Source organism: Lysobacter sp. Hz25, from assembly GCF_046097045.1.
GTDB classification, from domain to species: Bacteria; Pseudomonadota; Gammaproteobacteria; order Xanthomonadales; family Xanthomonadaceae; genus Lysobacter; species Lysobacter antibioticus_B.
On the sequence record NZ_CP175666.1, the window covers coordinates 4,099,206 to 4,212,716 of the forward strand.

The 113,511-nt window shown below is 67.8% G+C and carries 97 protein-coding genes, 1 pseudogene and 1 riboswitch (1 of these 99 cut by a window edge); of the genes and pseudogenes, 55 read left to right on the forward strand and 43 right to left on the reverse strand.

Annotation, left to right across the window (positions count from 1 at the left end):
- Window positions 1-1,085 carry the 3' portion of a transglycosylase SLT domain-containing protein gene (locus ACKN61_RS16785; protein WP_408953849.1) on the forward strand. Its footprint begins 157 nt before the window's first position, so 1,085 of the gene's 1,242 nt are visible here — the last part of the coding sequence; the start codon falls outside the window, past its left edge; the stop codon is at window positions 1,083-1,085.
- 182 nt (window positions 1,086-1,267) lie between these two features.
- Here the strand turns inward: ACKN61_RS16785 and ACKN61_RS16790 are convergent, their stop codons facing one another.
- From ACKN61_RS16790 to grxC, 5 genes are all read right to left on the reverse strand, one after another.
- On the reverse strand, window positions 1,268-2,617 hold the full coding sequence (locus ACKN61_RS16790) for a Na+/H+ antiporter NhaC family protein (RefSeq protein ID WP_408950483.1): 1,350 nt from the start codon (window positions 2,615-2,617) through the stop codon (window positions 1,268-1,270).
- Between the two features lie 305 nt (window positions 2,618-2,922).
- The gene (locus ACKN61_RS16795; RefSeq protein ID WP_408950484.1) at window positions 2,923-3,159 is read right to left on the reverse strand and encodes a hypothetical protein; all 237 of its coding nucleotides are present in this window, start codon (window positions 3,157-3,159) and stop codon (window positions 2,923-2,925) included.
- A 233-nt stretch (window positions 3,160-3,392) separates the two neighbouring features.
- Window positions 3,393-4,406 (reverse strand): isocitrate dehydrogenase, encoded by a 1,014-nt coding sequence (locus tag ACKN61_RS16800; protein WP_408950485.1) that lies wholly within the window; start codon window positions 4,404-4,406, stop codon window positions 3,393-3,395.
- Window positions 4,407-4,709: 303 nt separating this feature from the next.
- Window positions 4,710-5,045, reverse strand: coding sequence for a carboxymuconolactone decarboxylase family protein (locus tag ACKN61_RS16805; RefSeq protein WP_223621702.1), 336 nt, complete (start codon window positions 5,043-5,045; stop codon window positions 4,710-4,712).
- A gap of 238 nt (window positions 5,046-5,283) precedes the next feature.
- Window positions 5,284-5,574: a glutaredoxin 3 gene (gene grxC, locus ACKN61_RS16810; protein ID WP_031373559.1), complete on the reverse strand. Its 291-nt coding sequence runs from the start codon at window positions 5,572-5,574 to the stop codon at window positions 5,284-5,286.
- A 251-nt stretch (window positions 5,575-5,825) separates the two neighbouring features.
- Here grxC and ACKN61_RS16815 point away from each other — a divergent pair, with 251 nt between their 5' ends.
- From ACKN61_RS16815 to ppx, 6 genes are all read left to right on the forward strand, one after another.
- Window positions 5,826-7,532 (forward strand): M48 family metalloprotease, encoded by a 1,707-nt coding sequence (locus ACKN61_RS16815; protein ID WP_408950486.1) that lies wholly within the window; start codon window positions 5,826-5,828, stop codon window positions 7,530-7,532.
- 144 nt (window positions 7,533-7,676) lie between these two features.
- Window positions 7,677-7,913, forward strand: coding sequence for a hypothetical protein (locus tag ACKN61_RS16820; protein WP_408950487.1), 237 nt, complete (start codon window positions 7,677-7,679; stop codon window positions 7,911-7,913).
- Between the two features lie 160 nt (window positions 7,914-8,073).
- Entirely contained in the window at window positions 8,074-8,781 is a 708-nt protein-coding gene (gene phoB, locus ACKN61_RS16825) for a phosphate regulon transcriptional regulator PhoB (RefSeq protein WP_031373561.1), read from the forward strand.
- A gap of 9 nt (window positions 8,782-8,790) precedes the next feature.
- Entirely contained in the window at window positions 8,791-10,149 is a 1,359-nt protein-coding gene (gene phoR, locus ACKN61_RS16830; RefSeq protein WP_408950488.1) for a phosphate regulon sensor histidine kinase PhoR, read from the forward strand.
- Window positions 10,150-10,167: 18 nt separating this feature from the next.
- Complete coding sequence (gene ppk1, locus ACKN61_RS16835; protein WP_408950489.1) at window positions 10,168-12,252, forward strand: polyphosphate kinase 1; 2,085 nt, start codon at window positions 10,168-10,170, stop codon at window positions 12,250-12,252.
- A 15-nt stretch (window positions 12,253-12,267) separates the two neighbouring features.
- Entirely contained in the window at window positions 12,268-13,797 is a 1,530-nt protein-coding gene (gene ppx, locus ACKN61_RS16840; protein WP_408950490.1) for an exopolyphosphatase, read from the forward strand.
- A 1,307-nt stretch (window positions 13,798-15,104) separates the two neighbouring features.
- On the opposite strand, the gene mdoH is transcribed toward ppx, so the two are convergent.
- The gene (gene mdoH, locus ACKN61_RS16845) at window positions 15,105-17,024 is read right to left on the reverse strand and encodes a glucans biosynthesis glucosyltransferase MdoH (RefSeq protein ID WP_408950491.1); all 1,920 of its coding nucleotides are present in this window, start codon (window positions 17,022-17,024) and stop codon (window positions 15,105-15,107) included.
- A complete protein-coding gene (locus ACKN61_RS16850; RefSeq protein WP_408950492.1) occupies window positions 17,021-18,559 on the reverse strand; it encodes a glucan biosynthesis protein in 1,539 nt (512 codons plus the stop codon). The genes mdoH and ACKN61_RS16850 overlap by 4 nt, the downstream gene beginning before the upstream one ends.
- Window positions 18,560-18,793: 234 nt before the next feature.
- Here ACKN61_RS16850 and ACKN61_RS16855 point away from each other — a divergent pair, with 234 nt between their 5' ends.
- Window positions 18,794-19,978, forward strand: a complete 1,185-nt coding sequence (locus tag ACKN61_RS16855) for a glycosyltransferase family 4 protein (protein ID WP_408950493.1) — start codon at window positions 18,794-18,796, stop codon at window positions 19,976-19,978.
- On the forward strand, window positions 19,975-20,526 hold the full coding sequence (locus ACKN61_RS16860) for a phosphatase PAP2 family protein (protein WP_408950494.1): 552 nt from the start codon (window positions 19,975-19,977) through the stop codon (window positions 20,524-20,526). Before ACKN61_RS16855 ends, ACKN61_RS16860 begins: the two co-directional genes overlap by 4 nt.
- 726 nt (window positions 20,527-21,252) lie before the next feature.
- On the opposite strand, the gene ACKN61_RS16865 is transcribed toward ACKN61_RS16860, so the two are convergent.
- The 5 genes and pseudogenes from ACKN61_RS16865 to creB all read right to left on the reverse strand — a co-directional run bounded on the left by ACKN61_RS16865 (window position 21,253) and on the right by creB (window position 26,963).
- Window positions 21,253-22,140 (reverse strand): carbon-nitrogen hydrolase family protein, encoded by an 888-nt coding sequence (locus ACKN61_RS16865; RefSeq protein WP_408950495.1) that lies wholly within the window; start codon window positions 22,138-22,140, stop codon window positions 21,253-21,255.
- Window positions 22,137-22,745: a GNAT family N-acetyltransferase gene (locus tag ACKN61_RS16870; protein ID WP_408950496.1), complete on the reverse strand. Its 609-nt coding sequence runs from the start codon at window positions 22,743-22,745 to the stop codon at window positions 22,137-22,139. Before ACKN61_RS16870 ends, ACKN61_RS16865 begins: the two co-directional genes overlap by 4 nt.
- 602 nt (window positions 22,746-23,347) lie before the next feature.
- A pseudogene (gene creD / locus ACKN61_RS16875) lies at window positions 23,348-24,712 on the reverse strand (cell envelope integrity protein CreD); the annotation flags it as partial.
- Window positions 24,713-24,833: 121 nt separating this feature from the next.
- Complete coding sequence (gene creC / locus ACKN61_RS16880; protein ID WP_408950497.1) at window positions 24,834-26,276, reverse strand: two-component system sensor histidine kinase CreC; 1,443 nt, start codon at window positions 26,274-26,276, stop codon at window positions 24,834-24,836.
- 12 nt (window positions 26,277-26,288) lie between these two features.
- Entirely contained in the window at window positions 26,289-26,963 is a 675-nt protein-coding gene (gene creB, locus ACKN61_RS16885) for a two-component system response regulator CreB (protein WP_031373320.1), read from the reverse strand.
- Between the two features lie 210 nt (window positions 26,964-27,173).
- Here creB and ACKN61_RS16890 point away from each other — a divergent pair, with 210 nt between their 5' ends.
- Together ACKN61_RS16890 and ACKN61_RS16895 are read left to right on the forward strand one after the other, a co-directional pair.
- On the forward strand, window positions 27,174-28,034 hold the full coding sequence (locus tag ACKN61_RS16890; RefSeq protein ID WP_408950498.1) for a 23S rRNA (adenine(2030)-N(6))-methyltransferase RlmJ: 861 nt from the start codon (window positions 27,174-27,176) through the stop codon (window positions 28,032-28,034).
- 296 nt (window positions 28,035-28,330) lie between these two features.
- A complete protein-coding gene (locus tag ACKN61_RS16895; protein ID WP_408950499.1) occupies window positions 28,331-28,537 on the forward strand; it encodes a hypothetical protein in 207 nt (68 codons plus the stop codon).
- 100 nt (window positions 28,538-28,637) lie between these two features.
- Here the strand turns inward: ACKN61_RS16895 and ACKN61_RS16900 are convergent, their stop codons facing one another.
- The 4 genes from ACKN61_RS16900 to ACKN61_RS16915 all read right to left on the reverse strand — a co-directional run bounded on the left by ACKN61_RS16900 (window position 28,638) and on the right by ACKN61_RS16915 (window position 33,575).
- The gene (locus ACKN61_RS16900) at window positions 28,638-29,129 is read right to left on the reverse strand and encodes a GNAT family N-acetyltransferase (protein ID WP_408950500.1); all 492 of its coding nucleotides are present in this window, start codon (window positions 29,127-29,129) and stop codon (window positions 28,638-28,640) included.
- Window positions 29,126-30,133, reverse strand: a complete 1,008-nt coding sequence (locus ACKN61_RS16905; RefSeq protein ID WP_408950501.1) for a YwqG family protein — start codon at window positions 30,131-30,133, stop codon at window positions 29,126-29,128. The genes ACKN61_RS16900 and ACKN61_RS16905 overlap by 4 nt, the downstream gene beginning before the upstream one ends.
- Window positions 30,134-30,285: 152 nt before the next feature.
- Window positions 30,286-31,200, reverse strand: a complete 915-nt coding sequence (locus tag ACKN61_RS16910) for a cation diffusion facilitator family transporter (protein WP_031373315.1) — start codon at window positions 31,198-31,200, stop codon at window positions 30,286-30,288.
- Window positions 31,201-31,454: 254 nt separating this feature from the next.
- Window positions 31,455-33,575: a TonB-dependent siderophore receptor gene (locus ACKN61_RS16915; protein ID WP_408950502.1), complete on the reverse strand. Its 2,121-nt coding sequence runs from the start codon at window positions 33,573-33,575 to the stop codon at window positions 31,455-31,457.
- Between the two features lie 382 nt (window positions 33,576-33,957).
- Between ACKN61_RS16915 and ACKN61_RS16920 the strand changes: the two genes are divergently transcribed.
- The 8 genes from ACKN61_RS16920 (at window position 33,958) to aqpZ (ending at window position 42,800) form a co-directional block, all read left to right on the forward strand.
- Window positions 33,958-34,578: an N-acetyltransferase family protein gene (locus ACKN61_RS16920; protein WP_408950503.1), complete on the forward strand. Its 621-nt coding sequence runs from the start codon at window positions 33,958-33,960 to the stop codon at window positions 34,576-34,578.
- Window positions 34,579-34,923: 345 nt separating this feature from the next.
- Window positions 34,924-38,406 carry a transcription-repair coupling factor gene (mfd, locus tag ACKN61_RS16925; protein ID WP_408950504.1) on the forward strand — a complete coding sequence of 1,161 codons (3,483 nt, stop codon included), beginning with the start codon at window positions 34,924-34,926 and terminating at the stop codon, window positions 38,404-38,406.
- Between the two features lie 393 nt (window positions 38,407-38,799).
- The gene (locus ACKN61_RS16930; RefSeq protein WP_408950505.1) at window positions 38,800-39,288 is read left to right on the forward strand and encodes a GlcG/HbpS family heme-binding protein; all 489 of its coding nucleotides are present in this window, start codon (window positions 38,800-38,802) and stop codon (window positions 39,286-39,288) included.
- A 19-nt stretch (window positions 39,289-39,307) separates the two neighbouring features.
- Window positions 39,308-39,826, forward strand: coding sequence for a histidine phosphatase family protein (locus ACKN61_RS16935; RefSeq protein WP_408950506.1), 519 nt, complete (start codon window positions 39,308-39,310; stop codon window positions 39,824-39,826).
- 89 nt (window positions 39,827-39,915) lie between these two features.
- Entirely contained in the window at window positions 39,916-40,323 is a 408-nt protein-coding gene (locus ACKN61_RS16940; RefSeq protein WP_408950507.1) for a hypothetical protein, read from the forward strand.
- A 127-nt stretch (window positions 40,324-40,450) separates the two neighbouring features.
- Window positions 40,451-41,311, forward strand: coding sequence for a pirin family protein (locus ACKN61_RS16945; protein ID WP_408950508.1), 861 nt, complete (start codon window positions 40,451-40,453; stop codon window positions 41,309-41,311).
- Window positions 41,312-41,406: 95 nt separating this feature from the next.
- Window positions 41,407-41,874: a hypothetical protein gene (locus tag ACKN61_RS16950; protein ID WP_152566337.1), complete on the forward strand. Its 468-nt coding sequence runs from the start codon at window positions 41,407-41,409 to the stop codon at window positions 41,872-41,874.
- Window positions 41,875-42,089: 215 nt separating this feature from the next.
- Window positions 42,090-42,800, forward strand: coding sequence for an aquaporin Z (gene aqpZ / locus ACKN61_RS16955; RefSeq protein ID WP_031373306.1), 711 nt, complete (start codon window positions 42,090-42,092; stop codon window positions 42,798-42,800).
- 149 nt (window positions 42,801-42,949) lie between these two features.
- Here aqpZ and ACKN61_RS16960 read toward each other — a convergent pair whose 3' ends face one another.
- The 5 genes from ACKN61_RS16960 to ACKN61_RS16980 all read right to left on the reverse strand — a co-directional run bounded on the left by ACKN61_RS16960 (window position 42,950) and on the right by ACKN61_RS16980 (window position 49,015).
- Complete coding sequence (locus ACKN61_RS16960) at window positions 42,950-43,810, reverse strand: pirin family protein (RefSeq protein WP_408950509.1); 861 nt, start codon at window positions 43,808-43,810, stop codon at window positions 42,950-42,952.
- 1,136 nt (window positions 43,811-44,946) lie between these two features.
- Window positions 44,947-45,540, reverse strand: coding sequence for a class I SAM-dependent methyltransferase (locus tag ACKN61_RS16965; RefSeq protein WP_408950510.1), 594 nt, complete (start codon window positions 45,538-45,540; stop codon window positions 44,947-44,949).
- 58 nt (window positions 45,541-45,598) lie between these two features.
- Complete coding sequence (gene rlmKL, locus ACKN61_RS16970; protein ID WP_408950511.1) at window positions 45,599-47,911, reverse strand: bifunctional 23S rRNA (guanine(2069)-N(7))-methyltransferase RlmK/23S rRNA (guanine(2445)-N(2))-methyltransferase RlmL; 2,313 nt, start codon at window positions 47,909-47,911, stop codon at window positions 45,599-45,601.
- Between the two features lie 12 nt (window positions 47,912-47,923).
- Entirely contained in the window at window positions 47,924-48,454 is a 531-nt protein-coding gene (locus ACKN61_RS16975) for an alpha/beta hydrolase (protein ID WP_031373509.1), read from the reverse strand.
- Window positions 48,455-48,475: 21 nt separating this feature from the next.
- Complete coding sequence (locus ACKN61_RS16980) at window positions 48,476-49,015, reverse strand: MOSC domain-containing protein (protein WP_408950512.1); 540 nt, start codon at window positions 49,013-49,015, stop codon at window positions 48,476-48,478.
- A gap of 39 nt (window positions 49,016-49,054) precedes the next feature.
- Here ACKN61_RS16980 and ACKN61_RS16985 point away from each other — a divergent pair, with 39 nt between their 5' ends.
- The 5 genes from ACKN61_RS16985 to ACKN61_RS17005 all read left to right on the forward strand — a co-directional run bounded on the left by ACKN61_RS16985 (window position 49,055) and on the right by ACKN61_RS17005 (window position 54,631).
- Window positions 49,055-49,615: an N-acetylmuramoyl-L-alanine amidase gene (locus ACKN61_RS16985; protein ID WP_408950513.1), complete on the forward strand. Its 561-nt coding sequence runs from the start codon at window positions 49,055-49,057 to the stop codon at window positions 49,613-49,615.
- A gap of 191 nt (window positions 49,616-49,806) precedes the next feature.
- Window positions 49,807-51,162 (forward strand): TolB family protein, encoded by a 1,356-nt coding sequence (locus tag ACKN61_RS16990; protein ID WP_408950514.1) that lies wholly within the window; start codon window positions 49,807-49,809, stop codon window positions 51,160-51,162.
- A 101-nt stretch (window positions 51,163-51,263) separates the two neighbouring features.
- Window positions 51,264-52,220, forward strand: coding sequence for an acyl-CoA thioesterase II (gene tesB, locus ACKN61_RS16995; protein ID WP_408950515.1), 957 nt, complete (start codon window positions 51,264-51,266; stop codon window positions 52,218-52,220).
- A 1-nt stretch (window position 52,221) separates the two neighbouring features.
- Window positions 52,222-53,073 carry a hypothetical protein gene (locus ACKN61_RS17000; protein ID WP_408950516.1) on the forward strand — a complete coding sequence of 284 codons (852 nt, stop codon included), beginning with the start codon at window positions 52,222-52,224 and terminating at the stop codon, window positions 53,071-53,073.
- A 262-nt stretch (window positions 53,074-53,335) separates the two neighbouring features.
- Window positions 53,336-54,631 (forward strand): RNA polymerase sigma factor, encoded by a 1,296-nt coding sequence (locus ACKN61_RS17005; protein WP_408950517.1) that lies wholly within the window; start codon window positions 53,336-53,338, stop codon window positions 54,629-54,631.
- An 85-nt stretch (window positions 54,632-54,716) separates the two neighbouring features.
- Here ACKN61_RS17005 and ACKN61_RS17010 read toward each other — a convergent pair whose 3' ends face one another.
- Window positions 54,717-55,346: an EF-hand domain-containing protein gene (locus ACKN61_RS17010; RefSeq protein WP_408950518.1), complete on the reverse strand. Its 630-nt coding sequence runs from the start codon at window positions 55,344-55,346 to the stop codon at window positions 54,717-54,719.
- Between the two features lie 131 nt (window positions 55,347-55,477).
- On the opposite strand from ACKN61_RS17010, the gene ACKN61_RS17015 reads away from it, so the two are divergent.
- From ACKN61_RS17015 to ACKN61_RS17030, 4 genes are all read left to right on the forward strand, one after another.
- Window positions 55,478-56,242 carry an arginyltransferase gene (locus ACKN61_RS17015; RefSeq protein WP_408950519.1) on the forward strand — a complete coding sequence of 255 codons (765 nt, stop codon included), beginning with the start codon at window positions 55,478-55,480 and terminating at the stop codon, window positions 56,240-56,242.
- A 125-nt stretch (window positions 56,243-56,367) separates the two neighbouring features.
- A complete protein-coding gene (locus ACKN61_RS17020) occupies window positions 56,368-56,793 on the forward strand; it encodes a hypothetical protein (RefSeq protein WP_031373518.1) in 426 nt (141 codons plus the stop codon).
- Between the two features lie 178 nt (window positions 56,794-56,971).
- On the forward strand, window positions 56,972-58,225 hold the full coding sequence (locus ACKN61_RS17025) for an endonuclease/exonuclease/phosphatase family protein (RefSeq protein ID WP_408950520.1): 1,254 nt from the start codon (window positions 56,972-56,974) through the stop codon (window positions 58,223-58,225).
- An 8-nt stretch (window positions 58,226-58,233) separates the two neighbouring features.
- Window positions 58,234-58,698, forward strand: coding sequence for a hypothetical protein (locus tag ACKN61_RS17030; protein WP_408950521.1), 465 nt, complete (start codon window positions 58,234-58,236; stop codon window positions 58,696-58,698).
- Window positions 58,699-59,015: 317 nt separating this feature from the next.
- Here ACKN61_RS17030 and ACKN61_RS17035 read toward each other — a convergent pair whose 3' ends face one another.
- The 3 genes from ACKN61_RS17035 to purT form a co-directional block, all read right to left on the reverse strand.
- Window positions 59,016-59,375 carry an ADP-ribosylation/crystallin J1 gene (locus ACKN61_RS17035; protein ID WP_408950522.1) on the reverse strand — a complete coding sequence of 120 codons (360 nt, stop codon included), beginning with the start codon at window positions 59,373-59,375 and terminating at the stop codon, window positions 59,016-59,018.
- Between the two features lie 90 nt (window positions 59,376-59,465).
- On the reverse strand, window positions 59,466-59,873 hold the full coding sequence (locus tag ACKN61_RS17040; protein WP_408950523.1) for a hypothetical protein: 408 nt from the start codon (window positions 59,871-59,873) through the stop codon (window positions 59,466-59,468).
- Window positions 59,874-59,976: 103 nt separating this feature from the next.
- Window positions 59,977-61,176 carry a formate-dependent phosphoribosylglycinamide formyltransferase gene (purT, locus tag ACKN61_RS17045; protein WP_408950524.1) on the reverse strand — a complete coding sequence of 400 codons (1,200 nt, stop codon included), beginning with the start codon at window positions 61,174-61,176 and terminating at the stop codon, window positions 59,977-59,979.
- 108 nt (window positions 61,177-61,284) lie between these two features.
- Between purT and ACKN61_RS17050 the strand changes: the two genes are divergently transcribed.
- The 6 genes from ACKN61_RS17050 to ACKN61_RS17075 all read left to right on the forward strand — a co-directional run bounded on the left by ACKN61_RS17050 (window position 61,285) and on the right by ACKN61_RS17075 (window position 64,927).
- Window positions 61,285-62,265, forward strand: coding sequence for a hypothetical protein (locus ACKN61_RS17050; RefSeq protein ID WP_408950525.1), 981 nt, complete (start codon window positions 61,285-61,287; stop codon window positions 62,263-62,265).
- A gap of 195 nt (window positions 62,266-62,460) precedes the next feature.
- Entirely contained in the window at window positions 62,461-63,324 is an 864-nt protein-coding gene (locus ACKN61_RS17055) for an SPFH domain-containing protein (RefSeq protein WP_408950526.1), read from the forward strand.
- A 10-nt stretch (window positions 63,325-63,334) separates the two neighbouring features.
- A complete protein-coding gene (locus ACKN61_RS17060) occupies window positions 63,335-63,703 on the forward strand; it encodes a hypothetical protein (RefSeq protein WP_408950527.1) in 369 nt (122 codons plus the stop codon).
- Window positions 63,700-63,882, forward strand: a complete 183-nt coding sequence (locus ACKN61_RS17065) for an Arc family DNA-binding protein (protein WP_031373527.1) — start codon at window positions 63,700-63,702, stop codon at window positions 63,880-63,882. Before ACKN61_RS17060 ends, ACKN61_RS17065 begins: the two co-directional genes overlap by 4 nt.
- On the forward strand, window positions 63,879-64,058 hold the full coding sequence (locus tag ACKN61_RS17070) for a DUF4177 domain-containing protein (protein ID WP_223621623.1): 180 nt from the start codon (window positions 63,879-63,881) through the stop codon (window positions 64,056-64,058). The genes ACKN61_RS17065 and ACKN61_RS17070 overlap by 4 nt, the downstream gene beginning before the upstream one ends.
- 65 nt (window positions 64,059-64,123) lie before the next feature.
- Window positions 64,124-64,927: a D-alanyl-D-alanine carboxypeptidase family protein gene (locus tag ACKN61_RS17075; RefSeq protein WP_408950528.1), complete on the forward strand. Its 804-nt coding sequence runs from the start codon at window positions 64,124-64,126 to the stop codon at window positions 64,925-64,927.
- 80 nt (window positions 64,928-65,007) lie between these two features.
- Here ACKN61_RS17075 and ACKN61_RS17080 read toward each other — a convergent pair whose 3' ends face one another.
- The 5 genes from ACKN61_RS17080 to ACKN61_RS17100 all read right to left on the reverse strand — a co-directional run bounded on the left by ACKN61_RS17080 (window position 65,008) and on the right by ACKN61_RS17100 (window position 70,386).
- Window positions 65,008-65,697 (reverse strand): DNA-3-methyladenine glycosylase family protein, encoded by a 690-nt coding sequence (locus tag ACKN61_RS17080; protein WP_408950529.1) that lies wholly within the window; start codon window positions 65,695-65,697, stop codon window positions 65,008-65,010.
- 1 nt (window position 65,698) lies between these two features.
- The gene (locus tag ACKN61_RS17085) at window positions 65,699-66,229 is read right to left on the reverse strand and encodes a DUF423 domain-containing protein (RefSeq protein ID WP_408950530.1); all 531 of its coding nucleotides are present in this window, start codon (window positions 66,227-66,229) and stop codon (window positions 65,699-65,701) included.
- Between the two features lie 844 nt (window positions 66,230-67,073).
- On the reverse strand, window positions 67,074-68,165 hold the full coding sequence (locus ACKN61_RS17090) for an SRPBCC family protein (protein WP_408950531.1): 1,092 nt from the start codon (window positions 68,163-68,165) through the stop codon (window positions 67,074-67,076).
- A gap of 368 nt (window positions 68,166-68,533) precedes the next feature.
- Window positions 68,534-69,187: a response regulator transcription factor gene (locus ACKN61_RS17095; RefSeq protein ID WP_031374136.1), complete on the reverse strand. Its 654-nt coding sequence runs from the start codon at window positions 69,185-69,187 to the stop codon at window positions 68,534-68,536.
- Window positions 69,184-70,386 (reverse strand): sensor histidine kinase, encoded by a 1,203-nt coding sequence (locus tag ACKN61_RS17100; protein WP_031374137.1) that lies wholly within the window; start codon window positions 70,384-70,386, stop codon window positions 69,184-69,186. The genes ACKN61_RS17095 and ACKN61_RS17100 overlap by 4 nt, the downstream gene beginning before the upstream one ends.
- A 142-nt stretch (window positions 70,387-70,528) precedes the next feature.
- On the opposite strand from ACKN61_RS17100, the gene ACKN61_RS17105 reads away from it, so the two are divergent.
- From ACKN61_RS17105 to ACKN61_RS17125, 5 genes are all read left to right on the forward strand, one after another.
- The gene (locus ACKN61_RS17105) at window positions 70,529-71,149 is read left to right on the forward strand and encodes a GNAT family N-acetyltransferase (protein WP_408950532.1); all 621 of its coding nucleotides are present in this window, start codon (window positions 70,529-70,531) and stop codon (window positions 71,147-71,149) included.
- Window positions 71,146-71,940, forward strand: a complete 795-nt coding sequence (gene minC, locus ACKN61_RS17110) for a septum site-determining protein MinC (protein WP_408950533.1) — start codon at window positions 71,146-71,148, stop codon at window positions 71,938-71,940. Before ACKN61_RS17105 ends, minC begins: the two co-directional genes overlap by 4 nt.
- 25 nt (window positions 71,941-71,965) lie before the next feature.
- Window positions 71,966-72,775 (forward strand): septum site-determining protein MinD, encoded by an 810-nt coding sequence (gene minD, locus ACKN61_RS17115; RefSeq protein WP_408950534.1) that lies wholly within the window; start codon window positions 71,966-71,968, stop codon window positions 72,773-72,775.
- 4 nt (window positions 72,776-72,779) lie between these two features.
- Complete coding sequence (gene minE, locus ACKN61_RS17120) at window positions 72,780-73,046, forward strand: cell division topological specificity factor MinE (protein WP_408950535.1); 267 nt, start codon at window positions 72,780-72,782, stop codon at window positions 73,044-73,046.
- Between the two features lie 244 nt (window positions 73,047-73,290).
- Complete coding sequence (locus ACKN61_RS17125) at window positions 73,291-73,764, forward strand: hypothetical protein (protein ID WP_408950536.1); 474 nt, start codon at window positions 73,291-73,293, stop codon at window positions 73,762-73,764.
- Window positions 73,765-75,329: 1,565 nt separating this feature from the next.
- Here the strand turns inward: ACKN61_RS17125 and ACKN61_RS17130 are convergent.
- Complete coding sequence (locus ACKN61_RS17130) at window positions 75,330-75,719, reverse strand: hypothetical protein (RefSeq protein ID WP_408950537.1); 390 nt, start codon at window positions 75,717-75,719, stop codon at window positions 75,330-75,332.
- A 485-nt stretch (window positions 75,720-76,204) separates the two neighbouring features.
- Here ACKN61_RS17130 and ACKN61_RS17135 point away from each other — a divergent pair, with 485 nt between their 5' ends.
- Entirely contained in the window at window positions 76,205-78,241 is a 2,037-nt protein-coding gene (locus ACKN61_RS17135) for a M2 family metallopeptidase (RefSeq protein WP_408950538.1), read from the forward strand.
- 89 nt (window positions 78,242-78,330) lie between these two features.
- On the opposite strand, the gene ACKN61_RS17140 is transcribed toward ACKN61_RS17135, so the two are convergent.
- Both ACKN61_RS17140 and ACKN61_RS17145 read right to left on the reverse strand, forming a co-directional pair.
- Window positions 78,331-79,257 (reverse strand): hypothetical protein, encoded by a 927-nt coding sequence (locus tag ACKN61_RS17140; protein ID WP_408950539.1) that lies wholly within the window; start codon window positions 79,255-79,257, stop codon window positions 78,331-78,333.
- Window positions 79,254-81,446 (reverse strand): AAA family ATPase, encoded by a 2,193-nt coding sequence (locus ACKN61_RS17145; RefSeq protein ID WP_408950540.1) that lies wholly within the window; start codon window positions 81,444-81,446, stop codon window positions 79,254-79,256. The genes ACKN61_RS17140 and ACKN61_RS17145 overlap by 4 nt, the downstream gene beginning before the upstream one ends.
- Before the next feature lie 259 nt (window positions 81,447-81,705).
- Here ACKN61_RS17145 and ACKN61_RS17150 point away from each other — a divergent pair, with 259 nt between their 5' ends.
- Entirely contained in the window at window positions 81,706-83,145 is a 1,440-nt protein-coding gene (locus ACKN61_RS17150; RefSeq protein ID WP_408950541.1) for an amidohydrolase family protein, read from the forward strand.
- Between the two features lie 111 nt (window positions 83,146-83,256).
- On the opposite strand, the gene ACKN61_RS17155 is transcribed toward ACKN61_RS17150, so the two are convergent.
- Window positions 83,257-84,027, reverse strand: a complete 771-nt coding sequence (locus tag ACKN61_RS17155; protein WP_036149199.1) for a helix-turn-helix domain-containing protein — start codon at window positions 84,025-84,027, stop codon at window positions 83,257-83,259.
- Window positions 84,028-84,123: 96 nt separating this feature from the next.
- On the opposite strand from ACKN61_RS17155, the gene ACKN61_RS17160 reads away from it, so the two are divergent.
- The 6 genes from ACKN61_RS17160 (at window position 84,124) to ACKN61_RS17185 (ending at window position 92,452) form a co-directional block, all read left to right on the forward strand.
- Window positions 84,124-85,023: a DMT family transporter gene (locus ACKN61_RS17160; protein ID WP_408950542.1), complete on the forward strand. Its 900-nt coding sequence runs from the start codon at window positions 84,124-84,126 to the stop codon at window positions 85,021-85,023.
- A gap of 221 nt (window positions 85,024-85,244) precedes the next feature.
- Window positions 85,245-85,889, forward strand: a complete 645-nt coding sequence (locus ACKN61_RS17165; protein WP_408950543.1) for a peroxiredoxin family protein — start codon at window positions 85,245-85,247, stop codon at window positions 85,887-85,889.
- Window positions 85,890-86,052: 163 nt separating this feature from the next.
- A complete protein-coding gene (locus ACKN61_RS17170; protein ID WP_408950544.1) occupies window positions 86,053-86,274 on the forward strand; it encodes a hypothetical protein in 222 nt (73 codons plus the stop codon).
- A 449-nt stretch (window positions 86,275-86,723) separates the two neighbouring features.
- On the forward strand, window positions 86,724-90,065 hold the full coding sequence (locus ACKN61_RS17175; protein WP_408950545.1) for a winged helix-turn-helix domain-containing protein: 3,342 nt from the start codon (window positions 86,724-86,726) through the stop codon (window positions 90,063-90,065).
- Window positions 90,062-90,484, forward strand: a complete 423-nt coding sequence (locus tag ACKN61_RS17180; protein ID WP_223621613.1) for a hypothetical protein — start codon at window positions 90,062-90,064, stop codon at window positions 90,482-90,484. The genes ACKN61_RS17175 and ACKN61_RS17180 overlap by 4 nt, the downstream gene beginning before the upstream one ends.
- A gap of 561 nt (window positions 90,485-91,045) precedes the next feature.
- Window positions 91,046-92,452 carry a hypothetical protein gene (locus ACKN61_RS17185; protein WP_408950546.1) on the forward strand — a complete coding sequence of 469 codons (1,407 nt, stop codon included), beginning with the start codon at window positions 91,046-91,048 and terminating at the stop codon, window positions 92,450-92,452.
- Window positions 92,453-92,501: 49 nt separating this feature from the next.
- On the opposite strand, the gene ACKN61_RS17190 is transcribed toward ACKN61_RS17185, so the two are convergent.
- Genes ACKN61_RS17190 through ACKN61_RS17205 form a run of 4 tightly spaced genes read right to left on the reverse strand, consistent with a single transcriptional unit; the run spans window position 92,502 to window position 97,120 of the window.
- Complete coding sequence (locus ACKN61_RS17190; protein ID WP_408950547.1) at window positions 92,502-94,148, reverse strand: hypothetical protein; 1,647 nt, start codon at window positions 94,146-94,148, stop codon at window positions 92,502-92,504.
- Window positions 94,145-95,647, reverse strand: coding sequence for a hypothetical protein (locus ACKN61_RS17195; RefSeq protein WP_408950548.1), 1,503 nt, complete (start codon window positions 95,645-95,647; stop codon window positions 94,145-94,147). The genes ACKN61_RS17190 and ACKN61_RS17195 overlap by 4 nt, the downstream gene beginning before the upstream one ends.
- A 10-nt stretch (window positions 95,648-95,657) precedes the next feature.
- Window positions 95,658-96,419, reverse strand: a complete 762-nt coding sequence (locus ACKN61_RS17200; protein ID WP_031373079.1) for a PP2C family serine/threonine-protein phosphatase — start codon at window positions 96,417-96,419, stop codon at window positions 95,658-95,660.
- Window positions 96,420-96,436: 17 nt separating this feature from the next.
- Window positions 96,437-97,120, reverse strand: coding sequence for a vWA domain-containing protein (locus ACKN61_RS17205; protein ID WP_408950549.1), 684 nt, complete (start codon window positions 97,118-97,120; stop codon window positions 96,437-96,439).
- Window positions 97,121-97,326: 206 nt separating this feature from the next.
- Here ACKN61_RS17205 and ACKN61_RS17210 point away from each other — a divergent pair, with 206 nt between their 5' ends.
- The 3 genes from ACKN61_RS17210 (at window position 97,327) to ACKN61_RS17220 (ending at window position 101,947) form a co-directional block, all read left to right on the forward strand.
- Complete coding sequence (locus ACKN61_RS17210) at window positions 97,327-98,451, forward strand: aromatic ring-hydroxylating oxygenase subunit alpha (protein WP_408950550.1); 1,125 nt, start codon at window positions 97,327-97,329, stop codon at window positions 98,449-98,451.
- A 4-nt stretch (window positions 98,452-98,455) separates the two neighbouring features.
- A complete protein-coding gene (locus ACKN61_RS17215) occupies window positions 98,456-99,736 on the forward strand; it encodes an amino acid permease (RefSeq protein ID WP_408950551.1) in 1,281 nt (426 codons plus the stop codon).
- Between the two features lie 129 nt (window positions 99,737-99,865).
- Window positions 99,866-101,947, forward strand: a complete 2,082-nt coding sequence (locus ACKN61_RS17220) for a phosphocholine-specific phospholipase C (RefSeq protein ID WP_408950552.1) — start codon at window positions 99,866-99,868, stop codon at window positions 101,945-101,947.
- Window positions 101,948-102,225: 278 nt separating this feature from the next.
- On the opposite strand, the gene ACKN61_RS17225 is transcribed toward ACKN61_RS17220, so the two are convergent.
- Both ACKN61_RS17225 and ACKN61_RS17230 read right to left on the reverse strand, forming a co-directional pair.
- A complete protein-coding gene (locus ACKN61_RS17225) occupies window positions 102,226-103,419 on the reverse strand; it encodes a multidrug effflux MFS transporter (protein WP_408953850.1) in 1,194 nt (397 codons plus the stop codon).
- A 120-nt stretch (window positions 103,420-103,539) separates the two neighbouring features.
- Window positions 103,540-103,995, reverse strand: a complete 456-nt coding sequence (locus ACKN61_RS17230) for a VOC family protein (RefSeq protein ID WP_408950553.1) — start codon at window positions 103,993-103,995, stop codon at window positions 103,540-103,542.
- Window positions 103,996-104,238: 243 nt separating this feature from the next.
- Window positions 104,239-104,409, forward strand: a riboswitch (glycine riboswitch).
- 39 nt (window positions 104,410-104,448) lie between these two features.
- Between ACKN61_RS17230 and gcvP the strand changes: the two genes are divergently transcribed.
- Together gcvP and ACKN61_RS17240 are read left to right on the forward strand one after the other, a co-directional pair.
- Entirely contained in the window at window positions 104,449-107,322 is a 2,874-nt protein-coding gene (gene gcvP, locus ACKN61_RS17235; protein WP_408950554.1) for an aminomethyl-transferring glycine dehydrogenase, read from the forward strand.
- Window positions 107,323-107,465: 143 nt separating this feature from the next.
- Complete coding sequence (locus ACKN61_RS17240; protein ID WP_408950555.1) at window positions 107,466-108,464, forward strand: restriction endonuclease; 999 nt, start codon at window positions 107,466-107,468, stop codon at window positions 108,462-108,464.
- A gap of 98 nt (window positions 108,465-108,562) precedes the next feature.
- Here ACKN61_RS17240 and ACKN61_RS17245 read toward each other — a convergent pair whose 3' ends face one another.
- Together ACKN61_RS17245 and ACKN61_RS17250 are read right to left on the reverse strand one after the other, a co-directional pair.
- Window positions 108,563-109,171 carry a DUF2846 domain-containing protein gene (locus ACKN61_RS17245; protein WP_408950556.1) on the reverse strand — a complete coding sequence of 203 codons (609 nt, stop codon included), beginning with the start codon at window positions 109,169-109,171 and terminating at the stop codon, window positions 108,563-108,565.
- A 5-nt stretch (window positions 109,172-109,176) separates the two neighbouring features.
- The gene (locus ACKN61_RS17250) at window positions 109,177-109,905 is read right to left on the reverse strand and encodes a hypothetical protein (RefSeq protein ID WP_408950557.1); all 729 of its coding nucleotides are present in this window, start codon (window positions 109,903-109,905) and stop codon (window positions 109,177-109,179) included.
- A gap of 498 nt (window positions 109,906-110,403) precedes the next feature.
- On the opposite strand from ACKN61_RS17250, the gene ACKN61_RS17255 reads away from it, so the two are divergent.
- The 3 genes from ACKN61_RS17255 to ACKN61_RS17265 are packed head-to-tail and all read left to right on the forward strand — an operon-like array spanning window position 110,404 to window position 112,864.
- Window positions 110,404-111,663, forward strand: coding sequence for a histidine kinase (locus ACKN61_RS17255; protein ID WP_031374051.1), 1,260 nt, complete (start codon window positions 110,404-110,406; stop codon window positions 111,661-111,663).
- Window positions 111,656-112,438, forward strand: coding sequence for a LytR/AlgR family response regulator transcription factor (locus ACKN61_RS17260; protein WP_408950558.1), 783 nt, complete (start codon window positions 111,656-111,658; stop codon window positions 112,436-112,438). Before ACKN61_RS17255 ends, ACKN61_RS17260 begins: the two co-directional genes overlap by 8 nt.
- A 27-nt stretch (window positions 112,439-112,465) precedes the next feature.
- On the forward strand, window positions 112,466-112,864 hold the full coding sequence (locus ACKN61_RS17265) for a hypothetical protein (RefSeq protein ID WP_408950559.1): 399 nt from the start codon (window positions 112,466-112,468) through the stop codon (window positions 112,862-112,864).
- A gap of 30 nt (window positions 112,865-112,894) precedes the next feature.
- Here ACKN61_RS17265 and ACKN61_RS17270 read toward each other — a convergent pair whose 3' ends face one another.
- Complete coding sequence (locus tag ACKN61_RS17270) at window positions 112,895-113,326, reverse strand: GFA family protein (protein ID WP_408950560.1); 432 nt, start codon at window positions 113,324-113,326, stop codon at window positions 112,895-112,897.
- Between the last annotated feature and the right edge of the window lie 185 nt (window positions 113,327-113,511).

Below are 113,511 nucleotides of genomic sequence, written 5' to 3' on the forward strand. Positions count from 1 at the left end.
ACGGCCTGGCCGACCCGAACTGCGAGCCGGGCGCGAGCACGCGCTGGCGCCAACATTTCGCCACCGCGCCCAAGCGCCTGGCCCGCTCCGACGACGACCTGCTGCCGCTGTTCGGCTACGTGGTCGACGCCTTGCGCGAAGCGCACCTGCCGACCGAATACGCGCTGATCCCCTTCGTCGAGAGCGGTTACCGCCCCGGCGCGCGCAGCGCCGCCGGCCCGGCCGGGCTGTGGCAGATGATCGCCCTGACCGCACGCAACCATCGCGTACCGATGCGCGAGGGTTACGACGGCCGCTTGTCGCCGGTCGATTCGACCCAGGCCGCGGTGCGTTATCTCAAGACCCTGCACGGCATGTTCGGCGGCGACTGGCGCCTAGCGGTGATGGCCTACAACGCCGGCGAGTACCGCATCCTCAACGCGCTCAAGCGCAACGGCCAGACCGCGGCCAATGCCCGACCCGACCAGCTCGCCGGCCTGTCCGACATCACCCAGGCCTACGTGCGCAAACTGCATGCGCTGTCGTGCCTGATGGAGCAAGCCGACGACCGCGAGGAATGGCTGCAGGCCCTGGACCGCCCGGTGCCGCATCTGCAGGCGGTAACGCTGCCGCCCGAAGTCGGCGACATCGACGGCTGGGCCGCGCGCACCGGCCAGGACGCGGCGCAATTGCGCCGCTTGAACCCAGTGTTCGCCAACGGCTCGATCGGCCGCGCCAGCACCCGCCGCGCACCGCTGCTCGCCGTCGCCGCGGGCGCGGCGAACGCGCCCGCTCCGGTCGCAGCCGACCTGGCCATCGCCGCCATCGAATCGCCGCCCGGCACTCGTACCCAGACGGGCGAAACCGCCGCCGACACCGTCACCACCGGTTCGGCCGAAGTCGCCGTCGCCAAGCACGACGAACCCGCTGCGAACGCCAGCCTGCGTCGCCACACCGTCGGCCGCGGCGACAACGCCTGGACCATCGCCAAGCGCTACCGCATCCGCGTCGCCGACCTGCTCAAGCGCAACGGCTTGAACGCCAAGGCCGTGCTCAAACCCGGCCAGGCCTTGTTGATCGATGCGCCGAGCGGCGGCCGCGACTGAGCGGCTTCGCCATCGCGCGCGACAAGGGCGCTTCGTAAAGACATCGCCCTAGCCCTCCATCGCTCGTTCCGCACGACCACACTCGCTTCGACCATTCGATCTGCAGACGCCAAAACGCACAGAGCCCGGACAAGCCGGGCTCTGTCGAATCCGCGGTCGCGCAGCGGGATCGGTCAGACCGATCAAGTCGCCGCGGTGGCGTCGGCGTCGTTGCGCCGGCGCGACGGCCACAGCATGGACAGCAAGGTGATGCCACCGAGCAGCCAGCTGTAGTGGACGTTGCCGACCAAGGCCAGCGGCGAGACCTGGCTCAAGGATGCGGCGAGCAGGATCTGCGCGCCGTACGGCAACACGCCTTGGGTCACGCAGGCGAAGATGTCGAGCACGCTCGCCGCGCGCGCCGGCGGCACGCCGTGCTGCTGGGCGACGTCGCGTGCAAGACCGCCGCTGATCAGGATCGCGACCGTGTTGTTGGCGGTGAACACGTCGCTGGTCGCCGACAACGCGGCGATGCTGATCTCGCCGGCACGGCGGCTGCGATGACCGCGCGCGAATTTGCCGATCACCTGCGCCAGCCAGGCCAGGCCGCCAGCGGCTTTCATCAACGCGCCCAGGCCGCCGACCAGCAACGACAACAAGGTGATTTCGACCATGCTCTCGAAGCCGTCCCAGATGTGCGCGGTATAAGCGGCGAAGCCGAAATCCTCGGCCAGGAACACGCCGAACAAGCCGGCGATGACCAGGCCGATGCTGAGCACGATGATCACGTCGACCCCGGCGATGGCCAGGCCCAGCACGACTAGATACGGCAGGATCAACCACGGCGACACCGCGTCGGGCGTGGTCACCGGCGCGGTTTCGCCGAGGAAGCCGAGCAGCACCAGGGTGCCGATCGCCGCCGGCAGCGCCAGCTTGAGGTTCTCGCGGAATTTCTCCCGCATCGTGCAGCCCTGGGTGCGGCTGGCGACGATCGCGGTGTCGGAGATCACCGACAGGTTGTCGCCGAAGGTGGCGCCGCCGATCACCGCGCCGAGCACCAACGCGCGATCCAGCCCGGAAGCGTCGGACACGCCGAGCGCGATCGGCGCGACCGCGGCGATCGTGCCCATCGAGGTGCCGAGCGACAGCGAAATGAAACCGGCGACCACGAACAGCGCCGGCAGCAGCAAGGCCGGATGCACGTTGCCGACGCCGAGGGCGACGATCGCATCGACCGCGCCGATCGCCTTGGACACTTCGACGAAGCCGCCGGCGAGCAGGAAGATCAGGCACATCAACACGACGTTGTGATCGCCCATGCCCGTCAGCAGGGTGTCCAGCGGCTTGATCCCGCGCCGCCAGGCGATGAACGCCGCCAGCGCCAGCGCCGGCAGGATCGCGACCGGCGCGTGCAACTGGTAGAAGCCCATGGCGTCGCCGTGCGAGGTGAAATACAGCCCGGCCCCGAAGAACAGGGCCAGGAACACCAGCAGCGGCGTCAGCGCCCAGGCACTGGGAGACAGCGGAGCGCCGGGGCGGAGCGGTTGATTCATCGCTTCATCCGAATGGATTAGAAAACCTGGCGATTTTGCAGCGCAGCATCACGCTTGTCGAGTGCTGGCGGTGGAATGCTGCGTCGGGGCCATGCTAGCGGGAGTGCGGAGGTCTGGCTTGCCCTTACCCCGCCTCTCCCCTGCTACAAGCGGCCGCCAAGCCCGTTCCAGCGACGGGCGGGGAACGGCTCCCGGCCGCCGCCGGCGCATGCTCAAACGCAACGGGGCGCCCGAAGGCGCCCCGTCGAAAGTATCGCTATGGCCGTGGCTCACGATCCTGCATGGCCCAGCCATGCCGCCAGGCCTCAGATCACGATGATGCAACGTCCGCGGTTGTCGCAGATCGCATAGGTCTGCCAGACCCCTTCGTCGCACAGATAGATCCGCGAGCTGCCATCCCAAGACCGTTCCGTCACCCGTTGGCCTTGATTGGCGGCCGTGCACGTACCCGGCGCCGGGTACGCGGCGACGGTACCGACCGCCCCCATCGACACGAGCGCTGCGAACGCAATTGCCTTGCCCTTCATCGTCCTGATCTTCATGACCTTCCTCGATGCGAATCCAGCCGCCGGGATGGAGGGCCGCGCGGCCGAGCGCTGTTGCGCTCACGCACACGGAGGAACCCGCTTCGGACAGGCGACGGCGTCCTGCCGAAAGCCGCCCGAGCCTAGCGCAGGCTTACGCGGCGCGCGCCTCCCTCAGGCGAGAGGCGCTTCGCAAAAACGAAACAGGGCGCCCGAAGGCGCCCTGCAGAGGTCTCGCGATGGCTGGGCGCTTACGCCGCGATGCGGCTCGCGATGGCCTTGGCGAACGACATCGTGTTGCCTTCGCCGCCGAGGTCCGGGGTCAGCGAATCCTTGGCTTCGAGCGTGGCGATGATCGCCTCGCGCAGCGCGGTCGCCTTTTCCGGCTGGCCGAGGTGGTCGAGCATCTGCGCCGCGCCCAGCAGCAGGGCACAGGGATTGGCGATGCCCTTGCCGGCGATGTCCGGGGCCGAGCCGTGCACGGCTTCGAAGATCGCCGCGTCGGTGCCGATGTTGGCGCCCGGTGCGAGACCGAGACCGCCCACCAGGCCCGCGCACAGGTCGGAGATGATGTCGCCGAACAGGTTGGTGGTGACGATGATGTCGAACTGCTCCGGACGCATCACCAGCTGCATGCAGGTGTTGTCGACGATCATCTCGTTGCACTGGATGTCCGGATACTGCTGCGCCACTTCGCGTGCGGTCTTCAGGAACAGGCCCGAGGTCGACTTGAGGATGTTGGCCTTGTGCACCACGGTGACCTTCTTGCGGCCGGTGCGGCGCGCCAGGTCGAAGGCGTAGCGCACGATGCGCTCGGAGCCGCGACGGGTGATCTTCTGGGTCAGCATCGCGGTCTCGCCGTCTTCCGACAGCGACTGGCCTTCGCCGATGTAGGCGCCTTCGGTGTTCTCGCGCACCGTGATCAGGTCCACGCCCGAGGGGAAACGCGACTTGGTGTTCGGGAACGACTTGGCCGGACGCACGTTGGCGTACAGGTCGAAGCGCTTGCGCAGCTCGACGTTGATCGAGCTGAAGCCCTCGCCGACCGGCGTGGTCAGCGGGCTCTTGAGGGCGATGCGGTTCTTGCGGATCGAGTCCATCGTCGCCGCCGGCAGCAGCTCGCCGTGCTTTTCCAGCGCGACCAGGCCGGCATCGGCGAATTCGTAGGACAGGCCCAGGTTCATCGTGTCGAGCACGTGCAGGGTGGCGTCCATGATCTCGGGGCCGATGCCGTCGCCACGGATGACCGTAATGATTTGCGTCATGAGGATTTCCAGCTGTAGGGCGCGGCGCAAGCGGCGCGGCGCACGAGGTGTGAGCCCCGTAATTATGCCGGAAGCGGTCCCCCGCTGCATTCGGGGGAGTACTGGACCTTGGTCGGGGGCGGCGATCGGCCCGATTCGGCGCAGCCGGCGGTGCGATTCGGCGCAGCGGCCCCGCGTTCAGCTAAGTGGCCGGCCCGCTTCAGGGTAGGAACGGCATAAGCCGCAACCGCGACCTCTCACTGACGACGCAACCGGGAGCGCGCGGTCGCGGCTCACGCCGCTCCTACAAGGGCAACGACACGCTCAGCCGTGGTCGTGGCCGGCCGGCGCGGCGGCCTCGCCCTGTTCGAGCCGGTCGAGGAAATCGACCGCGCGGCGCAGGTGCGGGATCACGATCGAGCCGCCGACCACCAGGCCGACCGAGAACGCCTCGAACATCTCGTCGCGATTGACCCCGGCGTCCTTGCACTGGGCGACGTGGTAGCTGATGCAGTCGTCGCAACGCAGCACCATCGAGGCGACCAGGCCGAGCAGTTCCTTGGTCTTCAGGTCGAGCGCGCCGGGCTGGTAGGTTTGCGTGTCCAGGGCGAAGAAACGCCGCACGACCTGGTTCGGTTCGGCCAGGATGCGTTCGTTCATGCGCTTGCGGAACGCGGTGAACTCGGCCACTCGGTCGCTTTCGCTCGGGGCCACTCGGTCGCTTTCGGTCGTGGCGGTCTGGTTCGACGACGCGCTGTCGCCGTTACGATCATTGCTCACACAAGTTCCTTCGATGGTGGGTTACGTCCTTGCCGTCCCTGGCGCTGCCATTCGGCTGCGGATCGTCCGGCCCGGCCATCCATGGCCGGGCGTTCGCGGGCGCAAGCGGCAGTGCCGCTTAAGCGCGCCCGCTCACCCCCTCCAGCAGCGGCTCCAGGCCGCCGGCACGATGCAGGGCGATCATGTCGTCGTAACCGCCGACGTGGGTCTGGCCGATGAAGATCTGCGGCACGCTGGTGCGCTTGGTCAGCGCCATCATCTTCTCGCGCTCGGCCGGATCCAGGTCGATGCGGACCTCGGTCCACTCCTGGCCCTTGCTCTTGAGGAAATTCTTCGCGGCGACGCAATACGGGCAGATCGCGGTGGTATAGATCACGATCGACGGCGGTTGGGGGGCGGTGTCGCTCAAAACGGTTCTCCTGCTGCCTGAACTCTGGGAAGGTCTTGCGGTCGAATATGGCTACGGCAGCGGGGAGTTTAAAGTTCGTCGATGGAACGCAGTCCCGCGCTACTCAGTACGCCAGCGTCGGGTCGGGTGCCCCTCACCGCAACGTCCCGGGACGACCCCGAATGCGCCGATCGGACGTTGAACCCCTGAGTTAACGACGCATTCACGCCGTCCCACCGCCCGGGCGGCATCCTGCCATGCATCCGCCGCGAATGCCCCGCCGGCTTTCGCAAGCCCGCCATCCGCCCGCCATCATCCGTCTGCTCCCGAGGACTCACCGCTTGCGCCGCATCGCCCTGCTCACCGCCGCTGTCACCCTCGCCCTCGGCAGCGTCTGCGCGAGCGCGCAGGAATCCAAGCTGCCCGACATCGGCTCCTCGGCGGCGGAACTGCTGACGCCGGCCAAGCAGCGCCAGTACGGCGCGATGATGCTGGCGCAGCTGCGCCATTACGACTATCTGCTCGAAGACCCGCTGATCGACAGTTGGCTCGACACGCTCGGCACCCGCCTCGCCGCCAACAGCGACAAGCCGAGCCAGCCTTTCACCTTCTTCATGCTGCGCGAACGCCAGATCAACGCTTTCGCCACCCTCGGCGGCTATATCGGCGTCAACTCCGGCCTGGTGCTGACCGCCGAACGCGAGGACGAGGTCGCCGCGGTGATCTCGCACGAAGTCGCCCACGTCACCCAGCAGCACGTGCTGCGCGGGGTCGAACGCGCCCAGCGCGATCAGTTGCCGATCCTGCTGGCGATGCTCGGCGCGATCGTCGCCGCGCAGAGCGCAGGTTCCAATTCGACCGACGACGCGACCATGGCCGCGATCACCTCGGGCCTGGGCCTGATGCAGCAGCGTCAGATCAACTACACCCGCTCCAACGAATCCGAGGCCGACCGGATCGGCATCCAGACCCTGTCGCGCAGCCACTACGACCCGACCGCGATGGCCGACTTCTTCGCCCGCATGCAAGTCGTTTCGCGCAGCAACGCCGCCAACTGGTACGGCGAGACCCCCGACTACCTGATGACCCACCCGGTCACCACCACGCGCATCGGCGAAGCTAAGGAACGCGCCGAGCAGATCGCCGGCAAGAACAGCCTGACCGCGGTCACCGCCACGCCGAACGCTACCCGGGTCGAACGCATCCCGAAGGCGCCGTTCACCCTGCCCGACAACGCCAGCGGCACCGACAACCCCTTGCTGCCGAGCGGGCTGAAACTGCTCGACCAGTCGCTGACCTCGGGCAGCACCGGCGTGTTCGAGTTCGCTCGCGAACGCCTGCGCGTGCTCAGCGCGGTCTCGCCGCGCGAAGCGGTGCGCGAATACGAGCGCCTCGGCGGCGACAGCGACGCCCGCCGCTACGGCATGGCGCTGGCGCGGATGCGCTCCAACCAGTCCGGCGCGGCCGTGCCGGTATTGAACGAATTGCTGCAGAAGCACCCCGGCCAGGTCTGGCTGAGCCTGGCCTTGGCCGAAGCCGAGGCCCAGACCGGCAAGACCGCCGCGGCCGACGCCCGCTTCGAAGGGCTGCTGCGCCAGACCCCGAACAACCGCGCCATCGCCCTGGGCTATGCCAAGGTCCTGACCGACCGCAACACCCCTGCGGGGGGCCAGCGCGCCCAGGCCGTGCTGCGGCCGCTGTTCGGCCAGGGCGGCGACGACCCGCTGCTGCAGCAGTTGTTCGCCCGCGCCTGCGAGATCGCCGGCGACTCGATCCGGGCCGGCGAGGCCTATGCCGAGGCCGCTTACCTGCGCGGGCGCCCGGAACAGGCCCTGGTCCAGCTGAACACGCTTAAGCGCAATCCGGACCTGGACTATTACGCCCGCGCCCGCATCGAGGCCCGCATCGCCGCGATCACCCCGACCGTGCTGGAGCTCAAGCGGCAGGGCGTGCGCGACGAGGATCTCAAGCGGCGCTAGGCCTGCCTGGGTCCGCAGAAGGCAACGGCAACGGCAAATCCCCCGCGCCGCCGGTCCAGGCCAGGCTTCGGGCCGGCTCGGGGCGCCGCCCCCTTTATCAAAGGGGGCGAGTTTCAGTGCTGCGCCAAGGAATCGGCCCGTCATATGCCAGGGGTCGCCGGCTTTGCCGAAGACGGCGAGTTCGAGTCCGCGGCCAAGGGCCAGCATCGCGCAGCGGCACCGCCACGCCACCGCCATCGCAACGCCACGGCAGCGTCGCCGGGCCGCCATCTGCGGGCCATCGGGCCGGAGCTTGCCATCGCGATGTCATCTGAACGCCAAAACTCCAGCGTCGCGCATTACGGCGGCAACGGCGGCGAAAGCGCCGCCAATCCAGCGTAAGCCCCGTTTGGCCCGAATCTCGCGAAAACGCTCTGGGGAAGCGCGGCGCATCACAAAGCCGACAATGCAGCCGGGGCCTTGTCATGGAGTAGTCATAAAACGGTAGTGTACTGGCGCCGTTTCAAGGACGAGCCCTCCCCGCCTCCCCCTCGGTGACCGTGTGCAGAAGCGCATCTTGATAGTCGAAGACGAACCCGCCATCCGCGACATGGTGTCCTTTGCCCTGCGCAAGGGCGAATACGACCCGGTCCATGCCGGCGATGCCCGCGAGGCGCAGGCCGCCATCGCCGACCGCGTGCCCGACCTGATCCTGCTCGACTGGATGCTCCCGGGCACCAGCGGCCTGGAACTGGCCCGGCGCTGGCGCAAGGAATCGCTGACCCGCGAGATCCCGATCATCATGCTGACCGCGCGCGGCGAAGAGAACGACCGCGTCGGCGGCCTCGAAGCCGGGGTCGACGACTACGTGGTCAAGCCGTTCTCCGCGCGCGAACTGCTGGCCCGCATCCGCGCCGTGCTGCGGCGCTCGCGCGAAGACGACGAGGACGGCAGCGTCGGCGTCGGTCCGCTGCGCATCGACGGCGCCGCCCACCGCGTCTTCGCCCACGGCGAAGGCGGCGACCAGCCGGTGCAGATCGGCCCGACCGAGTACCGATTGCTGCATTTCTTCATGACCCACCCCGAACGCGTGTACTCGCGCACCCAGTTGCTCGATCACGTCTGGGGCGGCAGCGTCTATGTCGAGGAGCGCACGGTCGACGTGCACATCCGCCGCCTGCGCAAGACCTTGGAGCCGCATCACCTCGACGGGATGGTCCAGACCGTACGCGGTGCGGGGTATCGTTTTTCCGCCTCGCTCGCCGCGTAAGCTGGAGGTATGCCTCCCCGCGCACGCTCCGCCTGGTTCCGCACCCTCGGTCAGCTCGCCCTGATCCTGGTCGGTGCCGCCGTGCTCGGCGTGCTGATCGGCCATCCCTGGCCGGTCGTCACGTTCGCCGCGCTCGGCGTCGTCGCCTGGCATTACTGGCGGCTGCGCCGGGTGCTGATCCGCCTGACCGCGCGCCAGCGCCTCACCCCGCCGCTCGGCGAAGGCATCTGGAACGAACTCGACCGCCTGCTGCACCGCAGCCAGGCCGAGATGCGCGGCCGCAAACGCCGCCTGATCGAAATGTTGCGCGCCTATCGCGCCGCCGCCGCGGCCATGCCCGATGCCATCGTCGTGGTCGAACGCAACAGCCAGCGCATCCAGTGGTTCAACGAGGCCGCCACCGGTTTGTTCGGCCTGCGCTACCCGCGCGACATCGGCGCGCCGGTGGTGCAACGCCTGCAGCCGCTGCAGCTCGCGCATTGGCTGGCCTCGGGCCGCAACGCCGAGCCGCTGGAAGCGGCCTCGCCGTGGAACCCGGCGATCACCCTGAGCCTGCGCCTGATCCCGTACTCGGAGAACCTGTGGCTGCTGGTCGCGCGCGACGTCAGCCGGCTGCTGCAACTCGAACAGATGCGCCGCGACTTCGTCGCCAACGTGTCGCACGAACTGCGCACGCCGCTGACCGTGGTGCACGGTTATCTCGACCTGCTCGACCCGGAAGAACACCCGGACTGGGCGCCGATGCTGGCCGAGATGCAGCGCCAGTCCCAGCGCATGACCCAGTTGGTCGAAGACCTGTTGACCCTGTCGCGGCTGGAATCGCAGGACAGCCTGCCGGCCGAGGAAATCGTCGCGATGGCCTCGATGCTGTCCACGCTCAAGCGCGAAGCCAATGCGCTGAGCCAGGGCCGGCACGAGATCGCGATGGACGACCTGGCCGGGGTCGACCTGTTCGGCTCCAACAAGGAACTGCACAGCGCGTTCTCCAACCTGGTCAGCAATGCGATCCGCTACACCCCGGCCGGCGGCACGATCCGCATCCGCTTCCGCCCGGAAAGCAGCGGCATCGCCCGCGGCGCGGTGCTGGAAGTGGTCGACAGCGGCTACGGCATCCCGGCCGCGCACCTGCCGCGCATCACCGAGCGCTTTTACCGCGTCTCGACCAGCCGCTCGCGCGAGAGCGGCGGCACCGGCCTCGGCCTGTCGATCGTCAAGCACGTGCTGAATCTGCACCAGGCGCGGCTGGAGATCGCCAGCGAAGTCGGCCGCGGCAGCACCTTCGCCTGTCACTTCGGCATCGACCGGATCCGCCGTCGCGACGCCTACCACGATGCATTCGCCGATACTCTCCCCGACGTCCTGCCTTAGGAAATCTGCAGCAGCGCCATGAATGCGATGACGGACACCCCGCTCGACACCGATCCGCTGCGCGACAGCGCCCTGTACTTCAATCGCGAACTGTCCCAGCTGGATTTCAATTTCCGCGTCCTGGCGCAGGCCCAGGACGCGCAGGTGCCGTTGCTGGAGCGCCTGAAGTACCTGTGCATCTCCTGCACCAATCTCGACGAATTCTTCGAGATCCGCGCCGGCACCATGCGTCACGCTCAGGACCTGGGCCTGGCGCCGGGCCCCGACGGCCTGGCCCCGGCCACCGTGCTCTCGCGCATCCACGACCGCGCCGCCGAACTGGTCAAGTCGCAGTACGAGTGCTGGAACGACGTGCTGCGCCCAGCGCTCAGCGACGCCGGCGTGCGCGTGCTCGGCCGCAACTCCTGGAACGCGCGCCAGACCCGCTGGCTGCGCGCCTACTTCCGCGACGAGATCATGCCGGTGCTGTCGCCGCTCGGGCTGGATCCGGCGCACCCGTTTCCGAAGATCCTCAACAAGTCGCTCAACATCGTCGTCGTGCTGAAAGGCAAGGATGCGTTCGGCCGCGCCGGCAACCTGGCCATCGTGCGCGCGCCGCGCTCGCTGCCGCGCATCATCCAACTGCCCGAGAACGTCTCCGGCGGCAAACACGACTTCGTGTTCCTGTCCTCGGTGCTGTCGACCTTCGTCGACGAGCTGTTCCCCGGCATGGAGGTCAAGGGCGCATATCAGTTCCGCGTCACCCGCAATTCCGAGCTGCTGGTCGACGAGGAAGAGGTCGACAACATCGCCCTGGCCCTGCGCGACGAGCTGATCGGCCGCGGTTATCTGCGCGCGGTGCGGCTCGAAATCGCCGAGCAGTGCCCGAAGCCGATCGTGCGCACCCTGCTGGAGAATTTCGACCTGCCCGAGAATGCGGTCTACCGCATCAACGGCCCGGTCAACCTCAACCGGGTGATCCAGGTGTACGACCTGGTCCAGCGCCCGGAGCTGAAGTTCCCGGCCTACCAGCAGCGCGTGCTGCCGGGCGTGGACAGCATGTTCGACACCGTCGCCGACGGCGACGTGCTGCTGCACCACCCCTTCGATGCGTTCTCGCCGGTGCTGGAGCTGATCCGCCAGGCCGCCGAAGACCCGCACGTGCTCGCGATCAAGCAGACCCTGTACCGCGCCGGCAAGGATTCGCCGATCGTCGAGCAGCTGGTCCAGGCGGCGCGCAACGGCAAGGACGTGACCGTGGTGGTCGAGCTGCGCGCGCGCTTCGACGAAGAGGCCAACCTGGGCCTGGCCGACCGCCTGCAGGAAGCGGGCGTGCAGGTGGTGTACGGCGTGGTCGGCTACAAGACCCACGCCAAGATGCTGCTGATCGTGCGCCGCGAGGGCCGTAAGCTGCGCCGCTACGTGCATCTGGGCACCGGCAACTACCACAGCGGCACCGCGCGCGCCTACACCGACTTCGGCCTGATCACCGCCGATCCCGACATCGGCAACGACGTGCACCTGATCTTCCAGCAACTGTCCGGGCTGGCGCCGTCGCTCAAGCTCAAGTGCCTGCTGCAGTCGCCGTTCACCCTGCACGCCGGCGTGCTCAAGCGCATCGACCGCGAAACCAAGCACGCCCGCGCCGGCAAACCGGCGCGCATCGTCGCCAAGATGAACGCATTGAACGAGCCGCAGGTGATCCGCGCGCTGTACCAGGCCTCGCAGGCCGGCGTGCAGATCGAGCTGATCGTGCGCGGCGCCTGCACCCTGCGTCCGGGCGTCGAGGGCATCTCCGACAATATTCGCGTGCGCTCCATTGTCGGACGCTTCCTCGAGCACCACCGGGTCTATTGGTTCGCCAACGACGGCGCCCCGGACCTGTTCTGCTCCAGCGCCGACTGGCTCGAACGCAACCTGCTGCGCCGGGTCGAGACCGGTTTCCCGATCCTCGACCACGACCTGCGGGCCCGTGTCTACGACGAGGCGCTGTCGAATTACCTGGCCGACAACCTCAACGCCTGGGAGCTGCAAGCCAGCGGTCAATATTTGCGCGTCGTACCCGAGGAAGGCGCAATGCCCCACTCGGCACAGGCGACCCTGTTGGCCAAGTTGTGCGGATAAACGAAAATCCCGCACATGAACAATATTTTCCCGACCACCCGCCTGCCGCTCCAGGACGGCGACCTGCTCGCCGCCGTCGACCTGGGGTCGAACAGTTTCCACATGGTGGTCGCCCGCTACGTGCTCGGGCAGCTGCGCACCGTCGACCGGCTGCGCGAGACCGTGCGCCTGGCCGAAGGCCTGGACCGCAAGGGCGGCCTCGCCCCTGAGGTCCGCCAACGCGCCCTGGACTGCCTGTCGCGCTTCGGCCAGCGCATCCGCGACGTGCCGCCGCAGCGCGTGCGCGCCCTCGCCACCAACACCGTGCGCCGCCTGGCCGCGCCGCAGGCCTTCCTGATGCCGGCCGAATCCGCGCTCGGGCACGCCATCGAAGTCGTGTCCGGCCGCGAAGAGGCCCGCCTGATCTATCTCGGCGTCGCCCACGCGCAACCGTCCAAGCCCGGCGAACGCCGCCTGGTCATCGACATCGGCGGCGGCTCGACCGAATGCATCATCGGCAGCGGCTTCGAGGCGATCGAACGCGAAAGCCTGCAAGTCGGCTGCGTCGCCACCACTCGCCGTTTCTTCGAGAACGGCAAGTTGTCGAAGAAGAAATGGCGCGATGCGCTGACCGAGGTCTCGGCCGAATTCCAGCAATTCGCCGGCACCTACCGCTCGCTGGGCTGGCACGAGGCCCTGGGCTCGTCCGGCACCAACAAGGCCATCGGCGAGATCTGCGCGGCGATGAAACTGACCAAGGGCGCGGTGATCGCCGATGCCCTGCCGCAACTGCGCGACCGCCTGCTCCAGGCCGACCGCATCGACGAGATCGACCTGCCCGGCCTGTCGGCCGACCGCCGCCCGATCATCGCCGGCGGCATCCTGATCCTCGAAGCCGCCTTCAACGTGCTCGGCCTGCAACGCATGGCGATCAGCAAGGCGGCGATGCGCGAAGGCGTGCTCTACGACATGCTCGGCCGCGGCGGCGCCGACGACCCGCGCGATGCCGCGGTCAAGGCCATGGTCAACCGCTACGGCATCGACGAGCAGCAGTCCGCGCGCGTCGAAGCGACCCTGCTGCGCCTGTTCGACCAGGTCGCCGAAAGCTGGCGCCTGGACGCCGACGACCGCCTGATGCTCCAGCGCGCCGCGCGCCTGCACGAACTCGGCCTGGCCATCGCCCACAGCCAGTACCACGTGCACAGCTCGTACGTGATCGAGAACTCCGACATCTCCGGCTTCTCGCGCCAACAGCAGCAGTTCCTCGCCGCCCTGGTACGCACCCACCGGCGCGGCATCCCCAAGTCCGCCTTCGACGCCTTGCCCGACCGCCTGCTGTCGGCGGTACGCCGCAGCTCGGCCTTGCTGCGCCTGGCGGTGCTGCTGCACCGCGCCCACGAATCCGACCCGATCCCGCAGCTCGACGCCCACGGCGACGGCAACACCCTGACCCTGACCGTGTCCCGCCGCTGGCTCGAATCGCGCCCGTTGATCCACGCCGACCTGGAAGGCGAGCCGCAGGATATGGCGGGATTGGGGATTTCATTGAAGCTGCTGGGGGTTTGAGTTTCGCGGCAGCGTTGCTGTTCCAGTAACGCTGCTCCTAGCCACGGGACGCGCAAAAGCAACAACGCCGATGCCATACATCGGAGCGGCGTGTCGGCGCGATGGGCAGGAGCGGCGTCCTACTGGATTTCCTACGGTTACAAGCCGCGACCGCGGGATACGCAGAGGCGACAACGCCGATACCGCTCAGCGAAGCGGCATACTTTCGCATGGGTAGGAGCGGCGCGAGCCGCGACCGCGTTGTTTCGGTCTCGCGGCGTCTCGCTCACGCAAGATCTAGATCTAGATCAAACGCTAAAAGCTTCCGCCACTAAAGCGGCGGGTAACTTTCTTTTGTCTAAAGCAACAAAAGAAAGTCACCAAAGAAAAATGCTTTTGCTTTGAATCACAGGCCCGCAGGATCGGTGCATACGCAGGGATTTTTCATACGGGACATCCCTGTCCCGATGAAAAACGGCCTGCATCCATGCAGGCCGCCCTTCGGGTCTTCCATTGCCTTCGCTAGTGCTCGGCGACGCACAGCAACGGCAACGCCAATAGCAAGGTCGTCGGAAATCGCTCCCTAAACGGTACGGCCACTGTAGGAGCGGCGTAAGCCGCGACCATGGGACGCGCAGAGACTGCATAGCCGCTGCCAATGATCGAGGCGGCGCTCTATCGCAGGGCAGGAGCGGCGTCCTACTGGATTTCCTTCGGTCACAAGCCGCGGCCGTGAATTAGGGCGGCGATGATCCGCTGATGGCGTCGCCCCTCCCTTTGGCTTCGGCCTTGGCTGTTGCTGTGCGCAGGTTGGCACTAGCGAAGGCAATAGAAGACCCGGAGGGCGGCGCGCAGGGATGCGCGCCGTTTTTCATCGGGACAGGGATGTCCCGTATGAAAAATCCGCGCGTATGCATCGCTCGTGCGGGCCTGTGATTCAAAGCAAAAGCATTTTTCTTTGGTTACTTTCTTTTGTTGCTTTAGACAAAAGAAAGTTACCCGCCGCTTTAGTGGCGGAAGCTTTGGGTTTGATCTTGATCTTTCTTGAAACACGCGCCGCGAGATTGGAGGAGCGTTGTCGCGGCTTGCGCCGCTCCTACCCTGCGAAAGAACGCCGCTTCGCTGAGCGGTGTCGGCGTTGTCGCTTCTGCGCATCCCGCGGTCGCGGCTTGTGACCGAAGGAAATCCAGTAGGACGCCGCTCCTACCCTCGCGAAAGCACGCCGCTTCGATCGCTGCCATCGGCGCTACCGCCTCTGCGCGTCCCGCGGTCGCGGCTCACGCCGCTCCTACATATGCACTACGGCGAATGCGAAAGCAGAGTAACAATCACCCCGCCGTCCGCTGCGCCGCCTCGGCCCGCAATTGCTTTGCCCTCACCAACACCGGCGGCGGGGTGATCTCCTCGGGGATACGGAAGATCCCGATCCGCCGCAGCCATAACCCGGGCCCACGCGCCGAGGTCAGCGCCACCACCGGGATCGACACCACCAGGCCGATGATCACCGGCGACATCCACGCCGCGAGCGGCGGCGACACCACATAGGCCATCGCGCCGATCAGCAGGCCGAACAGGGTCAGGCCGCCGTAGCTGCGGATCAATCCCGACAACGGCAGGCTGCCGTCGTCGCGGCGCTGCGATTCCCAACCCGAGTCCTTGCCCGACAGCACCTCGGCGACGCCGCGCGACTGCACGTACATGGTGATCGGCGCCATCAACGCCGCCAGCAGGGTCTCCAGGATCATGCTGAAGAACGCACGGATCGCACCGCCGCAGCCGCGCCGGGTGTTGCCGTCGAGCAGCATGGTGATGAAACCCATCACCTTCGGCGTCAGCAATACCGCCATCGTCGCCACGAACACCCACAGTGCGCGCTGGGGGTCCTGGTCGCGCCAGTAGTCGCCCGGCGAGAAGCCGGGCAGGCGCGCGCTTTCCCAATTGAAGAAGCCGGCCTTGTCGAGCGGAATCGCCAGACCGATCAGCATCATCACCGCCCACATCGGCGCGGTGAAGTAATGGCCGATGCCCATCAGCAGGTGCATGCGGCTGATCCAGTGCAGGCCTTTCGCCGGCAGCACCGCGGTGTGCTGCAGGTTGCCCTGGCACCAGCGGCGGTCGCGCACCAGCATGTCGGTCAGCGAGGGCGGGCCTTCCTCGTAGCTGCCGACCAGGCCCGGCAGCATGTGCAAGGCCCAGCCGCCGCGGCGCATCAGGGCGGCCTCGACGAAATCGTGGCTCAACACCGTGCCGCCGAAGGGCTTGCGGCCGCGCAGTTCCGGCAGGCCGGCGTGTTCGGCGAAGGCGCGGGTGCGGATGATGGCGTTATGGCCCCAGTAATTGCTCTCGGCGCCATGCCACCAGGCGATACCGTAGGCGATCACCGGGCCGTAAACGCGGCCGGCGAACTGCTGCATGCGCGCGAACAGGGTTTGGCCGTTGACGATCATCGGCAGGGTCTGGATCAGCGCCACGTCGGGGTGACGTTCCATCGCACTCGACAATTTCACGATGACCTCGCCGGTCATCAGGCTGTCGGCGTCGAGGATCAGCATCTGCGGATAGGCGGCGCCGAAACGGCGCACCCACTCGGCGATGTTGCCGGCCTTGCGTTCGGCGTTGTTCTTGCGCCGGCGATAGAAGATGCGCTGCTGGCCGCCGGTGCGTTCGCGCAAGGAATGGAAGGCGCGGATCTCGGCCTGGCGGATCGGTTCCTTGGTGGTGTCGCTGAGGATGAAGAAGTCGAAACGGTCGAGCAGGCCGGTCGCGGCCACCGATTCGTAGATCGCCTGCAGGCCGGCCATGAGCCGCTCGGGATCTTCGTTGTAGGTCGGCACCAGCAAGGCGGTGCGCTCGCCGAGCGCCGGCAGTTCGCCGCCCTGCTTCAGGCCCAGGCGCCAACGCCGCCGCGACAGGATCAGGGCGAACCCGGCCAGCGAACTGGTGAAGGCCAGCGCGATCCAGGCGAACAGCGCCACGAACAGCAGCAACAGCACGCCTTCGAGCAGGTTCAGTCCGCCGACGTAGAGCACGCGCAGGATGTGGTAGGCCGCGACCAGGGTCAGCAGCGCGGCGCCGCCGATCACGTACAGGCGGCGCAGGGCCATGCCCTTCGGCTCGCTCGGCAAGGTGTTGCCGGAACGTTCGCCGCTGCTCAGCGATTGCACCGGCATCGCCAGGGGCGATTCCGGGGGCAGCGCTTCGAACGGCACGGAGAGGGGTCGTTGCGGGGGAGCGACGGTTGAGTTCATGCAGTCCAACGATAAAGCCAGGTTTCGGAAAGGGGGCCGTCGCCGTCTTCGAGCACCGCGCGCAACTCGACCGAGCGGGCAGTGCCCGGTTCGAGTTCGAACGACATTCGCCAGCCGCCGGTGCCGCTGTTGGGATGGGCGATCGCGTTGACGATGCGCCCGGCCGAGGCCCAGACCACCGCGCGCGGTTTGGCGTCGGCGGCGAGCTGGCTCAGGCGTCCGCCATCGAGGTCGATGACGATCCGCCGCGCCGCGCCGTTGCCGGCGCCGATGTTGCCGGCGCCGATCCGGGTACGGCTCACCGTCGCCTGCGCCGGCTTCCAGGCGTGTTTCGCGCACCAGTGCAGGCGGTAGTCGTAGCGATGTTCGCGCCCGGCCGCGAGCGGCGCGCGCGGCCGCCAGAAGGCGACGATGTTGTCGTGGTATTCGTCGCCGGTCGGGATCTCGATCAGGTGCACCGCGCCCTCGCCCCAATCGCCCACAGGCTCGACCCACAGACTCGGGCGGCGCTCGTAATGCGCCTCGCTGTCGGCGTAATCGGCGAAGCCACGCTTGCGCTGCATCAGGCCGAACGCGCGCGGGCGGCGATCCTGGAACGCGCTTTCCTGCAAGGTCTTGGGATTGCGCAGCGGGCGCCAGATCTGTTCGCCGGCGCCGTTGTGCAGGGCCAGGCCATCGGAGTCGTGCACCGCCGGGCGGAAATCGTCGACGCCGACGCGGTCGGTGGCGTCGAAGTGATACATGCTGGTCAAAGGCGCGATGCCGACCCGGTCGAGGGCGACGCGCGGGTACAGACGCAGTTGCGTGTCGAACACGGTTTCGGTGCCGGGCGTGATCGCGAAACGCATCGCCCCGGCCACGCTCGGGCTGTCCATCAGCGCGTGCACGACGATCTGCTTGGCGCCCGCCGCCGGCTGTTCGATCCAGAAGCCGGTGAACACCGGAAACTCTTCGCTGTTGCCGGCGCCGGTATTCAGCGCCAGGCCGCGCGCCGACAGCCCGTACAGCAGGTCCTTGGCGACCGCGCGGAAATAACTGGCGCCGAGGAAGGCGCAGACCTCGTCGAAGTAATCGCCGCGGTTGATCGGCGCATGCACGCGGAAGCCGGCGAAACCCAGGTCGTCCTGGGTTGGCTTCGGCGCGCTGCCGAAGCCGAACATCTGCGGCCGATACACCACCGGCGTGGCGATGCCGCCGTGCACCCGGTGAATGTCGACCCGATGCTTGAACAAGAACGCACGATGAAAAAACTGCAACTGGAACGGCAGGCCCTCGGCTTTCCACAAGGCCTGCTTGGGATCGAAACGGATATCGCGGTAGGTGTCGTACTTGATCCGCGCCAGCGCCTCGGGCAGGTCGGCATCGGCCGGCCGATAGGGCTTGGCCGCCAGCGCGCGCGCCAAGCCCGGCACCGTGGCCGCGTCGAAAGCCCGCCCGGGGCCGGTCGCGGCCAGCGCCGACCACGGCAGCCCGCCCCCGGCCAGGCCGGCCAGCGGCAGGGACAGCCCGGCCTTGATCAATTCGCGTCGGTGCACACGCCACCTTCGGAGGGGGTAAACCGGGCGATTGTAGGGATCGGGTTGTTAACACTCCGGAACATGGCCCTTGCACGACGGCATTGACTCGCGGGTTTTCAGCTCCGAAGGCACGGCGAAATGCCGATTGCGTCACATGAACGCGGCCGCTCCGACCGCGTCACCGCCCTGTCATCGCCCCGCCACGGCCGGGACATGGATCGCGCCCAGGCTTGCCCAAACCGGGAGCCGCGCATGCGCTACGCGATCGTCACCGAGACCTATCCGCCGGAAATCAACGGCGTCGCCCTGACCGTACAGGGTCTGGAGCAGGGTCTGCGTGCGCGTGGCCATGAGGTCGGCCTGGTCCGTCCGCGCCAGCACGGCGAAGCCCAGGACGGCGCCGCCCACGAGTTGCTGGTCAAGGGCCTGCCGCTGCCGCGCTACCCGGGCCTGCGCTTCGGCCTGCCCTGCGCCGCGCGCCTGACCCAGGCCTGGAGCGCCCATCGCCCCGATGCGGTCTATGTCGCCACCGAAGGCCCGCTCGGCTGGTCGGCGCTGCGCGCAGCCCGACGCCTGCGCATCCCCGCCGCAACCGGCTTCCACACCCGCTTCGACGAGTACATGCGCGACTACGGCGCACCGTTCCTGGTCGGCACCGCCCTGCGCTGGATGCGCCGCTTCCACAACGGCGCCGACGCCACCCTGGTGCCCACCCGCGAACTCGTCGAGTTCCTGCGCAGCCAGGGCTTCGAGGACGTGGTGCGGCTGCCGCGCGCGGTCGACACCGTGTTGTTCGACCCCAACCGCCGCCGCGCCGGACTGCGCCGCGAATGGGGCCTGGACGAGAACGGCTTGGCCGCGATCTACGTCGGCCGCATCGCCGCGGAGAAAAACCTCGAACTGGCCGTACGCGCGTTCCGCTCGTTGCAGCAGATGCGCCCCGAGGCGCGCTTCGTCTGGGTCGGCGACGGGCCGGCGCGGGAGAAGCTGCAGCGCGACAATCCGGATTTCATCTTCTGCGGGCTCAAACGCGGCGAGACCCTGGCCGAGCATTTCGCCAGCGGCGACCTGTTCCTGTTTCCGAGCCACAGCGAGACTTTCGGCAACGTGACCCTGGAAGCCATGGCCAGCGGCGTGCCGACGGTCGCCTTCGACTACGGCGCCGCCCACGAGCATCTGCGCGATGGTGTCCACGGCGCGGCGATCGCCGACGGCGACGACGCCGGCTTCGTCGCCGCGGCGGTACGCATCGGCAGCCAGGACGCTTTGCGCGCGGGAATGTCCCGCGCAGGCCGCGAAGCGATCAGCGGCCTGCGCCCGGAACAGGTCGCGGCCGATTTCGATGCCCTGTTGCACGGCCTGGCCGATCGCAATCCACACAACCGCACGACCCGCCGCATCAACGACGAAAGCAAACCGACCCAGGAGGTCGTATGAACCGGCTGCCGTTGCGCAAACGTCTGATCGCCGGCGAGTCCGGCTGGTGCCTGCGCGCCAATCGCCTCGGCGAACGCAGCGGCTCGCGCGCCTATTTCGCCGCGGTCAGCCGCCTCGGCGACGGGGTGTTCTGGTACGCGCTGATGGCCGCGCTGATCCTGGCCGACGGCTACGACGGCCTGCGCGCCTCCGCGCATCTGGCTGCGACCGGGGTGATCGCGCTGGCGTTGTACAAACTGCTCAAGCGCTGGACCCGGCGCCCGCGCCCGTTCGCCTCCGACCAACGCATCCACGCCTGGGTGGCGCCGCTGGACGAGTTCAGCTTCCCGTCCGGCCACACCCTGCACGCGGTCGCCTTCAGCCTGGTGGCGATGGCGCATTACCCGATGCTGGCGTGGTTGCTGATCCCCTTCACCGCGAGCGTCGCCGCCTCGCGCGTCGTGCTGGGCTTGCATTACCCCAGCGACGTGCTGGCCGCGACGCTGATCGGATCGAGCCTGGCCGGGTTTTCGCTGTGGCTGGTGCCGGGGGTTTCGTTGTTCGGTTGAAGCAATGAATCCCGCCCTGTAGGAGCGGCGTGAGCCGCGACTGCGCTCGCTCGGTTACCGGCATTGGTTACCAGATCTTGCGATCGATGGCGCCGTTGCCGTTGCCGTTGCCGTTGCCGTTGCCGTTGCCGTTGCCGAGATTTTGATCTGCATTGCCGCTTTGCCGCTTTGCCGGTCAACAGTAGACCCGGAGGGCGGCGCACAGGACGTGCGCCGTTTTCCGATAAGACAGGGACGTCTTATCGGAAAATCCCGGCGACAGCATCGCACTCGTGGCCTGTGCCCTTGCAAGGAGAGCCCTTTTCTTTGGTTAGCTTTCTTTTGGGCTTAGCAAAAGAAAGTAACCCGGCCGCGTAGCGGACGGAAGCTCTGCACTTGCTTGTGGCTTTCATACAAGCAAGATCAAACGATAAAAGCTTCCGCCACTAAAGCGGCGGGTAACTTTCTTTTGTCTAAAGCAACAAAAGAAAGTCACAAAGAAAAATGCTTTTGCTTTGAATCACAAGCCCGCACGAGCGATGCCGACGCAGGGATTTTTCATACGGGACATCCCTGTCCCGATGAAAAACGGCGCGCATCCTGCGCGCCGCCCTCCGGGTCTTCGATTGCCTTCGCGAGTGCGGTGCGACGCACAGCAAAATCCGAAGCATGAAAAGCGAAAGCTGAAGCGTGCAAGCAAGGGCTGAAGCCAAGGGCTAAGAGCAAAACCGGCCGACGGAACCCCATCTACCCTCCCCACCCCTCCACCCTCGCCCGCGCAATCGCCGGCGCACCCTGCCCCATCCAATCGCGATCGTTCGCCACCTGTGCCCGTACACGGCTCGCTTCGAGCGCAGCGAAATCCAGGTCGGCATAAGCCCAGCGCTGGCCCGCGCGGGTCTGCGCCAGGAGGCCATCGGCCGGCAGGCCCACGTCCATCGGCGCATAGATCGCCGCCTCGCCGGTGTTGGTGTCCAGGGCCGGGCTCCACAAGGCCTCGCCGGCGGTCACCGCCTGGGCGACGAAGCTGCGGTTCTCCAAGGCGCGCGCCAGGCACCCCACTCGAACACGGGTCGCGCCGGCTTCGGTGTCGGTGCAACTCGGCGCCAGCAACAGGCGTGCGCCGGCTTCGCACTGCGCGCGCACCGGCAGCGGGAACTCGATGTCGTAGCAGACCGCGATGCCGACCCGCTGGGTGCCGATCTCGAAGGTCTTGAGCGCATCGCCGGCTTCGATCACGCCGGCCTGTTTCTCGAAGCCGGTCAGTTGCAGCTTGTCCTGCCACAGGCGCCCGCCGTCGGGGGCGAAGGCGTCGCTGCGGTTGCGATACCGCCCCTGCCCCAGATCGAGCAGGAAGCTGCCGGCGACCACATGCAGGCGCAGTTCGCGCGCGAGCAGGCCGAACAGGTCCAGCCAGGCCTGGCGATAGGCCTGGATGGCGACCAGGGAGGCATGCAGGTCGCCCTGGGTCGCCGCGCCGAAAGTCGCGCCGAGTTCCAGCGCCAGATACTCCGGCAGCACCGCCACTTCGGCGCCGCTGGCGCGCGCTTCGCTGAGCCACTTGGCCTGCTTGTCGGCGAACTCGGCGAAACTGCGCGGCGCACCGATCGTGTACTTCGCGACCGCCACCCTCATTGCACGCGCTCCAGGGGCCGCAGCCAGAAGCTCAAGGTATGCGGGCATTCGCCGCGTCCGAGCTCCCGCCATGGCAGCGAGACCTGCAGATCCGGGCGATGGACGTAGCCGCGTTTTCTCCAGAATTCCTCGTTGCCGCGATGGAACGCCGGTTTGCGGCCGTCGCTGGCGTCGCGTTCGACCGCGCAGAACGCGGTCCAGCGGAATCCATCGAGCCCGCGCGCATGGGCCTGGCGCTCGTCGAAGAAGAGATGGCCGATGCCGCGCCCCCGGTACTCGGGCAGCAACACCGACTCGCCGCAATAGAACACCTGCTCGATATCGATCGGACCGCCTTCGAAAGCGACGCGCAGCTCGGGGGTTTCGTCGGCCATCGGCAAGCCGGTCGAAGCGCCGACGATGCGGCCGCCGTCGAAGGCCAACACCGCGATGCTGCGCCAGGACTCGCGATAGGTCCGCAGGTAGTTCGCCTCGTAAGCGACATCGCCGTCGTAGAGGTAAGGCCAATCGCGGAACACGCTCATACGCAGCGCGGCGATGGCATCCAGGTAAGGCGTGATCTCGGCACCGCTGAAGGTACGGATCTCGGGCATGGGGGTCTTCATGTGAGCATCTTAGTCAACGCGTGAACGGGCCGGCAGTGGCCGGGCCCTGGAGCGTCGATCCGTCGACGCGAACGGTTCCTGCGACTCCTCGCCCCCTCATCCCCGCGAACGTGAGGATCCAGAGACTTCAACGCCATGTCGCGGTGAAGCCCTGGGTGTTCGGCTCCGCCGAAGTAAAGCCGAGCCCGCCTTCGCAGGAACGACGACAGGAGGGTAGCGTCGCGCTCCTGCCAGCCGTCATCCCCGCGAAGGCGGGGATCCAGAGACTTCAGAGTCATGTCGCGGTAAAGACCTGGGTTCCCGCCCTCGCGGGAACGACGGTAGGAAGAATCGCTAAGACTCTTGCATCGTCAGCCCTGCAAAAGCGGGGATCCAGAGTCTCGACGCAAGCGTCCGTAGTCCCTGTGCGATCGCAGTGTGCGCCAACTAAGGTTATCCCGATGGTAAAACGGCGCGGCGGCGGGCCTCCCTGCCCGTCGCCGCGCCGCATCGCTCGCTTACTCGCCGCGATGGGGCGGCAGGTCCGGCGGGCTGCCCGCGGCCGCCGCCACCGGCGTACGCAAGGCCTCGGCCTTCGGCGGATCCGGCACACGCTTCGGCGACGAACCGCCGAGCTGGTACCAGTCGACCTTGCGCGTCACCATCATCAACACCGCCAGGATCAGGAACAGCAGGCCGGCACCGAGCACCAGCGCGTTGTCTTCCGAGATCAGCAGGCCGTACAGCGCACCGTAAAGCGTCGTCAACATGGCACCGAACCCCAAGGCGCGAACGAGACTGCGCAAGACCGCGCTCAAATAGAACACCAGCAAGCCGATGCAGGCCACGCTCGCGGCCAGATAGGCCAGACCGAAGGCGAAGTGTTCGCTCAGGCTGACCAGCAGCAGGAAGAAGATCGCCAGGGCCAGGCCGACCAGGCCGTACTGGATCGGGTGGATGCGCAGTTGCTTCATCAACTCGAACATGAAGAAACCGACGAAGGTCAGCAGCACGAACAGCAAGCCGTACTTGGTCGCGCGATCGGCCTGCGAGTAGACGTTGACCGGGTCCTTCAAGGTCACCTGCACCGCGTTGATGTCGCCGCCGGGCTCGTTGCCGATTTCGTCGTCGCCGGCCACCGCCACCATCGGCAGGATCGAACCGGCCAGGTACTGGCGCTGGGCATTGGTCGCCACCGAGGAAACCTGCCATTCGGCGCGGAAGCCCTGGTCGCCGATATCGTCCGAATGCGGGGGGAAGCTGCCGCCGTAGTTCGGGTGCGGCCAGGTGGAGCTGAGGGCGAAACGGTTGTTCTTGCCCAGCGGCACCAGCGCCAGCGACTCGGTGCCGCCCAGGGCGAAGTCGAGGTCGGTCTGCAGGCGCAGCGCGCTGCCCGGCAGCGGTGCCGCCAGGCGCGCATGGATGCCGCCGCCGTCGCGCGCGCCGAGGCCGTCCTCGATCGTGGTCTCGGCGCCGTCCAGGCGCAATTTGGGATTACGCAGGCCGCGCACGTCGGCGAAGGCATAGCTCAGCCAAGGACGGCCGATCACCCGGCGCCGACCGGATTCGACCTGGTCCGCGCTCAGCACCGGATCGGCCGGGATGGTCGCGGCGAAGTCGGCCTTGGCCTTGCCCTTCCATTCGTAGACCCGGACCTTGTGCAGGCCGAGCTGACGCACCTTCGGGGTGATCTCGCCTTCGACGTCGAGCTTGTTCGGGAAGAAGGTCCAACGACCCTGCTCGCGACGCTGGACGCGCTTGACCGTGCCGTCGAGATCTTTCTCCGTCTCGATCCAGGAATCTTCGTACGGCACCACCAGGGCCGGCCCCGAGAACGCCTGCGCACCGGCATAGCTGCGCGCAATGCGGGCCACCGCCTGGGCGCGGTAGGTCTGTCTCTCATCGATGACGCCGCCGATCATCAGCAGCGGAATCAGTATCGCCAGGGTCATCCCCAGCACCATCAGCATCTTCAACCACACACGCATGTCGTACTCCCTGTCCGCAACGTTGGACGGCAGGTTGCGCCGCCTGTGCGGGGGCGCGATGGCGCACGCGTGTGCTATCGGTGAAGCAATGGTGAAGCGCCGTTCGGGCGCCCTGGCGGGCTCAGCTGCGCACGATCAGGCTGGCGCGGGCGCCGCCCTCTTCGCGATTGACCAATTCGGTTTCGCCGCCGTGCAGCGACGCCACCTCGGCCACGAAGCACAGGCCCAGGCCGCTGCTGCGGCTGCCGCCGGACGGGCGCGGCAGCGAATAGAAACGCTCGAACACGCGGCTCAAGGCATAGTCGGGAATGCCGGGGCCGCGGTCGCTGATGTCGATGCGCTGATACTCGCCGTCGCGTTGCAGGCGCAGCACGATCTCGCCGCCACGCGGCGAGAAATCGGCGGCGTTGTCGATCAGATTGATCAGCGCCTGGCGCAGCAGGAAAGCATCGCCGCGCACCGGCGGCAGATTCGGCTCCAGGTCCAGCAGCAGTTTGGCGCCGGAACGGTCCAGGCGCTGCGTGCATTGCTCCAGCGCCTCGCGCACGATCGCCGCCAGCGCCACCGGCTCGGGCCGCTCCAGGCGCTGGCGATGTTCGACCGCGGCCAGGGCCAGCAATTTGTCGATCATCTGCGCCAGGCGCTCGGCCTGGCCGCGGATACTGGCGGCGAAACGGGCGCGGTCGGCGTCCGGCATCGGCGCATCGCCGGGCGGCGATTCGAGCAGTTCGGCGCTGCCGCGGATCGCCGCGAGCGGGCTCTTCATCTCGTGGGTCAGGGTGTGCACGTATTGCTCGACGTACTGCTTGCCTTCCAGGCGCGTGCGCATCGTCTCCAGCGCACGCCCCAGCTCGCCGAATTCGCCGGCCGCGCGCGGCGGCGTGGCGCGGTCGCCGGCGGTGACCGCATGCGCATAACGCCGCAACAGGCCGATCTGGCGCGACAGCCACCACGACACGCCGAGGCCGATCGCCAGCGCCGCGCCCATCAGCACGAAGCCCCAGCGCGTCACCACGGTCTGGCTGCGGGCGATGAAGGGGGCGATGGCGCTGTTCGGCTTGGCCACCGTCAACGAGCCGATGACCTGGCCGTTGTCGGCACGGATCGGCGCGGCCACGTGCATGATCGTGGTTTCCGGATGACCGGGGTCGGTCGCGCTGGAACGCGCACCGTAGCGCCCGCGCAGGGTCAGATAAACGTCGTTCCAGCGCGAGTAGTCCTGGCCGACGTCCTGGCCGCTGCTGTCGAACACGACGATGCCGCGCGCGTCGGTGATGTAGACGCGGTAGTTCGCCGCGCGCTTGCGGAAGCCCCAGATCGCCGCACCGACGTCGCGCTGGCCGAGCGCGCGCACGCGCTTGGCGAAATCGCCTTGGTTGATGCGGCCGGCGACGAAATCGTCGGTGGCCAGCTCGGCCAGCACGTTGGCAGTGTCGACCAGGGTGTCTTCCATGGCCTGGCGCACGCCCGGCTTGACCTCGGCGACGAACACCCGCGCCAGCAGCAACGCGGCCACCGCCACGATCAGGAAATACCCCAGGAAAATCCGCAGGCCGATCCGCATCGGGGCGCCCGCTTACGAGGCTTCGAGCGAATAGCCCAGGCCGCGATGGGTGCGGATGGGGTCGCGGTCGGCGGCGACGTCGCGCAGCTTGGCGCGCAAGGTCTTGATATGGGTGTCGACGGTGCGGTCGCCGCTGTCGAGGGCGTCGCCCCAGACCCGGTCCATCAGCTGCGCGCGCGACAACACCGCGCCCGGGCGCTGCAACAGGGCCGCCAGCAGGCCGTATTCGTAGCGGGTCAGGTCCAGGGCCTGGCCGCGGTAGCGGATGCGCTTGCCTTCCAGGTCATGGACGAAACCGTCCTCGACCGCCGCGGTCTCGGCCGCGCCGCCGCGCGCGCGCCGCAGCACCACGCGCACGCGCGTGGCCAGCTCGCGCGGCGAGAACGGCTTGGTGACGTAATCGTCGGCGCCGATCTCCAGGCCGAGGATGCGGTCGGCCTCGGCGTTCTGCGCGGTCAGGAAGATCACCGGCAGGTCGCGCCCGCGGCGCAGCTCGCGGCACAAGGCGAAGCCGCCGATGTCGGGCAGGCCGATGTCGAGCACGGCCAGGTCGAAGGCGACCCGCGCGGCCTCGCGCAGGGCTTCGCCGCCGGTCAGGCAGTGCACCGCCTCGAACCCTTCGGCGCGCAAGGCATAGAGCACGGTGTCGGCAATGGCGGATTCGTCTTCGACGAGCAGGATGCGCATAGGGCCGGGAATCGGGAATCGGGATTAGGGAGTCGAAAGAGCAGTTATGCCGCCCATGATGCCTTGCCGGGCCTCCGGCTGCCGCCCCCGGAAAACGCCACGGCGGCTATGGCCCCATAATGCCCTTCGGCGTCACGCCCCCCGGTGTCGTATGCCGACCCGCCGGCACTGTTCCGAATCCCCTCTCCCGAATCCCGAATCACGGCCTCAATGAACTATCGCCACGCCTTCCATGCCGGCAATCACGCCGATGTGCTCAAGCACGTCGCCCTGCTGGCCCTGTGCGATGCCCTGACCGTCAAGCCCGCGCCGCTGTTCGCCCTGGATACCCATGCCGGGCGCGGCCTGTATCCGCTCGACGGCAATTCGGCGCTGCGCACCGGCGAAGCCGAGGGCGGCATCGGCCGGCTGCTGGCCGAGGCGCCGAAACAGGCTGCGATCACCCGCTACCTGGCCGCGGTGCGCGCCTGCCGCAACGAGCACGGCCCCTCGGCCTATCCCGGCTCGCCCTGGCTGCTTGCGCATGCCTTGCGCGAGGACGACCGCATCGCCGCCTGCGAGCTGCAGCCGGAAGAAGCGAGCCAGTTGGAGCACCACTTCAAGGCCGATCAGCGCATCGCGGTGCACGCGCGCGACGGCTACGCGGCGATGAAGGCCATGCTGCCGCCGAAGATCGGCGCGACCCGCTACAACCGCGGCCTGGTCCTGATCGACCCGCCCTACGAGGCCCAGCTCGAAGAATTCGACACCGCCCTCGGCGCGCTGCGCGACGCCCTCGCCCGCTGGCCGCAGGGCTGTTACGTGCTGTGGTACCCGATCAAGCGACGCCGCGCCCTGCAGCCGTTCTACCGCCGCGCAGCGACCTTGCCGGCCAAGTCGATCCTGACCGCCGAGCTGCTGGTGCGCGCCGACGATTCGCCGCTGCGCATGAACGGCAGCGGCCTGCTGCTGCTCAATCCGCCGTGGCAGTTCGACCAGACGCTGCGGGCCGCACTGTCGGTGCTGGCACGCACGCTGGCTGAGACCGCGGATGCATCGGCGGCGGTGACCTGGCTCAAGCAGGCCGACTGAGGCACCTCGAAGCATCGCGCAAGCTCCCTGCGATACCTCGCTGCAATGCAGCGAGACGCCGAGGCGCCCTGGCTTTCGATGACCACCTGCGATTGCATTCGCCGCATCGCCGCGCGCCGAGCGTGGACGGCGAACGCTGGCCGGCAAGCGCCGAAACTTCGGTAAAACCCGGCCGAATCGACGGCGGCGTGGTTCGCCGTGGTGCCCGCTTGGCCGCGATTGGCCGCTTGCGACGCGCTCGGATCCCGGCGTATCACTCCCGGGCCCACTGAAGGGCGAATGGAGAGGGAGTTCGAATGTCCAGGAAGAAGATTTCGTTCCTTGCGATCTGCGCGTTCGCGTTCGGCATCGGCATGGCGTCGACCGCCGGCGCCGCCGGCTGCAACAACACCTGCCGGCTCGGCTGCGAGACCGCACTGACCAACTGCGAGAACAACGGCGGCACCCAGTGCTACCTGACCTACTCGCAATGCTATCGCCGCTGCGGCTGCATCCTGCCCTGATCGATCGCGATCGCGGCACGACCGGGGAGAGTGCGCTCTCTCCGGTCTTCGGCCTTACCCAGCGGCCTGGGCAGCCATCGCCCGAGCGAGCCGTTGGAGCTCAACCGGCACCGTTCGGCCCGGCGCCGGCACGCGGCCGGCGCATATCGATCAGGTCCAAGCCCAGTGCGATGCCATTGCGTTGTTCGCGCACCGCCTGGAAACCATGGCGGGCGTAGAAGGCGCGGCTGTGCTGGGTGGTCTCGAGCACGGTCGCGGCGAACGCCGGGTCGGCATCGATGCGGCGCAGGCGCTCCAGCAACAGGCGCTCGCCGATCCCGCGCCGGTGCAGGTCGCGGCGGACCATGCCCCAGAACAGCACCGCGATGCTGGCGTCCTCGTCGGTGGCCGCATAACCGCCGCAGGCGACGATGCCCTCGCCTTCCAGCTCGATCACCCAATAGACAGCGATCCCATCGTCGATCTCGTCGAGGGTCTCGATGAATTCATCGCGTTCGACCGCGGCGAAATACTCCGGCATGTTGCCGTCGAACAAGGCCAGGCAGGCGGCGCGATCCTCGACCCGATAGCGGCGCAGGCCGGGCGCGCTCAATAGCAGTCCCAGTGATAGGAGACGCGGCTGAAATCGGCGCGGGCGAGGTCGTCGGGGTCGATGAAAAAGTTGGCGATGCCCGAATCGCCCCACATCAGAGCGTCGTCGCTGTCGAGCTGGAACAGCAACAGGCGCCGGTCCGAGGACTCGCGCGGGTCGCTCTGGGTGAAGTCGGGATAGCCGCCGAGCTTGTGGCCGGAACGCGATAGATACGCGCTGAGCGCATCCTGCAGCTCTTCCTCGGTCGCGTCGGGATGCTCGCCGCGATAACGCTCGATCAACGGCTCGACCCCACCCTCCAGCGCCTGCCCGAAATGCGCGTCGTTGGCGCCGATGGTCTCGTGGTCGGCGGTGAAGCGCATGCGCTGCGGTTTAGCCGGGTCGAACGGCAGCGAATCGGCCCCGGTCGTCGCCTTCGGCGGCGCGATCGCCGCGGCCGACAGTTCCGGCCAAAAGACCACGCGGAAACCGGTCTGCTTGGCGAGCGCGTCCATGCGGCCCTGGCCGTGGGCGTCGTCGAGCGCAGCGCCGTAGTAATCGTCGCCGGAGATGAAGAACTGCAACATGCCGCGCTCCGGGTAGCCGGGCATCTTCGGCACTTCGGCCAGATTGACCTGGGCCAGCAGGAACAAGGGCTGGCCCTTGCCGTCGCGCGGATAGTCGTGCCCGGCCGCCCAATAGGGCCGGCCGCCGACCTTGCTGAGGCCGGTATCGTCGCGCGCCAAGGCGCTCAACTCGATCCGCGCCACCGGCCGTTGCGTCTTGCCCAGGGCCTCGTCGGCCGGCGCGAGCACCGCCTTGGCCTGGGCGTCGTCGTCGGCCTTGGCGCAACCCGGCGTTTCCGCGCCGTCGTCCGGCAGGCCGGCGTCGGCCCTGGCCTGCGCCGCGCCCTTCTCAATCTGGCCTTCGATATTGCGATACACCGCGTAACCCACGCCGGCGGTCGCGGCGATGCCAGCGACCACGATCGCCATCGACAACAACACCGCGGTTCCCGTCTTCATCGCCTGCCCGCCATCCCTAGGCTACGTCGCCTGCGCAGAGTATCGCCGAGAACGGCCACGGCGAAGATCGCGGCCAAGAAAAAGCCGGAAGCGCGAACGCTTCCGGCTCGATCGTGATCGTCCCGGCACGGCCTCGTGCCGTTGCCGCCGGCTCAGTCGCCGGACTTCGAATCCGGCTCGAAGAAGCTCCAGCGCACTTCCGGGAAGGCCTGCTTCATCGCCCGCTCGACCGTGTTGATCTGGTCGGTCAGGGCCGCCACGCTCTGTTCCTCGCGCATCTGCGCCTGCACCGAAACCATCACCTCGTTGCCGAGCTGCAAGGTGATCAGGCTGATCACGCGGGCGATTTCCGGGCGGCCGTCGAGGAACTCGCGGATCTGCTGTTGGCGCTGCGGATCGACGCTCTGGCCGATCAACATCGCCTTGACCTCGATCGCCACGAACACCGCGACGATGATCAACAACGCGCCGATGCAGATGGTGCCGATGGCGTCCCAGATCGGGTTGCCGGTCGCCACCGCGAGCAGCACCGCGCCGAGCGCCACCACCAGACCGAGCAACGCCGCCAGGTCTTCGCCGAAGATCACCACCAGTTCGGCCTGACGGCTCTCGCGGAACCACTGCCACAACGAACGTTGGCCGCGGGCCTTGGCGACTTCCTGCAGGCAGGCTCGCATCGATACCGCCTCGGCGACGATGCCGAAGGTCAGCACGCCGGCCGCCCACCACCACTGCTTGAGCGGTTCAGGGTGCTGCAGTTTGTGGATGCCCTCGTACAGCGAGAACATGCCGCCGACGGTGAACAACATCACCGCAACCAGGAACGACCAGAAATAGATGGCCTTGCCGTAGCCGAGCGGATAGTCCGGCGACGGCGGTCGCTTGGATTGCTTCAGGCCCAGGATCAACAGGCCTTGGTTGCCGCAGTCGGCCAGGGAGTGCACGGTCTCGGCCAGCATCGCGCTGGAACCGGTGAAGTACGCCGCCACGCCCTTGGATACCGCGATGGCGAAATTGGCACCAAGTGCGAACAGAATTGCGCGGGTCGAATCGCCACCACCGGCCATGACAACGTTGCTCCTTGAGGTTCAGCGGCGAAGTCTAACATTGCCGATTAAGGCCGATGCGAGGCCTATGCGAGGCCACTGCGCAGCCGCAACCGGCGCAACCAAGCCGCTGCGCCACGGTCCGGGCCGGCCTCGTCGCCCTCGGCCCGCGCCTGCGGCGGGACGGGCCGCGGCCTCCCCGCCTTCGCAGGGAAGCCGCTTCGACGCGCGACCCGGGCGGTCGCGCGGCCAGGAGTCGGAAGCGCCCCAGGGGTTCAGAACCGGTAGGTCACCGTGCCGGCGACGTTGCGGCCGTTGCCGGCGAAGCAGTCGCCGAACGCCCGGCACGGTGCGTAGTACTGTTTGTCGGCCAGGTTGGTCAGGTTGAGCGTGAACGACCACTGCGGCAGATCGAAGGAAACCAGCGCATCGGCCAGGGTGTAGCCCGGCGTGCGCAGGCTGCCGTTGCCGCCGATCGACAGGGTCGAGCCGACGTGGCGCACGCCGGCGCCCAGGCGGATGCGGCCGCTGTCGCCCCAGTCGAACTGCTTCACGCCCCAGACCGAAGCGAGTTCCTTCGGCACGTCGGCGAGCTGGCGGTCGACCTCGGGGGCGAAGTTGCTGCGCGTCACTTCGGCTTCGTTGTAGCTGTAGCTCGCGGTGACGTAGAAATCGTTGGCCAGGGTATGGCTGGCCTCGAGCTCGACGCCCTTGGAACTGACCTCGCCGGTCTGCACCGAGTTGAGCACGTTCTCCGGGTCGTTGGTCTGGCGGTTCTTTTCGCGGATGTCGTACACCGCCAGGGTCACCAGGGTCTGCTCGCGCGGCTGCCATTTCACGCCCATCTCGTACTGGCGCCCTTCCTGCGGCTTGAACGGCTGGCTGAAGAAATCCAGGCTGCCGATCGGCAGGAACGACTCGCTGTAGCTCAAGTACGGCGAGAAGCCGCGGCCGGCATCGACGATCAGGCCGGCGCGGTAACTGGTGGCGTAATCCTCGATGCGCGGCTGATCGCCGACCTGGGTGCGGGCGCGGTCGCGGCGCGCGCCGAGCACGGCGGTGACGCGCTCGCCCCAGCGGATCTGGTCCTGCACGTAGGCGCCGACCTGGGTCTGGTCCTGGCGCGGCTGCGGCGCAAGTGCGGGCAGCACGTAGTTCCCGTAGACCGGCGCATAGGCGTCGATCGGCGTGGTCGCGCCGAAGCCGGTCATCGCGGTCTGGCGAAAGCGCAGGTAGTCGACGCCGGCGAGCACGGTATGGCGCAAGGCACCGGTGGCGAAATCGACCTGGACGTTGTTGTCGACCGTCAGCGTGTCGATACGCGGATTGCTGATGTAGGCCGAGCGCGGCAGCACCCGTCCTTCCGCGTCGATGAAGGGATTGGCCGGATTGGAGTAGACGTCCGGATAGATCTCGGTGAAGTCGGTGCGCGACTTGGCGTAGCGCAGGCTGCTGTTGAAGCGCAGCGCATCGGAGAAGGCGTGCTCGAACAACACGGTGGCGCTGGCCTGGCGGCTGTCGAGGCGGTCGGCGTCGGGCTCGCCGAGCAGACGATGGTTCGGCAAGCGCCGGCCCGGCGCCGCGCGCAAGGTCGCGACCACCGGCAGGAACTGTTGGCTCGATCCGCTCTCGTCCTTTTGCAGCAGGCCAAGGAAGGTCAGCTGTGTCGCGTCGGAAATGCGCCAGGTCAAGGAAGGCGCCAGCACCAGGCGGTCGTCGGGCATGCGGTCGGTCTGTTGCTGCGCATCGCGCGCCACGCCGACGATGCGGCCGGCGACGGTGCCGGCCTCGTCGAGCGGGCCGGTCAGGTCGAACTGCAGTTGCCTGCGCTGGTGGCTGCCGTAGCTCAGGCCGATTTCGCCGGCGCTCTGGAACTGCGGGCGCTTGCTGACGAGGTTGAAGACGCCGCCGGAACCGCCGGCGCCGTACAGCATCGACGAGGGCCCGCGCAGCAGCTCGGCGCGTTCCATCGTATAGACCTCCGGACGCGGCACCAGGCTGGAGCCGATCTGCCGGGTCATGCCGTCGAGGAAGGACACCGGCGAGAAGCCGCGCACCAGCGAACCGTCGCTGCGCGTGTCCAGGCCGTAGGCCTCGCTGTAGGCGCCGGCGGAATAGCGCAGGGTCTCCTGCAGGTTCTGCACGCCGCGGTCGGCGGCCTGCTCGGCGGTGATCACGCTGATCGCCTGCGGGGTTTCGATCAGACGCGTATCGGTCTTGGTCGCGGTGGTGGCGCGGTCGGCGATCACGACCACCGAGTCCAGGCGCTTGGCCTCGCGCTCGGCGTCGTCGGCGCAGGCCGTGCCCGCGGTCAGTGCGGTCAGCGCGACCAGCAGCCCTCGGGCGAGACGGTGCGGACGAGGCGGAAGCGGGCGCAGCGAATGCGAAAACGTCATCAGGGGTAGTCCGAAGCTGGGAGAAGGGATCGGCGGCGCCCCGGGCGCCTGCGCACAGGCGCGACACAGCCGCAGACACGGGCGAGGCATCGTCCGGTCGGGCGGCGGCAGGGCGGCATCTGGCTGAGCCCGGCGGCGCGGGCGTCTGGCTGGCCTTAGAGGCGGTTGTCAGGCCGGCGAGTCGGCGGCATGATGCGAGCAATTCTCATTTCAAGCATCGATTGCGTCAAGAAAAAGTAACCTCAAGCACATTGTCGCGAGGGCCCCGCCTTTCGCCTCTCGACCGTGGAATTGCGGGCTACGGCATGCCGCCGGTCGGACCGGCGTCAACCGAGCCTAAAGATGAAGGGCGAAGTCCGTCACAATGTGCCAATATCCGACCATGGCCACGCGTGAACGTTTGCCGCCCTGGCATGAACGCCAGCGTCTTCCCAACGGACGCGAAGTATTGATTCGTCCGGTGCGTCCGGAAGATGCCGAGCCCTTGCGAGCGGGCTTCACTCTGCTGCAACCCGATGAGGTGCGGCAGCGATTCCTCTACGCGCTGAAAGAACTCACGCCGGAAATGGCCGAGCGCTTCACTCGGATCGATCCGCGCACCGAGTTCGCCCTGGTCGCAGCCGAACCCTTGCCTCCCGGCGAAGCCCTGGTCGGCGCGGTCGCCCGCGTCGCCATCGACGAGCGCAGCCACGACGCCGAGTTCGCGATCCTGGTCAGCCGCTACATCGCCAACATGGGGCTGGGCCGCTATCTGATGACGCGCCTGGTCAAATGGGCGCGCGGCAAGAAGGTGCATCGCCTGTACGGCGAGGTGTTCGAGCACAACACCCCGATGCTGTCGCTGGCGCAGTCGCTCGGCTTCGAGCGCGAGTTCCAGCAGGATTCGCCGGGCCTGATCCGGGTGGTACTGGATCTGCGCTCGAAGGCCGCACGCGCGGCCGAGCAGCAGGCCGGCGTACGCAAGATCGGCGACCACCCGACCGACGACAGCAACGAACCCTGAGCGCCACGGGGCTGTCCGACCCACGCCGCCGGTGCCGAGCGCCCGGCGCGCCACTTCGTCGTCCCGGTCATCGTCCGCGCCTGCGGTGATCGATTCGTTCGCCGCACGAGCCCTGATCGCACACCAGACTGAGCCAACGGCCGGAAACGGCACAACGCTTGATAGCGGCAACCGCAGCCGCGCCTGCGGCGGACCGCATCGTCCCGCTCGTCATCCACTCGGCGGACGCAAGCCCCGCGCAGCGGCACCGATCGCGCAGAAAAACAAGCTCGCACAGATCGCCTGCGCAAAGCGCGCAGCCGCCCGCCCGGCAGTCGCGGCCGATCCACTAAACTAGCCGACTCCATGAAATCATCTCCCTCTCCCGTGTCCCTGCTGCCCAAGATCGGCCAGCAGCGCGCCTGGTGGCGTGCGCCGGCCTCGCCTTCCGCCCTGGCCTGGGCGATCGCCCGCGCCGCCGCCGAGCACGACGGCCCCCTGCTCGCGATCGCGCGTGACAACCACGGCGCGCACCAGCTCGAATCCGATCTGCGCACCCTGCTCGGCCGCGACGGCGCCAGCGACGGCGCCATGCCGGTGCTGCCGTTCCCGGACTGGGAAACCCTGCCCTACGATCTGTTCAGTCCGCACCCGGACATCGTCTCGCAGCGTCTGGCGGCCTTGCATCGCCTGCCGACGCTCAAGCGCGGCATCGTCGTGGTGCCGGTGCAGACGCTGTTGCAACGGCTCGCACCGCTGCGCCACGTGGTCGGCGGCAGCTTCGACGTCGCGGTTGGCCAACGCCTCGACCTGGACGCGGAAAAGCGCCGGCTCGAATCGGCCGGTTACCGGCACGTGCCGCAAGTGTTGGACCCGGGCGATTTCGCCGTGCGCGGCGGCCTGCTCGACGTCTACCCGATGGGCGCCGACTCGCCGTTCCGGGTCGAGTTGCTCGACGACGAGATCGAGACCATCCGCGCCTTCGATCCCGAGTCGCAACGCTCGCTCGACAAGATCGATGCGGTGCGGCTGTTGCCGGGCCGCGAAGTGCCGCTCGACGATGCCTCGCTCAAGCGCGCGCTCGATGCGCTGCGCGAACGTTTCGACCTCGACACCCGGCGCAGCGCGCTGTACCAGGATCTCAAGTCGGGCATCGCGCCCTCGGGCATCGAGTACTACCTGCCGCTGTTCTTCGAGCAGACCGCAACCCTGTTCGACTACCTCGACGAACGCGTGCTGCCGGTAATCGCCGACGGCGCGCTCGACGCCGCCGACGCGTTCTGGGCCCAGACCGGCGAACGCTACGAGCAGCGCCGGCACGATCTCGAACGCCCGCTGCTGCCGCCCGACACGCTCTACCTGACCCCGGTCGGCCTGCGCGAAAAGCTCAACGAAGGCGCGCGCATCGAGTTGTGCGGCGAACAGCATCCGCAACGCACCAAGGCGCTCGCGCTCGGCGACCAGCCGGCGCCGACTCTGCCGGTCGCGGCGCGCGACGCCGCTCCCGCCGAAGCGTTGAAGTCGTTCCTGGCCAGCTACCCCGGCCGCGTGCTGATCGCCTCCGACACCGCCGGCCGGCGCGAGGCCCTGCTCGAAGTGTTGCAGGCCGCGGGCCTGAAGCCGGACGTGGTCGCCGACTGGAACGCGTTCGCCAACAGCGCCTCGCCGAGCCGCTTCGCCATCGCGGTGGCGCCGTTCGACGACGGTTTCGCCGTGGTCGAACCGCCGCTGGCGATCCTGACCGAACGCCAGCTGTTTCCCGAACGCGCCGCGCAGCCGCGCCGGCGCAAGCGCGTCGGCCGCGAACCCGAAGCGATCATCCGCGACCTCGGCGAGTTGTCCGAAGGCGCGCCGATCGTGCACGAGGACCACGGCGTCGGCCGTTACCGCGGCCTGATCGTGCTCGAAGCCGGCGGCCAGCCGGGCGAATACCTCGAGATCGAATACGCCAAGGGCGACCGGTTGTACGTGCCGGTCGCGCAGCTGCACCTGATCAGCCGCTATTCCGGCGCCTCGGTCGAAACCGCGCCGCTGCACTCGCTCGGCGGCGAGCAATGGACCAAGGCCAAGCGCAAGGCGGCCGAGAAAGTCCGCGACGTCGCCGCCGAACTGCTCGAGATCCAGGCCAAGCGCCAGGCGCGCGCCGGCCTGGCGCTCGATGTCGACCGCTCGATGTACGAGCCGTTCGCGGCCGGCTTCCCGTTCGAGGAAACCCCGGACCAGCACTCGGCGATCGAAGCGGTGATCCGCGACCTCAGCAGCAGCCAGCCGATGGACCGCGTGGTCTGCGGCGACGTCGGCTTCGGCAAGACCGAGGTCGCGGTACGCGCGGCCTTCGTCGCCGCGACCGCCGGCAAGCAGGTCGCGGTGCTGGTGCCGACCACCCTGCTCGCCGAACAGCACTACCGCACCATGCGCGACCGCTTCGCCGATTGGCCGTTGAAGGTCGAGGTGCTGTCGCGCTTCAAGAGCGCCAAGGAGATCAAGGCCGAGCTGGAGAAAGTCAGCGAGGGCAAGATCGATGTCGTGGTCGGTACTCATCGTTTGTTGCAGCCCGACGTGCGCTTCAAGGACCTCGGCGTGGTCATCGTCGACGAAGAGCAGCGTTTCGGCGTGCGCCAGAAGGAGGCGCTGAAGGCGCTGCGCGCCAACGTCCATTTGCTGACCCTGACCGCCACGCCGATCCCGCGTACCCTCAACATGGCCATGGCCGGGCTGCGCGACCTCAGCATCATCGCGACCCCGCCGGCGCATCGCCTGGCCGTGCAGACCTTCGTCGTGCCCTGGGACGACATGCAGCTGCGCGAGGCGTTCCAGCGCGAACTCGCGCGCGGCGGCCAGGTGTATTTCCTGCACAACGACGTCGAGAGCATCGGCCGCATGAAGCGCCAGCTCGAAGAACTGGTGCCGGAGGCGCGCATCGGCGTCGCCCACGGCCAGATGGCCGAGCGCGAACTCGAAAGCGTGATGCTCGACTTCCACAAGCAGCGCTTCAACGTCCTGCTGTGCACGACCATCATCGAGTCGGGCATCGACATCCCGAACGCCAACACCATCATCATGAACCGCGCCGACAAGTTCGGCCTGGCGCAATTGCACCAGTTGCGCGGCCGGGTCGGCCGTTCGCACCACCGCGCCTACGCGTATCTGGTGATTCCGGACAAGCGCTCGATCACCCCCGATGCGCAAAAGCGTTTGGAAGCGATCGCCTCGATGGACGAACTCGGCGCCGGCTTCACCCTGGCCACCCACGACCTGGAAATCCGCGGCGCCGGCGAGTTGCTCGGCGAGGACCAGAGCGGGCAGATGGCCGAGGTCGGTTTCAGCCTGTACACCGAGCTGCTCGAACGCGCGGTGCGTTCGATCCGCCAGGGCAAGCTGCCCGACGTCGACTCGACCGACGCGCGCGGCGCCGAAGTCGAACTGCATATTCCGGCCTTGATCCCCGACGACTACCTGCCCGACGTGCACACCCGCCTGACTTTGTACAAACGCGTCAGCGGCGCGCGCAGCGACGAGGAACTGCGCGAGTTGCAGGTCGAGATGATCGACCGCTTCGGCCTGCTACCGGATGCGGCCAAGCATTTGTTCGCGGTCGCCGAACTCAAGCTGATCGCGACCGACCTGGGCATCCGCAAACTCGACCTCGGCGAAAAGGGCGGCCGCGTGCAATTCGTCGAACGCCCGAACGTCGACCCGATGTCGATCATCAAGCTGATCCAGGGGCAGCCGAAGCTGTACCAGATGGACGGCCCGGACAAACTCAGGCTCAAACTGGACCTGCCGGATGCGCCGGCGCGCCTGGCGGCGGCGAAGGGTTTGTTGATGTTGCTCGACAAGAAGCACTGAGCGGGCGCGGGCTCCGCGCGGAAGATGGCTCTCCGCCGTTTTTTGGGAGAGCCGCGGGCTAAAGCAAATCCCCCCTAGCCCCCCTTTGCAAAGGGGGGAACTATTTCTCGTGTGTCGGGAAGAGCCGCTTCCTTGGTGGGCCTGTCGAAGCGCCAAGGCGCCTGCCGAGCAGCGAAGCCTGCCGATAGCACCCAGAACGCCACAGCACTGCCTCCTTACCCGTAGAGTTCCCCCTTTGCAGAGGGGGCCAGAGGGGATTTGCTTTGGCCTTAGCTCTTCCAAGCAAACACAGCGAGAACACCTCCAACGCTCAACCCACGCCAGTACAAAAGACACTCCCGCACCACCCGCGCGCCTCTTACGCTCCGCTTACCTTCCAGGCCCGAGCGCCCCATGCCCCACCTCCCGCTTCTGCTCGCCCCGCTGCTGCTCGTCCTCGCCACTCCAGCCGCTGCGGCGCCGCCGCTGAAGACGCAACTGACGCAGCGCAGCGTGCTCAACCTCGCCGCGGCCAGGCGAATCGCCGCCGCGGCCGAGGACAAGGCGCGCGCCGACGGCCTCAACGTCGCCATCGCGATCGTCGACGAGGCCGGCCGCCTGCTGCATTTCCAGCGCATGGACGGCAGCCCTAACTCCAGCGTCGAGGTCGCCATCGGCAAAGCCGTGCACGCAGCCAACTATCGCCGCGACACCGCGTTCCATCAGAAACTGCTCGGCGACGGCAACATGGTCGTGCTCGGCCTGCCCGGCATCACCCCGATCGAAGGCGGCGTACGCTTGCTGCTCGGCGAACAGGTCATCGGCGGCATCGGCGTATCCGGCGCGCAAGCGGCGCAGGACGGCGCGATCGCCCAGGCCGGCGCCGACCTGCTCCGCGATTGAATCCCAGCGAGGACACGCCATGCGCTCGATCATCTGCACCACCGCCCTCGCCCTGAGCCTCGCGCTTGGCGGCTGCGCGACCCGGCCGGCCGAGCCGGAAACGCTGCTCACCTACGTGGTCGTGCGCCACGCCGAAAAGAGTACGGACGACCCGCGCGACCCCTCGCTCAGCGAAGCCGGACAGGCGCGCGCCGAACGCCTCGCCGCTTCACTGGCGCAAGCGCCGATGCGCGCGGTTTATGCCACCGAGTATCGCCGCACCCAGCAGACCGGCGAACCGACCGCGCGCGCGCACGGGCTGACGACGACGCGCTACGACGCCAAGCAGGCCGCGGCCGACTTCGCCGCCTCCTTACGCCGCGATCATCGCGACGGCACGGTGCTGGTAGTCGGCCACAGCAACACCGCACCCGCGATCGCCGCCGCTTTGTGCGCCTGCGACGTCGCGCCGATGCCGGAAACCGAATTCGACCGCCGCATGGTCGTGCGCATCGACGCGCAGGGACAGGCGAGCTTCGAGCAAACCCGGGATCGGTGACGCCGCTCGCTTGGGCACCCGCCCGCGGCGGCCTAGACTGGCTCGACCGCGGTTCCGCCGGACCGCCCTGTGATTCAACGGAGTCGCCGATGCGTCCCATGCTCCCCGCCGCCCCGCTCGCCGCCGCGCTGTTGAGCGGCGTACTCGCCCTGACCGCCTGCGCCCATGCCGGCCAGAACGCCGCCGCACCGAAGACCGCAACGCCTGGCCAGGCCTTCAGCCTGGCACGCGGCGAGTCGGCCCGCCTGCCGGACCGTTCGCAACTGCGCTTCGTCGCGATCAGCGCCGACTCGCGTTGCCCGCCGAAGGTGCAATGCGTCTGGGCCGGCGATGCCGTGCTGGAGTTCGAGTGGACCGGCGCCGACGGCGCGAAATCGGCGCTGAGCTTCAACACCGTCAGCGATGCGCGTAAAAACGCCGGCGGCTGGCGCATCGAAGTGCAGGGCCTGGATTTCGCCGAACCGCCGAATGCGACGCTCAAGGTCGACGCCGAATAACCGCAAGGCGCGCTGAGGCGAACGCGATTCCCAGCCTCTTTCGTGCAACACCGAGTTTCAGTGCCGTGCGCCTGATTGCATAAAAGACATGCGAACCTGCCGGCATACCCCTGCAGGAGTCCGTGCCATGACCACGATCGTCGCCCCGCGCGTCCACGACCTGGGCGGGTTCGAAGTCCGCCGCGCCGTGCCGAGCATCCAGGCGCGGTCGGTCGGCCCCTTCGTGTTCGTCGACCACATCGGCCCGGCCGTGTTCGAGCCCGGCCAGGGCATCGACGTGCGCCCGCATCCGCATATCGGCTTGGCCACGGTGACCTTCCTGTGGGCCGGCTCGATTGGCCATCGCGACACCCTGGGCAGCGTCCAGGACATCAACCCGGGCGACGTCAACTGGATGACCGCCGGCCGCGGCATCGCCCACTCCGAACGCACCCCGCAGGCGCCGCGCGCCAGCGGCCACCCGCTGCACGGCATGCAGACCTGGGTGGCGCTGCCGCGCTCGTTCGAGGAGACCGCGCCGGCCTTCCACCACCATCCGGCCGCGACCCTGCCGCAGCAGCGTCGCGACGGCGCCTGGCTGCGCATCGTCGCCGGGCGCGGCTTCGGCGAGGAGTCGCCGGTGCGGGTGTTCGCCGACACCCTCTACGTCGCCATCGACCTCGACCCCGGCGCCGAGCTCGACATCGAGGACAGCCACGCCGAGCGCGCGCTGTACCTGCTCGAGGGCGAGGCCCAGCTCGACGGCGCCGACCTGCCGGCGCGGCACCTGGTCGTGCTCGACCCCGGCACCCGCCCGCGCCTGCGCGCCAAGACCCCGCTCAAGGCCATGCTGCTGGGCGGCGAACCGCTGGATGGGCCGCGCCACCTGTGGTGGAACTTCGTCTCAAGCTCGCGCGAGCGGATCGAACAGGCCAAGCTGGATTGGGCCGAGGGACGATTCGGCGAGATCGTCGGCGAGCACGAATTTATTCCTCTACCTGAACGATGACGTAACGTTTGTCAACGCCTCCGAAGTGGACTATGGTCACAGGGCTGAAAGGCTCCAGCACCGTTTTGACCTAATCGGGTTCCAGGGGGACGATCGTGAAGTCAAGGGTAAAGAGCCAGCACGCATTGCCGTGGCTGGCGTTGGTGTTCGTCGTGTGTGCGTCTGCGCAAGAACCCGCCGCTTCAGGCGCCTGTCCGTTTCTACCGGCCGATTCGGGCCTGCACTGGGAACACCGTGCAGGCGCCGATTCCGACTTCTGTCGCGCACTGCGTGCCGACCAGTCGGAAGCCTTCGGCCTCTACATAGCCTCCAAGTCGCCGTTCGAGCCCAAGCGCAGCGATCGCGCCGAAGCCAGCACGATCGACGGCAAGGCCATGCATTGGTACCGCGGCGAACTCGCCGGCAAGCCCAACATCCAGGTGCGCGAAACCTTGCTCGATATCGGCAACGGCAAGCATGCGCATATCTGGATGCAGGCGACGTCGCCCGAGCAACTGCGGGAGGTCATCGGCCAGACCGAGGGCCTGCGATTTCCCTCGACGCGACTGAGCAGCACTAAATAGCACGTCGCGGGGTCTGTTTTCCGAGCCGATTTGACTGCGGTCGCGGTTTGCTGGCCCCGCGACCGTTTTGTGACGGGTTGCGCATTTTTGAGTTGTCAGCCAGCATGAGAATCGGCCTGGCTGAATGGGGTCGTGGCGTATCGTTCCCTGGCTGAACAGGGCGCTCGTCCGACCCTGGGCCGTGTGCAAGCCCATAACTCAAAAGGAAGACGATCATGATCAAGCGACTCGGTGCGGAGTTCATCGGTACGTTCTGGCTGGTGCTCGGCGGTTGCGGCAGCGCCGTGCTCGCAGCGAATTTCGGCGGCGACGGCAACCCGCTCGGCATCGGCCTGCTAGGCGTCTCGCTGGCCTTCGGCCTGACCGTGCTGACCGGCGCCTACGCCCTCGGCCATATTTCCGGCGGCCACTTCAATCCGGCGGTGAGCTTCGGCCTGTGGGCCGGCGGCCGTTTCGCAGCCAAGGATCTGATCCCCTACATCGTCGCGCAGGTGCTCGGCGGCCTGCTCGCCGGTTTCATCCTGTGGCAGATCGCCAGCGGCAGCCCCAGCTTCGTCCACGACCCGAACGCGGCCGGCACCTTCGCCAGCAACGGCTTCGACCTGATGTCGCCGGGCGGCTACTCGATGCACGCCGCCCTGCTGACCGAAGTGATCATGACCGCGATGTTCCTGATCATCATCCTCGGCGCCACCCACAAGAACGCACCGGCCGGCTTCGCCCCGATCGCGATCGGCCTGGGCCTGACCCTGATCCACCTGATCAGCATCCCGGTCACCAACACTTCGGTGAACCCGGCGCGTTCGACCGGCGTGGCCCTGTTCGCCGGCAGCGCCGCGATCAGCCAGCTGTGGCTGTTCTGGGTGGCGCCCATCGTCGGCGGCCTGCTCGGCGGCGCGGTGTACCGCTGGCTCGGCAAGGACTGAGCCGCCCGCTCATGCAGTAACGAAAAGCCGCGTCGAAAGACGCGGCTTTTCTTTTCGAGGCAATCGTCCGTCGCTGCGATCAGGGCAGCGCGAAAGCGAAGGGCCACGCTCGCGCGTGGCCCTTCGTTCGTTGCGACCAGCATGCTTCCTCAGAACTTGCCTTCCTGGAAATCGACGAAGGCCTGCATCACTTCCTGCTTGGTGTTCATCACGAACGGGCCGTAGCGCGCGACCGGCTCGCGCAGCGGTCGCCCGGCGACGACGATCAGACGGCTGCCGCGGCCGCTATCGCGCAACTTGAGCAAGTGGCCGCCGGACAGCACCGCCAACTCCTGCGCATCGATCTCGCGCGCATCCTCGCCGTCGCCGACGGCGATGCCGCCTTCGTAGACATAGACGAAGGCGTTGTGGCCTTCGGGCAATTCGTACTCCCACTGCGCATCGGCGTCGAGGGCGATATCGAGATACACCGGATCGGTCGCGGGTTGCGCGATCGGGCCGCTGACCTCGCCGACGCGGCCGGCAATCAGCTTCACCTCGACGCCGTCGGCCGGACGCAGTTGCACGATGCGATCCGGCGCGAACTCCTGATACTTGGGCTCGGTCATCTTCTCGCTCGCCGGCAGGTTCACCCACAGTTGGAACCCGCGCATGCGCCCGGCCTCCTGCTCCGGCATTTCCGAGTGCACCAGGCCGCGACCGGCGGTCATCCACTGCACGCTGCCGGGCACGAGCACGCCTTCGTTGCCGTGGTTGTCGCGGTGGCGCATGCGCCCGTCGAGCATGTAGGTGACGGTCTCGAAACCGCGGTGCGGATGCTCCGGGAAACCGGCCAGGTAATCCTCGGGACGGTCGGTGCCGAATTCATCGAGCAGCAGGAACGGATCCAGATCGGGCAGCTGAGGGCCGCCGATGACCCGGGTCAGGCGGACGCCGGCGCCGTCGGAAGTCGCCTGGCCGCGCAATTTGCGGCCGACGCGGGCGTAAGCGGTGTGGGTGGCGGTGGCCATGGGGTATCTCCTGACGGGGCGCCGTATTGGCGATGGGCGCTAGGATGACACCACAAACATGGAACAATATCGACTAAACTGCAAACATCAGTTACAAAATTAGAACGATATTGGACGCAGGCCCAGGATAGAAACGGCGTCCTACTGGATGTCCTTCGGTTACAAGCCGCGACCGCGGGATGCGCAGCGATGGCATCGCCGTCGTCGTCGATCGAAGCGGCGTGCTTTCGCCGGGGTAGGAGCGCCGCGAGCCGCGACCGCGCTGCTCGCTCTCGCGTCGCATCGCTCCCGCTAGACCTGGATCCAGATCCAGATCCAGATCCAGATCCAGATCAAACGCTAAAAGCTTCCGCCACTAAAGCGGCGGGTTACTTTCTTTTGTCATAAGCAACAAAAGAAAGATAACCAAAGAAAAATGCTTTGTTTTGAATCACAGGCCCGCACGAGCGGTGCAGACGCCGGGATTTTTCATACGGGACATCCCTGTCCCGATGAAAAACGGCGCGCATCCCTGCGCGCCGCCCTCCGGGTCTTCTCGTGCCTTCGCGAGTGCTCGGCTGCGCACAGCAACAGCAGCCCTGCATCTACGACGGTTCAAGGGGTAGGAGCGGCGTCCTACTGGATTTCCTTCGGTCACAAGCCGCGACCGCGAATCTACGGCTGCCAGCGCGGGCGATCGTGGTTGCGCGGTCGCGGCTTGCGCCGCTCCTACCCTAAGAGCATGGCAACCGTTGCCGTTGCCGTATGAGCTTGGCGCGACGCCGAACTCGCGAGAACGCCTGAAGACCCGGAGGGCGGCGCACAGGACGTGCGCCGTTTTTCGATAGGACAAGGATGTCCTATCGAAAAATCCCGGCGACAGCATCGCACTCGTGGCTTGTGCCCTTGCAAGGAGAGCCCTTTTCTTTGGTTACCTTTGACCGAAGGGAATCCAGACGGACTTTTGGGCTTAGCAAAAGAAAGTAACCCGGCCGCGCCAGCGGACGGAAGCTCTGCACTTGTCTTTAAGGGAACGCCGGAGGCCGCCGGCTGCGCGGTCGCGGCTTACGCCGCTCCTACAGGGGCTACGCCAACCGTGCCGTCAGATTGAAACGGCACGGTCGCAGTTCGCGCCTCTCCTACCCCGGATCTGCGGCTCAGCGGCGAATACGCGAGTATACGAACACCGTCGCCGGCGGCACGTTGCGCAGCACGAAGTCGCCGCGGCGCACCTGCAGGGACAGCGCGCGGGCGACCGCATCGGCGACCGGCGCGGCCGGGCCGTAGGTGAACTGCACGAACACGCCGTCGTCCTTGAGACAGGCGAACGCCGCCTTGAGAATGTCGCGCTGCAGCGGGTGCGGCATGGTCAACAGGCCGAGCCCGGACACGATCGCATCGGCCGGCCCTTGCTCGAGATAACCGTGTTCGCGCGCGAGCTGCGGTAGCTCGCGCGCATCGCCCAGCAGCACCGGCACGCGCGGGAAGCGCAGATGCAGATGCGCGTGCAGCTCTTCGTTGAGCTCAAGCACCAGCAGGTCTTCGTCGCGAATGCCGGCTTCGAGCAAGGCGCGGGTGATCGCGCCGGTGCCGCCGCCGAGCTCGATCACGCGGGTCACGTCGTCGGGCAGCTCGGCGATCATCGCCGCGGCCAGTTCGGCGCTGGACGGCGCAACCGCGGCCACGCGCAGCGGGTTCTTGAGCCACTGCCGGAAAAACGTCCAGGTACCGACTTTGCGATGCGGCTTCATGGCTGGAACTCCACAGCGGAGCATCCGCCTGTTGCGATCAGGACCACCGACAACCGCATCAACGCGGCTCCACTCGCCAGCACCGATGGATGCGCGCATCGCGGGCGAAATCGACCGGAATGGTCTCGGCGCTGATTTCTTCGCACTGCGCGAACTGGGCGACGGCCTCGGTGTCGAGGCGGAAGCGGCGGAAGTTGTTGGAAAAATACAGCACGCCGTTATCGGCCAGGCGCGCGACGGCGGCGCGCAGCAGGCGCACGTGTTCGCGCTGGATGTCGAAGTCGTCGGCGCGCGCGGAATTGGAGAACGTCGGCGGGTCGCAGAAGATCAGGTCGAAGCGGCTGCGGTCGGCTTCCAGCCAGGCCAGCGCATCGGCCTGGACCAGGCGGTGCTGGGCCCCGCTCATGCCGTTCTCGCGCAGGTTGTCGGCGCACCACTGCAGATAGGTCGCCGACAGGTCGACCGTGGTGGTTTCGTTGGCGCCGCCGACCGCGGCCTGCACGGTCGCCGCGCCGGTGTAGCCGAACAGGTTGAGGAAACGGCGGCCGCGCGCCTCGGCGGCGATGCGCAGGCGCATCGGCCGGTGATCGAGGAACAGGCCGGTGTCGAGATAGTCGAACGGGTTTACGCGCAGGCGCGCGGCGCCCTCGCGCACGACCAGCACTTCGCCGCGCTGGTCGAGTTGACCGTACTTGCTGCCGCCCTTACCGCGGCTGCGGGTCTTCAGCGCCACGCGTTCGCGCGGCACCGCGAACACTTCGCGCGCGGCGGCGAACAACTCGTTGCGGCGGCGACGCTGGTCGGCCTCGGGAATATCCGCCGGCGCGGCGTATTCCTGGATGTGCAGATAGGTGCGCGGCTCGGCTTCGTCGCTGGCGTAGACGTCGATCGCCGCCGAGTACTCGGGCAGGTCGGCGTCGTAGGCACGGAAACAGGTGATCCCCTCGCGCTCGCGCCAGGACTTGAGCTTGCGCAGGTTCTTGCGCAGCCGGTTGGCGACCATCTGCGCGCCTTCCGACAAAGGCTGCGGCGCGGCGTCCTCGGCCTTGGCGCGCTGTTCGGCATGGCCGACGCGGGCGATCGGGTCGCAGACGATCAGCGCGCATTCGATCGCGCCGTTGAAGATCTGGTACTTCTTGCCCGCGCGCAGACCGGTGGCCTGGGCCAGCGCGGCGTCGCCGCACAGCAGGCTCGCACGCCAGCTCGGCACCAGGCGCTTGAGCGCCTCGCCGAGCGCGCGGTACAGCGCGGGGTCGGCGGCCAGGCGCGCGTCGTAGGGCGGGTTGCAGACGACCAGTCCAACTGGGGTGGCAGAGTACGCAACCGCCGCAGCGGTTTCATCGAAGCCACGCTCCTGCCCGGCCCCGCTTTTCTCGATACCCAAAGTCTCATCGCGATGCAGCCCCGGATCCCCGCCTTCGCGGGGATGACGGTCGGCAGGCTGCGCAGGCGCTTGCGCCAGCGGCAGGGTCTGCAGGGATTCGACCGCGGCCACGTTCCATGCGATCACGCCGGCCAGGTCGGCCATGACCTCGTTGTCGCGCGCCGAACGGATCGCATGCGGGTCGACGTCGCTGCCGGCGAAGGCCGGACGCAGGGCCGCGCGACCGGCGGCTTCGCGCGTGCGCGCGTCGTCGCACAGCGCGCGCCAGCCGGCGAAGTCGAAACCGCGCCAGCGGGTCGGCGGCAACGCGCCATGGCGCAGCAGGCCCGGCGCGACGTCGGCGGCCATGAGCGCGCCTTCGATCAGCAAGGTGCCGCTGCCGCACATCGGGTCGAACAGGCTGCCGCCCTGGGCGTAGACCTTCGGCCAGCCGCCTCGCAGCAACACCGCCGCAGCGAGGTTTTCCTTGAGCGGCGCCTCGCCCTGCTTCTGGCGCCAACCGCGCCGATGCAGGGAGCCGCCGCCGAGATCGATCGAGAGGATGCCGCGGCCCTTGCGCAGGACGAAATTCAGGCGCAGGTCGGGTGCATCGGTGTCGACGTCGGGGCGCGCGCCGGTTTGCGCGCGCATCACGTCGACCACCGCGTCCTTGATCCGCTGCGCGGCGTAGCGCGCATGGGTGATGGCTTCGCCGGAGACGTGCGCATCGACCGCGAGCGTGTGCACGCTCTCCATGTGCTCCGGCCACGGCACGGCGGCGACGCCGGCATACAAGGCGTGTTCGTCGGGGCAGTCGAATTCGGCGATCGGCCACAGCACCCGGCTGGCCAGGCGCGACCACAGCACCGCGCGCTGCGCATCGGCCAACTCGCCTTCGACGTTGACGCCGGCGGTCGCGGCGGTCGCGCGCTGGCAGCCCAGCGCGATCAATTCGTCGGCGAGCAGGTATTCCAGGCCCTTGCCGCAGCTTGCGTAAAACTTACTCATGGTGGTGCTTACTCAGATTCGTTCGAGCAGACGCGCGAAGGCTTCCGCACTGCCTTCGACATGCGCCGAAAGCCGGTGGCTGTCGTCGACCAGCAGCAGGCGCGCACGGCGCGGCTGGGCCCAGGCGACGACGTCGGCGGCGGGGATCAATTCGTCGTCCCAGCCGTGGATGATGCTGATCGGTACATCGGCGGCCTGCATCGGCTCGGCGTGTCCCATGCGGATCGGCGGCGCCATCAGGAACAGGCCGGCCGGCTTCACCTGCATCGATACCCATCCGGAGATGTAGGCGCCGAGGCTGGAGCCGGCCAGCAGCACCGGGCCGCGCGCGGCCGCGGCGCGGGTCAGGGCGAGCAGGCGCTGCATGCGCGCCGGCACGTCGCCGAGTTCGCTGACCTCGCGATTGGCGTCGAGGTCGGTGTAGTCCGGGCGCTCGTGGGTCCAGCCGTAACGCGCCGCGACCTCGGCCAGGGCGGTGACCTTGGTCGCGTCGGGGCCGCTTTCGAAGCCATGGGAAAGGATGCAGTGTCCGGAAGTCGCCATGCGCTCAGATCGTGGTGAGAATCAAACCGCGTCGCCGTCGACGGCGGAGACCGGCGCTTCGCTATCGGCCAGCGCGATCAGCGCATCGCCGCGCCGGATCGTGCCGCCTTCGAGAATGCGCGCGCACAGGCCGCCGTGGCCGCGCATCGCGTTGAAACCGCCGGGACCGAGCGCGGCTTCCATCATCGAGCACGGATCGCAGGACTCGGTGCCTTCGAGCAAAACCTCGCCGAGACGGAAGCGCCGCCCCTTGAGGGCGATCAACGGCAATCCCGAGACGACGATGTTGCGGCGCAGGCGCGCCGGTTCGACCGCGTCCAGCCCGGCCAGGGCCGCGATCACCGGCAGGTGTTCGGCCTGGATCAGGGTGATGCCGCGCTCGCCGCTGCTGCCCTTGTAGCGATCGCCGGCCAGACCGGCGCCGGCCTGGGCCAGGACTGCGTCGAGCGCCTGCATCGCGGTGCCCCGCGCAGGGCGGATCCCGATCCATTCCACGCGGCCCGGACGCGGCAGCGTGGCCATGAGTTTTCCTAGCGCGGAGTCGGCGGGCGGCAGGGTCATGGGGGCTCCGTGTGAGGGCGAATGGTAGCATCCGCCCTCATGCCGCCCCTGAACCTCGTCCTCGCCCCCCTGCCCTACGAAGCGCGGTTGCAGGCGCGCGCCCCCGCGACGATCGACCTGGTGGTGATCCACTGCACCGAGCTGCCGGACCTGGCCACCGCACGCGAATACGGCGAACGCGTGCTCTACCCGCAATCCGGCACCGGCAACAGCGGCCACTACTACGTCGACCGCGACGGCAGCGTCTCGCGCTACGTTGCGCCGGAACGCATCGCCCACCACACACGCGGGTACAACGAACGTTCGATCGGCATCGAGCTGGTCAACACCGGGCGCTATCCGAACTGGCTGGATTCGCGCCACCAGGCCATGGACGAGGCCTACACGCCGCAGCAGATCGAGGCCTTGCTGGCTTTGCTGGCGGCATTGCGCGCGCAACTGCCCTCGCTGGGCCTGATCGCCGGACACGAAGACCTGGACACGACCGAGGTCGAAGCGAGCGACGACCCGGCCCGCCGCGTGCGCCGCAAACTCGACCCCGGCCCGCGCTTTCCGTGGCCGCAAGTGCTTGATGCCTGTGGGCTGCAACGGCTGCCTTGAGCGTCTGAGCCGCAGCGCCGGTCCACATAGATCCGACACGGCAACGAGCCGCTGATCGCAACCGCAGCGACGCATTCTTGCTCTACTGGCGAGTGCCGACGGGACTCGCTGCTCGGCACAGCCCGCGCCACTCCCAGCCGGCCAGGCCGGCCAGGCGATGCGCCCAATCCAAGGATCAAGGAACCCTCTGCATGACACGCTCAACCATGCTCGCTGTGGCGACCGCGGTCGCCTTCGCCCTGCCTGCCGCCCCGGCGTTCGCCCAGGCCGAGCTGAAACTGCTCAGCCACGTTTACCAGCAACCCAACAGCCCGCTCAATGCCAACCACCCGCAACTCAGCGCCGACGGCAACTGGGCGATCTTCAGCTCCGGCTCCTCGGGCTTCGTGGCGCCGGGCGGCGACGGTTTCTTCGGCCACGACGTATTCGTCTACGACATCGCCTGCCGGCGCACCGAACTGGTCAGCACCACCTGGGACGGTCAGCCGCCCAACGGTGCATCCGGCGGTTCGCTCGGCCGTTCGGCGCTCAGCGGCGACGGCCGTTATGCCGCTTTCATCTCCGAGGCAGACAACCTCGACCAGGCGAGCAGCGGCGGCGACGACGTCCACAATGCCGCGGACCTGTATCTGGTCGACCGGCACCTCGCGGTCGGCTACCCGGCCAGGGTCCGCTGGGTCACCCGGCCGCGCACCAACGGCTACGGCGGCACCAGCGCCTATCCCTCGTTCAGCGCCGACGGCCGCTACCTCGCGTTCGAATCCAATGCCAGGAACCTGGTGCCTCACGCCGCCTCGGTAACCAATGTCTACGTCTACGACATCCAGCTCGACCAGATGGTCCTGGTCAGCCGCGATCGCCATGGCAACCCGGTCATCGCCCAGTACCCGAGGATCAGCGCCGACGGCCGCCACGTCGTGTTCCGCAGCAGCGCGGCCGACATGGTCGCCGACCTGGAAATTCCAGCCGGTAATTCGCACGTCTATCTGCGCGATCTCAACACCGGGACCAATCAGCTGATCGACCGCAACAACAGCGGCGCGGTCGCCGACATGGGCGTCGGCGACGATTATTTCTCGCTCAGCGGCGATGGCCGCTTCGTCGCCTTCCGCAGCGCCGCGCCCAACCTGACCGGCAATACTGCGACCCTCCTGACCCAGCAAGTGTTCGTGCGCGATACGCACAACCTGACGCTGAGCATGATCACCCGTAACCCGAATAACGCGCCCGCACCGCATAGCAGCCGCTGGCCGGCGCTCAGCGACGACGGCCGCTACCTCGCCTACAGCTCGCCAGCGCCGGGCCCGAGCGTCTGGGGCGGCATCTACCGTCGCGAACTCGGCAACGGTGCCACCAAGCTGCTGTCGCCGCACCGAATCACCGGCGCGCCGGAGGACGGCACGTTCACCGCGATCAGCGCCGACGGCCTGCGCGTGGCCTTCCTGTCCGGCTCGGGCAACCTGATCGCAGGCGTGTCCGGCTCCGGGGTGTACCTGTCCGACGCCCGCCCGAGTGCGCCTGCTTCGGCCTGCTCAAAGGCGAGATGACCCCGAAGGGCCCGGCAGCGGGCCCTTCGTTTTAGCGCCTGGCCGAGCCTGCGCCGGCCCTCCGCTATACTGCCGGCCTCGTTTTTCGCAGGCCCGGCCGCATGAGTTCCCCCGTTTCCGAACTGATCGAACTGCTGTCGCTGGAACGGCTGGAAGACAATCTGTTCCGCGGCCAGAGCCGCGACATCGGCACCAAGTACGTGTTCGGCGGCCAGGTCCTGGGCCAGGCGCTGTCGGCCGCGCAGGCGACCCTCGACAGCGCCCGCGACGCGCATTCGCTGCACGCTTATTTCCTCAAGGCCGGCGACATCGAAGCGCCGATCGTCTACCAGGCCGACCGCACCCGCGACGGCGGCAGTTTCTCGGTGCGCCGCGTCACCGCGATCCAGCATGGCCAGCCGATCTTTTTCCTCGCCGCTTCGTTCCAGGAAGCGCAGGAAGGCGGCGAGCATCAGCTGTCGATGCCGGAGGTGCCCAAGCCCGAAGACATCGATCCGGCGCCGGCGGTGCCGGCCGAGGTCATGGCGACCCTGCCGACCAAGATCCAGCGCTGGTTGTCGCGACAAGGGCCGTTCGAGTTCCGCCACGTCTATCCGCGCGACGAGCTCAACCCGCCCAAGCGCCCGCCGTATCAGCAGGTCTGGTTCCGCCTGAGCGAACCGGTCGGCGACGCGCCGGAGTTGCATCGCGCCCTGCTCGCCTACGCCTCGGATTTCCATCTGCTCGGCACCGCGACCTTTCCGCACGGCATCAGCTATTACCAGCCGAACGTGCAGATGGCCTCGCTCGACCATGCCTTGTGGTTCCACCGCCCGTTCCGCGCCGACGACTGGCTGCTGTATTCGATCGACAGCCCCAGCGCGCAGGGCGCGCGCGGCCTGGCGCGCGGCCAGATCTTCGATCGCCACGGCCGCCTGGTCGCGAGCAGCGCGCAGGAGGGCCTGATCCGCGTGGTAGCGGATCAGAAGAAAGATGTACGCGTCGTAGCGGATCAGAACAAGGATGCCCCAGTAGTGCACGACGCCGCCGCGGCCCGCAACGTACCGGCGAAGGACTGACATGAGACAGGTTTTCAGTAGTCCGCGTCTGGAAAACGTCGAAGGCGTGGCGCAGTTGTTGCGCGACGCCGGTATAGAAGTGCGCGTCACCAACGATCGTTCCTACAAGGGCAATCGCCGCTCCAGTTTCAAGTACAGCGAACCGGGCGCCGAGCGCCCCGCGGTGTGGGTGGTGCGCTCCAGCGATCAGCTGCGCGCGCGCGACCTGCTGCGCGAAGCCGGGCTGATCGACAGCACCCGCGCCGAGGAGCCCAGCCACGCGCCGTTCCGTTTCGAGTCGCGCATCGACCAGACCCGCACGCCCGGGCAGAAACGCGCCTTCCGCATCAAGGTCGGCCTGCTGCTGTGTATCGCCATCGTGCTCGCCCTGGCGATGATCCATAACCTGCGCAACCGCCCGGCCGCCGCGCCGCCGGTAGACGCGGCCGAAGTCGCGCTGCAGAAACACAAGTTCGACGGCAGCGTCGCCGCGGTGCCCGACGCGCTCGCCGCCGCGGTGTTCGCCCAGCAGCTGGCCGAGGCCGACCAGCCGACCCAATGCCTGCGCATCGACCGCCGCGACGCCCCGCGCAAACTGCTGACCGCTCTCGCCCGCCCGGGCCTGCGCCTGCTGCCGATGAGCCAGTGCGTGGAGATCGCCGACGAAGACCAGGGCAGCCACGCCCGCGACGGCAAACCGGCCGAGTTGATCCAGGTCCACGCCTTCCGGCCCAACAGCGTCGACGGCGGCACCATCGAGTACACCGCTTATCACCACCGCCTGGCGGCGGTTTACAAGACCCTGGAGGTCAAGCGGGTCGCCGGTAAGTGGACCGTGGTGAAGGTGCTCAAGACCGTGCGCGCGATGGGCTGAGGCGGCTCCGGCCGCCCCGCCCGGCACCGAACCCCGGCCCGACGTCGGGCCAAGCGCACGGCGCGTGGACGATCTCGGCCGCTGCGGTCACATTTCCGCCGGCACGACGTCATGGTGGACAGGCATCGCGCGATGCCGCTGCCCGGAGAACCCTGATGATGCCGCGCCCGACGCCCGGCCCAATGCCCGCCCCATCGTCCGCCGCACGCCCTCGGGTGCCCCTCGGGGCCCTGCCGCGCTCGCTCGAGCGCCGGAGCGCCGCATGAACGCCGAAGTCCTGTCCTCGATCATCGACCACGACCTGCCGGCCGCGGCCGGCGGCGACCGCGCCGCCTATTCGCGCATCGTCTCGGCCTGCCAGAACTCGGTCACCTCGATCGCTCTGGCGATGGTGCGCGACGTGCACGCCAGCGAGGACATCGCCCAGGAGGCCTTCCTCAGCGCCTGGCAGAACATCCGCAAGCTGCAGAACCCGTCCAGCTTCCTGCCGTGGCTGCGGCAGATCACCCGCAACCTCGCCAACGACCATTTGCGCTCGCGCCAGCGGCTCCCGCGCGGCGTCGACGACGTCGAGGCGGCGATCGCCGCCGCGGCCGATCCGGAACCGAGCACCGTCGAACGCCTGATCGAAGCCGAGCGCACCGAAGTCGCCGCCGAACTGATCTCGGCCCTGCCCGACGAAAGCCGCGAAGTGCTGTTGCTGTATTACCGCGAAGGCCAGAGCTCGCAGCAGGTCGCGGCCTTGCTGGGCCTCAGCGACGCCGCCGTGCGCAAGCGCCTGTCGCGTGCGCGCAGCACGGTGCGCAGCGAACTGCTCGACCGCTTCGCCGTGTTCGCCCGCGCCAGCGCGCCGTCGGTCGGTTTCACCACCATGGTCGCAAGCGCGCTGGGCGTGATCGCGCCGACCGGCACCACCACCGCGGTGGTCGCGGCCGGCTCGATCGGTTCGAGCCTGGCCGGCAAGTTCGGCGCCGGCGGCCTGGGCACCGCCAGCGCCTCCGGCGGCGTGGTCGGCAGCGTATTGGTGTTCATGGTCGAACGGGTGTTCTCGCCAGTGTCCGAGGCGATGACCGGCGCACCGCTCGATGCCGCATCGATTTCAGCCTCGCTTGCGTCTTGGGCCAGTCACTCGCTGGGTTCGCTGATCGGCGGCTTCGTCGGCGGCACGGTGGCGACGGTACTGATCGCCCGCTATCTGCTTTCGTTCGCCGCCACTGCCGACGAGCGACGCGAAATCGCCCGCTTCGTACGCCTGACTTCGGCCACCGGCGCCGCGTTCGCCATCGCCTTCGTCGCCTCGATCGAATTCGACCGGGGCTGGGTGCTGCCGATCACGGTGACCGTGCTGTTTCTCGCGATATCGCTGTGGCAACTCCTGATCACGATGCCGCGGGCACTGGCACCGAGCTTCGAGCGCATCCAGCGCGAGACCGGCTCCGATCCACGTCAGAGCACGACGTATCGTTGGGTATTGGGAACACCGGCAATCGTGTGGAGCACCCTATTGGCAGCGACTTCGGTCGTGCTCGCTCTGTATCTCGGCGGCCGCTTCGGCTGAGCGGCATTGCCATGCCGAAACGGAAAGGGCGCACCGAAGTGCGCCCTTTCGCGATTGATCCAGCGCGAGCCGGATCGGGCCACGCTCAGCGATGCGGCACCGGCTTGAGATCGGCCTTGCTCAGGAAGCCGTCGCGGTCCTCGTCGAGGAAGGCGAAGTTGCGTGCCAGGCGCGGCATCTTCTCTTCGACTTCGAGCTTGCTGAGCTTGCCGTCGCGGTTGAGGTCGGCGGCGGCGAAGTGCTCGTCGAAGCGCTTGGCGCGCTCGGCTTCGCGCTTCGGGCGCTCGCTCTCGTGGTAGGCGCGCAATTCGCTGCGCACCAGATAACCGTCGCGGTTGCGGTCGATCTTGGCGAAGGACTCGCCGATGCGCGGCGACTTCGCCGCTTCGGCGGCGCTGATGCGGCCGTCGCCATCGCTGTCGAGCCCGGCGATACCGCCGTGGCCGCCATGACGGCCACCGTGCTCGCGGCCGCCGCGACGCTGCGGGCGTTCGCTGGCGTCGAGCTTGCCGTCGCGGTTCTTGTCGAGACTGTCGAACTTTTCGGCCAGGCGCGGGTGCTGGGCGGCCTCCTCACGGCTGATCGCACCGTCCTGATTGGCGTCGATCTTGAGGTGCGCGCGCGGCGTCGCCGAGCCGTCCGCGGGCGCGGCCATGGCCGCACCGGCAAAAGCGACCGCGGCGAACAAGGCGGCATAAAGGGGGGAACGGTTCATGCGTTGACTCCTGCGGCAGGCGCCACCGTGGCGCCGATGACTGGATCAACGCCCCCGGCCCGGGGCGGTTGACACGGCCCCGTTCCGGTTCAGTGGCAAGACAGCGACCGGACCCCATGCGCAGGGCACGGATGCGGCGCTATGCTGGTCCCATGGGCACGCAACCGCAGCCGGACAGCGACGACCTCCGCCTGTTCCACACCGGCGAGCACGCTTGCGGCTATTGGCCCGAGCGCGTCGCCCGCGACCTGGTCCTGGACCCGCGCGATCCGCGCCTGCGCGAGTGGTATCCGCATGCGCTGGGCTGGGGCTTCCGCCGCTCCGGCGACATCGTCTACCGGCCGCATTGCAGCGGCTGCCGGGCCTGCGTCGCGGTGCGCATCCCGGTCGAGCAGTTCGTGCCCGACCGCAGCCAGCGCCGCTGCCTGGCGCGCAATGCGCAGGTCGAGATGCGCGTGCATCCGGCCGAACGCAACGAGGAGCAGCTCGACCTCTACAAGCGCTACCTCGCCTCGCGCCACGCCGGCGGCGGCATGGACGGCCACGGTGCGATCGAGTTCGACCAGTTCCTGATCGGCAGTTGGAGCGAAAACCGCTTCCTGGAGTTACGCGAGCCCGCGCCGCGCGGCCATGGCCGCCTGCTCGCCGTCGCGGTCACCGACGTGGTCGACAACGCCTTGTCGGCCGTCTACACCTTCTACGACCCCGACCTGGCCGAGCGCAGCCTCGGCACCCTGGCGATCCTGCGCCAGATCGAATGGGCCCGCCGCGAACGCCGCAGCCATCTCTATCTCGGCTATTGGATCGCCGGGCATCCGAAGATGGATTACAAGCGCCGTTTCCGCCCGCTCGAAGCTTTCGATGGTCGCGATTGGCGGGTTTTTACACATTTGTAACACTCGTCTCGTTCAGGTCGTGTATCTCGTAGCCCGGTCGTAACCAACGACGTGCGGGAACGGCGCCGCTCAGGCATGGCAATGGAGCCGCCACCCATTCAACTCACCGCCACATGGAGTCCGCAATGAAATTGAACACCCTGTTCCTGGCTGCCGCGATCACCCTCGCGCTGGCCGCCTGCAACAAGCCGGCCGACAAGCCCGCCGACGCTGCTCCGGCCGCCGACGCGCCGGCCGCCACCGCGCCGGCCGATACCGCCGCTCCGGCGGCGACCGACCCGGCCGCTGCGCCGGCGGCTCCGGCCGCTGCTGTCGTCGACAGCGTCGGCGTGCCCGAGTGCGACGATTACCTCAACAAGATCTCGGCCTGCTTGACCGAGAAGGTGCCGGAAGCCCAGCGCGCCGCGTTCCAGACCGGCATCGATTCGAGCCGCAGCGCCTGGAAGCAGGCCGCCGGCACGCCGGAAGGCAAGGCCAGCCTGGCCACCGCGTGCAAGACCGCGCTGGACCAGAGCAAGGCTCAGTACGCCGCGTTCGGTTGCACCCTGTAATACTTCGCAATACTTCGCGACACGCTCTTCGTTTCGACACGACGCCCCGGTTCGCCGGGGCGTCGTTGTTTGCGCTCCAGGTCGCTGCAACCGATGCGCACAGGGCGATCGGGATCACTCGGCGATTCCGCCCGAGCCTGTAACGATGCCGCGGCGGGGGCCATGCCATCATGCGCGCATGCTTCGACTCCCTGCCTCCCGACTTCCCTTCCACGCTGGCGCCGCCCTTGCCGCGCTGCTCATGACGGCCTGCACCCAGGTGAACGTACACGGCGATCCCAAGGCCTGGGTCCGCGACCAGGCAGACGCGTCGGTCGCTGCGCCTTTGCGCGTGGCGACCTACAACACCTCGCTCTACGACGACGCCGACGGCGGCCTGATCCGCCGCCTCGAAGCCGGCGACGGCAACGCACGCAAGATCGCCGCGGTGCTGCAGCGGGTGCGTCCGGACGTCGTGCTGCTCAACGAATTCGACTACGACGCGCAACAGCGCGCAGCCGAGTTGTTCCAGCGCGACTACCTGGAAGTGGCGCAGGACGGCGGCGGCGCGGCGTTGTCTTATCCCTACCGCTATCTGGCCCCGGTCAACACCGGCGTGCCGAGCGGCCTGGACCTCGACGGCGATGGCCTGGCCGGCGATGCCCAGCGCGGCGACCGCGCGCGTGGCAACGATGCCTGGGGCTACGGTCTGCACCCGGGCCAATACGGCATGCTGGTGCTGTCGCGTTATCCGATCGACGCCGCCGCGGTACGCAGCTTCCAGACCTTCAAATGGAGCGCCCTGCCCGGCGCGCGCCAGCCGCGCCATCCCGACACCGGCAAACCCTGGTATTCGGCGACGGCTTGGCCGCAGATGCGGCTGTCGTCGAAGTCGCACTGGGACGTGCCGGTGCGTACCCCGCTCGGCGTGCTGCATCTGCTCGCCGCGCATCCGACACCGCCTGTGTTCGACGGCCCCGAGGACCGCAACGGCGCGCGCAACCACGACGAAATCAAACTGTGGGCGCGTTACCTCGACGGCGGCACGCCGGCCTGGCTGTGCGACGACCAGGGCCGCTGCGGCGGCCTCGCCGAGGATGCGCGCTTCGTCATCGTCGGTGACATGAACGCCGACCCGGTCGACGGCGACGGCGTACCGGGCTCGATCAAGCAATTGCTCGATCACCCGCGCGTCGATGCGAGCCAGGCACCGCGCAGCGAAGGCGCAGTCGAACGCGCGAAGTTCTACGGTTTCGCGCGCAAGGGCGACACTGCCGAACACACCGGCGACTTCGGCCCGAAGGCCGGCACACTGCGCCTGGACTACGCACTGCCCTCGCGCGGCTGGAACGTGCGAGGCACCGGCGTGTTCTGGCCGAAGCCGGGCACCGCCGACGCCAGGATTTCCGAAGCCAGCGACCACCATCTGGTGTGGGTGGATCTGGCGGATTGAGCTTGGCGATGAAGAACGAATCGATGGACCGTCGCTATCTCAAGCGCATGGAGGCTTATTGGGCTCGCATCGAGCGCCGCCGCCAGTCCTTCGATTGGATCGCAGACAGCGATTTTTTCGATTTCTGGCATACCCATATCGATTGGCGAGGCCGCGGCAACCGTTCGTTATCGGACCGGATACGGGTGGCCGAATTGACCTGGCGACTGCTGCTCGACTTGAACGCGTTCGCACGCAGCAGGCCCTTCGCCGTGCAATGTTGGGCCACGCTATGCGAGGACACCGGCAGCAATGCGGTGTACCTGCACTCGGCCAATCCGAACGGTGTGCCCTTCCCCTACGACTTCGATGGAATCGAATGGGACGTGGAGCCGCCGCCCGAAGCGGCATCGATCACTCACACGGTGCCCTGCAAGATCGGCCGTGTCCGTTACCGGGACTCGACCGCGCACATCATCCAGTTGCGCGACTGAAACGACAACGCTCCGCTCGGCTCAAGGCTTGGCTTGCGATCGCAATACGCGGCGGTCGCTAATCCCCAGGGATTCCGGCGAGACAGACCACACAACTCTTCATCCCCGCGAAGGCGGGGGTGACTGGATCCGCTTGCGACGCATTGGCTCGCGCATCCATGAACGCCAGGGCGCTGTGCGCCTTGAACGGGCGCAGAGACCTCAGGCGTTCTCGCACGAAATCCGATGGATCCCCGCCCGCGCGGGGATAACGGGCTGCGGGTGCATGGCAGCGACCAGATACATAGGCCGGTACCTAGACGGCCGACTTCAGCGACTCAAGCCGTCGCATGAAACTCCCGGATCACCTCGATCGTCCCGACGATATGATCGTTGAGTTGTTCCAATTCCTCGGCCGGCACCCACCATTCGGTGTGGTGCTCGCCGCCGACCTTCTGCAGCGGGTAGCGCGCCATGAAATCGGCGCGCACCTGGAACCGGGTCACCGCGCCGTAGCCGCTGTCTTTTACGTTCCAGCGTTCGGCGATCTCGGCCGCGTAGCGCTCGTTGCTGACCGGGTAGAAGATCGGCTGCTCCGGCAACCGCGGCGGCCAGCGCTTGAATCCGCTCTGGCGCAGCAGCGCGAGTTCCTCGGGGCCCACCGGTCGATACAAAGTGATCGTGTCGGACTTGCTCATGGCTGACCTCCTGTCGGTGCCATGCTCGGGCACCTGATCGTTGTTGGAACCCCGGATCGCTGCGCCCGCATCCGCTCGGTGTTCGCCCGATTACTCCGGCTTGTCCTTCGCCGTCACCGGCGCGGGCGTATCGGGCACTGCGGGCGTGGGCTCGGGTACGACGACCGGCACGGGCGCGGCCGGTGTGGGCGCAGCCGCCACGCTCGCGGCCGGCGCGGTGCGCACCACGCGCGGGCCGAAACCGAAGGCGCCCTCGCCGTGCGCGGAAACGATCATGCGCACCATGTTGCCCGGCACCATCAGCTCCAGCGACAGGTCGCGGCCGTCGGAAGCGCGGCCTTCGAGGGTCATTTCGATGAAGGCACCGCCGGTGTCGATCTCGCGACACAGCACGTGCGGCCCGACCGGACCGTCGAGCAGGTAGGGGCGGATGGCTTCGCCGAGCACTTCCAACGCCTGCGGGAAGAAAAATACGGCGTAGCCCTGTGTCTCGTTCATGGCGCTCCCCTGAAAACGCGGTCCTGCAGCGGTGGTATGGCAAAGCTTCGGATCGGCGCGCGTGCAGCGGCGCCGACCCGACGATCGTGAGCGCGCGCGACGATCAACGCAATTCGACCTGCAGTTGCGCGGCGGCCTCGCGCGCCTTCGCACGCGCTTCGTCGACGTCCTGGCCGAGCGCGAGCGTCACCGCGACCCGGCGGTGGCCTTCGACGCGCGGCTTGCCGAACAAACGCAATTGGGTATCGACCTGGCCCAAGGCGGCGTCGACGCCGGAGAACACCGGCACACCGTGGCCCTGGGCGAGCACCGCGCACGAGGCCGAGGCGCCGAACTCGCGGATGGTCGGGATCGGCAGGCCCAGGATCGCGCGCGCATGCAGGGCGAACTCGCTGAGGTCCTGCGAGATCAAGGTGACCAGGCCGGTGTCGTGCGGGCGCGGCGAAACTTCGCTGAACCAGACTTCATCGCCCTTGACGAACAACTCGACGCCGAACACGCCGTAGCCGCCGAGGTCGTCGGTGATGGTGCGGGCGATTTCCTGGGCCCGCGCCAGCGCCACCGGCGCCATCGCCTGCGGCTGCCAGCTTTCACGGTAGTCGCCGTCGCGCTGCAGATGGCCGATCGGTGCGCAGAAGGTGGTGCCGGCGGCGTGGCGCACGGTCAGCAGAGTGATTTCGTATTCGAAGTCGATGAAGCCCTCGACGATGACCCGGCCGGCACCGGCGCGGCCGCCGGTCTGGGCGTAGTCCCAGGCGGCGTCGATGGCGTCGGCGCTGCGCACCAGGCTCTGGCCCTTGCCCGAGGACGACATCACCGGCTTGATCACGCACGGCAGGCCGAGCTCGGCAACCGCGGCGCGATAGTCTTCGGCGGTGTCGACGAAGCGATAGGGCGAAGTCGGCAGTTGCAGGGTCTCGGCGGCCAGGCGGCGGATGCCTTCGCGGTCCATGGTCAACCGCGCCGCGCGCGCGGTCGGGATGATCCGCGTGTCGCTGCCGCGCGCGGCGAATTCCTGCTCCAGCTCGACCAGGGTCTGGGTATGGATGGCCTCGATCTCCGGCACGATCAATTGCGGCCGTTCGGCCGCGATCAAGGCGCGGATGGCCTGGCCGTCGAGCATGTCGAGCACGTGGCTGCGATGGGCCACCTGCATCGCCGGCGCGTTCGCATAACGGTCGGCCGCGATCACCTCGACCCCGAACCGCTGCAGTTCGATCGCCACTTCCTTGCCGAGTTCGCCCGAACCGAGCAGGAGCACGCGGAAAGCGTGCGGGGACAGCGGCGTGCCGAGCGTGGTCATGCGGAATCCTCGTAAAACCATGGGGTGGATGAGCCTAGTCTAACTTTCCGGGCCATCGGCGCGGCGCCGGACTATGGCGGCGCGCATCGCCCATGCGATGCTGTGGCCATGCCCTTCGCCCGTCCTCGGCCCGCGTCGCGCGCCGTCGCCCCCGCACCGCAGTCCAGCCACGCCCGCCGCCCCCGTGCGGCGCGACGGCTGGCGCTGCTGTTGGCGGCGACGCTGCTCGCGGCGTGCACGGGCGAACCCGAGGCGCCCCCGCACGGCAGCAGCCAGCTCGCCGGCATGATGCTCGACCCGCAGTTGTCGGAGATCAGCGGCCTGGCCGCCTCGCGCCGCCATCCCGGCGTGCTGTGGATGCACGACGACGGCGGCAATCCCGAGCGCCTGTTCGCGGTCGCCGACAACGGCGACCGGCTGGCGACCCTGCGCATCGAAGGCGTCACCAAGACCGACTGGGAAGACATCGCCGCCTTCGAGCTCGACGGCCGCCAGTACCTGCTGATCGCCGATACCGGCGACAACGGCGGCCTGCGCCGCAGCCTGCAACTGCATGTGATCGAAGAGCCGGCGAAGATCGAGAACGCGCGCCTCAAGCCGGCCTGGTCGATCGCTTTCCGCTGGCCCGACGGCGCGCGCGATTGCGAGGCGGTGGCGGTCGACATCGCGCGCAAGCAGATCCTGTTGATCTCCAAGAAGCGCCAGCCGCCTGAGCTGTTCTCGCTGCCGCTGATGCCGGCCGGCAACGCCCTGCAGACCGCGACCCGGCTCGGCGGCCTGGCCGGCATCCCCGAACCCGATGCGCAACTGCGCCGCAACAATCCGACCCGGGCCAAGCTGCAGGGCCAGGTCACCGCCGCCGATATCTCCCCCGACGGCAACACCCTGGCGGTGATGACCTACCGCTATCTGTTGCTGTACCCGCGCCAGCCGCGCCAGAGCTGGGCCCGGGCCGTCGCCGGCCGCCCCCGGGTCAGCGACTTGCCCTGGCTGCCGCAAGCCGAGGCCCTGGGGTGGTCGGCCGATGGCCGCAGCCTCTACGCCACCGGCGAGTTCATCCCGGCGCCGCTGTACCGGATCACGCCCTGAAGGCGTTCGCGCCGCGCTACGGGTACCCGGCGTTTCCCTGCTGTGGCCCTAGCCGCGATGCCGCCCTGCCCCTCGTCGATCCAAACGGCTCCGTTCTTCCTGCCGGGCCCGTGCCGCTTTTTCCGACGGCCGGGCATTCCAGATCTGATATCAATCTGATATCAATGTGCTTGGACAACGAGCGAGACGGACGCCATGAAAGAGAACCCCACCCAATCCCTCTCAGGCATTCCGGTCCTGCTGGGCTGCCTCGGCCTCGGCGCGGTCGGCGCCTATGCCTTCCTCGGCGGCGTCGCCAGCGAAAGCGGGGCCAGCGTGATCGTCGCGATCCTGGCCGGCGCCCTCGCCTTCTTCGGCCTGTCCGGCCTGTACAAGATCGAGCCCAACCAGGCCGCGGTGCTGAGCCTGTTCGGCAAGTACGTCGGCACGGTCAAGGACAACGGCCTGCGCTGGAACAACCCGCTCTACGCCAAGCGCAAGGTCAGCCAGCGCATCCGCAACTTCGAAAGCGGCAAGCTCAAGGTCAACGAGCTCGACGGCAGCCCGATCGAGATCGCCGCGGTGATCGTCTGGCAGGTGGTCGATTCGGCCGAAGCGGTCTACAACGTCGACGATTACGAAACCTTCGTGCACATCCAATCCGAGTCGGCGCTGCGCGCGATGGCCACCAGCTATCCCTACGACCAGCACGAAGACGGCCAGCTGTCGCTGCGCAGCCATGCCTCCGAGATATCCCTGCACCTGCAACAGGAACTGCAGGACCGCCTCGCCGACGCCGGCGTCAACGTGATCGATGCGCGCATCAGCCACCTCGCCTACGCGCCCGAGATCGCCCACGCCATGCTGCAACGCCAGCAGGCCAACGCGGTGATCGCCGCGCGCACGCGCATCGTCGCCGGCGCGGTCGGCATGGTCGAAATGGCCCTGGCCGAGCTGCAGAAGAACGGCGTCGTGCAACTGGACGAAGAGCGCAAGGCGCACATGGTCAGCAACCTGTTGGTGGTGCTGTGCGGCGACCGCGGCGCGCAGCCGATCGTCAACGCCGGCAGCTTGTACTGAGCAGTCCCCGATGACCCTCCACGACTACCTCGTCCCCATCGCGATGGCGGTCAGCGCCGTACCGATCCTGGTTTCGGCGGTGCTGGTCGCGCGCGGCAACCTGCACCTGATCAATGGCCTGGACGCCTCGCGCCTGCCCGACCCGGCCCGCACCGCGGCGAAACTCGCCCGCCTGCTGGCGACGACCGGCGTGGCCATGCTCCTTGGCGGCGCCGGCTTCTACTGGGCCGGCGACAACGAAGGCCGCATCGCACTGGTCGTGGTCGCCCTGCTGCTGGCGGTCAACGGCCTAGCCGTCGCCTTGATCCTCGCGATCAGCACGGCCCGCCGCAGCTATCGCGACCGCCCCGGCGGCGGCGAAGGGACGCGCCGACGGTGAGCGAGAAGAAGGCCTATCCGCTGCGCATCAATGCCGAGGTGCTCGCCGCCGTGCAGCGCTGGGCCGACGACGAGTTGCGTTCGCTCAATGCCCAGATCGAATATGTCCTGCGCGACGCCCTGCGCAAGAATGGGCGGCTGCCGCGCCAGGACACCCCGACTCCCGAGGAAGACCCATGACCCAGAAGTGGAAACATCAAGTCGTCGAGCTGACCTATCAACTGTTCGAGTCGCCGATGCGGCAACGCATCCAGGAAGAACTCGACAAACGCGGCGAGCAAGGCTGGGAACTGGTGTCGGTCGAGCACGACCCGAGCATTCTCGGCACCCGCCTGTATTTCAAGCAACCGGCCTGACGGCACCATGCCCAGCGCCATCCGCGAACGTGGCGCGACGCGCCCTCGCCGGCTAATCTGAGCGCATGCGCGGCCACGGCCACCTTCTGATCAACACGCCCGAGATCGAACTCTGGCCGGGCGGTCTGCTGCGCGCGCGCAGCAACCACGACGCCCGCGCGCTGTCGCGTGCGCGGCACGTGCTGCGACGCAAGCGCGACGGCCGTTTCCTCGCCGCCGACCTGCCCGAAGGCCTGTTGCCGCTTGTCCACCGGCTGATCCACGAAGACGGCATCGGCCAGGCCCTCGATGCGCTCGACGCCATCGTCGAATACCGCCGCGAGGGACTGCTGCGAATCCACGAGCTGCCGCTGGATCGGATCGAGGAGCGGCTGTCCGCACTCGGCCTGGACTGCGACGGCTACGAAGCGCGAACCGGCCTGGGCCTGATCGCCGAACCCGACCGCCTCGCCTACGCCGGCGTCGACCGCTTCCGCCGGCCGCTGTGGCTGCATCCCGGCGCCGCACGTGCCTGGAGCCACCTGCGCCAGGCCGCCGTGCACGACGGCATCGTCCTCGATGCCATCTCCGGCTATCGCAGCCACCATTACCAACTCGGCATTTTCGAGCGCAAGCTAGCGCGCGGCCTCGGCGTCGACGAGATCCTCACCGTCAACGCCGCGCCGGGCTACAGCGAGCACCACAGCGGCCTGGCCCTCGACATCGGCACCCCCGGCGAACCGCCGGCCGAAGAATCCTTCGAGCACACCCCGGCCTTCGCCTGGCTGCGCGACAACGCCGGCGGCTACGGCTACGTCATGAGCTACCCGCGCGACAATCCGCACGGCATCGTCTACGAGCCGTGGCACTGGCGTTACGCCGCGAAGTAATCCGCACGCCGCTGCAAGTCAGCGATGAAACACCGCCATCGCCGCGCGGGACATCGACAATGCCCCGAATCGGCCCGCGCTCAATCCTGCGAGCGATTGGTCCTGGGCTTGGCGGCCTCGGAAAAATCCGCGATCCGCCACAGGTACAGGCTGGCGTAGCTGCGATACGGCCCCCAGCGTTCGCCGAGTTCGGCCAAGGCCTTCGGCGGCGGCATCTCGTCGAGCTTGTCGACGCGCTGCGCGCCCTTGCGGATGCCCAGGTCGTCGACCGGCAGGATGTCGGGGCGGCCGAGGCGGAACATCAGCATCATCTCGACCGTCCAACGGCCGATGCCGCGGATCGGCACGAGCGCGGCGATGATGGCGTCGTTGTCCATCGTCGCCATGCGCCGCAGGTCCGGGATCTCGCCGCGCGATTCGCGCGCCGACAGATCGCGCAGCGCGAGCAGCTTGTTGCCGGATACGCCGCAGGCGCGCAGCGCCGCGTCGTCGCAACGGCCGAGGGTGTCGTAATGCAGGCGGTCGCTGCCGATCGCCGCTTCGACCCGGCCGACGATGGTCGAGGCGGCCTTGCCGCTGAGCTGCTGGAACAGGATCGCCCGCGCCAGGGCATCGACCGGGTCGAAGCGCTGGCGCCAACGCGGATCGGTCGGGATCGGCCCGTTCTCCAGCCGATCGACCTTCTTCATCCATGCGCCGAGCTTGCGATCGCGCTTGCTCAGATAAGCGTGCGCGGCCTCGGCGTCGAACCCCCGGACATGTCGCGGCATCTCAACGCCTCAACGCGTCGGCGGCGTAGACCAGCCACGCCAGGATCATCAGGCTGCCGCCGTAGGGCAGCAATCGGGTCGAAGCGCCGAAGAAATATGCCGCCGCCAGGCCGCCGGAAAACACCAGCACGCCGACGAGCAAGGCCAGCAGAGCGACCCGCGCCAGCGTACGCCGAGCGATCGGCGCCAGCGCGACCAGGGCCACGCCGTGCCCGAAAGCGAACACGGCCGCCGTCTGCAATCGCGACTGCGCCGCGGGATCGGCGACGTGCGCGGCATAGGCCGACAAGGCCACCGCCAGAGCGGCCAGCACCGCACCGGCCGCGGCCAGCGCACGCGCTCCGCCGGGCACGGACGCCGATGAAGAAAGTTCGCGCGAGGAAGAGTTCATGCGTTCGGGAACCTCGGTGCCGGGCGACAGACGCCAAGCCTGCGCCGCCGGATGAGCACGATAGCAGCCAAGCCCGATGGTGGCGCGGGCGTGGCTATGCGGATGTTGCGGATGTGGGATCGCCGGAGTGGGCTCGGCCATGCTGAGTCGGCTGTGTTCGTATCCGACGCGGGCCCGTTGCGGTTGCTTTGCTTCGGCTGTGCGTAGCTTCGCACTAGCGAAGGCAGTCGAAGACCCAGAGGGCGGCACGCATGGATGCGGGCCGTTTTTCATCGGGACATGGATGTCCCGTATGAAAAATCCCTGCGTCGGCATCGCTCATGCGGACCTTTGATTCAAAGAAAAGCATTTTTCTTTGGTTACCTTTCTTTTGTTGCTTATGACAAAAGAAAGTAACCCGCCGCTTTAGTGGCGGAAGCTCTTATCGTTTGATCTTGCTTCTGCAAAGCGACAGGCAAGTGCGAAGCTTGCCCCTGTAGGAGCGACGTGAGTCGCGACCACGTCCTAGCGGTCTCCGGCGCAGCCTTCAAGCAAGTGCAGAGCTTCCGCCCGCTCACGCGGCCGGGTTACTTTCTTTTGCTAAGCCCAAAAGAAAGGTAACCAAAGAAAAGGGCTCTCCTTGCAAGGGCACAAGCCACGAGTGCGATGCCCGCGCCGGGATTTTTCGATAGGACATCCTTGTCCTATCGAAAAACGGCGCACGTCCTGTGCGCCGCCCTCCGGGTCTCCATTTGACCGGTACAGCGGAAAAGCAGATCAAAATCACGGCAACGACTGATGTTGAGACAACACATCTACGAAAGATGCAACGCTACCTGAGATTCGCGATCGCGGCTCGTGATCGCAGGAAAATCCCTGGGGGACGCCGCCCCTCCCCTGAGCCAAGACCCACGGCGATAAGCGCCCACAAAAAAAAAGCGCCGCGGAAGCCGCGGCGCGTTTTCGTCGATCGCCGGCCCGCCTCAGCGGACCATGCAGGTCGGTGTTACTTGATCGGCCAGTACACGTCGAACTGACCCAGGGCCGGGTCGAAGCTCTGGTCGATGCCGGCCTTCCAGACTTCGTACGGACGCTCGGTCGTGGTGTAGCCGCGGGTCAGCGCCCAGGCGCGGACGGCATCGCGGACCGGAGCCAGCGCGGCCATGTTGTGGCCGCCGCTCGTGGCGACGACGACCTTGCTGGCCGGCAGCAACTCGGCCTTGACCGGGTTGCCCGCGCCTTCGATCTTGACGTCGAGCTTGGTCGCTTCGGTGCTGGTGTCGCCGATCTTGCGCACCACCTGCACCACGTCGAACGAATAGGTCTCGCTGCCGAACTCGTTGGTCACCACGCGGATCGGACCGACCGCTTCGAGGCCGTTGGCGGCGATGACCTTCTTGATCCATTCCATGTTGGCGTGGATCTGCGACTTGATCTTCTCGTTGTCGCGCGCGACCGCGGCGGTCACGCTGAGCACGTTCTCGGCCGGACGGTCGAGGACCTTCGGCGCGTTGGCCGGGTCGACTTCGGACAGCTTCGAATAGTCGTAGTTCGGGACGGTCGCCAGCATGTTGCTCAGGCGCGCCAGACCCATCTTGATGTCTTCGCCGACGTTGCTGCTGACGTACATGCCGGAGTAACGGCCCAGCAGGTTCCAGCCGTAGTCGACGTCGTAGGTCTGGGTGATCTCGACGTTACGGTTGTTCTTGCCGGTCGGACGCAGCTTGAACTCGGTGCGCTTGTTGTCGCCGCGCTCCTCGTTGACGATCTTGTAGCCGACCGACTTGCCCGGCTCGCTGCTGACGATTTCCCAGCTGCCCTTGCCCAGGCCGCGTTCCTTGGACGAGTACTCCAGGCGGGCGCCCACGCCCTCATCCTTGCCGGTCAGCTTGACCTCCATGGCCGGGTCGCGCAGCACCAGCGGGTTCCAATCCTTGAAGCGACGCACGCTGTTCAACGTGTCGAACACGATGGTCAGCTTGCGGTTGGTCTCAACCGAGTGCGACAGATGGCGGCTCGACGGCAAAACCACGCCGACAACCAGAAACAGCACGGCGACGATCGCCAGTGAAATCAAAATCTCGATCAGACGGGTCATTCAGGTTCTCCAGGGCCGGGCCCGGATCGGGCCGGGGCGCAGACCCACAATCGTAGCAAGATAAATCCCGGCAAGGGCAGCCATCACAGGCAAGAAAATCGACGGGCCGCATCCCGCACGACGCCGGGCGCGGGCCCGAGGCCGAGCCGGACCCGGCAATGCGCGGCGAAAAACCTGGAAACAGCCGGCTTTTCGCCGCCAAGCCGCCACATTCGCGTGGGTATGCCCCGCCCCTCGCCGCTCCGCCGATGCGCAACTGCAGTCAATCGCACACCACGCCGACGCACCGTCCGGGGCCGGCGCGGCGCGCGTCGATCGCGCCGAAGGCCCTCGCGCGCAACGACTGCGCGCGGTCGCGGCGCCGCTGCTCAGACCAACTGCAGTTCGAAGGCTTTGAGCACCGCGCGGGTGCGGTCGCGCACGCCGAGCTTCGACAGAATGTTGGAGACGTGGTTCTTGATCGTGCCTTCGGCCACGCCCAGCGAATTGGCGATTTCCTTGTTGGAGAAGCCGCCGGCCATCAGGCGCAGGATCTCGGTCTCGCGCTCGGTCAGCGGGTCGGGCCGGTCCAGGCTGACGAAATCGTTGCGCATGTGCTCCAGGCCCGACAGCAGGCGCTGGGTTACTGCCGGCTGAACCAGCGAACCGCCGTCGGCCACGGCCTGGATCGCGCCGACCAGTTGCTCCAGCGACACGTCCTTGAGCAGATAGCCCTTGGCGCCGGCCTTGAGCCCGGCCAGAACCAGTTGGTCGTCGTCGAAGGTGGTCAGGATGATGGTCGGCGGCAGATAGCCCGAGCGCGCCAGGGCCTGCAGCGCCTCCAGGCCGGACATCACCGGCATGCGCATGTCCATCAGGACCACGTCCGGGCGCACGGTCGGGATGATCTCGACGGCCTGGCGGCCGTCGCCGGCCTCGGCCACGACCTCGATACCCTCGGCCAGGGCCAGCAGAGAGCGCACGCCCTGGCGTACCAGGGTCTGGTCGTCGACCAGCAGCACGCGGATGGGGTTGGGAATCATGTCAAAGCTCCTTCGCGGGCCATGGCGGCCGCGGTGGCGGGCAGAGTCAGTTGCAGGCAGAAGCCGGCATCCGCACGGGTTTCGATGCTGAGCCGGCCGCCGTACTGCTGCAAACGCTCGCGCATGCCGCGCAAGCCGTTGCCGGTGACCAGGTGATCGGCGCCGCGACCGTCGTCGCGCGCGCTCATGACGATGTCGTCGCCGCTGCGGCGTACGTCGATCCACAGATGCTGCGCGCCGGCATGGCGCACGGTGTTGGTGACGATCTCCTGGGTGCAACGCAACAGCACGTGGGCGCGCTCCGGGTCGTCGAGGGTCAGCGGCGTCTCGATCTCCATGCGGATATCCAGCGCCGGTACGTTTTCGGCGAGCGGGCGCAAGGCCAGGGCCAGGTCGATCGCGCCGTTTTCGCGCAACTGGCTCACCGCCTCGCGCACGTCGGTCAGCAGCAGCCTGGCCAGAGTATGCGCCTGCTGGACGTGCTCCTTGACCCGCCCCTCCGAGAGGTGGCCGGCCACTTCCAGGTTCAGGCTCAGCGCGGTCAGGTGGTGGCCCAGCAGGTCGTGCAGCTCGCGCGAGATGCGGGTGCGCTCGTTGATGCGCGCGCTCTCGGCCAGCAGGGCGCGGGTCGCGCGCAGCTCGGCGTTGAGCCGGCGCTGGTCTTCCCGGGCCTGGGTCTGCTGCTTGGCGACCAGGGCGGTCAGGAACACGAAACCGGAAAAACCGGTGTACAGCAGCGATTGCAGCACCGCCAGCAAGGGCGGCATCTGCACCGCCTCGATAAACACCGGGATGATGACCAGGTTGAGGACCATCAGCCCGATCACACCGACCCGCAGCGGCACCATCCACGGCAGCAGCCCGGCCAGGACCATCAGCAGCACGCTGCCCAGGCCGGTGCCGGAGTAATAGCTGATGCCGATCGCGCACCCGCCCAGCACCAGCAATTGCAGGTAATCGAGCAAGCCGGTGCGGCGCTCGCCCAGCGAGCGGGTTATCCACCAGTAGACCGCACCGAAAGTGGCGTAAACCGCGACCCAGCGCAAAATCTGCAAATACAGGCCGGCCACCGGTTCGCCGTGGCCGGGCTGGAAATAATCCGGGTCGAGCCAGATCGACAACAGCCAGGAGCCGACCAGGCCCCAAGTGAACAGGCCGGCGTAACGTAGTAATCGGGTATGGGTCAGACGGGCCAGCATGAATGCATGCTAACGGTATGGGGCACGCGTCGGAGCCGTCCAGAAGTCATGCACTTGGCGTTCGCCCCGGGAGCGACCGCCATGCGATAATCGGGACGCCGACACGGAACGCGTGCCGGCTTTTGAATACTTGGAGCGTGGAATGTCGATCGTTGTCCGCGACGTGCGAGAGCACGAGCTGGATTCCGTCCTTGCCCTCAACAATGCCGCCGGGCCCGCGATCCTGCCGCTGGATGCGGCCCGACTGCGTCATTTTTTCGACACCGCCGAATATTTCCGCGTCGCCGAACGTGACGGCACCCTGGCCGGATTCCTCATCGGCATCGGTGCCCGCAGCGACCACGACAGCAGCAATTTCCGCTGGTTTCGCGAGCGTTATCCGGACTTCTTCTATATCGACCGTATCGTCGTCGCCAGCCGGCGCCGTGGCGGCGGTGTCGGCCGCGCCTTCTATGCCGACGCCCAGAGCTACGCCGAACTGCGCTATCCGCAGCTGGCCTGCGAGGTCTTCCTCGAAGGCGGCAACGACCCGGCCCTGCTGTTCCACGGCAGCTTCGGCTTCCGCGAGGTCGGCCAGCACGTCATGGAAGAGGCCGGCGTACGCGCGGCCATGCTCATGAAGCCGCTGTGCAGCTATGCCTGGGTCCGCGAGACCTATGGCGACGCCCTGCCCGAGGCCAGCTGGCTGGCCCGCCCGCGGGTCCCGGTCCAGCACGGCCAGGTCGCCGCCCAGGCGCCGCGCCCGACCGGGACCGGCCTGTGAACGTGGCCGTGGATTACGAACAGGCCGGCGAACTCAAGATCGGCCAGGTCGGCATCGCCAACCTGCGCATCCGCACCCTCGACGTCGAACGCCTGGTCGAGGAGATGCGCAGCCGGGTCCAGCGCGCCCCGAACATGTTCGGCCGGGCCGCGGTGGTGATCGATTTCGGCGGTCTCAGCCAGACCCCGGACGCCGGCACCGCCCAGGCCCTGCTCGACGGCCTGCGTGCCGCCGGCGTGCTGCCGGTGGCCCTGGCCTACGGCACCAGCGAGACCGACCGCCTGGCCCAGGCCCTGGGCCTGCCGCTGCTGGCCAAGTTCCGCGCCTCCTACGAGCGCGCCGACGGCGCCGCTCCGGAAGCCGCCCCCCCACCGCCTCGCCGCGAGGCCCCGGCGGTCGCCCCGGCCCCGGAGCCCGCCCGCGCGCGCGCGGCCGCCCCGGCAGCCGCCGCCCCGGCCGCCTCGGTGGGCATGATCCAGTCCGCCCCGGTGCGCTCGGGCCAGCAGATCTATGCCGACAACCGCGACCTGACCGTGCTGACCACGGTCGGCGCCGGCGCCGAGGTCATCGCCGACGGCTCGGTCCACATCTACGGCCCGCTGCGCGGTCGCGCCCTGGCCGGCGCGCAAGGCAACGAAAAAGCCCGCATCTTCTGTCGCGAGTTCCACGCCGAACTCGTCGCGATCGCGGGCCATTACAAGGTGCTCGAAGACATCCCGAAGGAACTGCGCGGCAAGGCCGTGCAGATCTGGCTGGAAGACGAACAAATCAAAATTGCGGCTCTGGATTGAAGCCGCACCATTGGAGGAACGAGTTTTGACCGAAATCATCGTAGTCACTTCGGGCAAGGGCGGTGTCGGCAAGACCACCACCAGCGCCAGCCTTTCCTGCGGGCTCGCCCGTCGCGGCCACAAGGTCGCCGTGATCGACTTCGACGTCGGCCTGCGCAACCTCGACCTGATCATGGGCTGCGAACGCCGCGTCGTTTACGACTTCGTCAACGTCGTCAACGGCGAAGCCAACCTCAAGCAGGCGCTGATCAAGGACAAGCGTTTCGACAACCTCTACATCCTGGCCGCGTCGCAGACCCGCGACAAAGACGCGCTGACCAAGGAAGGCGTGCAGAAAGTCCTCGAGGACATCGCCGCCGAAGGCTTCGACTACATCGTCTGCGACTCCCCGGCCGGCATCGAGAAGGGCGCGTTCCTGGCGATGTACTTCGCCGACCAGGCGGTCGTCGTGGTCAATCCGGAAGTCTCCTCGGTGCGCGACTCCGACCGCATCCTGGGCCTGCTGTCGTCCAAGACCCGCCGCGCCGAGAACGGCGAGCGCGTCAAGGAGCACCTGCTGCTGACCCGCTACAGCCCCAAGCGCGTGGAAGGCGGCGAGATGCTCAGCATCGGCGACGTCGAAGAAATTCTCGGCCTCAAGACCATCGGCGTGATCCCGGAATCCGGCGACGTGCTCAACGCCTCCAACAAGGGCGAGCCGGTGATCCTGGAAACCGAATCCGACGCCGCCCAGGCCTACGACGACGCCGTCGCCCGCCTGCTCGGCGACACCCGACCGATGCGCTTCACGCAAGTGGAAAAGAAGGGCTTCTTCAGCAAGATCTTCGGAGGCTGAGCTTATGGGTCTGTTCGACTTCCTGCTGGCCAAGAAGCAGACCGCATCGGTCGCCAAGGACCGTTTGCGGATCATCGTCGCCCACGAGCGCGCCGGCCGCGGCGGTGGCGGCCCCGACTATCTGCCGATGCTGCAGCGCGAATTGCTCGAGGTGATCCGCAAATACGTCAACGTCGACGCCGAATCGGTCAAGGTCGACCTGATCGGCGAAGGCGACAACAAGGTCCTGGACATCTCGGTCGCCCTGCCGGAAAACCCGGCGCAGGCCTGAGCCGACGCGGCCGGCCTGCCGGCCGCGGACCTGCCCACGCTGCGTGCTCGAACGGTGCAAGCCGTCGTCGCGCAGCCGCTACCGCTCCGCCGATGCCGTGGCCGCGCGCCTCATCGCGGCGAACGTGCATGGCCGAGGCCATACACTCGCTGGCCGCGTCGTTGCGTATGCCGCCGCGACGACCGCGGCGCCTGCCCGGCTATGGCCTGACTTACAACACTCCCACCCTCAAACGTTCCGCACCATGCTGACCCTGTCCCACCTGGCCTTCGACGACGTCGCCACCCTGCTTGCGCGCTACGACCTGCGCCTGCAGCGCGTCGACGACGGCGAGCCGATCCCGGGCAGCTACTGGGGCGACACCGAGGCCGGCCTGATCGGCAGCACCGTGTACGCGCGCGGCGACACCCCGCTGCACTCCCTGCTGCACGAAGCCGCGCACCTGATCGTGCTGCCGCCCGAGCGCCGTGCCCAGGTCCACACCGACGCCACCGATTCGATCGAGGAAGAGGACGCCGTGTGCGTGCTCCAGTGCCTGCTCGGCGATGCCATTCCCGGCGCCAGCCGCGAGCGCATCTTCGAAGACATGGACAGCTGGGGCTACAGCTTCCGCCTGGGCTCGGCGCGCGCCTATGTCGAACAGGATGCCGAGAGTTCGTGGCAATGGTTGGCCGAGCGCGGCTTGGTGCGGCTGCCGGAGCGGGTGCTGGCGCTGTAAGCCCGATCTCGCGCCGCGATTGTTCGCTGGCCCAGGGTAAGAGCGGCCTCCTGCTGGATTTCCTTCGGTCATAAGCGGCGGCCCACGGGACGCGCAAAAACGACAATGCCGAAGTCGTCCGCCGAAGCGGCGTGCTGTCGCGGGGTAGGAGCGGCGTCCTGCTGGATTTCCTTCGGTCATAAGCCGCGACCTCACCACTTCAATCTCGCGCCGCGAACATCCGCAGCCCCAGGGTAGGAGCGACGCAAGTCGCGACCACGTCCTGCCGGCCTCCGGCGTTCCCTTGAAGCAAGTGCAGAGCTTCCGTCCGCTACGCGGCCGGGTTACTTTCTTTTGCTAAGCCCAAAAGAAAGGTAACCAAAGAAAAGGGCTCTCCTTGCAAGGGGACAGGCCACGAGTGCGTAGCTAGCGCCGGGATTTTTCGATAGGACGTCCTTGTCCTATCGAAAAACGGCGCACGTCCTGTGCGCCGCCCTCCGGGTCTATGATCGCATCGCTAGATCGAAACTGCGCCAAGCTCTTTACGGCAACGGCAACGGCAACGGCAACGCGTGTTTTGCTCTTAGGGTAGGAGCGGCGCAAGCCGCGACCGCGCAACCACGATCACTGGTGCCGGCAGCCGCAGATTCGCGGTCGCGGCTCGCGCCGCTCCTACCCTTTGTACCGTCGTGGTTGCAGGATTGCTGTTGCTGTTGCTGTTGCTGTGCGTCGTAAAACACTCGCGAAGGCAACAGAAGACCCGGAGGGCGGCGCGCAGGGATGCACGCCGTTTTTCATCGGGACAGGGATGTCCCGTATGAAAAATCCCTGCGTCGGCATCGAGCGCGCGGGCCCTTGATTCAAAGAAAAGCATTTTTCTTTGGTTACCTTTGACCGAAGGGAATCCAGACGGACTTTTGTTGCTTATGACAAAAGAAAGTAACCCGCCGCTTTAGTGGCGGAAGCTTTTGGCGTTTGATCCTGATCTTGCTTGAGTAATGCGCCGCGAGGCCGCAAGAGCGCGGTCGCGGCTCGCGCCGCTCCTACCCCGCGAAAGCACGTCGCTTCGATGAGCGACATCGGCGCTGGCGCCTCTGCGCGTTCCATGGTCGCGACTTACGTCGCTCCTACAGGAGGGTACGTGGAGATACGGGAAGTCACGCCGCAAGACCGTTACAGCGCGGTCGCGGCTTGTGACCGAAGGAAATCCACTAGGACACCGCCCCTACCCCCACGAAAGCACGCCGCTTCGATGAGCGGTATCGGCTTTGCCAACCTCTGTGCGTCCCTTGGTCGCGACTCACGTCGCTCCTACATGAGCCTGTGGAAGCCACGAAGCGAGATTGCGAGTGCGCGTCGCGGCTTACGTCGTTCCACACAAAGGCAGCCTGAAACGGCCAAAGGCCTTGAGAGCAAAGCAAAGAAGATCATCGCGAGCGGCCACCGACGCCCTCCCTGGCGCCGACGCCATTCAAACCGTGCGGATCGGGCTATCCCCATAACCCTTTCCGTCTTCTTACAGCTTCCCTTCCCCTGATTGCGCCTTCCAGGCGCTTACCCCCACCGAGTGCCTGCCGGCCGCGTTCTCAGAACGCGACCGGCGAAATCTGCGCGGTCCGCGCGGCGTCGACCGCCACGGGCTCGGCTTCGCTGACCGGCGCCGGCAGCGCCGATTCCGCGCGCCAGACCGGGCCGGCGTCGGCCGGCCCATTCATCATTACGATGCCCACCACCGCCAGCGCCAGCAGGGCGGCCATGGCGACGCGCCTCAGATTGAGGCTGCCGTGGGGAGGTTCGATCGGCGCTTCTTCGCGCGCCCAACTCAGATCGGCCGTGAACAGGCATTCGCCACCTTCGCGCCGGCTGCGCTGCGACGAAGTCGTCGTGAGCGGCCGGTACCGCCTGTCGTCGGAAGAGCTCATCGTATGTTTCATGCCTTTCCTGTTGAAGCCAAAACGATTCCCCATGGGATCCACCCATCCCAAGCGTGACCGATGAACGGCTGCCGCTGGGCGTCACTTTTTCCGTTTTGGCGTCACAAATCAAATCCCTTTTTGTGACATGGGTTGAAACCTGACCGGGAACCGCCGTCCCGAAACCTGAACGAAATCGTCACAAATTCGGCCTGCGTTTCATGGCGCTAGATGAATACCGAAAAATTAACAATCTAAACGTTTACACGTAACGAAAAAATAACTTCACCGGAAGCACATTTCGTGACCCGGTACCGGCTGAACGGCCTGAATCGGTCAAATATCGGATCTGAACAGAGACCTACGTAACCGTTTTCAGTCCACCTAGTGTGCCGAATGTGCGCAGAACCTCGCCCTGGCCAGACGTTCGCCTGGCCTCCCGACGAGCCGCCCAGGCGCCCCGGCGGTGGTCGGCTTGCGCCGGACCGACCCGGCCTCTAGCCTTCTGGCTCGCGCGCAAAGCGCGGCACTTCCTGGAGAGAGCACACATGAACCACGTTCGCGCCGTATTGGCGCTCGGCATCGCTGCGGCCGTCATCGGCCTGGCCGGATGCAAGAAAGACCCCACCCCCTCCTCCAGCACCACGGCCGCCGCCGCGCCGGAAGGCGAGACCGCCGACCAGTTCATCGCCCGCGTCAACGACGAATACAAGAAGATGTATCCGGAGATGACCTCGGCACAGTGGTTGTCCTCGACCTACATCAACGACGACAGCCAGTTGCTCTCGGCCAAGGCCAACGAGCGCTACCTCACCCAGCTCAACAGCTGGATCGAGCAGTCGAAGAAATTCGAAGGCCAGCAGATGTCGCCCGCCAGCGCGCGCGCGATCCAGTTGCTGAAGATCGGCACCTCGATGCCGGCGCCGAAAGACCCGGCCAAGCTGGCCGAGCTGACCCAGATCGCCACGCGCATGGAAGGCATGTACGGCTCGGGCACGTATTGCAGCGGCAGCGGCGATACCGATTGCCGCCAGCTCGGCGATCTCGAAGACGTGCTGCGCAACAGCCGCGACTACGACGCCCAGCTCGACGCATGGAAAGGCTGGCACACCATCTCCAAGCCGATGCGCAAGGACTACACGCGCTTCGTCGAACTGGTCAACGAAGGCGCGCGTAACCTGGGCTATGCCGACACCGGCGAGTTGTGGCGCTCCGGCTACGACATGAGCCCGGTCGAGCTCGCCGCCGAGACCGACCGCCTCTGGGGCCAGGTCAAGCCGCTGTACGAACAACTGCATTGCTATACCCGCTCGCGCCTGGAAGCCAAGTACGGCGCCGACAAGGGCGAGACCACCGGCGGCATGCTGCCGGCGCACCTGCTCGGCAATATGTGGCAGCAAGACTGGGGCAACATGTGGGACGTGCTGGCGCCGTACACCGAACAGCAGGCCGGCAGCCTCGACATCAACGGCGCGCTGGCACGCCAGTACCAGCACAATTTCGACCTGCAGACGGCGAAGAACCCGGGCGACCGCGCCGCCGACGAACAGGCGCAGATCGAAGTCGACGCCAACCTGGCCAACGCCAAGCAGATGACCGAGCGCGCGCAGGACTTCTACGTCTCGCTCGGCATGCCCAAGCTGCCCGACAGCTATTGGAGCAAGACCCAGTTCATCAAGCCGCGCGACCGCGACGTGGTCTGCCACGCCAGCGCCTGGGACATGAACATGGGCGGCGACGTGCGCACCAAGATGTGCATCAAGCCGAACGAAGAAGACTTCACCACGATCTACCACGAGCTCGGCCACGTCTATTACTACCTGGCCTACAACAACCAGCCGCCGCTGTTCCAGACCGGCGCGCACGACGGCTTCCACGAGGCCATCGGCGACACCATCGTGTTGGCGATGACGCCCAAGTACCTGCAGTCGATCGGCCTGGTCGGCAGCCAGCAGCAGAGCAACGAGTCGCTGATCAACGCGCAGATGCGCATGGCCCTGGCCAAGGTCTCGTTCCTGCCGTTCGGCCTGATGATCGACCGTTGGCGCTGGGGCGTGTTCGACGGCTCGATCAAGCCGGGCGAGTACAACAAGGCCTGGTGGGAACTGAAGGCCAAGTACCAGGGCGTGGCTCCGGTCGAGGCGCGCGGCGAAGAGTTCTTCGACGCCGGCGCCAAGTACCACGTGCCGGGCAATACGCCCTACACGCGCTACTTCCTCTCGCACGTGCTGCAGTTCCAGTTCTACAAGTCGCTGTGCGACGCGGCCGGATTCAAGGGCCCGCTGTACGAGTGCAGCTTCTACGGCAACAAGGCCGCCGGCGCGAAGTTCCAGGCGATGCTGAGCAAGGGCGCGAGCCAGCCGTGGCAGCAGACCATGAAGGAGCTGACCGGCGGCGAGAAGATGGACGCCTCGGCGGTGCTCGAATACTTCGCGCCGTTGCAGACCTGGCTGAAGCAGCAGAACGAAGGCCAGAGTTGCGGTTGGCAGGCTTCGGCGGCGGGCGCGCCCGCGCCGGTCGCTCCGGGCGCCAAGCCGGCAGCGGCCAAGCCCGAGGCGAAGGCGGGCAAGCCCGCACAGGGCTGAGCCCAACTCTCGCGGTGTTCTCGCGGCGTCCGCGGCCGCAAGCAAAAGAAAAACCGGCTTCGGCCGGTTTTTCTTTGTCCGCGGATCGGTTAAGCGCCGACTGCGTCGGCCTGCTCGGCCTTAGCTTCGAGTAACTCGCGATAACGCGCGAGCAGCTCGCCTTCGGCTGCGGCGACGAAGGCCCGCGTCATCGCCGTGAATTCTTCGTCCGCACCGGCCATCGCCCGCAGTTGCGCGCGTTTGCGCGTGACCCGCTGCAGGGGACGGGCGCGCTGCGCGGGCGCCGCGACCGCGGCCTCGTCCAGGGCTTCGGCGATGTCGAACAACAGATCGTTCAAGCGCTGCAGATGGCGGGTGCGCGCCTCGACCAGCGCCTGCCGATTGAGCGCCATGATGCGGATCGTGTGTTCGCCGTAGGCATCGGCGACGGCGCCGTGGAAGCTCGGGCTTAGCAGCGACAGATCGGTGTCGGTATGCCAGGCCAGATGCGGGCCGGGATCGCGCCGGGTCGGGTCGATCAGCAAGGGGTCTTCGCGGTCGCAGTCGTCGCCCGGCTTGAACGCCCGAACCGCCGACACCGGGAACGCGTTGCCCTTGCCCACGCTCTGCAATTTCTGGGCAGCAAGCTGCGCGGCGGTCATGCCGGCTTCGGCGACCCGGTGGCCTTCGACGCGATTGCAGCCGATGCAACTGCGCAGCAAGTTGTCCCAGTCGGCCGCGAGCCACCAATAGCCGCGATGGCCGGGTTCGCCGTCGACGCCGGCCTTGGGCCGGTAATGCTCGATGTCCGCCGACGAAGTCGCCTCGTGCAAGGACTCGCAGTACGCGCACTTCTTCTTGAACAGCTCGCGCAGCGCCTCTTTGACGTCGGGCCGCTTATAGGCCTTGAAGCCGAAGGTCTCGGCCTTCGGGTCCAGGTAATGCTTCGAGGCTTTCTCGAGTTCGCGCCGGCCGGCGCCGTCCGGGTCGACCAGCGAGGCCGGCGCCGGCACCGACTTGCGATCCACGAACCTCATTCGTGGGCTCCCGCCGCCGCGTCCGCGCTCAACAGGGCGACGATTTCCTCCAGCGCGTCCTCGCGCATCGCCGCACGCTCGGCACCGCCGCGACGGCGGCGGCCGTTGAGGTAACGCTGGGTCGCCTCGCCGACGAGTTGCTCGACCGGCGTGTCGCCGAGCGGCAGGCCCGCGAGTTGCGCCGCCAGCGCGCCGCGTTCGCGCTGTTCGCCGGCATCCAGCGCGGGCTTGCCGAGCAGATAGGCATAGCGATGCAAGGCCGCATCGGTCTGCGGCCGCGCGGTGCTGGCCAGGCCGAAGAAGTCCGAGGTCAGCAACTGGTCGCTGCGCAACAGCTCGATGTTGGGCAGGTCTTCGCGCGGGCGGATGCGGTCGTGCTGGTCGCGGTACAGCACGTGCACTTCGCCGTCGCGCATGCCGCGCAGGCACAGTGCGTCGTGGGCGGTGACGATGAACTGCACCTTCGGCATCGCCCGCCGCAGCGCCGACATCACCTCGATCTTCCAGCGCGGGTGCAGGTGCACGTCGATCTCGTCGATCAGGACGATGCCCTGTGCGTATTCCAGATTGCCCCAGGCCTCGACCATGCGCCGCATGATGTCCACGGCCATCGCGAACAGGGAACGGTAGCCGTCGCTCATGCGCTCGACCGGGGTCACCCGGCCGTGGGCGCGCACCATCACGTGGCCGCCCGGGCCGCGGAAGATGTCGTCGTCATCGTGCAACGAGAACACCTCGCGCATCGCCCGCGCCACCGCATTGAAATGCTGCCGGCTCGCCTCGACCAGCCACGGCGAGGGGTCTTCGAGCTTGGCGAAAGGATCGAACAGGCTGCGGTTGACCGCGTTCTTGTGGATGCGGTCCTGCGAACGGAAGAAGCGCCTCGCCCCGTAGGCCAGCACCATCGACGGGGCCGCCTCGGTATGGTCCTCGATGCGACCGAGCGAATCGATCTCGATGCGGCGGGTGTCGCCCGACGACAGCAGCACTTCCACATAGGGCCGGTCGATCAGCACCTCCCAGGACTCGCGCTGGCGCGGCAGGAAATCGGCGCCCTCGACCCGGCAGCCCTTGCGCAAGCGCTCGTCCATCAAGGCCAGGGCCAGCGCTTGCAGCACGGTGCTTTTGCCGGCGGCGTTCTCGCCGAGCAGCATCACCCCGGAGGCATTGCTGTCGGAGGCCTGCGCATGGGCGAACTCCAGCTCCAGGGTGTCGATGCCCTTGAAGTTGAAGATGCGCACACGTTCGACGTGGGACGCGTCCAGTCTCGGCCTGAGTTCGTAGTACTCGCTCGCCGCGCTGCGCAGCGACTCGGCGATCGGCGTTTTGTCCGCGCCCGACAGGTATTCGTAGGCGACCCGGTCCCAGACCTCATGGTGCCCGGCCAGGCGCGGAATATCGCGCGACGGGCGGAAGCCGACGATGGGCTTGAGCCCGGCCCGGCGCGCGGTTTCCTTGGCCACAGTGTCGAGCGCGGAACGGATCGCGCCGCTGTGCCGCAGGTTGTCCAGCTCGTCGATCAATCCGATGGCGACCGCTTCGGCCTCCGGGTCGATCGCCTGATGGATCGTAGCGAGCAGGTCGAACATCCACTGGCGTCGCGCCTCGACCAAGCGCGGGCGGTTGAGGTTCAACACCGCGATGGTCGCCTCGCCCTTGTCGGTCTTGGCGGCTAGCAGGCCGTCGGGCCGGAACGCCAGATGCCGCGCCGGGTCGTCGCGGCAGGGGTCGATCAACAACGCGTTCTCGCTCGCCACCGTTTGCCGCCACGCGGTCATCGGCAAGGCGCGCGGCGTATCGACCGGGAACAGATTGCGCTTGGCCGAGACGCATTCGTTGCAGGCAAACATCAGGTTGCGCCATTCGAACGCCAGCCAACCGTAATGGTCGGGGCTTTCCTCGCGCGTGCGCGGATCGGCCGCGGCCAGGATCGGGCGGAACGGATCGATGCGGCTTTCGTGCACCTGCAGGCCGGATTCGCAATACGCGCATTTACTCTTGAACTGCGCGTCCAGAGCCGCGAACACGTCCTTGCCCAGGAACAACGGCTCGTAGCGTTCGAACGGCGCGCGCTGGCGCTGGCGTTCCTCGGCCGGCCGGCTGTAGAACGCGGTGATTTCGCGGGCCCAGTCCAGCAATTCCGGCCGGCGCAACGACGGCGGCGTGGCCAGCCTTTTTACTTTCCTCATGCAGCCCCTCCGCAGGGCGTTGGCGGCCGCAGGCGGCACGGGCATTGGCGGCCGCAAGCGGCCTAGCTTCCGTGACTGCGCCGGGCGGCGGATCGCCGTCATTATGGACATGGCCGGGTCTGGCGGAATGGCACTCGGTCCTAGATCGCGAAGCCGGAGCGATGCCGGCCTCGGGCACAATGCCGATGCGGCTTGTGCGCGCCTGTGCCGCTTCCCGTTACTGGCCGCCCCTGCGGCGGCCGCGCTCCCGGAGTTCCGCATGCCCCCCTCGATCCGCCTGTGCGCCGCCTTGCTGCTCGCGCTTTCGTCCACCGCCGCGGCTGCCGCCGAACGCGTCGACCTGTTGATCCGGCAGGCCAACGTGGTCGACGTGGTCGAGGGCAAGACCCGCGCCGACCAGGCCATCGCGGTGCGCGGCGATCGCATCGTCGCCATCGTCGACGACGCCAAGGCCCGGCGCTACCAGGCCGCGCAGACCGTCGACGCCCAGGGTAAGTACGCGATCCCGGCGCTATGGGACATGTACGTCCACTTCGGCGGCGGCGACAAGCTGATCGAAGAGAACAAGAACCTGCTGCCGTTGTACGTGGCCCACGGCATCGCCGCGGTGCGCGACGCCGCCGGCGACCTCAGCCCGAGCGTGTTCGAGTGGCGCGATGCGATCGCCGCCGGCCGCCTCGACGGTCCGACGATCTACACCTCCGGCCCGAAGCTGGAGGGCTACGAATCGATCTGGCCCGGCGACATCGAAGTCGGCAATGCCGCGGAGATTTCCAAAGCGCTCGACCGACTGCAGGGCTGGAAGGTCGATTTCGTCAAGATCACCGACAACACCTTGTCGCCGGAGCTGTTCCTCGACGCCCTCAAGCAGGCGCACGCGCGCGGCCTGCGCACCTCGGCGCACGTGCCGTTCACCCTCACCATCGATGCGGTCAGCGCGGCCGGGCTCAGTTCGATCGAACACATCGACTACGCTTACAAGGCCGGCTCGCCGCAGGAAGCCGAGATCGGCGCGATGGTCGCGCGCGGCGAGATCGACAGCCGCGAAGGCTGGAACCGGATCCAGGCCAGCTTCGACGAGGACACCGCGCGCGCCGCCTATCGGCGCCTGGCCCGACGCGGCACCGCGGTCACCCCGACCCTCAACGGCAGCTTCGTCACTACTTACCTGGATCGCGACGATCACCGCGGCGATGCCTATCTGCGCTATATCGGCCCCGGCCTGCAGGCGACCTACGCCTGGCGCGTCGAACGCGCGGCCAAGGACGACGCTGCCGCGATCGAGCGCCGCCACCAGCGCTACGAGCGCAGCGCAGCGATCCTGCCCTTGCTGCAGTCCTCCGGGGTCGCGATCCTCGCCGGCACCGATGCGGGTTTCCTGAACTCCTTCAATTACCCGGGCATCGGCCTGCACGACGAGTTGCAGCGCTTCGTCGACAACGGCCTGACCCCGTTGCAGGCGCTGCAGGCGGCGACCATCAACGGCGCCCGCTTCCTGGGCCAGGAGCGCCTGCACGGCCGCCTCGCCGCCGGCAAGGCCGCCGACATCGTCCTGCTCGACGCCGACCCGTTGCGCGACATCGCCGCGACCCGACGCATCGACAGCTTCGTGTTGCGCGGCAAGCTCCACGATCGCAAGGCGCTCGATGCGATGCTGGAGGATGTGCGCAAGAAGGTGGCGGCGCAGACCGCGCCGTAGCCTTTGTAGGAGCGACGTGAGTCGCGACCACGACCTCGCAACAATGGCGCAAGCGTGATTCGCGGTCGCGGCTCGCGCCGCTCCTACCCTCGAAGCCCGCCGGCTCTTCCCTCAACGCCGGAACTTCTGCGGCGTGGTACCGCTGAACTGCTGGAACATCGCGATGAAGGCCGAAGCACTGGCATAGCCCATCGCCACCGCCACCTGTTGCACGCTGCGGCCCTGCTCCAGCAACGGAATCGATTGCTGAAAACGCAGGCGCTGGCGCCATTGGCTGAACGACATGCCGAGTTCGTCGCGGCAGCGCCGGCTCAGGGTGCGCTCGGTGGTGTGCACGCGCTGCGCCCACTGCTCCAGGGTGGTGTTGTCGCCGGGATGGTGCTGCAAGGCGTCGAGGATCGGCCCGAGCAAACGGTCTTCGCTCTGCGGCACGAAGCGCGACAGCATCGGCGTGGCCAGCAACTTGTCGATCAAGACCCGCGCCAGACGCCGGTCGGCCGCGGTGTCGGGCACTTCGATGCCGCGATCGAACAAGTCCTCGACCCCGGCGATGAACAAAGGATGCAGACGCACGATACCCGGCGCTTTCGGCAGCATCGGCGTGTAGCGCTCGGCGATATTGATCAGGCGGCACTGCACTTCGCGCCGGTTGTGCGAGCTGTGGTCCATCTTCGGCGGGATCCACACCGCGTAGCCGGGCGGTGCGAAGAACGGCTGCTCCTCGATCAGGAAGGCCATGCTGCCGGATTCGACGAAGGCCAACTGGCCCCAGGGGTGCTGATGCAGGGCGCTCTCGGTATCGACCGCCAAGGCCTCGTAACGCAGCAGCAGGGGGCCCGGCAAGGAGCGGTAGGGATAGTGGAAGCGGCGGCTGTTGCGCATCTTGTCCGGGCCTCGCTACGGCTTGTCTGGTTATCGACATCTGTCGATTACCCGACATTCTAGAATGAGCCGCCCCACGTTGTACGGAACACCGCAATGCATTTGTTACTGCCGATCCTGGCCACGCTGATCTGGGCCGGCAACACGATCGTCAACAAGCTGTCGGCCGGCGCGATCGAGCCGGCGGCGATTTCGTTCTATCGCTGGCTGGTCGCCCTGCTCGTCCTCACTCCCTTCATGCTGCCGCGGGTGTGGAAGCTGCGCGCGCAGGTGCGCCCGCACTGGCGCAAGTTGATCGTGCTCGCCGCGCTCGGCATGGTCATGTATCAGTCGCTGGCCTACTTCGCCGCGCACAGCGTCAGCGCCATGTCGATGGGCCTGATCGTCGCCGCGATTCCGCCGATGACGATGGTGATCGGCATGTTCGTGCTGAAGACGCGTCCTTCGCCGGGCATGTTGGTCGGCGCGCTGATTTCCTTCGCCGGCCTGAGCTGGCTGCTCAGCGGCGGGCACCCGGGGCGATTGCTGCAGCAAGGCCTGGGCCGCGGCGAACTGATGATGCTGCTGGCGGCGTCCTCGTACGCGCTGTACGGCGTGCTGGTGAAACGCTGGGCGCTGCCGATCCCGAACGGCGAGTCGCTGTACCTGCAAGTCCTGTGCGGCAGCGTGCTGTTGCTGCCGGGCTTCCTGCTGGCGCCGTCGGTGGCCTTGACCGCGCAGAACCTGCCGCTGGTGCTGTACGCCGGTCTGCTGGCCTCGACCGTGGCGCCGTGGTTCTGGATGCACGGCCTGCTGCGCCTGGGCGCGGACAAGACTTCGGTGCTGATGAACCTGACCCCGGTGTTCACCGCCGTGTTCGCCGTGCTGTTCCTGGGCGAGCCCTTGCAGACCTATCACTGGATCGGCGGCGTGCTGACCTTGCTCGGCGTCGCGACCGCCCAGGCCTTGCGCCAGCGTCCGGCGGCGCCGCTGCGGGCGCAGGAATGCGCGAGATGACGGCCACGATTGCTTGGCTTGGGTAGGAACGGCGCCCTTCTGGAATTTCTTTCGGTCACCAGGCACGACCGGTCTGCGGACGGTCCCTCGCGGCCTGCCGCAGGCCGCGGCTTACGCCGCTCCTACCCTCGAACGGCTCGTCGCTCCGCTCCCGCCATGCGCGCATCGCCATTGTGAGCCTCGTCAAGTTCGGCATTGACACTCGCTGTTAGGGTCGTGACATGTCGTCGCCACCCGACATCGAAACATCGGCCTCGCGGTCCGGTCAGCGCCTGCTCTGGGCCGCGCTGATCGTCGCCACCGCGCTCGTCGTCGCGCTCGGCTGGCAGGTCGGGCGCCTGCGCAACGATCAGCAATGGCTGGTCGATCGCGTCACCCAACCCTATGTCGGCATGTACGTGCCGCGTGTCGCCCTGCAGTCGCTGGACGGACGCGCGCGCGAGCTCGGCCAGCCGGCCGGCGACAGCCAGGTGGTGTTTTTCTTCACCACCACCTGCCCGCATTGCCGCGCCTCGCTGCCGCAGCTGAAACTCGCCGCGTCGCAGTTGCGGGCCGCTTCCGGCGGCGGCGCCGAACTGATCGGCGTGGCCTTCGCCTCGCCCGAACAGACCCGCGGTTATGCCGACGAACACGGGCTCGACTTTCCCTTGATCGCCCACGACGACCGCCGCACCTCAGCGCTGTTCCGCGCGCGCAAGGTGCCGTCGCTGCTGGTGATCGGCCGCGACGGGCGGGTCCGCTACCAGCACGTCGGCGCGATCAACAGCAAACAGACCTTGCAGGAACTGCTGCGCGCGGTGCGGCCCGCGCCGCCGTCGCGCGCCGCCGTGCAGGCCGCGGTCGCCGCCCCGGCGGTGTCGAGATGAACCATGCAGCGTCGCGGGACTCGACGCTGCGGCGGGTGCCCAGGCATCCGCCAACGACGCGGCCCTGGCCGCGTCCCCCGGCCGGACCGGCATCGTGCCGGGCTCCGGCGTATCCGCCGCGGTCTTGGGAGAGGGCGCGGCGAACATCGACAGGAGCTCAGTAATGAAGAAGCGCACTCGTGGTGTCCGTGTCGTCCTCGCCGCCCTGCTGTTCTCCGCGGCGATGGGCTTCGGCGCCTTCCAGGTGATCGCCGGCAACGGCGCCGCACCGGCCCAATCGGAGTCGTGCAACTCGTTCGCTTGTCGCAGCGAGTGCCCGGAATTCGGCGGCGAACTCGGCCCCGGCGGCCCGGGCCGTCCGCTGGTCTGCTATTGCTGCGGCTGATCCCCCTCGGCCGCAAGCGTCTGCCGGCCGCAGGGGGGTGGCCCCCGGCCGGCTTTTTTTATTCCGCATCCGCCTTGAAGCGGAGCCCGGCATCGGTCGCGACGGCCGGCGCCTGCCTGCCGCCCAGGTACGAGACCTGCGTGTGCGCCGACACCACGCAAAACCGCTTGCTTGGCGGCCACCCCGGCATCCGATCGGGCCGATTCGATGCCTCGTCACTGAAATTCGTGATACAGCACACACGGATGCGCGGCATTTTGCTAGCTTGCGCATGGATTCAGTGAACTCCCCGCCTGACGTCGCGATGGGGCGCGACGACACCGGCGGCCTTTCGCCTGTTGCGCCGGCTCGCAGCGAGCGGCGGTTACGGATGACGGGGCACGCATGAAGCCTTCATGCGCCTTTGGCCCCGCACATCGACCGCCCCAATCTCACGAGCGTGCCCTGCGATGCATCAACGCATCGACCGGATCAAGAACCTGGCCTCGGTATCGCAGTTCCGCATCGGCGCGCTGTTGGTACAGCCCGATCGTCTGTCGATCGTCCGCGAAGGCGTAACGACCGCGCTCGAACCGCGCATGATGGAAGTGCTGGTCGCCCTGGCCGAGCGCGCCGGCGAAGTCATCAGCGCCGAGCAGCTGCTGATCGAGATCTGGCGCGGCACCTTCTACGGCGACAACCCGGTCCACAAGACCATCGCCCAGTTGCGGCGCCGACTCGGCGACCGCAGCCGCGAACCCGACTACATCGAGACCATCCGCAAGCGCGGCTATCGCCTGGCTGCGCGGGTCAGCTTTCCCGACGACTACCGCAGCGGCCTGCCGCGCGCGGCGGCGTGGACCGAGGGCAGCCCTTACGTGGGTCTGCGTTCGTTCGACCAGGCCCATGCCGGGGTGTTCTTCGGCCGCGGCCGAGCGACCGCCGAATTGTTGGCGACCTTGCGCGAACAAGTCGACAGCCAACGCCGCTTCGTCCTGGTCTCCGGCGCCAGCGGTTGCGGCAAGACCTCGCTGTTGCGCGCCGCGGTGATGCCGCTGTTGCAGCAGGACGGCGGTTTCGACGGTCTGCATGCGCTCAGCAGCGTCTACTTCGACCTCGGTGCCTGCCGCGGCGGCGACCTGCTCGCGCGTTTGGCCCAGGCCTTGTGCGGCTGGTCGCTGCTGGGGCGGCCGGTGTTCCTGGAGACCGAGGTCGAGGCGCTGGAACAGCAGTTGCGCGCCGCGCCCGAACAGGTCCACGCCCGCATCGAAGACGCCTTCCTGCGCATGACCGGGCATCGCGCCGAACGCGCCCACCTGTTGCTGGTGATCGACCACAGCGAGGCGGTCGTCGCCGAACCGGCCATCGACGCCCGCGACCGCAGCGATTTCGGCGCGGCGATGGCGGCGCTGTGCGGCTGCCGGCACGTCGCCGCGATCGCGATCACCCGCAGCGATTTCTATCCGCGCCTGATCGAAGCCGTGCCCGGCCTGGCCGAACTCAAGGCCGGCGACGGCCATATCGATCTGTTGACCCCGCGCCTGGGCGAGATCGGCCAGATCATCCGCGCCCCCGCCGCGCTGGCCGGCCTGAGTTTCGAGGAAGACCCGGAAAGCTCGATCCGGCTCGACGACGTGCTGCGCGACGCCGCCGCCGAGCATCCCGATTCGTTGCCGCTGCTGCAGCACACCCTGCAGGCCTTGTACGAGCGCCAGGACGAAGGCGGCGTGCTGAGCCTGCGCACCTACCGCGAGCTCGGCGGACTGGAAGGCGCGCTGGCGCACCGCGCCGAACAGGTGTACGCCGACTTGCCGGCGACCGCGCAAGCCAGCCTGGAACGCGTGCTCGCGGCCTTGATCGTGATCCGCCCCGACAGCGATGCGATCACCGCGCGCCGGGTGCTGTGGTCGGCGCTCGACGATGCCGCGGCGCGCGAACTGGCCGAAGCCTTCGTGCGTGCGCGGCTGTTCGTCGGCGAACTCAGCGGCGGCGAGCCGGGCTTCGGCGTGGCCCACGAAGCGCTGTTGCGGCAATGGCCGCGCGCGCGCGAATGGGCCGGCGACAACCGCCAGTTGCTGCAGGCGCGCGAACGCCTGCAGCGCGCGGCGCGGCGCTGGGCCGGCGAAGGCCGCCGTTCCGATCACCTGCTCAATCCCGGCCGCCCGCTGGCCGAAGCGCGCGAGGCCGCGCGCCGTCTGCCGGCCGACCTGGCCGCGGCCGACCTCGAATTCCTGCGCGCCAGCGAACGCCAGCAACGGCGCAAGCAATGGCTGCGCGTCGGCGCGATCGGCGCCTTGGCGGCGCTGACCCTGGCATCGGTCGCGCTCGGCCTGCAGGCGCTGCAGGCACGACGCGAAGCCGAACAACGCCGCGACCAGGCCCAGCAACTGGTCGGCTTCATGCTCGGCGACCTCGCCGAACAGCTGCGCCCGATCGGCAACCTGCAATTGCTCGACAGCGTCGGCAGCCAGGCCCTGACCTACCTGGAACGCATGCCGGAAGCCGACATGCAGCCGCGCGAACTGGTCAACCATGCGCGCGCCCTGCGCACGGTCGGCGAAGTGCTGATGAACCTGGCCCGGTTCGACGAAGCCAACGCCGCCTTCGAGCGTGCCGCCGAAACGGTGGCGCGGGCGCGCCGGGAAACGCCCGACTCGCTGGAGGCCCTGGCCGAATCCGGCACGGTCGCCTACTGGCAAGGCTATTACGACTTCCGCCAGAAACGCATGGACCCGGCTCATGCGCATTGGCTCGACTATCTGCGCGCGGCCGAGCAATTGGTCGCGCGCGCGCCGACCGACCCGCGCTGGCAGCTCGAACTGTCGTATGCGCTGAACAATCTCGGCACCCTGGCCAACAGCCGTCAACGCACCGACGAAGCCGCGGAGCTGTTCGCCCGCTCGGTCGCGATCAAGCGCGAACTGCTCGCGCGCAAGCCCGACGATAAGTCGCTGCGTTATGAACTGGTCGACAGCCTGTCCTGGCTCAGCACCGCGCAGGAATCGCGCGGCCAGTTCGAGGCCGCCGCCTCCGGCTACGCCCTGCAGACCCGGATGCTGCGCGAACTGGTCGCCGACGAGCCCGATGCCAATGCCTGGCGGCGCAAACTCGCGACCGCGCTGCTGCGCAGCTCGATCCTGGCGCTCGACCGCGGTCTGGTCGACGAGGCCGCCCGCGACGCCGAGGAAACCCTGTCGCTGCTGCGGCTATTGGTCGAGCAACAACCCGACAACCGCACCTGGCGACGCGACCTCGCACACGCTTACGCCCACGCCGGTTGGATCGCCGCCTTGCGCGACGCACGACCGCAGGCCGCGCAGCAACTGCGCGAGGCGCAGGCGACCTTGGCGCCCTTGCTCGCGCAAGCGCAATCCTTGCCGGAGTGGCGGCGGCTCGACGCGGTCGTGCGCCTGCGCCTGGCCCAGGTGGAGAGCGCTGCCGCAACGACGCCGTGGCCGGCGCAGATCGACCGCGCCGTGGCCGACCTCGAGGCCCTGCACTCGGGCGGCAGCGACGCCGCCAGTCTGTCGACCCTGGCGCGCGCCTTGGTTTCGCGCGGCGAACGCCTGGCCGCCGTGGGCCAACGCGAGCGCGCCGAGGCCGACTGGAAGCGCGTGCGCGGGCTGCTCGCGGCGAGCGCGCCGCAATCGCGCGACCGCTTCCTGCTCGACACCTGGATTCGCGCGCAGATCCACCTCGACGCCCATGCCGACGTTGCGCGCCAGATCGAATGGCTGCGCCGCAGCGGCTACCGCCACCCGGATTTCATCGCCTTCTACGCTCCACCCACCCGCCAGGAAGCCCTGCAATGACTCAGAAGTCCAAGAACAAGACCAAGCCGGCCACGCTCGAGATCGAACTCACCGTCGCCCATGTGGTGTTCGGCGGCAACGCCGCGCAAGGCCGTTACTTCTACAGTTTCTCGCCCGACGTGGTCACCGTCGGCAAGGACCAGAGCCCGGTCAAGATCACCTACCGCCTCGAAAAAGAAGTGTCCAAGGATCTTAAGATCGAGGGCGTGCTGAACTCGGATGCCAAAGACCAGATCTACGACACCAAGATCGCCGCCGACGGACGCAGCGCCAGCATGATGAACCGCAACGACACCCAGACCCTGATCTTCTTCTCGGTGCTGGTGCGCGACCACAAGCGCGGCGTCCTGGTCGCCTGCGACCCGCAAGTCGGCAACGACCCGGAAATCACCCCGCAGGCCGGCAAGCGCAAGCGCTGACCCGCCGCGGCCGGTCGACGGCGCTGCGCCCGTATCGCGAGCGCAGCGGCGGCCGACCGCCGGAAACCGCAGCGGCCGTTACCCGACGGCCGCTGCCCATGTTGGCGGTTCGACCGCTTCGTTCGTCTCCCGCTTCGGCCCCCCCCCCCCGATCCGGCCCCGATCCGACGCTGTCGCCCGGCGGCCGACGGAAGACTCTGGATGTTCGGCTTTCGCCGGAGAAGAGCCGAGCCGCCAGCGCGGGATGACGGCTATCGGCGGTCGCCCTGCGATGCCGGCCACTGCCCGGCCCACGTCGCGAACGACGAAAAGCGGCCAGAACCCGCGCCGACGACGGCGAACGAACCTGTTCGTTCGCCTCCGGCAAGGCCTTACCTGTTGCACCAAGGCATTGATCGAACAAGGAAAAACCGACCGTAAGGTTGCCGTAAGGCAGGCCGGAAGCGCTGCGGGGAATCTGCGCCGACCCGGACCGCCGCGTGCCGCCGCCGGGACCGATGCGCCGGCCGGCGCACGGTGTCCGGCACGAACCCGCCCCGGCGGATTCGCAGGAGCCCGGCCATGTCCGATTCCGACTATCCCTACACCTTGTCCGGCGACGGCGGCGACACGCTCGACTCGCAGGACGACATCGGCCCGCTCTCGCAGTTCCGCCACGGCGCCCAGGACCGGCGCCTGCTCGAACTCGCCCGCCTCGATGCCGGCCTGGCCGCCAACAACGATTTCGACGACAAGCCCTGGGGCCTGCTGTACCGGGCCCTGACCGATTCGATCGACGTCTCGCCGGACGACTTCCAACTGGTCTATCCGTCGACGCGTTGGGACTGGCCGCTCACCCAGGCCGGTTTCATCAGCGCCGCCCAGCACGACTTCTGCGCGACCGCGCCGCGCTGGAGCGCGATCGGCGCCTACGTCTCCAGCGGCGACCCGGTGCACCAGGCTTATCAGCAGTTCCTCAACGTGATCCCGGCCGCGACCGAATACCCGAGCCTGCGCCAACACCTGCACGACGCCGACGACGAACTGGTCGTGGCGACCAACCACTACACCCTGGCCACGACCTCGGCCGCCTCGGCCTACGCGAATCAAGTCACCGACAACGAACCCTGCTTCAGCGAGTGGCTGGGCCGCAGCGGCGGCCGTGGCTACCAGGCGCGTATCGTCGCCGCCGAGACCGCGATGAACCAGGCGCAGGCGCATTACTCGGCCTTGATCGCGCAGTGCGACGCGGTCGAACTCGGCGCGGCCCAGCGCCGTTGCGGCAGCGACGACTTCCACGTCCGCCTGGCCGACCTCAACCTGATCAAGATGGCCAAGGTCCCCGACTGGCAGGTCGAACACGACGCCGCCGACTGGGTCGCGCGGGTCCAGGCCGGTGACGGCCCGGCCGGCGCCACCGTGGGTTTCAGCAACCGCGAGGCGCCCTACGATTTCGGCCGCAGTTGGGCCGGGCGCCAGGGCAAGATCCGCCAGTTGTTCTGGCAGGTGCGCATCAACGGCCGCTGGGAGCGCATCGACGAATTCGAGTTCGACAACCAACTCGAACTGTCGCTGGATTTCCAGGCGGTCGACCGGATCCGCATCGCCCCGGGCGGCTGGTACGACGGCGAGTTCGCCCGCAGCATGATCGACGGCCCCTTCGTCCACGGCTACAGCCCCTTCGGCGACGAACGCGGCCAGGCGGTGTTCGGCGAAAAAGGCTTCTTCGGTCTGGTCAAGAGCGGCATGGTCGTCGGCTACAAACCGAGCTTCAGCATCCGCACCACCACCTCGACCTTCCGCCGCTTCGCCAATGTCTTCAAGTTCGCCACCGGCCTGCGCATCGGCCCCTTCACCCTGGAAGCCGAAGGCGGCAGCGCGCGCGCCGGCTGGAAAGCCGACCCGGCGAGCCTGAGCTTCACCGGCACCACCACCTCGGAGGTGCCCTTGATCATCGGCGTGACCATCGCCGAGCTGCCGAACGCTTGAGCCATGACCACTCGCCGCGGCCGCCGGGCCGCGGCGACCGCGCGAGCGCTCACGGACCGCGCAACACCCAGCCGCAGTAGCGGCCCGAACAGGCGCCGCTGGAGGCATCGAGCAACACAAGATTGCCGAGATCGCCGCGCGGACGTTCGATCATCGCCGGCAATATCAGGATCGCCGGCGCGGAGCGGTCCAGCCCGCGCGGAAGATCGAAACCGCGCGCGATGCGATAGCGCGGCCAACCGGCGATGCGGGCATCGAAGGATTTTTGTCCGCCTGCCCCGACGCGCGCGCGCCAATGACTGAGGTCGAGCGGGCCGGCGACGACCAGGGCGCCACGACGCCAGGCAGTGGCCAGCAGCGCGGTCGTGCTCGGCGCGGTCTTCGTGCCGCGAAAAGCGACCGCGTCCAAGGCATCCGACAAGCGCGGGATCGTCGACAGATCGTCGGGCGCGGGCTCGACGGCGACACCGGCGCCGGTGCCGGTGCCGACCATCTTTTGCATCGCCGCTACCGCCGGCGGCAGCGACGGCAGCGGCCGGCGCGCCATCACCCGCACCGCGGCCGGGATCGACAGCCCGTGCAGTTCCATCGCCACCTCCTGCGCGCGCGCCTGCAGGATCTGGAAACGCGGCGCGGCCTCGGCCCCGCCGGCGACGTCGATGCGTTGGCGCACCGCGCGCGAACCGCCGGCACGGCCGGTTTGTTCGGCTTCGATCATCAGCGCGCCCAAGGCCAGGTCCGGCTGGTCGTAGAGCCAGGTCCAGGCCAGGCCGCGCCAGGCGCCGTCGAAGGTCGGGTGGATGCGCAAGGCCTGCAGGAAATTCGCCCGCGCCGCGTCGCGCTGGCGGCGCAGGCTTTCGGCATCGACGATGTCGAGCGGCCGCTCCGCAGCGACGCCATAGCGGCCGAGGCCGTGCATGAAAGCGCCGAGCCGCCAGGTGCCGAGCTCGCGCGGCGGCAATGCGCGCGAAGGGTCGGCCGCCATCGCCGCGGACAAGTAGTGCTCGATCGGCTCGATGCGCTCGGCGCCGGCGCCCGGTTGCAAGGCCGCCGAGGCTTCGCGATACAACCGCATCGCGCCCTCGTAGCGGTCGGCATCGCGCTTCGCGTTCGATCCCTGCGCCTGCACCGCGATCATCGCGAGCTGCTGGCGATAGAAGGAATCGCCGTGCGCGGCGCTGCTCGCGGCGCCGCGGATCAGGGCATCGATCTCGGCCTCGCGTTCGCGCGCCGAACGCGGCGGCGGCGGCGAGACCGCCGCGGGCGCCGGCGACACCAGCGCATCGGCCATCGCCGAAGGCTCGGCGGGCACGGCCGGCACGCTGCCGACGATCGCATCGGCGGGGAAGCGCTGCGCGTTGCGCGCCGGCGCGACCAGGATCGCGACCACGGCGAACGCCGCCACCACCACGCCGATGCGCAGTTCGCGGTCGTTGTGCTCGATCGAGCGCATCAGCACCGCGATCAGGCTGGGCACCGCCGCCATCAACAAGGCGAGGTTGAACCAGCGCTCGTCGCGGCTGTGCAGCGGCGAGGACACCCAATGCCCGGCCACGTCCATCGCCCACAGCGGCAAGGACATCAACCAGCCGGTGAACGGCGCCAGCAGGATCAAGGTGAAGAACAGCAGCACGGCCAGCTTGCCCCAGGCCATGCGGGTGTAGCGGAAACGCTGCAAGGGCTTGGGCCGGCTCATCGGTTCTTGAGCATCCTCGGCAGGACCAGCATGAACACGCCGCAAGCGGCCAGAAAACCGGCGCCGAGCAAGGTCATCAGGATCGCGTTCATCCAGCCGTCGAGCGCGGCCGCGCCCGAGCTCGGCAGCAACTGGGCGTACAAGGCCTGCACGAACTGAGCGATCCGGGCGAACGACCAGGGCAGCGCCACCGCCAGGCTGACCCGCACTGCGATGCCGATTCGCGACGACCAAGACTTGCTCGCGACGGCCGCGCCAGACCCGCGCGGCCACCAGGACCGTTGCGCCTGCGCCACGTTCTGCGCGGTCTGTGCCTGCATCTGCGCCTGCATGCGGGTCAGCTGCGCCTGCATCTGGGCCATCTGCGCGGCGGTCACCGCAGAAACCGGCCCGCGCGCCCCGCGCCGGCCGCCCGAAGGCTCCGGCCGCGGATTCGGTTTCGGCCGCGGCTTGGCATTGCGCGCGGTCTTCGCGATCAGCTCGGCGCGCACGCAGGACGCGCACGGCTGGCTGGCGTAGTGCTGATGCTCGCGATTGCGCGCGCACACGACCAGGCGCCCGCTCGAAGGCTGCGCATAGCTGCGCAACGCGCGGCTCCACTCGGCCGCGCTCGGCCGCTGCTCGCCGTCCTTGCCGAAGGCGCGGTCGAACAACTCGCGCAGTTCCAGCGGGATCGCGGCATGCGCGCTGACCGGGCTCGGCGTCATCATCCGGTGGGCGCGCAGGCCGTAGGCGTAATACCGCTCGCGGATGCGCGCCGGGATGTCGGTCGGCACGCGGTCGGAAGCCGGCCGGCCGCTGTAGGGATGGATGCCGAAGTTCAACAACTGGAACACGACCACGGCCAGGGCAAAGCGGTCCTGGGTTTCCTCGCCGTCCGGACCGAGCTTGCGCGCCTGGAACTCCGGGGCGAGGTAATCCGGCGTGACCTGCGGCGCGGAGAAACGTTTGCCCTGACCCTGGATGCTGAAGCCGTCGCAGTCGAGCAAGGCGATGTACAGCGATGCGCGATAGAAACGCAGGTTGACCGGCTTCAGGTCGACCACGTAGTGATGCTGCGCGTGCAGCGCGGCGAGCACCGCGCTGAGGTTGGCGGCCAGCGTGACCTTGGCGCCGAGCCCGACCGGCAGCCCGGCCGCGCGCGCCTGCCGCTCCTGCAGCACCTGTTCGAGTTCGGAGGTCGACTTGACGTCGAGCGCCGGCATGGTGAAACCGACGAAACGCCCGCGCTCGTCGCGCACCACCGCATGCGGCCAGGCGATCTGGACGTAGCGCTTGCCGCCCTCGACCTGGTCGGGCAGATGCGGGCGCAGTTCCAGCATCGCCTCGATGCGGTCGGTATAGCTCGGCGGGTCGACGCGCTCGTGATAGATCTTGGCGACGCTGTGGGCGTCGTCGGGCAGCAGGTATACGCTGCCCGCGCCGCCGCTCTTGATCAGCGCGCCCAGCGTCGAGCGCCGAGGCCCGATCCGGATGCTGCTGCCGCTGCGCAGAGTCATGGCGCCCGGATCAGACCCGCAAGGCGATCAGCAGGGTCTTGTCGTCGGACGTGATGCCGTGCGTGCGCGGATCGTCGAGGGTACCGAACAAGGCGCGGCTGCCCGCGTCTTCGTCGACCGAGGCCAGATAACGCGCGACCGGATCGATGAAGGGCCGGTACAGGCCGGCATTGCCCTTTTCCATCGCGAACGGCATCGCGCCGTCGGACATCAGGTTCAAGCGAGCCACCGGGTACGGCACGGCCAGCACGCGCAAATGCTCGCGCCAGGCCTCGCCGGTGACGAAGTAAGTTTCGTTGGCGTACTCGCCGTTCTCCGGCGCCGACACGCGCGCGGCGTGCGTCTGCGCATCGGCCGCTTCGGCCACGCCGAGGCCGTCGCCGATGTGGAAAAACCAACCGCGCTCCGCATCGCCGACGAAGCCGACCAGGGTCGCGGCATAACTCGACAACTCCGCCTGCGCTGCGCCGGCCACGGCGATCAGCGCCGCACGCGCGTCGAGCACCGCGGCGGCCGCCAGTTCGAACACCGCCTGCTCGCTCGTCGCCGAAGCATCGCCCTGCTGCGCCCAGGCCGCGGCCAGGTTGCGCACCACCGTGTCGGCGGTCAGGCGCGAACCGACGTCGCTCGACGCCGCCGAACCCGCGCCGTCGCAGACCACCGCCACCAGGACGTCGCCGTCGGCGTGGAAAGCGAACGCGTCCTGGCAGGGAATGCCTTTGTCGAGATGCGATTTTCCGGTGGCCGATGCCGCATAGATCCGCCAGCCCATGGCCCGGGACCCGCCGCTCAGGTCGGCACCGACGACCAGGTGTCGGTCGAGGGCAACTGCGCCTGACCGCCCGGCCGCGACTGCGACACCACCTGCATGCTCGCGCTGAGCCACAGGAACAATTCGCGGAACTGCAGACCCTGCAGGCGCTTCACGCCGGCCGCACCCTTGCTGCTGAACTGGGCCATGGCCTTGTCCTGCGAGCCTTCGCCGACCGCGATCGGGAAGATCGCGACCTTGTTGGCCTGCTCGGCGTCGCGCGCCTGCTTGGCCGCGGTTTCCCAGGCGTCGGTCGGCGAACCGTCCGACATCAGGAACAGCCACGGCCGGGTGTAGGCGATGCCGGCCTGCTTGAAGCGCTGCTTTTCGTTTTCGACTTCGGCCAGGGCCAGTTCGATGGCGCGGCCGGTCGGCGTGGTGCCTTCGGCCTCCAGGGTCGGCGCGGTGAAATCCATCGCGTCGCACCAATCGCCGACCACCTCGGCGGTGTCGAAACCGCCGTAGCGCACCACCAGCACGCGCACGCGCTTGGCCGCGATCACGTCGGACTTGAGCTCCTGTTCGAGCAGCTTCAGGCCTTCGTTCAATTGCCGGACCGGCTCGCCGAGCATGCTGCCGGAGCAGTCGAGCACCAAAACCAGCGGGGTGCGCTGCTCGGTGTTGTCGACCAGGGCTACATCGGGGATCACGGGCTGATTCATGGCATTCCTTTGCTGCATGGAGATAGGGGCCGAGTATAGCCACGAGCCGGGGTGGTCGGCGCGGGCCCAGGTCGCGGCGGGCCACAACGGCCTGCAAACGCCTGCGAACAGGCCCTGCGCGGCGGATACAGCCGCGGCCATCGGGCCTGCGTCGCGTCCATTCGCCGGGCCTAGGCGCGGCCCCGCTGCGGCGCGATACTCGGGCCATGACCGAGCCCGCCGCCCACGTCGCCGCCGCTGCCGATCTCGCCCCGCAGGCGCTCAGCCACGCCACTGCCCTGCCCGCGCACTACTACGTCGAGCCGGCCATGGCCGCGCGCGACCGCGCCACCATCTTCGACCCCGCCTGGCAGTTGATCGCCCATGTCTGCCAGTTGCGCGACGCCGGCGACCACGTCGTCGCCGACTTCGCCGGCCTGCCGGTGATCGCGGTGCGCGGCAGCGACGACGAGATCCGCGTCTTCCACAACGTCTGCCGGCACCGCGCCGGGCCGATCGCAAGTTGCGACGGCCTGGCCACGCGTTCGCTGCGCTGCCGCTACCACGGCTGGACCTACGGCCTCGACGGCGTGCTGCGCTCGGCGCCGGAGATGGCGCAGGCGCCCGACTTCGATCCGGCGCAGATCCGCCTGCCGCAGTTGCGGGTGCGGGTCTGGCAGGGGCTGGTGTTCGCCGCGTCGCATCCGAACCTCGATTTCGACGAGTTCGTCGCCGGCGTCGATGCGCGCATCGGCGCCGAACGCGGGCTCGAACATTATCGCCACCATCGCCGGGTCGGTTACGACGTCGCCTGCAATTGGAAGGTCTACGTCGACAACTATCTCGAGGGCTACCACGTCCCGCACATCCATCCCGGCCTCAACCGCCTGCTGGATTACCGCAGCTACATCACCGAGACCGCGCGCTGGTATTCCTATCAATGGAGCCCGCTGGAAAGCGGCGACGGCCTGTACGGCAACGGCGATGCGCTGTACTACTGGCTGTGGCCGAACACCATGCTCAACATCCTGCCCGGGCGGCTGCAGACCAACCGGGTGGTGCCGATCGGCGTCGACCGTTGCCGGGTCGAGTTCGATTTCTACTACACCCCCGACGACTCGCTCGAGGCGCGCACGCGCCGCGAGGCCGACCTGGAATTCAGCGACGAAGTGCAGTTGGAAGACCTGACCATCTGCGCCGACGTGCAACGCGGGCTGGCCTCGGGCTCGTACGTGGCCGGACGCCTGAACCCCTTGCGCGAAAACGCCGTGCATCACTTCCAGGAGTTGTTGCGCGACGCCTATCGCGCTGCCGGCCCGGCCGCGATTCCCGCCGCCTGGGTGGAGCGCTAGCCGCTTGCAGACCACGCCCGCGAGCGCACGCCCGCTGGGCCTGTGGACCGCGACGGCGCTGGTCGTCGGCAGCATGATCGGCAGCGGCGTGTTCCTGCTGCCGGCGGCGTTGGCGCCTTACGGCGGCGCCAGCCTGATCGGTTGGGCGATCACCTTGTGCGGGGCCTTGTTGCTCGCCTGGACCTTCGCCCGCATGGCGATGCGCTGGCCGCACAGCGGCGGGCCCTACACCTATGCGCATCGCGCCTTCGGCGACAGCGTCGGCTTCGTCGTCGCCTGGAGTTACTGGATCTCGATCTGGTGCGCCAACGCCGCCATCGCGGTGGCCTTCGCCGGCAGCCTCGGCGCGATTTCGCCGCAGCTGACCGCGACGCCCGCGCGTGCCGCAGCCTGCGCGTTGGCGGCGCTGTGGATCTGCGCCGGCGTGAACCTGGCCGGGGTACGCGAAGCCGGCCGCATGCAACTCGTCACCACCGCCCTGAAATTGTTGCCGCTGTTGTTGTTCGGCGCGGTCGCGCTGTGGTGGCTCGATCCCGGCACCGCGTTTCGCCCGTTCAATCCTGGCGGCGGTTCATTGCCGCAGGTGGCCAATGCGACCGCGGCGCTGACCTTGTGGGCGCTGCTCGGCCTGGAAGCGGCGACCGTGCCGGCCGACGCCATCGCCGCCCCCGAACGCAACGTGCCGCGCGCGACCGTGATCGGCACCCTGCTCGCCGGCATCGCCACCATCCTCGCCTGCACCGTGGTGCTCGGCCTGGTGCCGGCCGAAACGCTGCGCCAATCGCCCTCGCCGATGGCCGATGCCGCGGCCTCGATCTGGGGCCCGGCCGCGGGCCTCGCCCTCGCCTCGGTCTCGGCGGTGTCCTGCTTCGGCGCGCTCAACGGTTGGACCTTGTTGTCGGGGCAACTGCCGCTGGCGGCCGCGCGCGACCGCGTGTTTCCGGCGTTCTTCGCCCGCGTCGATGCGCGCGGCACGCCCAGGCTCGGCATCGTGATCGGCGCCGCCCTGGCCAGTGTCCTGGTGCTGTCGAACTACAGCCGCTCGCTGGTGCAGGTATTCACCTTCGCGATCCTGCTGTCGACCGCCGCGACCTTGCTGCCCTACGTCGCCGGCAGCGCCGCCTGGCTGCTGCGCGGCCAGGGCCGCAGCCGCATCGTCGCCGGCTTCGCCCTCGCCTTCAGCCTGTACGCGTTGTGGGGCATCGGCGCCGAGGCCTTGTCGTGGGGCGCGGTGCTGGTCGCCGCGGGTCTGCCGGTGCATCTGCTGTTGCGTCGGCGACGTTGAGGCGCACATTGAGTACCCGCGCACAGGACGCCGCGGCGGTACGGACCTGGTAACCGCGATGCCACGTTCGGCGAGCAGGCTGCCTAAGCGGCTGCCCACCGCTCCCCCGAACGACTGCACGGATTACCCATGACCGACCATCAACGCCGCGATTTCCTGCGCAGCGCCGCCGGCGCCACCGCCGCCGGACTCGCCCTCAACCTGTTCCCGCCGAGCATCCAGAAAGCGCTCGCGATCCCCGCCGCGCGCGTCACCGGCACCATCCACGACGTCAAGCACGTGGTGATCCTGATGCAGGAGAACCGCTCCTTCGATCACTACTTCGGAGCGATGCGCGGCGTGCGCGGCTTCGGCGACCGCTTTCCGATTCCGCTGCCGAACGGAAAACCGGTGTGGCATCAGCAGACCGCGCAAGGCCGCGAGATCCAGCCCTACCACCTCGACACCACGACCACGAGCGCGCAGCGCATCGGCGGCACGCCGCACACCTGGCCCGATTCGCAGGCGGCCTGGAACAACGGCCTGATGGACCGCTGGCTTCCGGCCAAGACCGAGCGCTCGCTCGGCTATTACCGCCAGGCCGACATCCCGTTCCAGTACGCGCTCGCCAATGCCTTCACCCTGTGCGATGCCTACCACTGCTCGCAGCAGACCGGCACCAACCCGAACCGCCTGTTCCACTGGACCGGCACCAACAACCCGGCCGCCGACCGCGGCGGCCCGGCGATCGTCAACACCTTCGACGACTACGGCCCGGCCAATGAAGGTTACTGGTGGACGACCTATCCCGAGCGCCTGGAACAGGCCGGGGTCAGTTGGAAGCTGTACCAGGACATGGACGACAATTTCACCGACAACCCGCTCGAAGGCTTCCGCCAGTTCCGCGCGGCGTTGCCGGGCTCGGCCTTGGCCGAGAAAGCGCTCAAGACCTGGACCCTCGACGACCTCGCCGCCGATGTGCGCAGCGGCCGCCTGCCGCAGGTGTCGTGGCTGGTCGCGCCGGCGAAGTACTCCGAGCATCCGGGGCCGTCGGCGCCGATCTGGGGCGCGGACTACACCGCGCGCGTGCTCGACGCGCTGACCGCCGACCCCGAGGTCTGGGCGCGCACGGTGCTCATCGTCAACTTCGACGAGAACGACGGTTTCTTCGACCACATCCCGCCGCCGGCGCCGCCCTCGCTCGACGGCCAGGGCGCTTACCTCGGCGGTTCCACCGTCGAGCTGCGCGGCGAACACCATCGCGCGCGCTCGGGCCCCTCGCACGGCACCTCCAACGACCCGCCGATCTATTACGACCGCCCCTACGGCCTCGGCCCGCGCGTGCCGACCTACGTGATCTCGCCGTGGAGCCGCGGCGGCTGGATCAATTCGCAGGTGTTCGACCACACCTCGGTGATCCGTTTCCTGGAACGCCGCTTCGGCGTCATGGAACCCAACATCAGCCCATGGCGGCGCGCGGTCTGCGGCGACCTCACCAGCGCCTTCAATTTCGTCGACCCCAACCGCGAACCGATCCCGGCCCTGCCCGACACCAGCAACGCCGACCGCATCGTCGCCGAACAAAGCCGCTTGCCGGCGCCGAAACCGCCGACGGTGGCGAGCGCGGCGCAACAGGAACGCGGCATCAAGCCCTCGCGCGCCCTGCCCTACGACCTGCAGGTCGGCGAACGCATCGATGCGGGCGCGCGGCGCGTGCGCCTGCAGTTCGGCAACACCGGCCGCGTCGCCGCGGTGTTCCATGTCTACGACCTGCTCGACCCGAACGCGATCCCGCGCCGCTACACCGTCGAGCCCGGCAAGTCCTTGCACGGCGAGTGGGCGCTCGACAGCGACGGCGCCCGCGCCTATGCCTTGCAGGTATTCGCACCGAACGGCTTCTTCCGCGAGTTCCGCGGCTCCCTGCACGGCGCCAACCCCTCGGCGACGACTGTGCCCGACCTGCGCCTGCGCCGCCGCAAACTGATCCTGGCCTTGCGCAACACCACCCACAAACCGGTGCGGCTGAGCATCGCCGATCAATACGGCCTGTACGAGACGCGCCTGGAACGGCTGGGCCCGGGCACGACCCGGCAGCGCCCGATCCGCCTGGACGAAAGCTACCAGTGGTACGACTTCGTGCTCACCGACGCCAACGACCCCGAGTATTACCGGCGCCTCGCCGGCCGCATCGAAACCGGCGCGCACGGCATCACCGATCCGGGCTTGATCTGAGCTCGGGTCGAATGATCAGTTGAGCGAAGGCATCGTCGCCGGCCTCTTCGGCGGCGATGCCGGGGCTTTCGGTGCTAGCCGCAGATAACGAGCCCACCTACCGCTTCCCCCCTTTGGAAAAGGGGGGTTAGGGGGGATTTGCTTTGGCTCTTGCTCTGGCTCGATCAACAGCAACAGCAAGTCCCCCCCCTTTTTCAAAGGGGGGAACAGCTCGCAAAAGGGAGCAACGAAGGAGGAACCGCTGGGGGAACAGCGACGGCGCTAAGCGCCACGATCGCTCACAACGACTCCTGCGGCTCCACCGCCGCGGCCTCGTCGCCCTGGCTCGGGCAGGCGGTCTTCGACACGCGCGCTTCCCATTGCCAGAACAACCAGGCGATCGCGGTCAGCGCCGAAGCCGCGACCGCCAGCGACACCGCGCTGGCGCTGATCAGCGGCGAGAGCACGCCGGCCATGATCGCGTTGACCACCAGACCGGAGAACGCCTGCAGGGACGAGGCCGAGCCGCGCTGGCGCGGGTACATGTCGAGGATCGACAGGGTCACGATCGGGAACACCAGGGCGATGCCGAACGCCGACACGCACATCGGCAACACCGCCCACGGGATCTGCGGATCGTCGGTCCACAGGTTGTAGCCCAGGTTCATGGCCACGCCGAGGAAGGAAAACACGAAGCCCCAGCGCACCAGGCGGTCGCCGCTGATCTTGCCGGCCGAGCGCCCCGACACGAACGAGCCGAGCACCATGCCGCCGATGGTCGGCACGAAGAACCAGCCGAACTGGCGTTCGTTGAGCTTGAGGATGTCGAGCACGAACGCCGGCGCCGAGGCGATGTACAAAAACAGCGCGGCGAAATTGAACGCGCCGGTCGCGGTCAGGCGCTGGAAGCGCGGGTTGAGGAAGATCGCGAAGTAATCGCGCAGCAGGCGCTTGGGCTTCAACGGCAGGCGCGCCTGCGGCGGATGCGTTTCCGGCAGCAGGAAGATGGTCGAGGCCAGCAACAGCAGCGAGAAGCCGACCAGGAACCAGAAGATCGCCGGCCAGTGCGCCCAGCCGAGGATCCAGCCGCCGATGATCGGCGCGATCGCCGGCGCCACGCCGAAGATCATCGTCACCTGGCTCATCAGGCGCTGGGCATCGTCGCCGTGCAGCACGTCGCGGATCACCGCGCGTCCGACGATCAGTCCGACACCCGCCGAAAGCCCCTGCACCGCGCGGAAGAACAGCAAGGTCGACAGGTCCGTCGACAGCGCGCAGCCCACCGACGCCAGCGTGAACACGCTGAGCCCGCCGATGATCACGCGGCGGCGCCCGATCGTGTCCGACAAGGGGCCGTGGACGATGCTCATGAGCGCATAGGCGATCAGATAGACGCTGATGGTCTGCTGCATCGCCAGTTTGTCGGCGCCCAGCTCGGCGCCCATGACCGGGAACGCCGGGAAGATCGTATCGATCGAGAACGGCCCGAACATCGCCAGGCCGCCGAGCAGCAAGGCCAGCCGGCGGATCGACAAGGTCTTCGTGGCCGGAGCAGGATCGGGTGCGGAGGTATTAATCGGAGATCACCAATCGGAGAGCGTCGGCTCGGGGCCTCAGCTGGGAGCGTGGGCAGTGTGGGTGTCGATCGGCACCTCGTCGGGCGGGCCCTTGAGTTCGACCACATTGCCTTCGGGATCGAACAGGTATTGCGACGGCCCCTCGCCTTCGGCGCCGTAGCGCGAGCCGAAGTCGCCGATGCGCACGCCGTGCGCCTGCAGGTGAGCGACGATCGCCTCGCGGTCGAAGGGCTCGGCGCGCAGGCACAGGTGATCCATATTGCGGGCCTCGGCCCCGGCCGGCGCGCCGCCGAGGCGGCCGAGCTTGCCCTCGACGTCGACCAGGTCGATCAGGGACAGGCCGGCGCGCAGCTGCACCAGGCCGATCGCGTCCTGGCGCCGTTCCAGCCGGCAACCCAGAACCTCGCAGTAGAAAGCGATCATCGCCTCGGTGTCGCGCACGCGCAGCACCACGTGATCGAGTTGCAGCAGTTGGAACGGGGGACGGTCCATGCAGGAAGCTCCGGGAGGGACCACGACCATGTTACGGCGAATCGGCCTTCCTGAACCGGGTCGCGGCGTCGAAACCCGGGATGAAGCCGGCTGCCGCCAGCCCCGGCAACGTCGCCCCGAAGCCGCCGCTGCGGCTATAATCGCGGCTTGAAACACCCGGTGGGAGAAGCGGCCCGGCCCCCCAGCCAGGCCCGCTGCCGAAGGCGCAACGCCCGTAATCGCTCAGGCCCCATACCGCCGCGTGTACAAAACTCTGGAGAGACCGCCTGCGTACGCTGAGACAGCGGGGCAGAACCGGCGCCGAAGGGGCACGAAGCGAGCGCGGACAGGAGCGGCCCCCGTGGCCATCCCTCCCCTAGCTGCCTGACCGCAGCACGCTTTTAAACTCTCAGGCAAAAGGACAGAGGGGCGCCTCGCGTGCGGCACCGCACGCTGCCTTCGGACGCCCCTGCCATGAGCCCAGCCGCCAACAGCGCAACTTCCTTGCGCGATCTCGAGCACCACGACGCCTTCATCGAGCGCCACATCGGCCCCAACGACGCCGAGATCGGCCACATGTTGGAGCAGGTCGGCTACGACTCGCTCGAAGCCCTGACCGACGCCATCGTCCCCGGCTCGATCAAGTCGACCCAGCCGCTGGCCCTGCCGGCCGCGATCAGCGAAGTCGAAGCGCTGGCCAAGATCCGCGCCATCGCCACCAAGAACCAGGTGTTCCGCAGCTTCATCGGCCGCGGCTACTACGGCACCCACACCCCGAACGTCATCCTGCGCAACATCCTCGAGAACCCGGCCTGGTACACGGCCTATACGCCCTACCAGGCGGAGATCTCGCAGGGCCGCATGGAGGCGCTGATCAACTTCCAGACCATGGTCGCCGACCTGACCGGGATGGAAATCGCCAACGCCTCGCTGCTCGACGAAGGCACCGCCGCCGCCGAGGCGATGACCCTGGCCAAGCGTTCGGCCAAGTCCAAGTCGGACACTTTCTTCGTCTCCAGGAACATCCACCCGCAGACCCTGGAAGTGCTGCGCACACGCGCCGAACCGCTGGCGATCGAACTGCACATCGGCGACGACGCCGAAGCGGCGACGGTCGACGCCTTCGGCGCCCTGCTGCAGTACCCGGACACCTTCGGCGCGGTCAAGGATTACCAGAGCGTCGCCGACGCCGTGCACGCGCGCGGCGGCATCGTCGCCGTGGCCAGCGACCTGCTCGCGCTGACCCTGCTGAAGGCACCGGGCGAATGGGGCGCCGACATCGTCGTCGGCAACACCCAGCGCTTCGGCGTGCCGTTCGGTTTCGGCGGCCCGCACGCCGGCTTCATGGCCTGCCGCGATGCCTATAAGCGCTCGATGCCGGGCCGTCTGATCGGCGTCTCGGTCGACACCGACGGCAAGCCGGCCTACCGTCTGACCCTGCAGACCCGCGAGCAGCACATCCGCCGCGAGAAGGCGACCAGCAACATCTGTACCGCTCAAGTGCTGCTTGCAGTGATGGCGAGCATGTATGCCGTCTACCACGGCCCCGATGGCCTGATCCGCATCGCCCGCCGCGTCCACCGCCAGGCCACGATCCTCGCCGCCGCACTCGGCAAGGCCGGCATCGCCGTCGGCAGCGGCTTCTTCGACACCCTGCACGTCAGCGGCGTCGACGCGAACGCGATCCACGCCAAGGCGCGCGCGGCCAACATCAACCTGCGCGAGATCGACGCCGGCAGCCTCAGCATCAGCCTCGACGAAACCGTGACCCGCGACGAACTCGTCGCCCTCGCCGGCGCGTTCGGCGTGCAGCTCGACATCGACGCGCTCGACCGCGAAGCCGTCGACGCGATCCCGGCCGCGCTGGTGCGTACGTCCTCGTTCCTGCAGCACCCGGTGTTCAACACCCACCACAGCGAACACGAACTGCTGCGCTACATGCGCTCGCTGGCCGACAAGGACCTGGCGATGGATCGCACCATGATCCCGCTGGGCTCGTGCACGATGAAGCTCAACGCCACCGCCGAGATGATCCCGGTGACCTGGCCCGAGTTCGGCAACATCCATCCGCTCGCCCCGGCCGACCAGACCACCGGCTACACCCAGCTGATCGACGAACTCGAGGCGATGCTGGTCGAGTGCACCGGCTACGACGCGGTCAGCCTGCAGCCGAACTCCGGCGCCCAGGGCGAATACGCCGGCCTGCTGGCGATCCGCGCCTATCACCGCTCGCGCGGCGAAGGCCATCGCGACATCTGCCTGATCCCCGACTCCGCCCACGGCACCAACCCGGCCTCGGCGCAGATGTGCGGCATGACCGTGGTGGTGACCAAGACCGACAGCAACGGCAACGTCGACGTCGACGACATCCGCCGCGCCGCCGAGAAGTACAGCGACCGCCTTGCCGCGATCATGATGACCTACCCGTCCACGCACGGCGTGTTCGAGGAGGAAGTGGTCGAGATCTGCGAGATCATCCACAAGCACGGCGGCCAGGTGTACACCGACGGCGCCAACATGAACGCCCTGGTCGGCGTCGCCAAGCCCGGCAAGTGGGGCTCGGACGTCTCTCATCTGAACCTGCACAAGACTTTCTGCATCCCGCACGGCGGCGGCGGTCCCGGCGTCGGCCCCTGCGCGGTCAAGTCGCACCTGGCGCCGTTCCTGCCGAAGACCGTCGACGGCGAAGGCATCGTCGGCATGGTCAGCGCGGCGAGCTTCGGCTCGGCGAGCATCCTGCCGATCTCGTGGATGTACGTCACCCTGATGGGCACCGCCGGCCTGCGCAAGGCCACGCAAGTGGCGCTGCTCAACGCCAACTACATCGCCAAGCGCCTCGCCCCGCACTACGAAACGCTGTACACCGGCCGCAACGGCCTGGTCGCGCACGAGTGCATCCTCGACCTGCGCCCGATCAAGGACGCCACCGGCGTCAGCGCCGAGGACGTCGCCAAGCGCCTGATCGACTTCGGCTTCCACGCCCCGACCCTGAGCTTCCCGGTCGCAGGCACGCTGATGGTCGAGCCGACCGAAAGCGAATCGCAGCACGAGCTGGACCGTTTCATCGACGCGATGATCCAGATCCGCGACGAAATCCGCGCGGTCGAAGACGGCCGCCTGGATCGCGAGGACAACCCGCTCAAGCATGCCCCGCACACCGCCTCGCAGGTCACCGCGAGCGAGTGGACCCGTGCCTACCCGCGCGAGCTGGCCGCGTTCCCGCTGCCGACCCTGCGCCTGCAGAAGTACTGGCCGCCGGTGTCGCGCGTCGACAACGTCTACGGCGACAAGAACGTCATGTGCGCCTGCATTCCGATCGATGCTTACAAGGAAGAAGTCGAGGCCTGAGCCCCGGCTGGGTTGCACTGAAGCGATAAAACGAAAGGCCCCGCGAATGCGGGGCTTTTTTGTTCGTACTCAAGCTGATGCCTACGTCATGGCGGCGACCGCAAACCTCCGTTTATGATCGGCTGACAACAACGGAGGAAATAATGGCAAGGATGTGGATGGTCCGCGGTGAAGGTGGGCAGCTGTACGACGATTTTCGCGAACGTGGCGTGGTGGCGATTGGTTGGAACGAACTGGCAGCAAGAGCCAGGCTGGGCATGACCCGCAGACAGTTAATCGAGCTGTACAAGGCCGACGCCCCGCAGGCGAAGGAAGGCACTGCGATCTCGGGCGCGTCGCAGGTTTGGCGCTTCATCAACGAAATCGGCATCGGCGATTGGGTAATTACCTACTCGCCGGCCAATCGTACATACCTGGTCGGCAAGGTCGTAGGCGAATCAGAGTACCAACCTGAAGGCTCGAGCAAAGGCATGTCATTGATTAGACCGGTCGAATGGCAACCCCAGGAGCTACGCCGCGACATTCTGACTCCCACGACAAAGAACAGTCTCGGATCCACTCTGACTGTTTTTGTGGTGCCCGATGCCCCTGCAGAAGAGGTCCTGGCCGCTCAAGCTGGAAAACCGTCCACCCCACCATCAATCGAAGAATCCGTCGAACAGGAGTCCGTTGCCGTTTTCGACGACATCGAATTGCAAGCCAGGGAGCGAATTAAAGACCTCGTCAATGCGCTCGGTTGGGAGGATATGCAAGAACTGGTAGCCGGCATCCTGCGTGCAATGGGCTACAAGACTCAGGTTTCGACGCCAGGCTCGGACCGGGGTCGCGACATCATCGCCTCACCCGATGGCTTCGGTTTTGAACATCCGCGCATCGTAGTCGAGGTAAAACACCGCAAGCAGAAAATGGGCAGCCAGGACATTCGCAGCTTCCTGGGCGGTCGCCACGCTGAAGACCGGGGCTTGTACGTCAGCACCGGCGGCTACAGCAAAGACGCGCATTACGAAGCAGATCGAGCCAAAATTCCGCTGACGTTGTGGACTCTCGATCATTTGGTGCGCGCGCTTCTCGAGCACTATGAAACGACAGATGCGGTGACCAAGAGGCTGGTCCCATTGAAAAAGACTTACTGGCCTGCGTGAGCGGCAATCCAGCATGTAAAACAAAAAAGCCCCGCGCGTGCGGGGCTTTTTGTTCTGCTACGACTACGGCGGCGCGATGCGTTCGCCGCGTCCTGCCCTTACTTGGTGAGCTTGAGCTTGCCGGCGATCTCGTCGAACTCCGCCACCGTCGACGGCGACAGGTTCGGACGCCCGGCCAGAATGCCGATCGTGACCGTACCCTTTACGTAATAGGTTTCGCCGGCTTCGACTTCCATGTTGAGGATATCCTTGGCTTCCGAATGCACGGTGTACTCGTGCGCGCCCGGCTCGACCGCGACGACGAAGTACTTGCCGCTGCGCAGCTTGCCCAGTTCGACCGCGCCTTCGCGCACCTTGTAGCCGACCGCGCCACCGACGAACTTGGCCGGGCGGAAAAACACGATCTGGCCCTTGCCTGCAGGCGGCGCGGCGATCAGGCCGCTGTTGGCCGCAGCCGACTTCGCGCTGGCCGACGCAGTCGCGGCCGCGCTCGGCGCTGCCGCCGGTGCCGCCGTCGCTGCAGCATTGCCTTCGACCGCGGGTGCGGTACCGGCTTCGCTCTTGGCTTCCGCCGAAGCGCTCGCCTCGGCATTCGGGAGCTGCTTGGCCGGATCGGAAGGCGCCTTGCCGTTCCAGGCCAGCGAACCGCCGGTGGCGAACGCCGACACCGGCAACAACAGAGCAATCAACAGGACACGCGACGACATCGACTTCATTGGACAGCTTCCCCAGTTTGGGTGGTGACGGGTGGTTCGGTGGTGACGACAGGCGCGGAGGCCTGAGCGTGCTCCGGCGCCGCGGCAGCGGGCGTCAGATCGACGTCCTGTGCGATGCGCGCCTGGGCCTGGGTATACGGAGGGATCTGGATCTCGCCGCCGCGTATGAACATCGCGAACACGCCGACGGCGATGGCCAGGCCGATGACCTGGCCCGACTTGTCGACACCGGCCGAGCCGACGCGGAAGCTGCGCAGTGGGATCTGCCGGCCATCGGCTTCGAGATAGCGCGCGGCAAGCAACAACTCGCCCGGCTTGCCGCCGCTGCGCGAACGCTCGGCATGGATCACCTCGCCCACGCCGGTGGTACCGGCCGGCAGCACGAGCGTGCCGTCGACGCTCAGCGCTTGCGCCAGCCGCAGCCCGAACTTGTCGCCGCGCTTGAGCGTGGCCGAACTCAAAGGCTGCAGGGTTTCGAGCAGCACGTCGGTACCGGCGACGATACGCAGGGCACCGGCGCTGCCGGCGGCTGCCGAGGGCAATGCCGGCGCCGGAGCGGTTTCGGAGATGGACGCTGGAGCAGGCCCGGATACCGGCACCGCCGCGGGTGCGGGCGCGGGTGCGGGTGCGGCGGGCAGCGCACTCGGCGCCTCGGCGGCGGCCGGCATCGGCTGCGGCGGAGTCATCGCCAAGGCGGCGATCAACACGGTAGACATCGAAAACATGAAGGCGGCCCCCAACCGTCCTTGGCGGCCGTCACGCTATCGGAACGCCGAGGCTTTGCCAAGCGGGTTTTTCGCCTGGATCGCCGAGTCATCGCAAGTCACATTGCGGCGGCACCGGAAACACATTGCCGCTCGTTGATCGGCTACCAGGGACGAGACGGTCGCCGGCGAGCTGCCGCTGCCTCACTCATCGCCTTTACCCGCCTCCTCTCGACTTAGCACGCGCTACGGTCGCCGCAAGCGGGAGAGCGCTGCGAACGAGTCGGCTCGCAGGCAACCCTTCTCCCGCTGGCGGGAGAAGATGGCCGATCCACATTCCCCTGGATCGCATGCAGCCCGCATTGGCCGAAGCGGCCAGCCAAGACGCGCAGGGCCAGCGCTTCGTTCCGTCTCGAACCGCTTTCGTCGCCCCCTCCCCCGGCTTCGTCGCGCCCCCACTTCCACCCGGCCGGCAGACGACTATGCTGCGTCGCAACCCAAGCCCCTTTCGGACCCGTCGTGATCAGGAGCTTCTTCTTCATCGTCCGCCTCGCCGCCGCATGGTTCGGCGTGTTCCTGCTGATGGCGCTGCTGTCCTCGGTTACGCCGGGGCTCGAGCACCAGGACGTGGCCCCGCTGTTCATCATCGCCGCGCTGGTCGTCGCCTACGTCGTCACCAACGCTTTCTCGCATCTGCGCCGGGTGCGCCTGATCGCCGGACATATCGACCGCGACACCCTCGCCAACCGCCACCGCCGCCAGATCGAGGTGCCGTTCGAGGCCGGCGAGGTGTTCGACCTGCTCGACGCGGCGATCCGCGAACTGCCGCGCGTCGAGGAGATCGAAAGCGCCCGCGACAGCCTGCAGGTCAGCGCCAAGGTGCAGCGCCCCAACCTGTACGGACGCAGCCGCACCGATCGCCAGGGCGTGGTGCGCAATCACAGCCGCTGGACCCGCAACCAGATCCTGGCCACGGTCACGCCCGGCGAGGACAGCGGCAGCATCACCCTGATCTGCGAGCCCGAGACCGGAGCCTGGAGCGACTGGTTTCGCGTCGACGGCGGTACCAACCTGGAGAACGCCGAGGCGGTCGTGCGCGCCATCACCCGTCGCATCGCCGAGCGCCGGCGCACCGAGCGCGTCAGCACCACCCGCACGGTCACCGAGAAGGAACTCGCCGTGGCCAAGCTGAGCCTGCTGCACGCCCAGGTCGAACCGCACTTCCTCTACAACACTCTCGCCAGCGCCCAGTACCTGACCCGCAACGACCCGCCGCGCGCCGACATCATGCTGGGCCATCTGATCGACTTCCTGCGCCGTTCGCTGCCGCGCACCGAGGACGCGCAGTCCACACTCGGCGACGAGCTCGACCGCTCCCGCGCTTATCTGGAAATTCTCAAGCTGCGCATGGGCGCCCGGCTGGCGCTGCAGATCGACGTGCCCGAGGAACTGCGCACGATTCCGTTGCCGCCGATGATGCTGCAGACCCTGGTCGAGAACGCCATCAAGCACGGCCTGGAACCCAAGCCCGGCGGCGGCACCGTGTGGATTCTCGCGCGCCGCAACGACCACCGCGTCGCCATCACCGTCGCCGACGACGGCGAAGGCTTCAACTCCACCAACGCCGGCACCGGCATCGGCCTGCGCAACGTGCGCGAGCGCCTGCAACTGGTGTACGGAGGCGACGCCCAACTCGCGGTCGTCGCCAATTTCCCCAACGGCGTCGCCGCGACGATCAGCGTGCCGCTGGCCGCGCGCGAGGAACCCATCTATGTCTAAGCCCGCTCCCTCCACCGCCCTGGTCGCCGAAGACGAGGCCCTGCTGCGCCAGGCACTGATCGACTCCTTGCGCGGCGCCTGGCCGCAATTGCAGATCGTCGCCGAATGCGAAGACGGCGCCGAAGCGCTGGAAGCCCTGGCCGAGCATCGGCCCGACATCGCCTTCCTCGACATCCGCATGCCCGGCCTGACCGGCATCGATGTCGCCACCGCCGCAGCCGAGGTCAGCCCGCAGACCCAGATCGTGTTCGTCACCGCCTACGACCAGTACGCCATCGACGCTTTCGAGCAGGGCGCGATCGACTACCTGCTCAAGCCGGTCACGCCCGAACGCCTCGCCGTCACCGTGCAGCGCCTGCAGCAACGCAGCGCCGCCCATCAGACCGATGCCGATGCGCTGTCCGAGCTCGCCCAGCAACTCGCCAACCGCGAGCCCAAGCGCAACACGCCGCCGCTGACCTGGATCACCGCGAGCACCGGCCGCGAGACGCGCCTGATCCTGGTCGACGATATCGCCTACTTCCGTGCCGACAACAAATACACCACGGTGGTGACCGCCGAGGGCGAAGCCCTGCTGCGCAAGCCGATCCGCGAACTGCTCGACGTGCTCGACGCGACCATGTTCAAGCAGATCCATCGCTCGACCATCGTCAACCTCAAGGCGATCGCTTCCATCGTCCGCGACGACAGCGGCAAGGGCAGCGTGCGCCTGCGCAACCGCCCGGAAACCCTGACCGTCAGTCAGCCCTTCATGACCCTGTTCCGCACGATGTAACGCGGCAACCCACGATCCAGGTGACCTATGCGCAACTTCACGGCTTTGCTGTACTACCTGTTCGCCTTGCTCGGTTGCGATATCGGCGCGACCACCATCGTCCACCGCGCCAGCGTCGACGGCATCGACATCATCGACAGCGAGGTGCGCGTCACCGACCGCATCGCCAAATTCGAATGCTTGGCCAGCCGGAGCGGGCAATGCCACTACACCCTGTTCCATGACGATTGCGCCGTTGCGGGCAATACGGCCACGAGCCCGGCTGGCGAGGCCCAGCCCTGCGCCAGCCAGCCTTTCGAACGCTTCGCGATGGCCGCCGGTTCCGACAAGGAAGTGATCGGCCTGGAACCGGGATTCAAGCTTTGCGTCAGCGCCGAGGACCAGGCGATGAACGCCGACTGCAAGAGCGCAGAAAGCCAGCGCTGATCGCGCGCGGACCGGGACCGCGGCACAGCCTCAATCGGCCCGCTCGACATACTCGACATCGGCGATCCAGTTGCGCCGGCGCCGGGCCAGACGCACGGCTTCGGTCTCGTCGTCGAGCGTCGACGGCGACCGCCGCAGCATCGCCTCATCGACGCCCTCGAATGTGTTGACGTTGACCACCGCATACAGCGCCCCGTCGATGCGGCTGGTGACCACCGGCACCACCCCGCACCGCGCGCAGACATGGAAATCGGCGGTCTGCGTACCGAAGTCGTAGCGCGACACCAGGGCGGGTTCGTTGACCCGCACCCGCAGCGAACCCGTAGGACACGAGGTCCACACGCCTGCGTGCTTGGTGCAGAACGAGCAAGTGCAGGCGCGCGCCGGAATTTCGCTCGGCTCCGGCCGCCAGTCGAGATCGAAAACGATATTGCCGCAGTGGCAAGCTCCGTGGATCAGCATGGCGGTCTCGATGAATGGGACGTAGATGGGATGCGGCTGTCGCTGTTGGCCTCGCCGTTGACGTTGCACCGGCTGTTGCTGTTGCACTGGCCGTTGCTGTGCGCCGCCGAGCACTCGCGAAGGCAATAGTAGACCCGGAGGGCGGCCCGCATGGATGCGGGCCGTTTTTCATCGGGACAGGGATG

Excerpts from the sequence above, each read along its gene's own strand:
- ACKN61_RS16790 (WP_408950483.1), bottom strand. The coding sequence starts at position 2,617 with ATGAATCAACCGCTCCGCCCCGGCGCTCCGCTGTCTCCCAGTGCCTGG.
- ACKN61_RS16795 (WP_408950484.1), bottom strand. The coding sequence starts at position 3,159 with ATGAAGATCAGGACGATGAAGGGCAAGGCAATTGCGTTCGCAGCGCTC.
- ACKN61_RS16800 (WP_408950485.1), bottom strand. The coding sequence starts at position 4,406 with ATGACGCAAATCATTACGGTCATCCGTGGCGACGGCATCGGCCCCGAG.
- ACKN61_RS16805 (WP_223621702.1), bottom strand. The coding sequence starts at position 5,045 with ATGAACGAACGCATCCTGGCCGAACCGAACCAGGTCGTGCGGCGTTTC.
- ACKN61_RS16815 (WP_408950486.1), top strand. The coding sequence starts at position 5,826 with ATGCCCCGCCGGCTTTCGCAAGCCCGCCATCCGCCCGCCATCATCCGT.
- ACKN61_RS16820 (WP_408950487.1), top strand. The coding sequence starts at position 7,677 with ATGCCAGGGGTCGCCGGCTTTGCCGAAGACGGCGAGTTCGAGTCCGCG.
- phoR (WP_408950488.1), top strand. The coding sequence starts at position 8,791 with ATGCCTCCCCGCGCACGCTCCGCCTGGTTCCGCACCCTCGGTCAGCTC.
- ppk1 (WP_408950489.1), top strand. The coding sequence starts at position 10,168 with ATGAATGCGATGACGGACACCCCGCTCGACACCGATCCGCTGCGCGAC.
- ppx (WP_408950490.1), top strand. The coding sequence starts at position 12,268 with ATGAACAATATTTTCCCGACCACCCGCCTGCCGCTCCAGGACGGCGAC.
- mdoH (WP_408950491.1), bottom strand. The coding sequence starts at position 17,024 with ATGAACTCAACCGTCGCTCCCCCGCAACGACCCCTCTCCGTGCCGTTC.
- ACKN61_RS16855 (WP_408950493.1), top strand. The coding sequence starts at position 18,794 with ATGCGCTACGCGATCGTCACCGAGACCTATCCGCCGGAAATCAACGGC.
- ACKN61_RS16860 (WP_408950494.1), top strand. The coding sequence starts at position 19,975 with ATGAACCGGCTGCCGTTGCGCAAACGTCTGATCGCCGGCGAGTCCGGC.
- ACKN61_RS16865 (WP_408950495.1), bottom strand. The coding sequence starts at position 22,140 with ATGAGGGTGGCGGTCGCGAAGTACACGATCGGTGCGCCGCGCAGTTTC.
- ACKN61_RS16870 (WP_408950496.1), bottom strand. The coding sequence starts at position 22,745 with ATGAAGACCCCCATGCCCGAGATCCGTACCTTCAGCGGTGCCGAGATC.
- creC (WP_408950497.1), bottom strand. The coding sequence starts at position 26,276 with ATGCGGATCGGCCTGCGGATTTTCCTGGGGTATTTCCTGATCGTGGCG.
- creB (WP_031373320.1), bottom strand. The coding sequence starts at position 26,963 with ATGCGCATCCTGCTCGTCGAAGACGAATCCGCCATTGCCGACACCGTG.
- ACKN61_RS16890 (WP_408950498.1), top strand. The coding sequence starts at position 27,174 with ATGAACTATCGCCACGCCTTCCATGCCGGCAATCACGCCGATGTGCTC.
- ACKN61_RS16895 (WP_408950499.1), top strand. The coding sequence starts at position 28,331 with ATGTCCAGGAAGAAGATTTCGTTCCTTGCGATCTGCGCGTTCGCGTTC.
- ACKN61_RS16905 (WP_408950501.1), bottom strand. The coding sequence starts at position 30,133 with ATGAAGACGGGAACCGCGGTGTTGTTGTCGATGGCGATCGTGGTCGCT.
- ACKN61_RS16910 (WP_031373315.1), bottom strand. The coding sequence starts at position 31,200 with ATGGCCGGTGGTGGCGATTCGACCCGCGCAATTCTGTTCGCACTTGGT.
- ACKN61_RS16915 (WP_408950502.1), bottom strand. The coding sequence starts at position 33,575 with ATGACGTTTTCGCATTCGCTGCGCCCGCTTCCGCCTCGTCCGCACCGT.
- ACKN61_RS16920 (WP_408950503.1), top strand. The coding sequence starts at position 33,958 with ATGGCCACGCGTGAACGTTTGCCGCCCTGGCATGAACGCCAGCGTCTT.
- mfd (WP_408950504.1), top strand. The coding sequence starts at position 34,924 with ATGAAATCATCTCCCTCTCCCGTGTCCCTGCTGCCCAAGATCGGCCAG.
- ACKN61_RS16930 (WP_408950505.1), top strand. The coding sequence starts at position 38,800 with ATGCCCCACCTCCCGCTTCTGCTCGCCCCGCTGCTGCTCGTCCTCGCC.
- ACKN61_RS16935 (WP_408950506.1), top strand. The coding sequence starts at position 39,308 with ATGCGCTCGATCATCTGCACCACCGCCCTCGCCCTGAGCCTCGCGCTT.
- ACKN61_RS16940 (WP_408950507.1), top strand. The coding sequence starts at position 39,916 with ATGCGTCCCATGCTCCCCGCCGCCCCGCTCGCCGCCGCGCTGTTGAGC.
- ACKN61_RS16945 (WP_408950508.1), top strand. The coding sequence starts at position 40,451 with ATGACCACGATCGTCGCCCCGCGCGTCCACGACCTGGGCGGGTTCGAA.
- aqpZ (WP_031373306.1), top strand. The coding sequence starts at position 42,090 with ATGATCAAGCGACTCGGTGCGGAGTTCATCGGTACGTTCTGGCTGGTG.
- ACKN61_RS16960 (WP_408950509.1), bottom strand. The coding sequence starts at position 43,810 with ATGGCCACCGCCACCCACACCGCTTACGCCCGCGTCGGCCGCAAATTG.
- ACKN61_RS16965 (WP_408950510.1), bottom strand. The coding sequence starts at position 45,540 with ATGAAGCCGCATCGCAAAGTCGGTACCTGGACGTTTTTCCGGCAGTGG.
- rlmKL (WP_408950511.1), bottom strand. The coding sequence starts at position 47,911 with ATGAGTAAGTTTTACGCAAGCTGCGGCAAGGGCCTGGAATACCTGCTC.
- ACKN61_RS16975 (WP_031373509.1), bottom strand. The coding sequence starts at position 48,454 with ATGGCGACTTCCGGACACTGCATCCTTTCCCATGGCTTCGAAAGCGGC.
- ACKN61_RS16980 (WP_408950512.1), bottom strand. The coding sequence starts at position 49,015 with ATGACCCTGCCGCCCGCCGACTCCGCGCTAGGAAAACTCATGGCCACG.
- ACKN61_RS16985 (WP_408950513.1), top strand. The coding sequence starts at position 49,055 with ATGCCGCCCCTGAACCTCGTCCTCGCCCCCCTGCCCTACGAAGCGCGG.
- ACKN61_RS16990 (WP_408950514.1), top strand. The coding sequence starts at position 49,807 with ATGACACGCTCAACCATGCTCGCTGTGGCGACCGCGGTCGCCTTCGCC.
- tesB (WP_408950515.1), top strand. The coding sequence starts at position 51,264 with ATGAGTTCCCCCGTTTCCGAACTGATCGAACTGCTGTCGCTGGAACGG.
- ACKN61_RS17000 (WP_408950516.1), top strand. The coding sequence starts at position 52,222 with ATGAGACAGGTTTTCAGTAGTCCGCGTCTGGAAAACGTCGAAGGCGTG.
- ACKN61_RS17005 (WP_408950517.1), top strand. The coding sequence starts at position 53,336 with ATGAACGCCGAAGTCCTGTCCTCGATCATCGACCACGACCTGCCGGCC.
- ACKN61_RS17010 (WP_408950518.1), bottom strand. The coding sequence starts at position 55,346 with ATGAACCGTTCCCCCCTTTATGCCGCCTTGTTCGCCGCGGTCGCTTTT.
- ACKN61_RS17015 (WP_408950519.1), top strand. The coding sequence starts at position 55,478 with ATGCGGCGCTATGCTGGTCCCATGGGCACGCAACCGCAGCCGGACAGC.
- ACKN61_RS17020 (WP_031373518.1), top strand. The coding sequence starts at position 56,368 with ATGAAATTGAACACCCTGTTCCTGGCTGCCGCGATCACCCTCGCGCTG.
- ACKN61_RS17025 (WP_408950520.1), top strand. The coding sequence starts at position 56,972 with ATGCTTCGACTCCCTGCCTCCCGACTTCCCTTCCACGCTGGCGCCGCC.
- ACKN61_RS17030 (WP_408950521.1), top strand. The coding sequence starts at position 58,234 with ATGAAGAACGAATCGATGGACCGTCGCTATCTCAAGCGCATGGAGGCT.
- ACKN61_RS17035 (WP_408950522.1), bottom strand. The coding sequence starts at position 59,375 with ATGAGCAAGTCCGACACGATCACTTTGTATCGACCGGTGGGCCCCGAG.
- ACKN61_RS17040 (WP_408950523.1), bottom strand. The coding sequence starts at position 59,873 with ATGAACGAGACACAGGGCTACGCCGTATTTTTCTTCCCGCAGGCGTTG.
- purT (WP_408950524.1), bottom strand. The coding sequence starts at position 61,176 with ATGACCACGCTCGGCACGCCGCTGTCCCCGCACGCTTTCCGCGTGCTC.
- ACKN61_RS17050 (WP_408950525.1), top strand. The coding sequence starts at position 61,285 with ATGCCCTTCGCCCGTCCTCGGCCCGCGTCGCGCGCCGTCGCCCCCGCA.
- ACKN61_RS17055 (WP_408950526.1), top strand. The coding sequence starts at position 62,461 with ATGAAAGAGAACCCCACCCAATCCCTCTCAGGCATTCCGGTCCTGCTG.
- ACKN61_RS17060 (WP_408950527.1), top strand. The coding sequence starts at position 63,335 with ATGACCCTCCACGACTACCTCGTCCCCATCGCGATGGCGGTCAGCGCC.
- ACKN61_RS17070 (WP_223621623.1), top strand. The coding sequence starts at position 63,879 with ATGACCCAGAAGTGGAAACATCAAGTCGTCGAGCTGACCTATCAACTG.
- ACKN61_RS17075 (WP_408950528.1), top strand. The coding sequence starts at position 64,124 with ATGCGCGGCCACGGCCACCTTCTGATCAACACGCCCGAGATCGAACTC.
- ACKN61_RS17080 (WP_408950529.1), bottom strand. The coding sequence starts at position 65,697 with ATGCCGCGACATGTCCGGGGGTTCGACGCCGAGGCCGCGCACGCTTAT.
- ACKN61_RS17085 (WP_408950530.1), bottom strand. The coding sequence starts at position 66,229 with ATGGCCGAGCCCACTCCGGCGATCCCACATCCGCAACATCCGCATAGC.
- ACKN61_RS17090 (WP_408950531.1), bottom strand. The coding sequence starts at position 68,165 with ATGACCCGTCTGATCGAGATTTTGATTTCACTGGCGATCGTCGCCGTG.
- ACKN61_RS17095 (WP_031374136.1), bottom strand. The coding sequence starts at position 69,187 with ATGATTCCCAACCCCATCCGCGTGCTGCTGGTCGACGACCAGACCCTG.
- ACKN61_RS17100 (WP_031374137.1), bottom strand. The coding sequence starts at position 70,386 with ATGCTGGCCCGTCTGACCCATACCCGATTACTACGTTACGCCGGCCTG.
- ACKN61_RS17105 (WP_408950532.1), top strand. The coding sequence starts at position 70,529 with ATGTCGATCGTTGTCCGCGACGTGCGAGAGCACGAGCTGGATTCCGTC.
- minE (WP_408950535.1), top strand. The coding sequence starts at position 72,780 with ATGGGTCTGTTCGACTTCCTGCTGGCCAAGAAGCAGACCGCATCGGTC.
- ACKN61_RS17125 (WP_408950536.1), top strand. The coding sequence starts at position 73,291 with ATGCTGACCCTGTCCCACCTGGCCTTCGACGACGTCGCCACCCTGCTT.
- ACKN61_RS17135 (WP_408950538.1), top strand. The coding sequence starts at position 76,205 with ATGAACCACGTTCGCGCCGTATTGGCGCTCGGCATCGCTGCGGCCGTC.
- ACKN61_RS17140 (WP_408950539.1), bottom strand. The coding sequence starts at position 79,257 with ATGAGGTTCGTGGATCGCAAGTCGGTGCCGGCGCCGGCCTCGCTGGTC.
- ACKN61_RS17145 (WP_408950540.1), bottom strand. The coding sequence starts at position 81,446 with ATGAGGAAAGTAAAAAGGCTGGCCACGCCGCCGTCGTTGCGCCGGCCG.
- ACKN61_RS17150 (WP_408950541.1), top strand. The coding sequence starts at position 81,706 with ATGCCCCCCTCGATCCGCCTGTGCGCCGCCTTGCTGCTCGCGCTTTCG.
- ACKN61_RS17155 (WP_036149199.1), bottom strand. The coding sequence starts at position 84,027 with ATGCGCAACAGCCGCCGCTTCCACTATCCCTACCGCTCCTTGCCGGGC.
- ACKN61_RS17160 (WP_408950542.1), top strand. The coding sequence starts at position 84,124 with ATGCATTTGTTACTGCCGATCCTGGCCACGCTGATCTGGGCCGGCAAC.
- ACKN61_RS17165 (WP_408950543.1), top strand. The coding sequence starts at position 85,245 with ATGTCGTCGCCACCCGACATCGAAACATCGGCCTCGCGGTCCGGTCAG.
- ACKN61_RS17170 (WP_408950544.1), top strand. The coding sequence starts at position 86,053 with ATGAAGAAGCGCACTCGTGGTGTCCGTGTCGTCCTCGCCGCCCTGCTG.
- ACKN61_RS17175 (WP_408950545.1), top strand. The coding sequence starts at position 86,724 with ATGCATCAACGCATCGACCGGATCAAGAACCTGGCCTCGGTATCGCAG.
- ACKN61_RS17180 (WP_223621613.1), top strand. The coding sequence starts at position 90,062 with ATGACTCAGAAGTCCAAGAACAAGACCAAGCCGGCCACGCTCGAGATC.
- ACKN61_RS17185 (WP_408950546.1), top strand. The coding sequence starts at position 91,046 with ATGTCCGATTCCGACTATCCCTACACCTTGTCCGGCGACGGCGGCGAC.
- ACKN61_RS17190 (WP_408950547.1), bottom strand. The coding sequence starts at position 94,148 with ATGAGCCGGCCCAAGCCCTTGCAGCGTTTCCGCTACACCCGCATGGCC.
- ACKN61_RS17195 (WP_408950548.1), bottom strand. The coding sequence starts at position 95,647 with ATGACTCTGCGCAGCGGCAGCAGCATCCGGATCGGGCCTCGGCGCTCG.
- ACKN61_RS17200 (WP_031373079.1), bottom strand. The coding sequence starts at position 96,419 with ATGGGCTGGCGGATCTATGCGGCATCGGCCACCGGAAAATCGCATCTC.
- ACKN61_RS17205 (WP_408950549.1), bottom strand. The coding sequence starts at position 97,120 with ATGAATCAGCCCGTGATCCCCGATGTAGCCCTGGTCGACAACACCGAG.
- ACKN61_RS17210 (WP_408950550.1), top strand. The coding sequence starts at position 97,327 with ATGACCGAGCCCGCCGCCCACGTCGCCGCCGCTGCCGATCTCGCCCCG.
- ACKN61_RS17220 (WP_408950552.1), top strand. The coding sequence starts at position 99,866 with ATGACCGACCATCAACGCCGCGATTTCCTGCGCAGCGCCGCCGGCGCC.
- ACKN61_RS17225 (WP_408953850.1), bottom strand. The coding sequence starts at position 103,419 with ATGTTCGGGCCGTTCTCGATCGATACGATCTTCCCGGCGTTCCCGGTC.
- ACKN61_RS17230 (WP_408950553.1), bottom strand. The coding sequence starts at position 103,995 with ATGGACCGTCCCCCGTTCCAACTGCTGCAACTCGATCACGTGGTGCTG.
- gcvP (WP_408950554.1), top strand. The coding sequence starts at position 104,449 with ATGAGCCCAGCCGCCAACAGCGCAACTTCCTTGCGCGATCTCGAGCAC.
- ACKN61_RS17240 (WP_408950555.1), top strand. The coding sequence starts at position 107,466 with ATGGCAAGGATGTGGATGGTCCGCGGTGAAGGTGGGCAGCTGTACGAC.
- ACKN61_RS17245 (WP_408950556.1), bottom strand. The coding sequence starts at position 109,171 with ATGTCGTCGCGTGTCCTGTTGATTGCTCTGTTGTTGCCGGTGTCGGCG.
- ACKN61_RS17250 (WP_408950557.1), bottom strand. The coding sequence starts at position 109,905 with ATGTTTTCGATGTCTACCGTGTTGATCGCCGCCTTGGCGATGACTCCG.
- ACKN61_RS17260 (WP_408950558.1), top strand. The coding sequence starts at position 111,656 with ATGTCTAAGCCCGCTCCCTCCACCGCCCTGGTCGCCGAAGACGAGGCC.
- ACKN61_RS17265 (WP_408950559.1), top strand. The coding sequence starts at position 112,466 with ATGCGCAACTTCACGGCTTTGCTGTACTACCTGTTCGCCTTGCTCGGT.
- ACKN61_RS17270 (WP_408950560.1), bottom strand. The coding sequence starts at position 113,326 with ATGCTGATCCACGGAGCTTGCCACTGCGGCAATATCGTTTTCGATCTC.